General features: G+C 61.3%; 96 protein-coding genes and 2 pseudogenes (2 of these 98 running past the window's edge). 60 read left to right on the top strand and 38 right to left on the bottom strand.

Going from position 1 to position 115,343, the window contains the following annotated elements; translation table 11 throughout:
- Positions 1 to 279, top strand: partial view of a VOC family protein gene (locus tag HB376_RS11215; RefSeq protein ID WP_213763723.1) — the 3' portion only. 156 nt of this gene lie to the left of the window's left edge; 279 of the gene's 435 nt are visible here — the last part of the coding sequence; its start codon lies beyond the left edge, outside the window; the stop codon is at positions 277 to 279.
- Between the two features lie 315 nt (positions 280 to 594).
- Positions 595 to 1,107 (top strand): 4-hydroxyphenylacetate 3-monooxygenase, reductase component, encoded by a 513-nt coding sequence (gene hpaC, locus HB376_RS11210; protein ID WP_213763722.1) that lies wholly within the window; start codon positions 595 to 597, stop codon positions 1,105 to 1,107.
- 28 nt (positions 1,108 to 1,135) lie between these two features.
- Here hpaC and HB376_RS11205 read toward each other — a convergent pair whose 3' ends face one another.
- Together HB376_RS11205 and HB376_RS11200 are read right to left on the bottom strand one after the other, a co-directional pair.
- Positions 1,136 to 1,939 (bottom strand): transglutaminase family protein, encoded by an 804-nt coding sequence (locus HB376_RS11205; protein ID WP_213763721.1) that lies wholly within the window; start codon positions 1,937 to 1,939, stop codon positions 1,136 to 1,138.
- Between the two features lie 124 nt (positions 1,940 to 2,063).
- Complete coding sequence (locus tag HB376_RS11200; protein WP_213763720.1) at positions 2,064 to 3,194, bottom strand: putative zinc-binding metallopeptidase; 1,131 nt, start codon at positions 3,192 to 3,194, stop codon at positions 2,064 to 2,066.
- A 260-nt stretch (positions 3,195 to 3,454) separates the two neighbouring features.
- Between HB376_RS11200 and HB376_RS11195 the strand changes: the two genes are divergently transcribed.
- The 3 genes from HB376_RS11195 to HB376_RS11185 are packed head-to-tail and all read left to right on the top strand — an operon-like array spanning position 3,455 to position 10,436.
- A complete protein-coding gene (locus HB376_RS11195; RefSeq protein ID WP_213763719.1) occupies positions 3,455 to 6,916 on the top strand; it encodes a transglutaminase family protein in 3,462 nt (1,153 codons plus the stop codon).
- Between the two features lie 32 nt (positions 6,917 to 6,948).
- Positions 6,949 to 9,522 carry a circularly permuted type 2 ATP-grasp protein gene (locus tag HB376_RS11190; RefSeq protein WP_213763718.1) on the top strand — a complete coding sequence of 858 codons (2,574 nt, stop codon included), beginning with the start codon at positions 6,949 to 6,951 and terminating at the stop codon, positions 9,520 to 9,522.
- A complete protein-coding gene (locus HB376_RS11185) occupies positions 9,519 to 10,436 on the top strand; it encodes a transglutaminase family protein (RefSeq protein ID WP_213763717.1) in 918 nt (305 codons plus the stop codon). Before HB376_RS11190 ends, HB376_RS11185 begins: the two co-directional genes overlap by 4 nt.
- Before the next feature lie 42 nt (positions 10,437 to 10,478).
- On the opposite strand, the gene HB376_RS11180 is transcribed toward HB376_RS11185, so the two are convergent.
- Positions 10,479 to 12,041 (bottom strand): methyl-accepting chemotaxis protein, encoded by a 1,563-nt coding sequence (locus HB376_RS11180; protein WP_213763716.1) that lies wholly within the window; start codon positions 12,039 to 12,041, stop codon positions 10,479 to 10,481.
- 408 nt (positions 12,042 to 12,449) lie between these two features.
- On the opposite strand from HB376_RS11180, the gene HB376_RS11175 reads away from it, so the two are divergent.
- The gene (locus HB376_RS11175) at positions 12,450 to 13,829 is read left to right on the top strand and encodes a Fic family protein (protein WP_255631277.1); all 1,380 of its coding nucleotides are present in this window, start codon (positions 12,450 to 12,452) and stop codon (positions 13,827 to 13,829) included.
- 145 nt (positions 13,830 to 13,974) lie between these two features.
- Positions 13,975 to 14,193, top strand: a complete 219-nt coding sequence (locus tag HB376_RS11170; RefSeq protein WP_213763715.1) for a hypothetical protein — start codon at positions 13,975 to 13,977, stop codon at positions 14,191 to 14,193.
- A gap of 72 nt (positions 14,194 to 14,265) precedes the next feature.
- On the opposite strand, the gene HB376_RS11165 is transcribed toward HB376_RS11170, so the two are convergent.
- Positions 14,266 to 15,186, bottom strand: a complete 921-nt coding sequence (locus HB376_RS11165) for a PhzF family phenazine biosynthesis protein (protein WP_213763714.1) — start codon at positions 15,184 to 15,186, stop codon at positions 14,266 to 14,268.
- 147 nt (positions 15,187 to 15,333) lie between these two features.
- A complete protein-coding gene (locus tag HB376_RS11160) occupies positions 15,334 to 17,376 on the bottom strand; it encodes a M3 family metallopeptidase (RefSeq protein WP_213763713.1) in 2,043 nt (680 codons plus the stop codon).
- A 252-nt stretch (positions 17,377 to 17,628) separates the two neighbouring features.
- Between HB376_RS11160 and HB376_RS11155 the strand changes: the two genes are divergently transcribed.
- Positions 17,629 to 18,423 (top strand): FRG domain-containing protein, encoded by a 795-nt coding sequence (locus HB376_RS11155; RefSeq protein ID WP_213763712.1) that lies wholly within the window; start codon positions 17,629 to 17,631, stop codon positions 18,421 to 18,423.
- A gap of 745 nt (positions 18,424 to 19,168) precedes the next feature.
- Complete coding sequence (locus HB376_RS11150; RefSeq protein WP_213763711.1) at positions 19,169 to 21,481, top strand: hypothetical protein; 2,313 nt, start codon at positions 19,169 to 19,171, stop codon at positions 21,479 to 21,481.
- Positions 21,482 to 21,975: 494 nt separating this feature from the next.
- On the opposite strand, the gene HB376_RS11145 is transcribed toward HB376_RS11150, so the two are convergent.
- Positions 21,976 to 23,358, bottom strand: a complete 1,383-nt coding sequence (locus HB376_RS11145) for an NtaA/DmoA family FMN-dependent monooxygenase (protein WP_213763710.1) — start codon at positions 23,356 to 23,358, stop codon at positions 21,976 to 21,978.
- Between the two features lie 255 nt (positions 23,359 to 23,613).
- Here HB376_RS11145 and HB376_RS11140 point away from each other — a divergent pair, with 255 nt between their 5' ends.
- Positions 23,614 to 25,329 carry an ABC transporter ATP-binding protein gene (locus HB376_RS11140; protein ID WP_213763856.1) on the top strand — a complete coding sequence of 572 codons (1,716 nt, stop codon included), beginning with the start codon at positions 23,614 to 23,616 and terminating at the stop codon, positions 25,327 to 25,329.
- A 5-nt stretch (positions 25,330 to 25,334) separates the two neighbouring features.
- Here HB376_RS11140 and HB376_RS11135 read toward each other — a convergent pair whose 3' ends face one another.
- The 5 genes from HB376_RS11135 to HB376_RS11115 all read right to left on the bottom strand — a co-directional run bounded on the left by HB376_RS11135 (position 25,335) and on the right by HB376_RS11115 (position 30,528).
- Complete coding sequence (locus tag HB376_RS11135) at positions 25,335 to 25,874, bottom strand: carboxymuconolactone decarboxylase family protein (protein WP_213763709.1); 540 nt, start codon at positions 25,872 to 25,874, stop codon at positions 25,335 to 25,337.
- Between the two features lie 31 nt (positions 25,875 to 25,905).
- Positions 25,906 to 26,721, bottom strand: a complete 816-nt coding sequence (locus tag HB376_RS11130) for an ABC transporter permease (RefSeq protein ID WP_255631291.1) — start codon at positions 26,719 to 26,721, stop codon at positions 25,906 to 25,908.
- Between the two features lie 70 nt (positions 26,722 to 26,791).
- The gene (locus tag HB376_RS11125; RefSeq protein ID WP_213763707.1) at positions 26,792 to 27,805 is read right to left on the bottom strand and encodes an ABC transporter permease; all 1,014 of its coding nucleotides are present in this window, start codon (positions 27,803 to 27,805) and stop codon (positions 26,792 to 26,794) included.
- Positions 27,798 to 29,408: an ABC transporter substrate-binding protein gene (locus tag HB376_RS11120; RefSeq protein ID WP_346730476.1), complete on the bottom strand. Its 1,611-nt coding sequence runs from the start codon at positions 29,406 to 29,408 to the stop codon at positions 27,798 to 27,800. Before HB376_RS11120 ends, HB376_RS11125 begins: the two co-directional genes overlap by 8 nt.
- A gap of 313 nt (positions 29,409 to 29,721) precedes the next feature.
- Complete coding sequence (locus HB376_RS11115) at positions 29,722 to 30,528, bottom strand: MetQ/NlpA family ABC transporter substrate-binding protein (RefSeq protein ID WP_213763706.1); 807 nt, start codon at positions 30,526 to 30,528, stop codon at positions 29,722 to 29,724.
- Positions 30,529 to 30,988: 460 nt separating this feature from the next.
- Between HB376_RS11115 and HB376_RS11110 the strand changes: the two genes are divergently transcribed.
- From HB376_RS11110 to HB376_RS11100, 3 genes are all read left to right on the top strand, one after another.
- Positions 30,989 to 31,255 (top strand): hypothetical protein, encoded by a 267-nt coding sequence (locus HB376_RS11110; RefSeq protein ID WP_213763705.1) that lies wholly within the window; start codon positions 30,989 to 30,991, stop codon positions 31,253 to 31,255.
- Positions 31,256 to 31,620: 365 nt separating this feature from the next.
- Positions 31,621 to 32,874 carry an SfnB family sulfur acquisition oxidoreductase gene (locus tag HB376_RS11105; protein ID WP_213763704.1) on the top strand — a complete coding sequence of 418 codons (1,254 nt, stop codon included), beginning with the start codon at positions 31,621 to 31,623 and terminating at the stop codon, positions 32,872 to 32,874.
- Between the two features lie 3 nt (positions 32,875 to 32,877).
- On the top strand, positions 32,878 to 34,137 hold the full coding sequence (locus HB376_RS11100) for an SfnB family sulfur acquisition oxidoreductase (protein WP_213763703.1): 1,260 nt from the start codon (positions 32,878 to 32,880) through the stop codon (positions 34,135 to 34,137).
- A 90-nt stretch (positions 34,138 to 34,227) separates the two neighbouring features.
- On the opposite strand, the gene HB376_RS11095 is transcribed toward HB376_RS11100, so the two are convergent.
- From HB376_RS11095 to HB376_RS11075, 5 genes are read right to left on the bottom strand one after another with little or no spacing between them, the layout of a single operon-like run.
- Positions 34,228 to 35,100 (bottom strand): ABC transporter permease, encoded by an 873-nt coding sequence (locus tag HB376_RS11095; protein ID WP_213763702.1) that lies wholly within the window; start codon positions 35,098 to 35,100, stop codon positions 34,228 to 34,230.
- Positions 35,097 to 36,092, bottom strand: a complete 996-nt coding sequence (locus HB376_RS11090; protein WP_213763701.1) for an ABC transporter permease — start codon at positions 36,090 to 36,092, stop codon at positions 35,097 to 35,099. The genes HB376_RS11095 and HB376_RS11090 overlap by 4 nt, the downstream gene beginning before the upstream one ends.
- Positions 36,093 to 36,097: 5 nt before the next feature.
- Positions 36,098 to 37,819: an ABC transporter substrate-binding protein gene (locus HB376_RS11085; RefSeq protein ID WP_213763854.1), complete on the bottom strand. Its 1,722-nt coding sequence runs from the start codon at positions 37,817 to 37,819 to the stop codon at positions 36,098 to 36,100.
- Positions 37,755 to 39,488 carry an ABC transporter ATP-binding protein gene (locus tag HB376_RS11080; protein WP_213763700.1) on the bottom strand — a complete coding sequence of 578 codons (1,734 nt, stop codon included), beginning with the start codon at positions 39,486 to 39,488 and terminating at the stop codon, positions 37,755 to 37,757. Before HB376_RS11080 ends, HB376_RS11085 begins: the two co-directional genes overlap by 65 nt.
- Positions 39,485 to 39,709, bottom strand: coding sequence for a hypothetical protein (locus HB376_RS11075; RefSeq protein WP_213763699.1), 225 nt, complete (start codon positions 39,707 to 39,709; stop codon positions 39,485 to 39,487). Before HB376_RS11075 ends, HB376_RS11080 begins: the two co-directional genes overlap by 4 nt.
- Positions 39,710 to 40,237: 528 nt before the next feature.
- Here HB376_RS11075 and HB376_RS11070 point away from each other — a divergent pair.
- The 11 genes from HB376_RS11070 to HB376_RS11020 all read left to right on the top strand — a co-directional run bounded on the left by HB376_RS11070 (position 40,238) and on the right by HB376_RS11020 (position 52,752).
- Positions 40,238 to 41,419 carry an acyl-CoA dehydrogenase family protein gene (locus HB376_RS11070; RefSeq protein WP_213763698.1) on the top strand — a complete coding sequence of 394 codons (1,182 nt, stop codon included), beginning with the start codon at positions 40,238 to 40,240 and terminating at the stop codon, positions 41,417 to 41,419.
- Positions 41,420 to 41,460: 41 nt separating this feature from the next.
- The gene (locus HB376_RS11065; protein ID WP_213763697.1) at positions 41,461 to 42,432 is read left to right on the top strand and encodes a tripartite tricarboxylate transporter substrate binding protein; all 972 of its coding nucleotides are present in this window, start codon (positions 41,461 to 41,463) and stop codon (positions 42,430 to 42,432) included.
- On the top strand, positions 42,432 to 43,865 hold the full coding sequence (locus tag HB376_RS11060; protein WP_213763696.1) for an FAD-dependent oxidoreductase: 1,434 nt from the start codon (positions 42,432 to 42,434) through the stop codon (positions 43,863 to 43,865). The genes HB376_RS11065 and HB376_RS11060 overlap by 1 nt, the downstream gene beginning before the upstream one ends.
- Positions 43,862 to 45,247 (top strand): FAD-dependent oxidoreductase, encoded by a 1,386-nt coding sequence (locus HB376_RS11055; protein ID WP_213763695.1) that lies wholly within the window; start codon positions 43,862 to 43,864, stop codon positions 45,245 to 45,247. The genes HB376_RS11060 and HB376_RS11055 overlap by 4 nt, the downstream gene beginning before the upstream one ends.
- The gene (locus HB376_RS11050) at positions 45,244 to 46,074 is read left to right on the top strand and encodes an alpha/beta fold hydrolase (protein WP_213763694.1); all 831 of its coding nucleotides are present in this window, start codon (positions 45,244 to 45,246) and stop codon (positions 46,072 to 46,074) included. Before HB376_RS11055 ends, HB376_RS11050 begins: the two co-directional genes overlap by 4 nt.
- Before the next feature lie 111 nt (positions 46,075 to 46,185).
- Positions 46,186 to 47,331 carry a CoA transferase gene (locus tag HB376_RS11045; RefSeq protein WP_213763693.1) on the top strand — a complete coding sequence of 382 codons (1,146 nt, stop codon included), beginning with the start codon at positions 46,186 to 46,188 and terminating at the stop codon, positions 47,329 to 47,331.
- Positions 47,331 to 48,125 (top strand): enoyl-CoA hydratase-related protein, encoded by a 795-nt coding sequence (locus HB376_RS11040; RefSeq protein ID WP_213763692.1) that lies wholly within the window; start codon positions 47,331 to 47,333, stop codon positions 48,123 to 48,125. Before HB376_RS11045 ends, HB376_RS11040 begins: the two co-directional genes overlap by 1 nt.
- Positions 48,126 to 48,177: 52 nt before the next feature.
- Positions 48,178 to 49,125 (top strand): hydroxymethylglutaryl-CoA lyase, encoded by a 948-nt coding sequence (locus HB376_RS11035; RefSeq protein ID WP_213763691.1) that lies wholly within the window; start codon positions 48,178 to 48,180, stop codon positions 49,123 to 49,125.
- 78 nt (positions 49,126 to 49,203) lie between these two features.
- Positions 49,204 to 50,490, top strand: coding sequence for an MFS transporter (locus HB376_RS11030; protein ID WP_213763690.1), 1,287 nt, complete (start codon positions 49,204 to 49,206; stop codon positions 50,488 to 50,490).
- Between the two features lie 25 nt (positions 50,491 to 50,515).
- A complete protein-coding gene (locus HB376_RS11025) occupies positions 50,516 to 51,394 on the top strand; it encodes an alpha/beta fold hydrolase (RefSeq protein WP_213763689.1) in 879 nt (292 codons plus the stop codon).
- 11 nt (positions 51,395 to 51,405) lie between these two features.
- Positions 51,406 to 52,752 carry an MmgE/PrpD family protein gene (locus HB376_RS11020; protein WP_213763688.1) on the top strand — a complete coding sequence of 449 codons (1,347 nt, stop codon included), beginning with the start codon at positions 51,406 to 51,408 and terminating at the stop codon, positions 52,750 to 52,752.
- On the opposite strand, the gene HB376_RS11015 is transcribed toward HB376_RS11020, so the two are convergent.
- The gene (locus HB376_RS11015; RefSeq protein WP_213763687.1) at positions 52,743 to 53,741 is read right to left on the bottom strand and encodes a substrate-binding domain-containing protein; all 999 of its coding nucleotides are present in this window, start codon (positions 53,739 to 53,741) and stop codon (positions 52,743 to 52,745) included. The two genes, HB376_RS11020 and HB376_RS11015, sit on opposite strands and share 10 nt — an antisense overlap.
- A gap of 271 nt (positions 53,742 to 54,012) precedes the next feature.
- Here HB376_RS11015 and HB376_RS11010 point away from each other — a divergent pair, with 271 nt between their 5' ends.
- Together HB376_RS11010 and HB376_RS11005 are read left to right on the top strand one after the other, a co-directional pair.
- Entirely contained in the window at positions 54,013 to 55,422 is a 1,410-nt protein-coding gene (locus HB376_RS11010) for an MmgE/PrpD family protein (protein ID WP_213763686.1), read from the top strand.
- Complete coding sequence (locus HB376_RS11005; protein WP_213763685.1) at positions 55,419 to 56,402, top strand: D-2-hydroxyacid dehydrogenase family protein; 984 nt, start codon at positions 55,419 to 55,421, stop codon at positions 56,400 to 56,402. Before HB376_RS11010 ends, HB376_RS11005 begins: the two co-directional genes overlap by 4 nt.
- A gap of 53 nt (positions 56,403 to 56,455) precedes the next feature.
- Here the strand turns inward: HB376_RS11005 and HB376_RS11000 are convergent, their stop codons facing one another.
- Both HB376_RS11000 and HB376_RS10995 read right to left on the bottom strand, forming a co-directional pair.
- Complete coding sequence (locus HB376_RS11000) at positions 56,456 to 57,187, bottom strand: GntR family transcriptional regulator (protein ID WP_213763684.1); 732 nt, start codon at positions 57,185 to 57,187, stop codon at positions 56,456 to 56,458.
- A gap of 218 nt (positions 57,188 to 57,405) precedes the next feature.
- Positions 57,406 to 58,662, bottom strand: a complete 1,257-nt coding sequence (locus HB376_RS10995; protein ID WP_213763683.1) for a CoA transferase — start codon at positions 58,660 to 58,662, stop codon at positions 57,406 to 57,408.
- Between the two features lie 149 nt (positions 58,663 to 58,811).
- Here HB376_RS10995 and HB376_RS10990 point away from each other — a divergent pair, with 149 nt between their 5' ends.
- The 3 genes from HB376_RS10990 to HB376_RS10980 are packed head-to-tail and all read left to right on the top strand — an operon-like array spanning position 58,812 to position 61,394.
- Complete coding sequence (locus HB376_RS10990) at positions 58,812 to 59,645, top strand: amidohydrolase family protein (RefSeq protein WP_213763682.1); 834 nt, start codon at positions 58,812 to 58,814, stop codon at positions 59,643 to 59,645.
- Between the two features lie 59 nt (positions 59,646 to 59,704).
- A complete protein-coding gene (locus HB376_RS10985) occupies positions 59,705 to 60,490 on the top strand; it encodes a TauD/TfdA family dioxygenase (protein WP_213763681.1) in 786 nt (261 codons plus the stop codon).
- A 13-nt stretch (positions 60,491 to 60,503) separates the two neighbouring features.
- The gene (locus HB376_RS10980) at positions 60,504 to 61,394 is read left to right on the top strand and encodes a CoA ester lyase (RefSeq protein ID WP_255631274.1); all 891 of its coding nucleotides are present in this window, start codon (positions 60,504 to 60,506) and stop codon (positions 61,392 to 61,394) included.
- A gap of 27 nt (positions 61,395 to 61,421) precedes the next feature.
- Here the strand turns inward: HB376_RS10980 and HB376_RS10975 are convergent, their stop codons facing one another.
- From HB376_RS10975 to HB376_RS10965, 3 genes are all read right to left on the bottom strand, one after another.
- Positions 61,422 to 62,960, bottom strand: a complete 1,539-nt coding sequence (locus HB376_RS10975; RefSeq protein ID WP_213763680.1) for a tripartite tricarboxylate transporter permease — start codon at positions 62,958 to 62,960, stop codon at positions 61,422 to 61,424.
- Positions 62,961 to 62,963: 3 nt separating this feature from the next.
- Positions 62,964 to 63,455: a tripartite tricarboxylate transporter TctB family protein gene (locus HB376_RS10970; protein ID WP_213763679.1), complete on the bottom strand. Its 492-nt coding sequence runs from the start codon at positions 63,453 to 63,455 to the stop codon at positions 62,964 to 62,966.
- Between the two features lie 116 nt (positions 63,456 to 63,571).
- Complete coding sequence (locus tag HB376_RS10965) at positions 63,572 to 64,894, bottom strand: MmgE/PrpD family protein (RefSeq protein ID WP_213763678.1); 1,323 nt, start codon at positions 64,892 to 64,894, stop codon at positions 63,572 to 63,574.
- Positions 64,895 to 65,187: 293 nt separating this feature from the next.
- On the opposite strand from HB376_RS10965, the gene HB376_RS10960 reads away from it, so the two are divergent.
- The 7 genes and pseudogenes from HB376_RS10960 to HB376_RS10935 all read left to right on the top strand — a co-directional run bounded on the left by HB376_RS10960 (position 65,188) and on the right by HB376_RS10935 (position 72,517).
- Entirely contained in the window at positions 65,188 to 66,000 is an 813-nt protein-coding gene (locus HB376_RS10960) for an aldolase/citrate lyase family protein (protein ID WP_213763677.1), read from the top strand.
- A 52-nt stretch (positions 66,001 to 66,052) separates the two neighbouring features.
- Positions 66,053 to 66,778: a GntR family transcriptional regulator gene (locus HB376_RS10955; protein WP_255631273.1), complete on the top strand. Its 726-nt coding sequence runs from the start codon at positions 66,053 to 66,055 to the stop codon at positions 66,776 to 66,778.
- Positions 66,779 to 66,821: 43 nt separating this feature from the next.
- Positions 66,822 to 67,111 (top strand): annotated as a pseudogene (locus HB376_RS40915) (hypothetical protein); the annotation flags it as partial.
- A gap of 866 nt (positions 67,112 to 67,977) precedes the next feature.
- A complete protein-coding gene (locus HB376_RS10950; RefSeq protein WP_213763676.1) occupies positions 67,978 to 69,144 on the top strand; it encodes a hypothetical protein in 1,167 nt (388 codons plus the stop codon).
- 232 nt (positions 69,145 to 69,376) lie between these two features.
- Positions 69,377 to 70,393: an SGNH/GDSL hydrolase family protein gene (locus HB376_RS10945; protein WP_213763675.1), complete on the top strand. Its 1,017-nt coding sequence runs from the start codon at positions 69,377 to 69,379 to the stop codon at positions 70,391 to 70,393.
- Complete coding sequence (locus tag HB376_RS10940; RefSeq protein ID WP_213763674.1) at positions 70,393 to 72,222, top strand: carbamoyltransferase; 1,830 nt, start codon at positions 70,393 to 70,395, stop codon at positions 72,220 to 72,222. Before HB376_RS10945 ends, HB376_RS10940 begins: the two co-directional genes overlap by 1 nt.
- Positions 72,209 to 72,517 (top strand): hypothetical protein, encoded by a 309-nt coding sequence (locus HB376_RS10935; protein ID WP_213763673.1) that lies wholly within the window; start codon positions 72,209 to 72,211, stop codon positions 72,515 to 72,517. The genes HB376_RS10940 and HB376_RS10935 overlap by 14 nt, the downstream gene beginning before the upstream one ends.
- Positions 72,518 to 72,607: 90 nt before the next feature.
- On the opposite strand, the gene HB376_RS10930 is transcribed toward HB376_RS10935, so the two are convergent.
- Positions 72,608 to 73,510 carry a LysR family transcriptional regulator gene (locus tag HB376_RS10930; protein WP_213763672.1) on the bottom strand — a complete coding sequence of 301 codons (903 nt, stop codon included), beginning with the start codon at positions 73,508 to 73,510 and terminating at the stop codon, positions 72,608 to 72,610.
- Positions 73,511 to 73,775: 265 nt separating this feature from the next.
- Here HB376_RS10930 and HB376_RS10925 point away from each other — a divergent pair, with 265 nt between their 5' ends.
- Positions 73,776 to 74,555, top strand: a complete 780-nt coding sequence (locus HB376_RS10925; RefSeq protein WP_213763671.1) for a glucose 1-dehydrogenase — start codon at positions 73,776 to 73,778, stop codon at positions 74,553 to 74,555.
- A gap of 412 nt (positions 74,556 to 74,967) precedes the next feature.
- On the opposite strand, the gene HB376_RS10920 is transcribed toward HB376_RS10925, so the two are convergent.
- The 4 genes from HB376_RS10920 to HB376_RS10905 form a co-directional block, all read right to left on the bottom strand.
- Positions 74,968 to 75,963, bottom strand: a complete 996-nt coding sequence (locus HB376_RS10920) for an aldo/keto reductase (RefSeq protein ID WP_213763851.1) — start codon at positions 75,961 to 75,963, stop codon at positions 74,968 to 74,970.
- A 41-nt stretch (positions 75,964 to 76,004) separates the two neighbouring features.
- Positions 76,005 to 76,628, bottom strand: coding sequence for an NAD(P)H-dependent oxidoreductase (locus tag HB376_RS10915; protein ID WP_213763670.1), 624 nt, complete (start codon positions 76,626 to 76,628; stop codon positions 76,005 to 76,007).
- A 136-nt stretch (positions 76,629 to 76,764) separates the two neighbouring features.
- On the bottom strand, positions 76,765 to 77,076 hold the full coding sequence (locus tag HB376_RS10910; protein WP_213763669.1) for a hypothetical protein: 312 nt from the start codon (positions 77,074 to 77,076) through the stop codon (positions 76,765 to 76,767).
- A gap of 57 nt (positions 77,077 to 77,133) precedes the next feature.
- Positions 77,134 to 78,264: an AbrB family transcriptional regulator gene (locus HB376_RS10905; protein ID WP_213763668.1), complete on the bottom strand. Its 1,131-nt coding sequence runs from the start codon at positions 78,262 to 78,264 to the stop codon at positions 77,134 to 77,136.
- 323 nt (positions 78,265 to 78,587) lie between these two features.
- On the opposite strand from HB376_RS10905, the gene HB376_RS10900 reads away from it, so the two are divergent.
- Positions 78,588 to 79,217, top strand: a complete 630-nt coding sequence (locus HB376_RS10900; protein ID WP_213763667.1) for a TetR/AcrR family transcriptional regulator — start codon at positions 78,588 to 78,590, stop codon at positions 79,215 to 79,217.
- Here HB376_RS10900 and HB376_RS40910 read toward each other — a convergent pair.
- The 3 genes and pseudogenes from HB376_RS40910 to HB376_RS10890 form a co-directional block, all read right to left on the bottom strand.
- Positions 79,211 to 79,342, bottom strand: a pseudogene (locus tag HB376_RS40910) (polyamine ABC transporter ATP-binding protein); the annotation flags it as partial. The gene HB376_RS10900 and the pseudogene HB376_RS40910 overlap by 7 nt on opposite strands.
- 89 nt (positions 79,343 to 79,431) lie before the next feature.
- Positions 79,432 to 80,757, bottom strand: coding sequence for an MFS transporter (locus HB376_RS10895; protein ID WP_213763666.1), 1,326 nt, complete (start codon positions 80,755 to 80,757; stop codon positions 79,432 to 79,434).
- Positions 80,758 to 80,980: 223 nt separating this feature from the next.
- Positions 80,981 to 82,696 carry an AMP-binding protein gene (locus HB376_RS10890; RefSeq protein WP_346730474.1) on the bottom strand — a complete coding sequence of 572 codons (1,716 nt, stop codon included), beginning with the start codon at positions 82,694 to 82,696 and terminating at the stop codon, positions 80,981 to 80,983.
- A gap of 115 nt (positions 82,697 to 82,811) precedes the next feature.
- Between HB376_RS10890 and HB376_RS10885 the strand changes: the two genes are divergently transcribed.
- The 4 genes from HB376_RS10885 to HB376_RS10870 all read left to right on the top strand — a co-directional run bounded on the left by HB376_RS10885 (position 82,812) and on the right by HB376_RS10870 (position 86,852).
- Positions 82,812 to 83,483, top strand: a complete 672-nt coding sequence (locus tag HB376_RS10885; protein WP_213763665.1) for a TetR family transcriptional regulator C-terminal domain-containing protein — start codon at positions 82,812 to 82,814, stop codon at positions 83,481 to 83,483.
- Positions 83,476 to 84,459: an MDR family oxidoreductase gene (locus HB376_RS10880; RefSeq protein WP_213763664.1), complete on the top strand. Its 984-nt coding sequence runs from the start codon at positions 83,476 to 83,478 to the stop codon at positions 84,457 to 84,459. Before HB376_RS10885 ends, HB376_RS10880 begins: the two co-directional genes overlap by 8 nt.
- Positions 84,460 to 84,461: 2 nt before the next feature.
- Positions 84,462 to 85,628: an acyl-CoA dehydrogenase family protein gene (locus tag HB376_RS10875; protein WP_213763663.1), complete on the top strand. Its 1,167-nt coding sequence runs from the start codon at positions 84,462 to 84,464 to the stop codon at positions 85,626 to 85,628.
- An 81-nt stretch (positions 85,629 to 85,709) separates the two neighbouring features.
- A complete protein-coding gene (locus HB376_RS10870) occupies positions 85,710 to 86,852 on the top strand; it encodes a mandelate racemase/muconate lactonizing enzyme family protein (protein ID WP_213763662.1) in 1,143 nt (380 codons plus the stop codon).
- On the opposite strand, the gene HB376_RS10865 is transcribed toward HB376_RS10870, so the two are convergent.
- The gene (locus HB376_RS10865; RefSeq protein WP_213763661.1) at positions 86,843 to 87,754 is read right to left on the bottom strand and encodes a LysR family transcriptional regulator; all 912 of its coding nucleotides are present in this window, start codon (positions 87,752 to 87,754) and stop codon (positions 86,843 to 86,845) included. The genes HB376_RS10870 and HB376_RS10865 overlap by 10 nt on opposite strands.
- A gap of 183 nt (positions 87,755 to 87,937) precedes the next feature.
- Here HB376_RS10865 and HB376_RS10860 point away from each other — a divergent pair, with 183 nt between their 5' ends.
- From HB376_RS10860 to HB376_RS10850, 3 genes are read left to right on the top strand one after another with little or no spacing between them, the layout of a single operon-like run.
- On the top strand, positions 87,938 to 88,921 hold the full coding sequence (locus tag HB376_RS10860; protein WP_213763660.1) for a hydroxymethylglutaryl-CoA lyase: 984 nt from the start codon (positions 87,938 to 87,940) through the stop codon (positions 88,919 to 88,921).
- A 3-nt stretch (positions 88,922 to 88,924) separates the two neighbouring features.
- Positions 88,925 to 90,067 (top strand): CoA transferase, encoded by a 1,143-nt coding sequence (locus HB376_RS10855; protein WP_213763659.1) that lies wholly within the window; start codon positions 88,925 to 88,927, stop codon positions 90,065 to 90,067.
- A 30-nt stretch (positions 90,068 to 90,097) separates the two neighbouring features.
- Entirely contained in the window at positions 90,098 to 91,117 is a 1,020-nt protein-coding gene (locus HB376_RS10850; protein WP_213763658.1) for an SMP-30/gluconolactonase/LRE family protein, read from the top strand.
- Here the strand turns inward: HB376_RS10850 and HB376_RS10845 are convergent.
- From HB376_RS10845 to HB376_RS10835, 3 genes are all read right to left on the bottom strand, one after another.
- Positions 91,114 to 92,271 carry a porin gene (locus HB376_RS10845; protein ID WP_213763657.1) on the bottom strand — a complete coding sequence of 386 codons (1,158 nt, stop codon included), beginning with the start codon at positions 92,269 to 92,271 and terminating at the stop codon, positions 91,114 to 91,116. The genes HB376_RS10850 and HB376_RS10845 overlap by 4 nt on opposite strands.
- A 138-nt stretch (positions 92,272 to 92,409) precedes the next feature.
- Positions 92,410 to 93,699 (bottom strand): MFS transporter, encoded by a 1,290-nt coding sequence (locus HB376_RS10840; protein ID WP_213763656.1) that lies wholly within the window; start codon positions 93,697 to 93,699, stop codon positions 92,410 to 92,412.
- Between the two features lie 74 nt (positions 93,700 to 93,773).
- Positions 93,774 to 94,538, bottom strand: a complete 765-nt coding sequence (locus tag HB376_RS10835) for a carboxymuconolactone decarboxylase family protein (RefSeq protein WP_213763655.1) — start codon at positions 94,536 to 94,538, stop codon at positions 93,774 to 93,776.
- Between the two features lie 352 nt (positions 94,539 to 94,890).
- On the opposite strand from HB376_RS10835, the gene HB376_RS10830 reads away from it, so the two are divergent.
- The 7 genes from HB376_RS10830 to HB376_RS10800 all read left to right on the top strand — a co-directional run bounded on the left by HB376_RS10830 (position 94,891) and on the right by HB376_RS10800 (position 102,048).
- Entirely contained in the window at positions 94,891 to 96,081 is a 1,191-nt protein-coding gene (locus HB376_RS10830; protein ID WP_213763654.1) for a CaiB/BaiF CoA-transferase family protein, read from the top strand.
- Positions 96,082 to 96,110: 29 nt separating this feature from the next.
- On the top strand, positions 96,111 to 96,935 hold the full coding sequence (locus HB376_RS10825) for a CoA ester lyase (protein ID WP_213763653.1): 825 nt from the start codon (positions 96,111 to 96,113) through the stop codon (positions 96,933 to 96,935).
- 7 nt (positions 96,936 to 96,942) lie between these two features.
- Entirely contained in the window at positions 96,943 to 97,932 is a 990-nt protein-coding gene (locus HB376_RS10820; RefSeq protein WP_346730473.1) for a LysR family transcriptional regulator, read from the top strand.
- 42 nt (positions 97,933 to 97,974) lie between these two features.
- Positions 97,975 to 99,360 carry an MFS transporter gene (locus HB376_RS10815; RefSeq protein ID WP_213763652.1) on the top strand — a complete coding sequence of 462 codons (1,386 nt, stop codon included), beginning with the start codon at positions 97,975 to 97,977 and terminating at the stop codon, positions 99,358 to 99,360.
- On the top strand, positions 99,360 to 100,169 hold the full coding sequence (locus HB376_RS10810) for an N-acyl homoserine lactonase family protein (protein ID WP_213763651.1): 810 nt from the start codon (positions 99,360 to 99,362) through the stop codon (positions 100,167 to 100,169). The genes HB376_RS10815 and HB376_RS10810 overlap by 1 nt, the downstream gene beginning before the upstream one ends.
- 125 nt (positions 100,170 to 100,294) lie before the next feature.
- A complete protein-coding gene (locus HB376_RS10805) occupies positions 100,295 to 101,665 on the top strand; it encodes an acyclic terpene utilization AtuA family protein (RefSeq protein WP_213763650.1) in 1,371 nt (456 codons plus the stop codon).
- Positions 101,666 to 101,670: 5 nt separating this feature from the next.
- Entirely contained in the window at positions 101,671 to 102,048 is a 378-nt protein-coding gene (locus tag HB376_RS10800) for a DUF4387 domain-containing protein (RefSeq protein WP_213763649.1), read from the top strand.
- Between the two features lie 50 nt (positions 102,049 to 102,098).
- Here the strand turns inward: HB376_RS10800 and HB376_RS10795 are convergent, their stop codons facing one another.
- Positions 102,099 to 102,941, bottom strand: coding sequence for a GntR family transcriptional regulator (locus tag HB376_RS10795; protein ID WP_213763648.1), 843 nt, complete (start codon positions 102,939 to 102,941; stop codon positions 102,099 to 102,101).
- Positions 102,942 to 103,600: 659 nt separating this feature from the next.
- Between HB376_RS10795 and HB376_RS10790 the strand changes: the two genes are divergently transcribed.
- Both HB376_RS10790 and HB376_RS10785 read left to right on the top strand, forming a co-directional pair.
- Positions 103,601 to 104,371, top strand: a complete 771-nt coding sequence (locus tag HB376_RS10790) for an ABC transporter substrate-binding protein (RefSeq protein WP_213763848.1) — start codon at positions 103,601 to 103,603, stop codon at positions 104,369 to 104,371.
- A gap of 335 nt (positions 104,372 to 104,706) precedes the next feature.
- Complete coding sequence (locus HB376_RS10785; protein ID WP_213763647.1) at positions 104,707 to 105,882, top strand: porin; 1,176 nt, start codon at positions 104,707 to 104,709, stop codon at positions 105,880 to 105,882.
- A gap of 37 nt (positions 105,883 to 105,919) precedes the next feature.
- Here the strand turns inward: HB376_RS10785 and HB376_RS10780 are convergent, their stop codons facing one another.
- Entirely contained in the window at positions 105,920 to 106,861 is a 942-nt protein-coding gene (locus HB376_RS10780; RefSeq protein WP_213763646.1) for a LysR substrate-binding domain-containing protein, read from the bottom strand.
- A 675-nt stretch (positions 106,862 to 107,536) separates the two neighbouring features.
- Here HB376_RS10780 and HB376_RS10775 point away from each other — a divergent pair.
- From HB376_RS10775 to HB376_RS10755, 5 genes are all read left to right on the top strand, one after another.
- Positions 107,537 to 108,652, top strand: coding sequence for a DUF2817 domain-containing protein (locus HB376_RS10775; RefSeq protein ID WP_213763645.1), 1,116 nt, complete (start codon positions 107,537 to 107,539; stop codon positions 108,650 to 108,652).
- 106 nt (positions 108,653 to 108,758) lie between these two features.
- Entirely contained in the window at positions 108,759 to 109,448 is a 690-nt protein-coding gene (locus tag HB376_RS10770) for an ABC transporter permease (RefSeq protein ID WP_213763644.1), read from the top strand.
- Positions 109,445 to 110,158, top strand: coding sequence for a histidine ABC transporter permease HisM (locus HB376_RS10765; RefSeq protein WP_213763643.1), 714 nt, complete (start codon positions 109,445 to 109,447; stop codon positions 110,156 to 110,158). Before HB376_RS10770 ends, HB376_RS10765 begins: the two co-directional genes overlap by 4 nt.
- A gap of 186 nt (positions 110,159 to 110,344) precedes the next feature.
- Positions 110,345 to 111,331: an ornithine cyclodeaminase family protein gene (locus HB376_RS10760; RefSeq protein ID WP_213763642.1), complete on the top strand. Its 987-nt coding sequence runs from the start codon at positions 110,345 to 110,347 to the stop codon at positions 111,329 to 111,331.
- A 33-nt stretch (positions 111,332 to 111,364) separates the two neighbouring features.
- Positions 111,365 to 112,312 (top strand): threonine/serine dehydratase, encoded by a 948-nt coding sequence (locus tag HB376_RS10755; protein WP_213763641.1) that lies wholly within the window; start codon positions 111,365 to 111,367, stop codon positions 112,310 to 112,312.
- 269 nt (positions 112,313 to 112,581) lie between these two features.
- On the opposite strand, the gene HB376_RS10750 is transcribed toward HB376_RS10755, so the two are convergent.
- Both HB376_RS10750 and HB376_RS10745 read right to left on the bottom strand, forming a co-directional pair.
- Positions 112,582 to 112,992 carry a DUF934 domain-containing protein gene (locus HB376_RS10750; RefSeq protein ID WP_213763640.1) on the bottom strand — a complete coding sequence of 137 codons (411 nt, stop codon included), beginning with the start codon at positions 112,990 to 112,992 and terminating at the stop codon, positions 112,582 to 112,584.
- The gene (locus tag HB376_RS10745) at positions 112,989 to 114,791 is read right to left on the bottom strand and encodes a nitrite/sulfite reductase (RefSeq protein ID WP_213763639.1); all 1,803 of its coding nucleotides are present in this window, start codon (positions 114,789 to 114,791) and stop codon (positions 112,989 to 112,991) included. The genes HB376_RS10750 and HB376_RS10745 overlap by 4 nt, the downstream gene beginning before the upstream one ends.
- Before the next feature lie 364 nt (positions 114,792 to 115,155).
- On the opposite strand from HB376_RS10745, the gene HB376_RS10740 reads away from it, so the two are divergent.
- Positions 115,156 to 115,343, top strand: partial view of a DUF2970 domain-containing protein gene (locus HB376_RS10740; protein ID WP_213763638.1) — the 5' portion only. Its footprint extends 1 nt past the window's final position; 188 of the gene's 189 nt are visible here — the first part of the coding sequence; it begins with the start codon at positions 115,156 to 115,158; the stop codon is cut by the window's right edge — 2 of its three bases fall inside, at positions 115,342 to 115,343.

Raw genomic sequence — 115,343 nt, 5'->3', positions numbered from 1 at the left:
GTGGCCCATCTCGCGCCGGACGAAATCGGTCATCGGAAGACGAGCGCGGTAGACGGCGATGCAGTCCCGGTCCGGCACTTCGGCGTGGTGCTGCCAATGGATCAGTGGCAAGCGACATCGGACAAACTCACGGCGGCCGGAGTGGAATTCATCATCGAGCCGCATGTGCGCTTCAAGGGCGAAGTCGGTGAACAGGCGACCATGTTTTTCCTGGACCCGTCGGGAAATGCGCTAGAGATCAAGGCGTTTGCGAACATCGCTTCGCTGTTTGCGAAGTAACACCGGGCGCCATCTTTCCACGTAGCGAACCGATGCGCTGAACTGCTGCGTCAGCCGGGCAATCCGGCGGACGCAGCGTGGCCGTTCCCCGATCATTTACCCGCGGATGTGGTCCAGCAGGCATACCGGCCTGCCGGGATCGCGGCAAGCTACGGCCATTACCGGATGCAGCCGCCTGTTTGCCCACCGCACGGTCGCCACGGTCGTTATGTAGCGCGCCATTCCCGGCGAACGACCCGATGAAACAGCACGAGGCGCAACAGTCCGTTGTATTCAGGTGTTTCAGGGGTATTAGCGTGAACCGGGGAACAGGACATGAATAACGAAAGCACCCGCAAGCTGTTTCGGGAGGCCATGGCGTACCTGTCGGCGGCCGTCAACATCATCACCACGGACGGTCCGCGCGGCCGCTGCGGCATGACCGCAAGCGCGGTGTGTTCGGTTACCGACACGCCGCCCACCATGCTTGTCTGCGTGAACCAGTCCAGCGCAGCGCATGCCGTGTTCGCGGGCAATGGCAACGTCTGCATCAACGTGCTGCCTGCCGATCACCAGGAGTTGGCGCGTCATTTCGCCGGCATGACCAACCTGCCGATGAGCGAACGATTCGAGCAGCAGGCATGGACTGCTGGACGCCTCGGCTTGCCCGTTCTCGCCGATGCGCTTGCCAGCCTTGAAGGCCGCATTGTCGATACTAAAACAGTTGGTTCGCACTCCGTGATGTTCGTGGAAGTGGCGGACATCGTCGTGCGCGGCGACGGCGACAGCCTGATTTATTTCGGTCGCCACTTCCATAGGCTGGCTCGCACGGCGCCTGCGCTTTGCTGAATTTTCCTGGTTGAATACGTCGTGCGGATTACTGAGGTTCGCAGACCACGCTGAACCTCACCAGCGTGGTGGCGCCGAACGTGTTGCTCAACGCGACGTCGGCGGCGTCGCGGCCTCGTGCCATCAATACGCGTCCGGTGCGCGGCGCATTGTTGCGCGGATCGAATGTCTGCCACGTGTTGCCCAGATACACCTCGATCCAGGCGCAGAAATCCATGGGCGCGTAGGGCGGCGGCAAACCGACATCGCTGATATACCCTGTGCAATAACGCGCCGGAATGTTCATCGTGCGGCATAACGCGACGGCCAGATGAGCAAAGTCCCGGCACACGCCCACGCCTTCCCGGTACGCTTCGAACGCCGTCTTGGTCGGACGCGCGCAGTTATAGTCGAACCGTATGTGCCGATGAACGAAGTCGCAAATAGCCTGCACCCGGGCGCGTCCGAGGGGCGTATGGCCGAACATCTGCCACGCGGCATCGGACAGCAAATCGGTCTCGCAATAGCGGCTGCCGAGCAGGAACTGCATGCACTCGTCGGGCAGTTCTTCAACGGCATGCTGATAACCGTTTGGCTCCGGCAACTCCATATAAGGCGGCACGTCGATCAATCCCTGCGTGGATAGCGTAAGCCAGCCTTGCGGCGCAACCAGCCGGCTGCACAGGTTGCCGAATGAATCGTGATACTGCGAGTAGGGCACCGGCGGGTTGACCCTCAGGATGTCCGGGACGAGGATGTTCTGCGCCCGCGATGCGTGCATGTTCAACATCAGCAGCATCGGGGTTGGCTGCACGCATTCGTAGACCAGTTCGTAACCAACGCGGAGCTTCATCGGACTGACCTTTTTAGGTTGGGGCGCATGAGTGGCCGGGGAGTTAACACATCGCCCTCGCTTGCTTCACCAGGACGATGTTCAAGGCGGAGTTAAAACCATCGAACTCCTTATTAATTTACGATCAACCCGTTGCCGCCGGCTGATCCTGCTTGATGTCTTGCTGAACGTCAGCAGTCGCTTCGTTCGCTTGTTTCTGGGCACTCGCGCTCGCAATTACCCTATGCACGAAACGCAGTTTGGCGACGACCTTTGGCGAGAGCGTGAACGGATACGCATCGGCCAGGCCCAGGCTTCGATTCAAGCTGTTCAATGCATACATGAGCGGAAACCATTGCTTCATGAGGTTATCGAAACTGGTGTTCTCGACCGGTTCGATCTCGGTAAGCGACGGTTCGTTGTCGGACTTCGGATCGAGCTTGAATCCACATGCGGCCGCAGTGTCCACCGTGTCGACGATATGCAGGTAATGTGCCCACGTCTCCGCCCAGTCTTCCCACGGATGTGTGGTGGCGTACGCGCTCACATAAGACTGGTCCCAGTCGGCCGGCGGTCCATTGTCGTAATGGGCCTGAAGTGATTGGGCGTAGTCGGCGCGCTCATCGCCGAACATCTCGCGAAACGGCTCTTCCCAGCTCGTATTCGCCACGAGACGGTCGAAATAGTAGTGGCCTATCTCATGCCGGAAATGCCCCAGCAAGGTCCGGTACGGCTCGTGCATGTCCGCGCGCATGCGTTCACGCAGGGCGTCGTCGGCTTCGGCTATGTTCATCGTAATGAGGCCGTTGTCGTGACCGGTCAGCACCTTCGCCCCCCTGTCGCCGTCTTCAAGAAACTCGAACTGCAAACCGGTTTCCGGATTGGTCCGCCGCGAATCCGTGTTCAGCCCGAGCGCCGAGAGCGCGAACAACAGGCGCCGCTTGGCCGTCTCCAGCTTGTACCAGTAGACGCGATTTTCCGGCTGGGACAGGTTGGGGATGGTCCGCGTCAGGCTGCACGCCGGGCACAAGACGTCCGGCGAGTCCGCCGGGATCATCCAGTTGCAGACATTCTCGAGCGCGTAGTTGTTGCACTGCCGGAACAGCGCACCGTTCGCCGATGGATTCAGCGTGCGCCATAGCGTCTCGCCGGCCGGTTCGAACGCACAAACTTCAGACAATTCAGGCACGAAGCCCAGCAACGCCGCGCAGGATTCGCATTTCACGTTCTCGAAAAAAACGTGATGCTGGCAACGGCCGCAATGGAATGTTTTCATATTGAAGAGATAGGCTGGAAGGCGGGCGTAGTAACTGCGATGGTGGTTATCAAGCAAGCCACGTGCCGCCGCAGGAACGGTCCGGTCCAGCCGTAAAGGGCGTTTTACGCTCTAGTTTGGTGCAACAGTGGATGATGAAAACGGTTTAATCGCAGTATTGAGTGCATGGAAGTTCCCGGGAGCCTTGCCCGATGGTGCGTTCGACCAAACGGCATGGAGTTTGCTTTTGAAGAGTGCCAAAATTCGTCCAGGAGTCAGGTGTGTCAATCCGTGTCGCGTTGAACCATGTCACGCACTACCGTTATGACCGCCTCGTCGGCCTTTCACCGCAGGTCGTGCGCCTGCGGCCTGCGCCGCATTGCCGTACCCCGATCATTTCCTATTCGATGCGGGTCGAGCCAGCCGAACACTTCATCAACTGGCAGCAGGACGCGTTCGCCAACTATCAGGCGCGGCTTGTCTTCCCCGAGAAAACGCGGGAATTCAAGATCACGGTCGATCTGGTCGCCGAAATGGCGGTGTACAACCCTTTCGACTTCTTCCTCGAGCCCTACGCCGAGAAATTCCCGTTTGCGTACGAACCGGAACTCGCGGCTGAGCTGGCGCCGTATCTGATCAAGCGCGAGCCAACGCCGTTGCTGGCGAAGTTTGTCGAGAGCATCGACAAGACGCCCAAGATAACGGCCGATTTCCTGGTCGAACTGAACCAGCGGCTGCAACACGACATTGGCTATGTGATCCGCATGGAACCCGGCGTTCAGACGCCGGAAGAGACGCTTGAAAAAGCGTTGGGATCGTGCCGCGACACGGGTTGGCTGCTCGTCGAAACCTTGCGTCAGCTCGGGCTGGCCGCGCGTTTCGTTTCGGGTTACCTGATCCAGCTCACCCCCGACCAGAAGTCCCTCGATGGCCCGAGCGGCACCGAAGTCGACTTCACCGACCTGCACGCGTGGTGCGAGGTCTTCTTGCCCGGTGCGGGCTGGATCGGACTCGACCCGACCTCCGGGCTGCTGGCCGGCGAAGGGCATATCCCCGTTGCCTGCACGCCTGAACCGGGAAGCGCCGCGCCGATCTCCGGCGCTGTCGATGAAAGCGAAGTCGAGTTCGAGCACATCATGCAGGTGCAGCGCGTGCTTGAAACCCCGCGCGTGACGAAACCGTATACGGAAGAAGTGTGGACCGCGGTGCAGAAGATGGGCGCGCAAGTCGACCAGCAACTGACCGACATGGATGTGCGCCTGACGATGGGCGGCGAGCCCACGTTCGTCGCCGTGAGCGACCGCGACGCGGCGGAATGGAACACCGACGCACTGGGGCCGACGAAGCGCGGTTATGCCGTCTCGCTGATGGACAAGTTGCGTGCACGTTATGGCGTAGGCGGCTTCCTGCATCTCGGTCAAGGCAAGTGGTATCCGGGCGAGCAGTTGCCGCGCTGGGCCATGTCGCTGTTCTGGCGTGCCGATGGCGAGCCGATCTGGGAAGACCCCAAGCTATTCGCCGATGAACGCGATCCCGGTCAGTACACGGCCGAAGATGCAAGGCGGTTCATCGAGCATCTGGCGAGCAAAGTCTCGCTGGATCCGTCGTATATCCAGCCCGGCTACGAAGACACGTTCTACTACCTGTGGCGTGAACGCCGCTTGCCGGTGAACGTGGACCCGTTCGAATCCGAACTCGACGACGAGATGGAACGCATGCGCTTGCGTCGCGTATTCGATGCAGGCTTGTCGCAGGTGACGGGTTATGTGCTGCCTATAGCGCGCGAGCGCGATATCCCGATGCAAGCGCCGGCATGGGTCAGCGGCCCCTGGTTTTTCCGCGATGGCCGCATGTACCTGATTCCCGGCGACTCGCCGATGGGGTATCGCTTGCCGCTTGAATCGCTGCCGTGGGTGAGTGCGGGGGACTATCCGTATCAACATCCGCACGATCCGTTCGGGCCGCCTGCGCCGTTGCGTCAGGCGATGGAATTGCGCATGCAATATCGCGGGGAAGCGGTAGTTGGAGAAGGTATAGAAGGAGGAACGGGCGAGGGTGTGGAAGCAGGCACTGGCGTGGCCTCAGGCACCGGGCATGCGGCTGCAACCGCGCCTGCAACGTCAACCCGCGAGCCCTCACGCGGCGAGTCCGCTTCGTGGATCCGGCGTACGGCGTTGTGCGTTGAAGCGCGAGATCCGGCGCGTGCGGCGGGACCAGAAGTTGAAGAGAAATCGTTTGGAAGCGGCAAGAGCCTGCTGCATGTATTCATGCCGCCGCTGACCGAACTCGATGACTACCTCGACCTGCTCGCGGCCATTGAAGCAACCGCTGCCGATCTGCGCATGAAAGTGGTGATAGAAGGGTATCCGCCGCCACGCGATGCCCGTCTCAAGATGCTGCAAGTCACGCCGGACCCGGGCGTGATCGAGGTGAACATTCATCCGGCGTCGAGCTGGGATCAACTCGTCGATCACACCGAGTTCCTGTATCAATCGGCGCATGAAAGTTACCTCAGCACCGAGAAGTTCATGACGGATGGGCGGCACACCGGCACGGGCGGCGGCAATCACTTCGTGCTCGGCGGCGCGACGCCTGCCGACAGCCCGTTCCTGCGGCGTCCCGACCTGCTTGCAAGCCTGATCGCGTACTTCATCAACCATCCGTCGATGTCGTACCTGTTCTCGGGATTGTTTCTCGGACCGACGAGCCAGGCGCCGCGGGTTGACGAAGCACGCAACGATCAGCTTTACGAGCTGGAGATCGCGTTCAAGGAGATCGAGCATCAACTCGAACGCCTGGGCGGCCGCGACAGTGCATTGCTGCCGCCGTGGCTGATCGACCGGACGTTGCGCAATCTGCTGATCGATGTGACTGGCAACACGCACCGCGCGGAATTCTGCATCGACAAGCTGTATTCTCCCGATGGTCCCACCGGCCGCCTCGGCCTGCTCGAACTGCGGGGCTTCGAAATGCCGCCGCACGCGCGCATGAGCCTCGTCCAGCAATTGCTGTTGCGGGCGCTGGTCGCGCGGTTCTGGGATAAGCCGTACACCACGCGCCTCACGCGCTGGGGCACGGAACTGCATGACCGTTTCCTGCTTGGTACGTTTATCGAAATGGATTTCCACGATGTCATCGCGGACCTCAACGAAGCCGGTTATGCGTTCGATACCGCGTGGTTTGCGCCGCATTTCGAGTTCCGGTTCCCGCTGGTGGGCGCGGTCCAGACGAACGGTATCGAACTGACCGTGCGCAGCGCGCTGGAGCCGTGGCACGTGATGGGCGAGCAGGGGTCGCCGGGCGGGACGGTGCGCTATGTGGATTCGTCGGTGGAACGGATGGAAGTGCGGGTGCTCGGGCTCAACGACAACCGCCATGTGGTGACGGTCAACGGCGTGCCGTTGCCGTTGCAACCCACGGGCCGGGTGAGCGAGCATGTGGCCGGCGTGCGTTTCAGGGCATGGTCCCAGCCGACGGCGCTGCATCCGTCGATTGGCGTGGATGCACCGCTTACGTTTGACATTGTTGACACCTGGAGCAACCGGTCTATCGGCGGATGCCGGTATCATGTAGCCCATCCGGGTGGCCGCAATTACGTGACCTATCCGGTCAACGCATACGAGGCGGAAAGCCGGCGGCGCGCGCGCTTTTTCAGAATCGGCCATACGCCTGGACGGATGGTCGTGGAAGAACCGAAGCGCAGCCTGGAGTTTCCGTTCACGCTCGATTTGCGCCGACGGTAGCCTCATCAACTCTTCAACGGTAGCTGCTCAATTTGGCCTTCCAATCCACGCTTCCGTTTGAAGCAATCACGAACCGCGCGAGTGTGTCGTCACACCTTCGCGCGGTACCGGCCCGGGAGGGTCATTGGGACGAACTGCGCGACGCGTCGGGCCAGTTGCGCGCTCCCTGGCGGCAATTCTTCGATGCTCTCGGCGACGACGGCATAGCCGGCCTCGACCGGGCGACCGCTTCCATCGCGCAGCAGGTCCGCGACAACGACATCAGCTACAACGTCTACGCGGACAAGGGCGAGCCGCGTCCGTGGGCGCTGGACCTGCTGCCGTTTCTTATCGATGAAGGCGAGTGGTCGGTGATCGAGCGCGCGGTGACGCAGCGCGCGAAGCTGCTCAATGCCATCGTTGCCGATATCTACGGGCCGCAGACGCTGCTGCATGACGGCCTGCTGCCGCCCGCGCTGGTGTTCGGGCATCCAGGCTATCTGCGCTCGGTGAAGGGCTTCGTGCCTCCCGGCGCGCAGTATCTGCAGCTTGTTGCCGTGGACCTGACGCGTGCTCCGAACGGCACCTGGACCGTGATGGCGCACCGCACGGAAGCGCCGTCCGGACTGGGTTATGCGCTGGAAAACCGGTTGATCGTTTCCGACGTATTCACCGAGCCGTTCCGCTCCATGAAGGTCCGGAGGCTCGCCCCGTTCTACTCGCAACTGATCGCCGCGCTGGTCCAGGGCGGCCGGGCGATGATGTCGGGCGAAGGCTCGCCGCATATCGCATTGCTGACGCCTGGGCCTTTCAGCGAAACCTTCTTCGAGCACGCATTCCTTGCGCGTTATCTCGGCGTTACGCTGGTCGAAGGCAAGGACCTGACCGTGCGCGACGACATGCTGTTCCTCAAGACATTCGCCGGACTGGAACGGGTTCACGTACTGATGCGCCGACTGGACGATGCCTTCTGCGATCCGGTCGAATTGCGCGCCGATTCGACCATCGGCGTGCCGGGCCTGTTGCAGGTGATGCGGGCCGGCAACGTGATGGTGTCCAACGTGCCGGGTTCGGGTTTTGTCGAATCGCCGGCGCTGCATGGTTTCCTGCCGGCCATCTCGCGTGCGCTGCTGCGCGAGCCCCTGGAACTCGCCAGCGTGCCCACCTGGTGGTGCGGTGAAGCAGCGGCGCGCGAAGCTGTGCTGGCACGTCTGGACAAGGCATTCGTGATTCCCACCTGGCCGGGCTTGCCGCTCAACGGCGGCGGTCCGCGCGGTTTCGGCGACGGCCTGCAACCGCTGGCCGGCTGGCGCGCGCGGATCGACGCCATGCCGGACGCGTTCACCATCCAGAACCTGTTCCCGAGTTCCCACGCGCCGCGTTACGAAGACAACACGCTGACGGGCCGGCCGTCGGTGCTGCGTGTTTATGCGATTGCGAACATCGATGGCGGCTGGTCCGTGATGCCGGGCGGATTTACGCGGCTTGGGGCTGAGCGCCAACCGTCGGTATCGATGCAATACGGCAGCAGCAGTGTCGACACCTGGGTGCTGTCGAGCAAGCCGGGTTCAACCTTCTCGCTGCTCCCCACGCCGATCAAACCGGCGGACCTTGCGCGCAAGCATCGGACGGTATCGAGCCGCGCTGCGGAAAACCTCTTCTGGGCCGGACGATACGGAGAACGCGCCGAGAACAACGTGCGGCTGCTGCGCGTGATCCTCTCGTCTATTGATAGCAACGACTCCGAGGGCATGCTGGAGACCATGGTGGACCTCGCGTGGCAGAGCGGCCTTCTGCCGCCGGGCACGCCGCTCCAGGGGCACACCGCGCGCGGGCTCGAACGTTTGCTGGTCGCCAACATAGGCGAGAACGGCACGGCGGCGAGTATCGGCCAGAACCTGGCGAGCCAGGTGCGCGCGAGCAGCGAAATCCGCGGACGTCTTTCGACCGATCACTGGCGCACCATCCTCGCCGCGCGAAACGATTTCCGCGATGCCATCCAGCAGTTCAAGCCGGGACCGGGCGTGGAGCGTTACGACCGGGTGAAGCTGACGCGAACGCTTGAAGCACTATCGACGCAACTGCTCGCGATCAGCGGCGCGCAGGGCGACCGCATGACGCGCGACGAAGCGTGGAAGCTGGTGTTCGCGGGACGGCACATCGAACGGGTATGGACGATGACCACCTTCCTGCGCGTAGTCGCCGAGCATGGCCAGATGACGACGCCGGCCGGGTTCGATCTGCTGCTGCAATTGTTCGACAGCACGCTCACGTATCGATCGCTTTATCCAGGGCGTTTCGAGGTTCCCGCGCTGATCGACCTGCTGGTGGTCGAGCCGACCAACCCGCGCGGGCTGTACGGCGTGTACTCGCGCTTATGCACGAAGCTCAACGAGATTTCGATTGCGGCCGGCAATACAAACCACGGCGCGTTCAGCGACGCAACGCTGTTGCTGAAGTCGCTGCGAGGACTCGAGCAACTCTGCACGACCGACGAAGAGGGCAACTATGGCGAACTCATCCAGGCCTGCGAGGCACTCGGCGATCACGTGAGCGCCGCTGCGCATGAGATCAGCGCACGTTACTTCAGCCACGCGAATACGCAGGCATTGCAGGTGTCGTCGTGAAGATTCCGAAAACCGTGTTGTGGGTGTCGCACCGGACGACCTACCGCTATTCAACGTACGTGGAAACGGCCCAGCATCTCGCGACAATCCGGCCGCAGAATTGCGCGTGGCAACGCGTGATCTCACACACCGAAAGCATTGATCCGAAGCCGCCGTACATCAATAGTCGCGTCGATACCTTCGGCAACGACGTGCTGTATTTTTCGCTCGAGTCGCCGCACCGCTCATTGCAGATGGTCAGCGAAACAACCGTTGAACTGACGCCGCGATGGGCCTCGCTCGATCCGGCGACCACGCCGGCGTGGGACGAGGTCGCGAAGGGTATGCGTTTTAGCGCCAGTGCGCCGTTTCGGCCTGAGACAGAGTTTTGCTTTGCGTCGCCCAATATCAGTCTCGGACAGGACCTGCGAGATTACGCGCTGGAGAGTTTTCCCGCGGGCAAGCCGCTGGCGGAAGGCGCGATTGACTTGATGCACAGGATTCACGCCGACTTCAAGTACAAGCCTTTGGCAACGTCGTATGACACGCCTGCGCATCGCGCGTTTGAAATGCGCCGGGGCGTCTGCCAGGATTTTGCGCAGGTGATGATCGGCTGCATGCGTGCGCTCGGGTTGCCGGCCCGGTACGTGAGCGGATATTTGCGCAATGATCCCGCGCCGGGGCAGGAGAAGCTGATCGGCGCGGATGCATCGCATGCGTGGGTGTCGGTGTTTTGTCCCGGCAGCGGCTGGATCGATCTTGATCCGACAAACGATGTGCTCGCCGATCTCGAACATGTGACGCTCGCCACGGGGCGGGACTATAGCGACGTATCGCTGCTGCGGGGGATGATTCTCGGCGGCGGGTCACATCGGATCGATGTAGGGGTGACAGTGCTGGCGCTGGACGCTGAGCCTGCCGCCGATGCTGATTAAGCTGGGGTTGCGCTCGCATCAAACGTACCGCGAGCGCTCCTCTCACCTTTGCCCAACAGTAAATAACCGCACGGCGTCATCGAGCACATCGGCTCGTTCGGCCAGCCGTTGCGCAGTCACAGCAGCTTGCTCGACCAGCGCGGCGTTCTGCTGGGTTGAACCGTCCAGATGCGCTACCGCCTGGTTCACTTGACGAATGCCCTCGGCCTGTTCGCTGCTCGCATTCGCCACCTCTCCGATGATTGTCGACACCCGCAGCACGGCCGCGTCGATTGCATGCATCTGGAGGGTTGTGCGTGACACCAGGTCGGTCCCTTCCGCGATCTGTGCCACGCTTGTTTCCACCACCGCCTTGATCTCCTTCGCCGACGCCGCGCACCGCTGCGCGAGATTGCGCACTTCTGTTGCGACCACCGCGAACGAGCGGCCCGCTTCGCCTGCACGCGCCGCTTCCACCGCCGCGTTCAATGCGAGGATATTCGTCTGGAACGCGATACCGTCGATCACGCCGATAATGTCCGCGATACGCTGCGACGCCGTGTTGATGCCGGCCATGGTCTGCTCGACCTGGATCGCGATCTTGCCGCCATCGCTGGCTGCGGTCTGCGCGTCCTTCACCAGATCCAGCGCGCGCACGCTCGCGTCCGCGTTGCCCTTTACCGTGGCGGTCAACTGGTCCATCGTCGCGGCGGTTTGCTGCAGCGACACAGCCTGCAATTCGGTCCGGCGCGACAGATCCATGTTGCCGCTCGAAATTTCCCGCGTGGCATCCATCATCCCGCCGATCTGTCCACGTACATCGAGGACCATTGCGGACAGGTTCGCCTTGAGCTGGTTCAGCGCGCGCTGGACGTCGCCGAGGTCGTCGCGAGCGCCGGTTTCCATCGCCGCCGTCAGATCGCCGGCCGCCATGCGCGCGGCAAATCGGGACATGATGCGCACGGGCGCGCCCACGTGATGTGAAACGGTCACCCAGCCGATGGCGCCCGTCAGTGCGCTCACGCCAAAGGCGATCCACAAGGGCAGTGGCGGAAGTCCCTGGTAGGCGATCAACCCGGTCGCGAGCACCGCCAGCGGTCCGGCTGCATAGCCAATCGCAATACGCGACGCGACCGGCATGCGCATCAGTTCCCCAAGCTTGCCGGCCAGGCCGGTGCGTACAAGCGCGCCTCGTTTCAGGCGCAGCGAACCCATTGCGCCGGCCTGCATCCGCGCATACAGGCCGGACGCGCTTGCTACTTCGTCGCGGCCCGGCTTCACGCGCACGCTAAGAAAACCGACGGCCTTGCCATGCTCGATCACCGGCGTCACGTTCGCGCGAACCCAGTAGTAATCGCCATTCTTGCGACGGTTCTTGACTAGGGCAGTCCACGGGCGACCTTCCTGGATCGTCGACCACATGTCGGCGAAAGCCTCGCGGGGCATGTCGGGGTGGCGGATCAGATTGTGCGGCTGGCCGATGAGTTCTTCTCTCGAATAGCCGGAGACTTCGACAAAGGCGGGATTGCAGTATTTGATGTTGCCTGAAAGATCCGTGGCCGAAACGAGCATGTCTGATGCGGGAAAGTCGTACTCCTGCTGCGAGACGGGCTGGTTATTGCGCATTTATTGTGTCCTTTCTTCGATCTGGAACGTAACGCGAGAACGCGTTTCGCGTTACAAGGACATAACGGCAGTTAACCACTTCTTCTTTAGGGTTTTTACGTTTAAGAGATAGCGTGCGGCGTCCGGCCGCAGGAAATCGCACCCGAGGAAAGGCGTCTTTGGCTGCATGGCCGGCTCGGATGACGGCTTGAATCCTTCGCCAGCCCTCACTCACTTAGGCGGAGTGCTCTCGAAAGCAGGCTGTTGCTCCGCGAATGCGGAGAGCGATTGGATCGCTTATTTCGTGCTCCGTCGCCTCATTCTTGAATCATTCTCACCTCATTCTTGAATCAAAAATGGCCCCTTAAATCAAATTTTGATTTAAGATTGATTCAAGAATCATTCTTGAATCATTTTTAGGTGGCCACCATGGCAAAGCGCGAGCTGTACAGCGCCATTTCGGACCTTCTTGTGAGACGGGCAGCAGCAGGCCAGGATCTGTTATCACGCCGCGAGATCGCCGAGGCAATGGGCGCTCCGTCAGCAACGGTCCTGCGCTATCTGGACCGACTCATCGGCGACGGCAAGGTCGAACGGGTTGGAGCAACTTCGGCCGTCCGTTACAGGTTGCCGGGGCGCAAAGTCGAACCCATGGCTCCGGTGGTGGCTGCAAGCCCGGCCAAGGCGAAACTGACGGCTTCGCCAGCCTGGTCTGAGGCTGCTGCGGCGCTTATCGATGAACTGAACGTCCCGCTGGGGGCGCGTCAGCCCATCAGCTATCAACGGCATTTTGTTGACGGTTACGTGCCAAACCAGAGCTACCTTCTTCCCCAAGCGCTCGCCAACGATCTGTATCAAGAAGGACGATCACCGGGCCAGCAACCCGCCGGCACGTACGCGCGCAAGGTCATTGAGCCGCTGCTGATCGATTTGTCCTTCTCCTCATCGCGTCTTGAGGGCAATCGATATTCGAGGCTCGACACCGAGGTCTTGTTCGACGCGGGAACCGCCGATCCAGCGGATAAAGACGCCACCATGTTGCTCAACCATAAGAGGGCGATCGAGTTCCTGATCGACGACGTGCCATCGTACGGATTGACTGCAATGGTCATTCGCAATCTGCACACGTTGCTGATGCAAGGACTGCTTAATGATGAGGGCGCACTTGGCTCGATTCGCGAAAGAGTCGTGAGTATCAGCAATACCGTTTATATCCCGTCTCATGTGCCTTCTTTGCTTGGTGAAATGCTGGAGCAGATCACCGAGAAGGCGCGTCACATTAAAAATCCCGTCGAAGCCGCATTTTTCCTTTGGGTGAACCTGGCCTACCTCCAGCCTTTCGAGGACGGCAACAAACGAACCAGCCGCCTCAGTGCCAACATCCCGCTGCTGCTGTACAACTGCGCGCCGCTTAGCTTCCTGGATGTGGGTGACGAAGACTATGCCCGTGCAAAAATCGGTGTTTATGAGCGGCTCGACACGAGTATTGCAGCCGATCTCTTTGCCTGGACTTATCGGCGCTCTATTGCCAAGTATGCAGCGCAGATCGACGCCGCCGGAGTGCCAGATCCGTTCCGTGCAAGGTACCGCGAAGCCATCAATGAGATGGTCTCGCGGATCGTGCGGGATCGGGAAGCACTGGGAACCGTTATCGCAGAGTTCAAGCTTCGGGACGACGAAGCGGCGCGCCTTATCGACATGGTGAGAGGCGACATTTCCAGGCTCGGTGAACACAACTTTGCCCGTTACAGGTTGCGGCTGAAAGAGCTGGAGCAATGGGTATCGGCCGGTCGCCCATTAATCGACTAGCAAGAGCGATTGTTTCGGCACGTTAGCCGGAAACGCTGGAATCCACCCGTGAAAATACCTAAGAATTTTGAATGCTGAGCGCTTACTCTTAAGCCTCTGTTTACCTATCATAAAGAGGTAAGTGCAGAGGACGCAGGAGGGCATCATGGACGAGTTTGTGAATACGGTAATGGATATCCTTGGATCCGCGTCGCGACTAACCTTGCACAGTTCCGCCATCGATTTAATCAACGTACTGGTCGGCCTCGGCGGCTTGGCGCTGGTGGCAATTATTCTGTTAATTAACGAGTCGAAATGGCCCGCTCAAACACGCGAGCGCACGACTGATCATCCTCGGCATTGGTGGATGCATCATCGGCACTGAATAGAGCAGGGCAAAGCAGGCGTAGCCAAAGCAGGCTACGAAGCCCGACGTTGGCCGCGCTGCTGCTCACGCTCAGGTCAGCTCAGAAGAAGCGAGCCAAAACGATCCTTCCATCACGCTGACACATTTGCCGCCAATGCGGACTCTTGTCTTGCCGTTGTCAGTATCCACGCTGGCGATCAAGACGCTCGGCCGCCCCATGTCTACGCCTTGACCCACGCGCAGCACCAGATCCGATTGTCCCCGGACCTGAGCGACGAGCGCTGCCATGGCGGCCGTTGCGCTGCCTGTCGCCGGGTCTTCCGTCATGCGGGGCGTGAACATGCGGGCTTGCAGATCGCAGTCAGCGTTAGTCGCGTCGCGGCTTGCATCCCGTGTATAGGCGTAGATGGACACAGCGCCGTCAATGGGCAGCAAGCCTTTGTAAGCGACGAGGTTCGGCGTACACCGGCGCAGTGCATCCCGGGACGCAAGTTCAACAACGACGAACGGGAGGCCGACCGAGGCGACCTGTGGCGGGTGAGCGTCGACCAGGATATCGGCGGGATCGAGGGAAAGACAAGCTGCTACGCGCTCCCGCGGCACGTGCGACAGCCGGGCAAGCGGCTCTGGCGCAATGAGCTCAGCCCCGACCAGCTTCCCGTCTTCTTTCAGTTGAGTAACCGGAACCAGACCCGCGGCCTCCTCAAACACGAGTTGATCTCGCAGAGGCGTCTGACCCGATGCCGCTCTCGCAGCCAGCACAAACGCCGTACCGATGTTCGGATGTCCGGCGAAAGGAATTTCGCGGCTCGGTGTAAAGATTCTCACCCAGGCCGTGTTGGCAGGATCGCGGGGCGGCAATACAAATGTGGTTTCGCTATACCCAAATTCTGCTGTGATCGCCTGCATCTGGTTTGTCGACAAACCTTCAGCGTCCAACACGACAGCGACCGGATTTCCTTTGAATTTTTCGTCCGTGAATACATCGGCTGTGACATAGCGACGGTCCATGAGTGCCCCCTGGCTTGATAGTGCTGACCAATGACGAGCCGTTATTATTGCTTCACGGACCGCCAAGGCGCCCTATACAGATAGGCGAGGATGGATCGGGCCAGTCACTTTGATTCGATGCGCTCATGGCCCGCCAATAAGGCCGCTTCACTCAGTCCGAAGCAATCCGCGTTTGCGCAACATGGGTTCGGCGCGTGGATCGCGGCCACGAAAAGCTCGGAACGCCGAGCCTTGTTCGCGGCTGTCGCCAGCGCTGTACACGTATCGATGCAGCTTGTCCGCCAGCGCGGGATCGAATGCGTTGCCGGCTTCTTCGAATGCATCGAACGCGTCGGCTTCCAGGACCTCCGCCCACATATAGACGTAATACCCGGCGGCGTAATATCCGCCGCTGAAGATATGGCCAAAGTGGGGCAGCCGATGGCGCATGCCGACCTCGCGCGGTACGCCGAGACGCTCCCGCTCAGCTATCTCGAACCGGGCGATGTCGATGCCATCAAGATCGTTCCGCAGATGCAGCGCCATATCGATCAAAGCTGACGATGTATAGGCGACTGTCTGAAACCCCTGGTTGAAAGTCTGGGAAGCTCGGATACGCTCGATCAACGCAGCCGGGATAGGCTCGCCAGTCGTTACATGACGCGCGTGCTTCGCAAGCACTTCCGGCACCGTGGCCCAGTTTTCCATCAACTGGGAAGGAAGTTCCACATAGTCTTGCGGGACATTGGTACCCGACAGGCGACCGTAGTTCACATCGGACAGCAAGCCATGCAGGCCGTGGCCGAACTCGTGAAACAGCGTGCGTACGTCATCGAAACTCAGCAGCGTCGGACCATCGTCGGTGCGGGCGAAGTTGTTGTTGTTCACCACGATCGGCGTCACCTTGCCGCCATGACGCCTTTGCTTGCGATAAACGTGCATCCACGCGCCGCCCTGTTTATTAGGCCGCGCATAGTTGTCGCCAAGGAAGAGTCCCACCTGTTCAGCTCCGCGGCGCACCTCCCACAGGCGCACGTCCGGGTGATACAGCGGCACGCCGGTCTGTTCGACAAACTGCACGCCGAACAGGCGTTCCGCGCAATCGAACATGGCGGCGAGCATAGCGTCCAGACTGAAGTACGGTTTCACTTGCGCATCGTCGAGTGCGTAGCGGGTAACCCGTACCTTCTCGGCGAGGTAATACCAGTCCCACGGTTCAATGTCGGTAGGTTCGCCCAGCGCGGCAGCCTGCGCGGCCAGTGCCTGCCGCTCCTGTTCAACGCTGGCCTTCGCCGGCTCCCATACCTGACTAAGCAGCGCATGGACCGCAGACGCCTTGCCCGCCATGCGATCGGCAAGCGCGTAATCAGCGAAGTTTTCGTAGCCGAGCAAACGTGCTTGTTCTTGCCGCAGCATCAGTATTTCTCGAGCGATCGGCCGGTTATCGCGTGCAGGGTTTTCTCCGCGGCTGGTCCAGGCGCGCCATGCCGTCTCGCGCAGATCGCGGCGGGTGGACCACGTAAGAAAGGGCTGCACCAGCGAACGAGATAACGTGATCACGTAGCCCTCTATACCGCGTTCTTTTGCGGCGCTACGTGCCGACTGGCGCAGAAAATCAGGCAACCCGGCCAGTTCCGCTTCCGATGTCAACGGCAACTGGTAGCCGGATTCATCCGCGAGTATGTTCTGCGCGAATTGCGTCTGCAGATCAGCGAGCCGCGTGGCGATGGCCGCGAAACGCTCGCGGTCGAGGCCTTGCAGCGTGGCCCCCGTACGGACGAAATCGGTATGCATGCGTTGCAGCAGACGCTGCTGCTCTTCGTTAAGATCCAGCACGGCAGCTTGCCGGTGGACAGCGTCGAGTCTCGCGAAGAAACCAGCGTGCATGGACACCTTGCTGTCGTGCGCGGCCAGCAGCGGCGCCATCTCGCGCTCCACGGCCTGCAACGCAGCCGGTGACTCGGAGGCGCATAGATTTTCGAAAGTCAGCCGCACACGATCAAGCGTGGCGCCGGCGGCATCGAACGCGGCCACGGTGTTGTCGAATGTGGGCGCGGCCTGATTTTCAGCAAGTGCATCAATTTCCGCCAGATGCTGCTCGAAGAGCACCGCGAATGCGGGTGCGAAGTGCTCGGACTGGATCTGCTTGAAGGGCGGCAATTGGTAGGGCGTTTGCCAGTCTTGTAGCAGCGGGTTGCCGTTGTCGGTCATGTCGATCTGCCTGTGGGGTATTGATGGTCGCGAAGCAAACATGATATGACATCGCGGTTAAAGGTTTTCGAGCTGGGTGTGATTGCAGCTTTGGGAGGTCTGGGCAGCGCGCCCCGCTCAAAAGTTGGATCATGAACCCTGCGGCGCGTCTCTTCCGCATCTCCTCCTATGGGATGCTGTGTCGGCTGCTTCTACCGCGCCCGGACCTGTGATCGGGCAGTAAGCAGCGAGTGCTACTCTGGATAAGTGACAATGCAAACCATTATTGTGTCGAACTGGCAGGAGTTCATGAGTCTCACCATAGAACTCGATGGCTGGGCGTTTCGCGGTCAGCAAGACGCGCGATGGCCGTTGCAAAGTTCGTTATCGCGCTACCTGTCCGCATTCGTGCCTGACCGCTCGGCGTGGCGGATTCAGGAGCAGCGCGCCATTCGCATCTTCAGGCGAAAGGCGCATAACTATCTTTCCGATGTCCGCGCGCTGTCCGACGACCTGCGTTGCCTCGGGCTGATGCAGCACCACGGTGCGCCGACCAGACTGCTCGATTTCACCAAGTCGCCATTTGTTGCCGCGTTTTTTGCGCTTGAGCGCGCTGTCACTGACGCAGCTGTTTTCGCGGTAAACACCCCTGCGTTGTGGACGGATCGCGCAGTCCCGGTTTCGGCACCGCATCTTATACGAGAGATGATCGATCCACGCTTGCCCGGAAATTTCGAAAGGTTTTATCTTAGCGACGAAAACCCGGTGATGTGGTTTGGCGAACCCGCCGAAATGGATCAGCGGCTGATCGCGCAAGCGGGCACGTTCGTGTTGCCCGGCCTGCTGCATCAGCCGCTCGACATGATCCTTGATCAATACACCTGCAGCGACGAACTGCTGCGCAAGATCGTGTTGCCATCGACTTTACGGGACGAAGCCATGCGTTCGTTGTACAGGATGAACATCACGAACGCATCGCTTTTCCCGGACCTCGAAGGACTGGCGCGTTCAATTGCGCTGGAACTGGAGATCGTATGGCCCGCGCAAGTGGTCAAGACGCGCGATTGATTCCGAGTCGATCGGGGACACAAACTCGGGGGAGGGTTTGCCTTCGGCATGCGTGCGTCGCGGCGCTAAGCTAGAGCGATTAGCGCCTTTATATTTTTCGATAAAATATTATGAATTGTTTGATAAACCACTAATACCATTTATCATCCCGTCATCTAGCATCGCTTGCCTGCGGTGCACTGAAAAACCATTCTGGAGTAGAAGCAGTCAGCTAGTGCTGATCGTCGACATCGCCCATACCGAGCGCATGGCGATGGCACAAACGCGACTTTTAAGATCCGCGTTTTCACATGTTTCACACGTTAATGCGTAAGCATGCTGCAGTGGTGAATTGAACCCAAACAATGCGTGGCGTGGAGACGAAAACGAATGCTCAAGCTCGGTGAGCCGAAGTCACAATTCAAAATCAGGCGTCACCCGATTAATTCTTCAGACAATATATCCAGCAATTTTCATAAGCTCCTCGATACGAGCTTAATTGGATTCGCAGTCGGCTTAGCGACATTGCCCGTTCTGATGAAACCCGCACAGCGCGCCGGTATGGGGCCGTCTCGAGCGAAAAACATTACCCGCCCGACGAACTTGCGCCGAGTAGTGGGCGCGCCCCTGTCCAGGTTTATGCCAGCAACACCACTGCCATTTCATGCAAGGCGCTGCCTTCTGCAGAAATAGCGCTGTACCTAAAAATGCTGGACTCCCGCCTTTTCAGGCCGGGGGTTTTTATCTTTCCACACCGAAATAAACGATGATAAAACTCGATAAAGTTTCGATGTTTCTTGTGATCAGCAGCGTCATCCTGAGCGCGTGCGGAGGCGGCGGAGGGAGCGGTGACACCGGTACGTCGGGTCAGCCCAACGGCGTTTCCGGCTCAGCAAGCAGCCCATCTTCTGCCAGCGCACCGGCGGCCGCTTCGTCGGGTTCAGCCAACTCAAGTAACCCTGCTTCGTCTCCAGCATCGTCGGGCGGTGCAGCGGGCGGATCCAGCCTTGGGCAGACCTCTCCCACCAATGCCGGCACATCAACGTCAGGCGCCATCATCATGCCTCTCGAAGTGATGAGCGCCGCCAGCGGCAAGATCGTGAGCACGACGCTTACTATTCCAGCCGGTGCGTCGGCTAAAGTCCTGACCATGAAGGTCAACAATTTATCGTACGACGCTAAAGGTTCCGTTCAGATCAATGGCGGGACCTGGATCGATCTAACCAACGCAAATGTCACGGTACTTGGTAATGCTAAATTGTATGGCGGAATAGGAGGCGGCTACGACACCATTAGCTTGAATGTGCCTGTCTCCGGCGCGGTCAATGGCAGCAACGTTATTAATTTTCGATACAACACAACCGATGGCGTCAGTTCAGGTTATCGGGTTTTATCGTTTAATTTGCAGGATGTGTCGGGGCAAAATTTAATCCCGAGCACCAACTTTACTCAAGACGATCCAACCCAATGGACCGCGCCGCTTCCGGGAGCGAGTGATATCAGCGCGGGCCAGGCATTGTGGCAAAGCGCTACGCTGATAGACTCGCCCATCAACGCCGGCCAGCAACTCAAGGCTCATTGCATGGACTGTCACGCCGCCAGCGGAAGCGACTTGTTCAAGTTCAACTATTCGAATAACTCCATTGTTGTTCGAAGTGAATACCACGGTTTGACTCAAAACCAAGGCGTGCAGATTGCCAGCTACATTCGCAGCCTGGCTAGCCGATACCCAACACCGGGCGTCAATTGCAGACCGTGGAACCCGCCTTATCAACCGGGCCCTGGCCTGGACAGTGCGCCAGTCAGCGACTGGACATGTGGAGCGGGCGTAGATGCGGTGTCCGAGAACGACCTGGACACGCTCGCCGCGATCTTCCCCAGCGGCGTAAATAAAGTCGCCATAGCGACCAAAGGGCAAATCAATATCAGGGAAATACCCATTGGTTTTCAGTTGCCCGATTGGAATCACTGGGTCCCGCATATCCATCCGAAAGATGCGTGGGGCGACTATTTCACCAACAGCAATCTAAACAAGTTATACGCGGGAGAGGGCACCGGGAACGGAACATACAATATGAAGACCCAGCTTGCCACGGGCGGGACGCCCTACGCTCAAGGCAAGACGGGCGATATATTTAACGACCTTTATTACTGGGGCGTCGCACTTGGCGAAGATTTCGCACCGCCGAGTGCGGGCGTGTCCGGAAGTTATACGATTCCTCAACAAGAGAATCTCTACGGGACGGTGCAATGGCAGCTTTTGAAGTCCTGGGAACTCGCCCAGGACTACTCGCTGGAGACAAATTGCCCGGTCGCATGGGTTAATGAAGAGCAGGCGCCGAAAGCCGAAGCACGGGGCTGGTGCGGATATTGGCGATTCATATTCAATGTCTCCCCGCATATACAAAATTTTCCGCCCAATAACAGCATGTTCGGCAGTGCCGTTGGCCACTATGTGAAGGCCAATCAATGGTATTACCTGCAGATCCTGCTGAACCCTGGATCGGGCGCGCACAACGTGCATTTGCCGACGGACTGGCAATACGCGTATGGCCTGCTCAACAACCTGTATCAGAGCAGCGGCAGGGCCGAGCCGATCAGGAACTTCCTGTATGTCTTGAAGGGCGCCCAGGAAATGGATAACGGCGTGGGAGTCACCAACGTCGACCGTGGCTGGACGATTCGCGATTCCAGTCCTCTCGATGTATGGAATGGCGGCCAGACCGGTGTTTGGAAAGGCACGAGCCTGGCGACGGAGCAGGCGGTTGTCGGCGCGTTCCTGTCGAACTGGATGGATACCACAACCAGCTTCAACATTAACTCGTGGCAGCGCGAAGGGCAGACGAATGCTGTGCCTGGCGAGACGACCTGCTATTGGAGCATGAGGAGCTTATGCGCGATCGACTATGTTCACGGGACATTGTCCGGTGGCACGGTCGAGAATTTTCCCACCTGGACGTGGAACCAGATCCCCCTGATGCAAGGGGAGGGAATTGATAAAACCCAGGTAAACCGCTTGGCGACGTGGCTGAACACCGCGTATCCGAGCGGCAATTACCTGAGTCTGCTTCAGAACTGATCAAGGGCCTGGAGGCCGGGTGCTGGGGCACGTGCTTGATGATGCATCCGGCGGCTGCCTTACCGCGCTGCTTTTGCATCTTGCACGAGTACGTCGGGTTCACAGCCGAGCCCGACGACTGCACACCACAACAGTTTTGCTGCGATTTACCCCACTGGTGCACCAAGCGTAAAGGGCGGTGGGCGCCAAGGCTTGAAACTTTTTGGAAGCGGCTGGCCGCGCTTGATAAAAAGCCGGGCCAGACAGGAGGCGGACACGACGCCGACCGCCATCGATGCAGCCAGCGCCCGGGGTGCCTGACACGCCTGGAAGTTCTGCTGCACGTGCAACATGCTGCCGCGTTTGATAGTCGCCGGTTCTTTCGCCTGTTGACCCACGAAAAATGCGGGTGAGACGGCGACGGGACAAAGGGAATTCGTCAGCAACGTACAGTCCCGGATTCGCTGAAGCATGCGCTAGCGATGGTGCTCGGACATTCCGGATAGGGCCGGTATTCAAGACTGGGGCGTAGTGACTTTTCTATGCTGAGCGCCAGGATGATTCGTAGGCAGGCGCGCTTCAGTCTCGAACAACTTTTCCCGATAGGACCCTTGCTCGTAGTGCTCCCGATAAACGCCGCGCCGTTGCAACTCAGGCACGAGTAACTCCACTACGTCCTGAAAGGTGCGGTGCGCCGAGACATAGGTTAGGTTAAAACCGTCAAGATCAGTCTCGTCCATCCAGGCCTGCATCTCGTCGGCGACCTGTTGCGGCGTTCCAGCAATGACAGGTCCACGTCCGCCTATGGACACGTACTCAACGGCTTCAGCGACGGTCCATACCCGCGACGGATCCGCCGATGAAAACGAAGCGAGTGCGGAACGGCCGGCGTTGGTGTCAACGTAAGTTAGCTCGTCTTCCGGTTGATAAGTCGATAGGTCGATTCCGGTCCATCCTGACAGCAGCGCAGCCGCGCCTTCGGTGCTCGCGTGCCGCTGGTATTCCTGAAACTTGGCAAGCGCCTCTTCCTGCGTGCGGCCAAGCACAACCGTGAACATCGCGAAGATCAGCACTTGCTTGTTGGCGTCGCGACCATTTGCGCTCGCTGCCGCGCGGATATCCGCCACGTTGCGCTTTACGATGCCACGCGTTGGTGCTGCGACGAATACGCATTCGGCGTGTTGCGCGGCGAATTGCTTGCCGCGACCAGAGCTGCCTGCCTGAAACAGCACCGGCGTGCGTTGCACTGAGGGCTCGCACATATGGAAGCCGGGCACCTTGAAGTAACGGCCCTCGTGAGCGATTCCATGTACCTTCGAGGGATCGGTATAGATGCCGCGCTCGCGGTCGCGCACCACCGCCCCGTCTTCCCAGCTCCCTTCCCACAGTTTGTAGCAGACCTCCATGTATTCGTCGGCGAGATCGTATCGTTCGTCATGGGACAACTGCTGGTCGAGGCCGATATTGCGGGCGGCGCTGTCCAGATAACCTGTGACGATGTTCCAGCCGATGCGCCCGTTCGTCAAGTGATCCAGCGTGCTCATGCGGCGGGCAAAAGTGTACGGATGCTCATAAGAAAGCGAACACGTCACCCCGAAGCACAGATGCTCCGTTACCTGGGACATGAGCGGAATGACGGCCAGTGGATCGTTCATCGGAACCTGCGCCGCGTGACGCAGTGCTGCATCGGCGCTCGAGCCGTAAACGTCGTAGGCGCCGAGGACATCGCCCAGGAATACCCCTTCGAAAAGTCCTTGCTCCAACAGACGCGCGAGGTCGGTCCAGTACACCGGGCTTAGATAATCGACGGCGCGATCTCCCGCGGCGGTCCATTGCCCCGGCGCAAGATGTCCGACGCAGTTCATCAGGAAGGCATTGAGCCGGATCGGTCTGGTCACAGGATGGTTTCGCGAAAAGTGAAAGGATGAAGTTTAGGGCTCGTCAATCCGATCGCAAATCGTGATGGACGATTTGCTTATATCTGCACGTGTTATGGGAGGCGCTGCATACGAAACGCACTTGTGCCAAGCACAGGAAAATGCCAATTGATAGCTGACATTGTTGGTTTGCTGGACGGTACGGTTCTGCTATTTTCGAACGTCCGCGAAAGCCGGATCACACCTTCGCACCTTCTTATCCGCCGCCCTTCATCAATGCCTCCTGCTGTCACACCGCGTCTTCTGGACGTTCGTAACCTCAACGTGTCCTACGGCACGCATCGCGCGGTCACCGCTCTCGACTTGCACATTGAAGCAGGGGAGGTCCTCGCATTGGTCGGCGAGTCTGGCTGTGGAAAATCCACGACGGCAATGGCGTTACTGCGCCTGCTTCCTCCCGCAGCCCGCGTCCACGGTGAAGTGCATTTCGATGGCGTCGACCTGCTGGCCCTATCGGAGTCGCGCTTGAGCGCCATACGAGGTCATCGGATATCGATGATCTTCCAGGAGCCGACGACCTCCCTCAACCCGGTCCTGAAGATTGGCGATCAGATTGGCGAGGCATTGCGGCTGCACCTCGGAATGTCCAGGCGGGCCGCTCGCGCGCGGACGCTCGAACTTCTCGATCTCGTGCAGATTGCCGAGCCCGCGAGGCGCATAGACGACTACCCTCATCAGTTTTCCGGCGGTCAGCGTCAACGCGTGATGATCGCCGCCGCAATCGCATGCGAGCCTAAGTTGCTCGTTGCCGATGAACCCACCACGGCGCTGGATGTCACTATCCAGGCCGACATCCTGGCGCTGCTGGACAGGCTGCGACGCGATTTGTCGATGGGCTTGCTGCTGATCACTCATGATCTTGGTGTGGTCGCGGACTGGGCGGATCGCGTGGTCGTGATGTACCGCGGCCGCGAGATGGAGCAGCAAACCACGCGGGCGTTTACAGCGAAGCCGAGGCATGCCTACTCGCGCGGCTTGCTGGGCGCGTCGCTGCACCTTGGGGCGGATCGCCATTACCGGACGTCGCGGCTCGCGGAGGTGCGAGTGAAAGAGACGCCGGAAGGCGAACTGGCATTCTCACTCGAAACGCCGTCTGCAAAGCCTGAAAACCAGGTGAGTTCCGCCGATGCAACGCCCGTGCTTGTCGTCGACCATGTGAACACAATCTACCAGACCGCCGAGGGTCCGCGGCACGCTGTCCGTGATGTCAGCCTCACGGTCAACCGCGCGGAGACGGTGGGGCTCGTGGGCGAATCAGGTTGCGGAAAAACCTCGCTGTCGCGCACGATCATGCGGCTCGTCGATTCCGCATCCGGTCGCATTCTGTTGAACGGACAGGATATCTCGAGCCTGTCGCGCAAAGCGCTGCTGCCCCACAGGCGGCACTTGCAGATGATCTTCCAGGATCCGTTTGCATCGCTGAATCCTCGGCAAACGGTAGATCAGATCTTGCAGTTTGCGTTGACCGTGCAGGGCGGCCTGTCCAAGGGTGAAAGACGGGCAAGAATAAACCAGATACTCGATGCCGTTGGATTGCCGGCCGACGCGCGGCACCGCTATCCGCATGAATTTTCGGGTGGCCAGCGGCAGCGCATTGGCATTGCAAGAGCGCTGGTGCTAAAGCCGGCCATGCTTATTTGTGACGAACCCGTGTCGGCACTCGATGTATCGATTCAGGCGCAAATACTGAACCTGCTGGTCGACCTGAAAGCCGAGTTCAATCTGTCGATGTTGTTCATCTCGCATGATCTTGCCGTGGTTCGGTATATAGCGGACCGGGTGCTGGTCATGCAAGCTGGCCGCATTGTAGAAAGCGGCGACCACGATGCTATCTGGTCCCGCCCCGCGCACGCCTACACGCGTTCCCTGATCGCCTCGGCGCCCGGGCATCGGCGCGCATTGGAGCGCGCGCGGGACGGCGTCATTGTTTGATCAACTCAGTGAGCAGGAGCGCCTGCCACATCTTCTTCCACTTCAATTTCCAGCGCTTCATTGAATCGTGCGAAGAATGCGTAGAGTGAAGCCCGCAAGGTTAGCTCGACGACCTGTTCTTGAGAAAAGTGCTCGCGCAGGCGTTCGACCAGCCGGTCCGTCACGCGCTGCCGCGTGACTGCTGACGCATAGTCGCGAACCAGCCGTTCCACCGGATCGAGCCCGGGTACGTTGAGGTCGAGAATGTTCTCGACAGTATGGGTGTCGATACCCAGCGCGCCCAGTTTCGGCGCGTGATGCGAGACGCAGTATTGGCACTGATTTTCGCGCGACGCCGTCACGAGCACGATTTCCAGGTGCCGTCGCGTAATCAGTGCGTCTTTGGCCGACTGCAGCAGTCCATAAATATGCTCGATGGACGCCGGACGATGGGCGAGCACGCCAAGCATGTTGCCGAATGCACCGTAGTCACGCTCGACAATCTCGAACACTTCGAGCGCGCGTCCTTCAAGTCCTTGTTTGCCGATGTTGTCGATGCGGCTCATGTCAGTATCCTCAGAAAATCGGTCGTTGCCATTAGTCGTTTCCGCGCGGGTCGAGTACTTTCGCCAGCCCGTCGCTAAGAAGATTGAGCGCCAGCACTGTTACCACGATAGCCAGTCCGGGAAGCGTGGCGATATACCAGTCCGTGCGCAACACTTCGCGCCCCGAGCCCACCATATTGCCCCAACTCGCCACGTTCGGATCGCCGAGTCCCAGGAACGCCAGGGCGGATTCGGTGAGGATCGCGGTTGCGACCAGCAGCGATGTCGACACCAATATTGGCGTGAGCGTATTCGGAAGGATATCGCGGATGATGATGCGCCAGTCGCTCGCGCCGAGCGCAATGCTCGCCTGAACCATCTCGCTATGACGCAGCTTCTGCGCCTCGGACCTGACGAGGCGCGCGAGATTCGGCCATGACGTGATACCGATCGCGATCGCAATGGTCGCCACGGAGGGCCGCACGATAGCCACGATGGCGAGCGCGAACAGGAAAGGGGGCATGGTCTGGAAAAACACGGTGATGCGGCTGATCTCGCGGTCGACGCGCCCGCCAAAATAACCGCCCGCTAGTCCCCCCGCGATGCCGAGCGCCGCTGCGATCAGGGTCGCGACACTCGCGATCAAGAGCGAAGCCCGTGAGCCGTGGACAATGCCCGCAAGAATATTGCGCCCGAGCATATCGGTGCCGAGCAGGTACGCGGGATCCTGCCCGGGACGCAAAAAGGGCTCGGCCACGAGTTCGAGCGGATCGCCAGGGCAAAGCCAACCTGCTGTCGCCGCCATGACAAGAATGGCCAGCAGCAGGCCACCACCGATCACGCAGGACGGCGAGCGCAGCAGGCGCATCAACCACGAACGCCGTTCGTATGAAACCGCGGCAGGGCGAGGGGTGATTGGTTCGATTGAGCTGGACATGTCAGTCTTTCGCGATCCGGGGGTCAAGTCGACGATTGACGAAATCAGTGGCCCAGTTGATCAGGACGACCAGGATGGAACTGCACAGGAGAATGCCGAGGAGCACGTTCAAGTCGCGCTGTACCAGCGCGTCAAAAGCGAGCCTTCCAAGGCCCGGCCACGAGAACACGGTCTCAACGACCACCGCGCCGCCGATGATCGAGCCGATCTGCATGCCGAGCATTGTGACGAATGGAATCAGCGCGTTTCTCAGGACATGCACGCGAAACAGCCGCGCCGGCCGTACACCGCGCGCAACCGCTGTCCTCACGTAAGCCTGCCGTCTCACGTCGATCACGCTTGCCCGGATCAGCCGGGTATAAATCGCCACGTAGAAGAGCGCAAGCGTGATGCTCGGAAGAATCAGATGATGGAGAACGTCGACCAGGTAGGCGAGGCCGGTCAACCCCGACGAGACCGTTGCCATGCCGTCGACCGGCAGCCAGTCGAGCCAGACGGAAAATACAACGACCAGCATCATGCCGACCCAGAACAGAGGCGTCGCGAAGCACAGCAATGCGAGCGTGGACACCAATATATCGACGAAGCGACCCGCGTGGTAAGCGGCCAGAGCGCCCAGCGTGACGCCGATCACGGCGGCCAGCAGCACGGCGCTGCCCATCAGCAGCAACGTGGCCGGCAGCCGGGTGCCTATCAGATGCGCGACCGACATACCTTGTCGATACGAATAGCCCAGGTCGAAGTGCGCCAGGTGGCCGAGGTACTTGGCGAACTGAACATAGAGCGGCTGGTCGAGGCCGAATTGCTGCCTCAAGGCGGCAATGTATTCAGGCGATGCCGATCCGGCCTCACCGGCGATGACCTGAACCGCGTCACCCGGCGCGAGGCGTAACAAAAAGAAGTTGACGATCGCCACACCGAGAACGATACCGGCGAGCTGCCACAGCTTCCTGAGCCATCTCGACACAATCGAGGAATGAAACCGCGATGGGCGAGTCGCGTCAGAGTCACTCATGTTTTGAAGGATCGGTGTACCAGAAGTTCTTGAACGAGCCGTACACCTGGTCGACACCGCTCACTGTATCGTGGAGATCGGATGCTTCGAGCGTGAAGAAGTGCATTTCGAGCAGCGGCAACGAAGGCAGATCGGTTTGAACCTGACGCTGGAACTCCTTGAACAGCTTCACGCGCTCAGCTTGGTCGCCGGAACCCTGGGCATCGCGAATCAGCTGGTCGACCTTCGCGTTGCGATAGCCCGGACCGTTGCTGAAAGGAATATTCTTGCCGATGCTGTCCGACTGGTAATTACGCGTTACCCCGACTTGCGGGTCTGAAAAGCCCGCATACCACTGGATTGTCACATCGAAATCGCGGTCGCCGTAAATTCGGTGCGTGTAGGTGGGAACGTCCTGGTTACGAATCTCCGCATCCACGCCGACTTTCTTGAACGCCTGCTTGATGAACTCGGCGCTGCGTCGAAACTCGTCGCCATAAGGCAGATAGTCGATAACGATCTTGAAGCGCGTACCGTCCGGACCGGCCTTGTAACCCGCTGCATCGAGCAACGCGTTAGCCTGCTTCACGTCATACGGATACTTCGGCACGTTTGGTTCGAAGAACTCCGTCAACGTGGAGACCACTGGGCTGACTGCCGCTTTGCCGAATCCGGACCAGACCACGCGGATGTACGCATCGCGATCGATCGCACGGTAGAGTGCTTCGCGTACCCGCACGTCCTTCAGGTAGGGACGCTCGACATTGGTATCGAGGAACAGCCAGGGTGAGAGCCATTCGTAGCCCTTGGTCTGGATGCGCAGGGTGGGCAGCTTCGCCAGACGTTGCGCATCACGGGCAGGCACCGGGCTCAACGACGCATATTGCACGTCTCCCTTTTCAAGCGCGGCGGTGCGCGCGCCGCCGTCCGGAATCACGCGATAAATCACTTTATCCAGATAGGGCTTGCCCTTGTCCCAGTAGTCCGGATTACGTTCGAGCAGGATGTAGTTGCCCTTCACCCATTGCTTGAAGATGAACGGACCCGTACCAACCGGCTTGTTGTTGTACGGATTGTTGAGAATGTCCGTGCCTTCATACAAGTGCTTTGGAAGCACTTGTGCGCCATTGCTGTTGAGCGAACTCAGTACCGCGAGCGAAGGTTTGGAGAAGTGGATGACGACGGTGTAGTCGTCTGGGGTATCGACCTGATTTGCGTTCGCAAACAGAGCCTGGTTACGCGGATGGTATTTTTTCCAGACGTTCTCAAGGGTCCATTTGACGTCAGCGGATGTGAATGGCTGGCCGTCATGCCACTTCACTCCGTGACGCAGATTGAGCGTCAGGGTCTTGCCGTCTTTCGACAGGTCCCATTTTTCCGCGAGGCCGGGTTTCAGGTGAAAGTCGTTGTCGTATTCGATCAAGCCATCGAATACATTGGTACTGAAGGTTCCGGTGGGTGACGATGTGCTTAGCGCTGCCGTCAGGATGACAGGCTCGGGCTGCGCGATGACGGTCAGCGTGCCTCCGCGTTTGGGAGTTTGTGCATGAGCCAATATTCCCTGACTTAGCAGGGCGACGATCATCACGCTACGCCCGAGCATGCCCCATGCGGACGTTTTCAACTGTATGGACACCGTTATTCCCTCTGTGTGACTGCGTGTTCGAATGATTCGCGTGAGGAGTGCTTCCCTGGAGGCCGCATACACTATCAGCGGAAAAGGCGAAGGTGAACCAACAAATCGGAATGTCGTTATCGCGAGGAGGTGTAAGTATTTGAGGAAAGCTGCGCAAGGGCGGCTTATTTGAAAATATTGAATGCCAAGCAGATACTCGACGAGCTATCGGCAGATATTCATCACTTTCAGCGCGTTGCCAAGTACCGAAAAAAGGACGACTGCCGGGCGATTTAAGATTTTTAAATCTTCAGGCGAGCACTTAGCGCAGGTAGTCGGGGCGCGTGAATCCCTTGAATCGCTCGTCGACCACGCGCCTGAACTCGGGAGACTTGTAAGCGTTGGCGATGTCCTGAACGTACGGCTTTTCGAGGTCGCTACTACGCACGGCGACGAGGTTGAGGTAGTGAGGCGGAATCTTTTCGAGCAACAACGCGTCGGTAAGCTTCAGCCCGGCGGCCAGCGCGAAATTTCCATTGATGAACGCGTAATCTACGTCGTCGAGGGAGCGGGGCAATTGCGCGGCGTCAAGTGGCAGCAGCTTGAGCTTATGCGGGTTGGTGGCTATGTCTCGCTCGGATGACGTGACCGGATTGGTCCCCGGTTTGAGCGTGACCCAGCCGATCTGTTCAAGCAGCACGATTGCACGCGCCTGGTTAGTGACATCATTGGGCAACGATACGGTCGCGCCGTCCTTCACGTCCGCAAGACTTTTGAATCTGTGGCTGTAGGCGCCGATCGGTGCGGTCGGGACCTTGATCAGTTCGGAGAGCTTGAGATTATGATCATCGGAGAATTTCTTCAGGTAAATCTCATGCTGAAACGCATTGGCGTCGAGCGCTCCGTCCGCCAGGGCGAGATTGGGCTGTACATAGTCGGTGAATTCGATGATCGTGACCTTATAGCCTTCCTTCTCCAGCACCGGTTTTATGCCATAGCGAATCTGGTCGGCATAAGGACCCGCTGTCGCGCCAAAGCGGATCTCGTTTTTCGCGGGATCTGCCGCGTATGCAGACACCGCCACGACCGGTACGAGCAGGAAAGCACAAATGCCACGAACCCAATTCATCTCAATCTCCACGTAATTTGCTTTAGTCGCAGCAGCGCCACGAGCCTTTGTAGTCTTTTGACGCCCACTCTTTCAGGAAGCCGACGCGAAGATAAGCGAATCAAATTCTGGCGCAAAGCAAGCAATTCTGCTTTGCTAAGAATCGGGTGTGTTTTCGTCCGTGCTGCGATTGCCCGATGGTCTGATCAGTGGGGCAATGCCTATCGAAGAGTCTTCAAGTCCCTGTGTCTTTAGTGGCCTGGTTCGTTATGCAACCCGCAGCTTGAGCCGCCCAGCAGGCCTCAATCGCGGCACAGCCATAAGCAAAGCAGGCATTGTTCGTTGGCGACGCATGACATGCGTTCTACGATTAAATCGTCTTACTCGCCACCCTCTCCCGTGTTGCGCGCGAAGCGACGGCGGTGCCGAGCGCGCCGTGCGGTAGCCGGCCGGGGATTACAGGATGAGCGGAGGGCAGCACATGGCACCGGACAAGGAATTTGCCGTGAAGACTGGGCTTTGGGCAAGGCTCAGAAATATCCTGCGACGCGGGCCGTCAAGGCCTGCTGCAGCGGCCTGTGCGAGTAAGGCGGGACAGCAGGAGGTTGGGCCGGCACTGCACGCTTCGGAGCGGCTGGAGTGCATCGCTGCGTACGCACGTGCGGGCTATTTTGACATGGGCTACGTCGCGGATCTGTTCGTTTTTATCCCCGAAATTCCCTTGAGCGACTGGCGGGATGAGCCGTGACGCTTGTCCGTCACGTCACCGGGAAAGCCTGTCTATCCTCTATCCAACGCGGCGAGGTCACCGCGTCGATTGTGACGCTTGAGAAGCTCGCGCGCTTTCGACGTCCCCAAAGGAAATTTACGTCAGGGCGCCACGCTTCGTGAAAACGCCATCTTGGTGTTCGCGCCGGGCTAATCTCGATTGCTGATAAGCAACTTCCATTTTGATAGTAGGCCCGTGAGATTGGCACTGTTCCAATTGAGGATAAGGATCCGTTTCGGTGACTACCCTTCGCGGTGGCCGCACCGCTCCGGTGTTCGGCAGTAGCGCTTTGCGATTTCCAAAATATCGAAAGCCTGCGAGCAACCTTTCCCTCTGGAACAATCATGTCGACGAGTACTATCGCAGGCGCTGAATTGCGCTTGCCCAAACTTCCCGATCCGGACCGCGTCCAAGGTATTTCAAACGACGCACACGCGCTGGACGCGGCTCGCCGTCTGGCCGATGAATTCGCGCCCGGCGCCGCGAACCGGGATCGGGAACGCTTGTTACCCTGGGCCGAACTCGATCTCTGGTCCGAAAGCGGGCTCGGCACCATCACGGTACCGCGCGAATACGGTGGTGCCGACGTGTCGCTTGCGACCCTCGCCGAGGTATTTGTCATACTATGCGCGGCCGATCCGGCGTTGGGACAGATTCCGCAGAATCATTTCGGTGTGCTGGGCGTATTGCGCGAGATCGGCACGCCCGCTCAGAAGCTGCGCCTGTACAACGAGGTCTTGGCTGGACGACGGCTGGGCAATGCCGGACCGGAGCGCCGCTCAGCCGAGTCCTCGACCATCCTCCAGGGCACCACGCGTCTGCGCACGACCCCCGATGGATTGCGCCTCGACGGCCGCCGGTTTTACTCCACGGGTGCATTGTTCGCGCACCGCGTGCCGACTCGAGCGACAGACGACGAGGGCCGCGCGGTCCAGGTCTGGGTACCTCGCGACGCGCCGGGACTCAGCGTGATCGACGACTGGAGTTCGTTCGGTCAACGCACCACGGCCAGCGGCAGCGTGGTGTTCGATCAGGTCGCAATCGACCCGCAAGACGTGCTTCCAATCTGGCAACTCGCCGATCGTCCCGGACTATACGGTCCGACTTCGCAACTGATTCAGGCCGCGATCGACCAGGGCATCGCCGAAGCGGCAGTGGCTGATGCCATGACTTTCGTGCGTGAACGCGCCCGGCCGTGGATCGATTCGGGGCTGGAGCATGCTGTGGATGATCCGTACATCATCGCTGATGTCGGCCGCCTGCAAATCGACCTCCATGCCGCCCACGAAGTCCTGCTTGAGACCGGCCGTACCCTGGATGCGATCGCCTCCTCAGGAACGCTTGACGCCGAGCTCAGCGCACGCGCTTCGGTGGCGGTTGCCGAAGCCAAGGTATTAACCACGCGCATTGCGCTCGAGGCCAGTGAAAAACTGTTCGAGCTGGCCGGCTCCTCGGCCACGCGCGCGGCCCATAACCTGGATCGTCATTGGCGCAACGCGCGTACTCACACGCTTCATGACCCGGTGCGCTGGAAGTCGCACCTGATCGGCAACTACTATCTCAACGATGTGCTGCCCGCGCGGCACTCCTGGAACTAAGCCATGATTTTTTCTGTATCCGAGGGCAGCACGGCCGCCGCGCTCGCAGGACCGATCCCCAGCCCGCGTCCGGCTCGCGTACCCGATCTGATAAAAGACGACGCGCAGGCGCTAGCGGTCGCACAACGGCTCGCCGCTGAATTCGCGCCGAATGCGGCGTTGCGTGACCGCGAGCGTCGCTTGCCATGGGCGGAGCTGGATGCCTTCGTCCTGAGCGGCCTGTGGGGTATCACCGTGCCGCGCGCATACGGCGGCGCAGGCGTCACCAACGGTGTGCTGGCAGAGGTGACAGCGATCATCTCGGCAGCCGACGGGTCGCTCGGCCAGATTCCGCAAAACCATTACTACGCGCTCGAAGTCTTGCGCGTGGGCGGTAGTCACGCCCAAAGACGCTTTTTTTACGAGCGTGTCCTGGCGGGCGAACGCTTTGGCAATGCGCTCGCCGAGATCGGCAACAAGGACTTCAAGCGACGCACCCGGCTCACCCGCGCGCCGGGCGACTGGCATATAGACGGCCAGAAGTTTTATTGCACCGGCGCCCTCTATGCGCACTGGATTCCCACGCTGGTCGTGGCGGACGATGACGGCCGTGACGTGACGTACCTGGTGTTCGTGCCGCGTGGAGCGCCGGGAGTAACCGTCACCGACGACTGGGACGGCTTCGGCCAGCGGGTGACCGGCAGCGGGTCGGTCCGCTTCGAACATGTAGCGGTGCAGCCGGAATGGGTCATACCGTTTCAAACCTCGTTTGATCGCCCCACCACCATTGGTCCGCTGGCGCAGATCATCCACGCGGCCATCGATCTGGGTCAGGCCCGTGGCGCATTCAATGCGATGTTGCCGTTCGTCCGCGAGCGTTCGCGGCCGTGGATCGATGCGAAGGCTGCGCGTGCCAGTGACGACCCGCTGACGATCGCCCAGGTCGGCGATCTCGCGGTGCGCCTTCGGGCAGCGGAGGCCCTGGTGCGTAGAGCAGGACGGGCAGTCGACACGGCGCAAGCCGATCCCACCGAGCGCTCGGTGGCAGAAGCCTCCGTCGCGGTGGCTGAGGCACGCGCTCTGACGACCACCGCCTCACTCGATGCCGGCTCGCGCCTGTTCGAACTCGCGGGTACGGCCGCTACGCTCGACGGCCTCGGTCTTGACCGCTTCTGGCGCAATGCGCGCACCCACACGCTGCATGACCCGGTGCGCTGGAAGTATCACGCCGTGGGTAACTTCTATCTCAACGACAAGCTTCCGCCCCGGCATGGAGCGCTTTGATGGTTGGGTGGGCGAGTGAATGCCGGGGCACGAGGATGTTGCTGAATCGGGACACGGACCAAGCGGCAATTTCGTGCCTTATTCCCCAAGTCATGAAACGCCCGCCTGCACCTCCGGCACCACTTCGGTGCTGCGTTTTCTTCGCAGCCGCGGATTGAATGCGGTATGCAGTGCGTCGCTCAGCAGGTTGAGTCCGAGCACGGTCAATGCAATCGCCGAGCCCGGCACCGCGATCATGTACCAGGCAGTGCGCAACGCTTCGCGTCCCGTGCCGACCATCGAACCCCAGCTCACCACATTCGGGTCACCGAGCCCGAGGAACGACAACGCCGCTTCCGACAGGATTGCATTGGCGACCAGCAGCGCGGTGGAGACGAGAATGGGCGTCATCGCGTTGGGCAGGATTTCGATGAAAATCAGGTGCGCATCGCTAGCACCTATCGCTACGCTCGCACTGACAAACTCGCGCTCTCGCAACACAATAAACTCGCCGCGCGTCAGGCGCGCGATGCTGGGCCATGCTGTCACGCCGAGCGCAAAAACGATGGTGGTCAGTGAAGGCGTCAAGATGGCGACGAGAATGATGGCAAGCAGGAAGGGCGGTACGGTCTGGAAGAACTCGGTGAACGCCATGAGAACCTGATCGATCAGACCGCCGAAAAATCCTGCGATGCCACCAATCAGGATGCCTAAAACAAGTGCGATGACTGCGACCGATCCGCCCACGTACAGCGAGACGCGTGCCCCATGAAAGAGCCCTGCCAGCAGGTCACGTCCCATCAGGTCCGTGCCGAGCGGATACGCACTATCGGCGCCGGGCCACAGGTAGGGTGCGGCGACCATATCCAGCGGATCGCCCGGAAAAAGCCAGTTCGCCGAAAGCGCCGCGCCCAAGGCCAGCACGAGCAGAAGTGCGCCGAAGAACGCCGACGGCTGACTAAAAAAATGCAGGAATTTTTTCATTGCCGGTGCCTCGTACGCGGATCGATCAAGCCATAAAGCAGGTCGACAACCAGATTCAACACGACCACCAGAACCGCCGACAGCAGCAACACGCCGACCAGCAGATTGACGTCCCGGCTCTTGATCGCTTCGAACGAGAGTTGCCCAAGTCCCGGCCAGCCGAACACCGTTTCCACGATGATCGAGCCGCCGAGCAACGCGCTGCTTTGCAGGCCCAGCATTGTGAGAACGGGCAGGATGGCATGACGCAATGCGTGGTGCGTCACCACGTACCAGGGCCGCCCACCCTTGGCGCGGGCGGTGCGAATAAAATCTTCCTGCAGCGTCTCGATCATCGAAGCGCGCGCCAGTCGTGCGAAGACGGCGACGTAATAAAGCACGAGCGTGGCGGCAGGCAGCACCAGATGACGCAGCCGGTCGAGCAACAGCCCGAAGCCGCGATGAGCGATGTTGGTATCGACGATACCGCCGATCGGGAACCATTCGAGATGCACGCCAAACACCACGATGAGCATCAGCGCTGTCCAGAACATTGGCGCGGAATAGCCGAGGGTTGCAAGCGTTGACAAGAAGGTGTCGACGAAACCATGCGGCCGGCGCGCGGCGAGCACGCCCAGCAATACGCCCAGCAGCACCGAGATGACCAGCGACGTGCCGATCAATACCAGCGTGGCGGGCAAGCGTTCAAAGATCAGCGTCGAGACCGGTTCACCGAAGCGAAACGAAAAGCCGAGATCGAACCGTAGCGCATGCCCGACGTAATGCAGCAACTGCCACACGACACTATGGTTGAGCCCGTAAGCCTCACGAAGCTGGGCCACGTACTCCGGCGAGACGTTGCCGCTTTCGCTCGCGATGACATCGACGAGATCACCCGGCATCAGCTTGAGCAGCACGAAGTTGAGCACCGTGGTGCCGAGCAGGACCAGCACCAGTTGAATCAGGCGCCGTCTGATCCTGCCTCCGTTAATGCCAGATGTCCGTTGCAGCATGGTTTTTACGCCTTGTCGAACCAGACTTGCGCGAAGTTGGCACGCGAATGGCTGGCGGTATCGGTGACATTGCGCAGGTTTTTGGCCCACACGCCGAACCAGCGGAACTCGAACAGGTTGATGAGCGACAGGTCGCGTTGAGCGATCTTTTGCAACTGGAAGTACAGGTCGCGTCGTTTGGCCGGATCGGTTTCCGTTTGTGCCGCTTCAATCACATGGTCCATCTCGGGGCTTGCATAGCCGGACGCGTTGAACCAGGGCGTGCCTTTGGCTTCCGCCTTCGACCAGTAATGCTGTTCTATGCCGATCTGCGGATCCAGTCCGTCTGTGCCCCAACTGCTGATGAGCTGGAAGTTGTAGTCCGTGAAGACGTTCTTGATCCAGGTCGGCAGATCCTGTCCCCGCAAGGTCACGTCGATGCCAACCCGGCGCAGCGCCTGACGCACGAATTCACCGGTACGACGATAGTCGTCGCCATACGGGATGAAATCGTGATTGAGCTTGAAACGCCAGCCATCCGCTTGCTTCGGGAAGCCCGCTTTGTCGAGCAGGGTTTCGGCGAGTTTGGGGTCGTACGGGTACTGCTGCGTGTCGGGCGTGTAGAACGCCTTCACCAGCGACGATTCCGGGCCCGTAGCGGGCACGGCGTAGCCACCCCACACGGTCGTGACCAGGACGTCCCGGTTGATCGCGTGCGCGATGGCCTGACGAACTTCGAGCTTGGCAAGAATGGGGTCGCGCAGGTTTGGTTCGAGCCATAGCCACGCCGCGTAGCCGTTGTAACCTTCCTGCGAAACCACGAGGTTGGGCAGTTTGGCAAGCCGGTCCGCGTCCGCGAACGTCACCGGGTTGCGCTCGCCATATTGCGCGGCGCCCGTCTCGAGCGCTGTCGCGCGCCCCGACACGTCGGGCGTGATCTTCCACGTCAGGCGATCGAGATACGGCTGACCAGGCGCCCAGTACTTGTCGTTGCGATCCAGCACGATACGGTCGCCGCGCAGCCATTCCTTGAATACGAACGGCCCGGTCCCCACCGGTTTGTTGTTGTACGGATTGTTGCGGATGTCCGTATTTCCGTAGAGATGCTTCGGCAGGATCGGCGTGCCGAGCGAATCGAGAATGCCGAAGGTGGCAGGCGTCGATTTCGATAAATGCAGAACGACCGTATGCGCATCCGGCGTGTCGATTCGTGTCAGGTATTGCAGCACACGCCGTGATGCCGGGCTGATCTTGAGCCAGACTTCTTCGGCGGAAAATTTCACGTCGGCGGCGGTGAACGGCTGGCCGTCGTGCCAGGTCGCGTTCTGACGCAGCTTGAAGGTCCACGTGAGACTGTCGGGCGAGACGGTCCAGCTTTCCGCCAACTGCGGACGCGGCTTCAGGTCGGGGCCGTATTCAACAAGACCATCGAATATCTTGCTCGCGACCGCTCCAATCATGGTGGCGGAATTCACAAAGAACGCGAGGGTCGGCGGTTCCGGATGAATGACGGCGGTCAACGTGCCGCCTCGTTTGGCGCCCTGCAAGGTGTTCGGCAGCGGTTCGGTCAACGCCCATGCTTCGCCGGTGAACATGAACGGTGTTGCTGCGCCCGCGAGCAATGCGCCGGCGCCTTTGAGCAAGCGCCGCCGCTTGAGGTCGGCCACGGCCGCCCCTAGCGGATCATCGCGAAACAGGAGTGTCGAGGTCGAAGGCGGGAGTGGCTTGGGGCGCTTGGATGTCACGATGGATTTTCCTTGTGGTGAACGGCAACGGCACATGCGACGACGGTACGGCGTCGATCAGGGTGCGGGTGTAGGGATGCTGCGGCGAGGTCCAGATGGAGCGGTGATCGCCGGTTTCGACGAGACGTCCCGCTTGCATCACGAGCACGCGATCGGCGATATAGCGGACAACAGAAAGGTCATGCGAGATGAAGAGCAGCGCGAGCCCGAGTTCGGCCTTGAGGTCGGCGAGGAGATCGAGAATTTGCGCCTGGATGGATACATCGAGGGCCGACACCGGCTCATCGCAGATCACCAGTTCAGGTTCGAGCACAAGCGCTCGCGCAATGCCTATGCGTTGTCGCTGGCCGCCGGAAAATTCGTGCGGATAGCGCTGCAGTGCCGAAGCGGGCAGGCCAACCGCATCGACTATGCGGCGAATTTTTGTTTCGCGTTCGCGTCGTTGCGACACGCCATGAATCGCCAGGGCAAGGCCAAGCGTTCGTTCGACGGTGTGACGCGGATTGAGCGAGCCGTACGGGTCCTGAAAGATCATCTGCACGCGTCTGCGATACGGGCGCAATGCACGGCGCCGGCGATGCGTGACGTCGTCACCATCGAATACGATGCTGCCCGCGGACGGTTCCAGGAGTCGCGTCAACGCGCGGGAAAGCGATGACTTTCCGCAGCCCGATTCTCCGACGAGTCCCACCGTCTCGCCTTCTCGAATGTTGAACGAAACACCGTCGACTGCGCGCACATTGTGTCCCGCGCCCGGATAGTCGACCTGCAAGCCGGTTACCTCGAGCAAGATGCGCGGGGCGGTACTCGCTATTGCGTTTGTGGCTTCTGTGGCTGTCAGCCGCTCGCTGATGGTCTCTGTCAGGCGGCCGTCACGATAATGCAGTCCCGCGCCGAAATGCAGCGACGCGCCAAGGAGCGCGCGCGTGTACGGCTGCGCAGGATGCGCGAACAACGTCGCAGCGTCGGCTTCCTCCACCTTCGTGCCGTCCTTCATCACGATCACGCGGTCTGCCCAGCGCGCGACGACACCGAGGTCGTGCGTGATCAGCAATACCGCCATCGACAACTCGCGTCGCAACTGATCGATGAGTTCGAGGATTTGCGCCTGGATAGTGACGTCGAGCGCCGTCGTGGGCTCGTCGGCGATCAGCAGGCTCGGGCGGCACGCTACCGCGATCGCAATCATCACGCGTTGTCGCTGGCCGCCCGAAAGCTGATGCGGATACTGATCGAAGCGCAGTGCCGGCTCGGGCAGACGCACGAGATCCAGAAGCTCAAGGGCTTGCTTGCGCGCTGCTGAAAACGACAGCGGCCGATGCAGCGTCAGCGCTTCGGCGACCTGCCGCCCGATCGGCTGAAGCGGGTTGAGCGACGTCATCGGCTCCTGGAAAATCATGCCGATGCGATTGCCCCGCAACGCGCTCCATTCGCGTTCTCGCAGCGTGAGCAACGCCTGGCCTTCGAAGCGTATCGATCCTTCTACATGCGCTTGCGTGGGCAGAAGTCCCATTGCAGCCAATGCGATGGTCGATTTACCGCTGCCCGATTCCCCGACCAGCGCCAGCATTTCGCCATGTTGAATGGAGAGGTCGATGGGGTGAACCGCCGGACGTCCGCCGAACGATACGGCCAGCTTGTTCAGTTCGAGCAGTGGAGTTGTCGGGTTCATGTCGACCGTGCGCCCGTCTGTTGTTCTGGCAGTTGCGCCGCGCTGCCGGGATAGCCGATCACCATGTTCCCTTCGGTTCTTTCATTGATGAGATGCTCGATTGTCGAAAATCGTCGCTTAAGCAGATAAGGCGTTTCGCAAGTCCGGTCCACGTTGATGTCGAAGCCGTCACTGCTGAAGAAATGCACGATGAAAGCACTCAGAGGGATGTTCTGGCTCATGGCGGGCCATGTGACGGACTAATGAAATGAAAGAGGAGCGATTGCCTTGCAGCGTTGGGCAGTGCGCGAGCGACAAGGCAGGATCGCTAGGATGGCATGGTTGCGTTTTTTGGCTAACCATCGAATTGACATTTGCATTCCACGAAAGCGACGTGACCCCACGATGCGACGGCCGTGGCGATGGCGCACGCAGGTCAGCGGCAAATTGCTTCCCGAATCACGTTGGCCGGTGCTAAGTGCGGCGCGCGCAGCAATACCGCGCAACAGCGCTTTCGACGGTGCACGAATCTGGCAGCAAAGAACATTGCAATGGCGCCGCTCTAACGCGTCGCGACGCGCCAGCCCACGGTTGCACGCGAGACCGATCGCAAACCCTGCCGGCACCTGGCAAGGAACTTTCAATGAAACGTTTCATTGACAACGCCAGGGACATTGTCTAGATTAGGGCGTGCTGCGGGGCGTGCTGTGATTCGGGGTTTCAAAGATCTGATCCGCGGCGGTGCCATAACCCGGCGAAAGGGCTTTCTCATGAGCGAACGAGATCCTACGGTGGTGGAGCTTGGGGACGATTTTCCCGAGATCCGTACAGCTATCCAGGCAATCTGCAAGCGGTTCCCCGGCGACTATTGGCGCGCTCTGGAAGACAAGGCCGCTTATCCGGACGAATTTGTCGGGGCGTTGACCAAGGCCGGCTATCTGGCGGCCCTGATTCCTGAGGAATACGGCGGCGCCGGGTTGCCACTGCGCGCGGCAGCGGTGATTCTCGAAGAAATTCATGCGAGCGGCTGCAGTGCGGGAGCATGCCACGCGCAGATGTACATCATGGGGACGCTGCTGCGGCACGGCAGCGCCGCGCAAAAACAGAAGTATCTGCCCGAGATTGCCGCCGGACGCTTGCGCCTGCAAGCGTTCGGCGTGACCGAGCCGAACACGGGCTCAGACACCACGCAACTCCGGACTCGTGCTGTGCGCGATGGTGACCACTACGTCATCACCGGGCAGAAAGTGTGGATATCGCGCGCCCGTCAGTCCGATCTGCTCTTGTTGCTGGCCCGAACCAAGCCATTGGAAGAGGTCACGAAGCGCTCCGACGGCCTGTCGGTATTCCTGATCGACATGCGCGAAGCCGTCGGCCACGGACTCGAGATCCGCATGCTCGACGCAATGATCAACCACCAGACCACGGAGCTCTTCTTCGATGGCTTGCGGATCCCGAGCGACAACCTGATTGGTGAGGAGAATCGCGGGTTTCGCTACATTCTCGACGGCATGAACGCGGAACGCATACTCGTGGCATCGGAGGCGATCGGAGACGCGCGTTTCTTCATCCGCAAGGCGGCCGCCTATGCGAGCGAGCGCGTGGTATTTGGCCGTCCGATCGGGCAAAACCAGGGCGTGCAATTTCCCATCGCGCGAGCCTACGCCGAAACCCGGGCCGCCGATCTCGTCAACCGCAGTGCCGCCGCGTTGTTCAGCGCCGGGCGTGATTGCGGCGAGGAGGCGAACCTGGCCAAATTGCTTGCCTCCGAAGCCACGTGGCATGCGGGGGACACGGCGATGCAGACCCACGGCGGCTTCGGCTTTGCGCGCGAATACGATATCGAGCGCAAGTGGCGCGATACGAGGCTTTTTCAGATCGCGCCGATCTCGACCAATCTCATCCTCTCGTATCTCGGGGAACATGTACTCGGCATGCCACGTTCGTACTAAAAACAAGTGGAACACAAGTAAGACTTGACGGGGGAGACACCATGTCGAGGTCCGGATTCAGACTGACGAGATGGCTGCTGGGAATAGTTCTCGCGGTAATTTGTGAGACAAGTTTTGCAGCTTATCCAGACCACGCCATCCGTCTGGTCGTACCGTTCGCCGCGGGCGGTTTCACCGATACGCTGGCACGCGTTGTCGCGCAGAAACTGGGGCAGAAGCTCGGACAGGCGGTGATCGTGGATAACCGTGCCGGCGCGGGCGGCAACATCGGCGCCGAGGTGGTAGCGAAATCAGCGCCCGACGGCTACACGCTGTTTCTCGCGACCAACGCCACCCACGGCATCAATCCGACCCTCTACAAGGACATTCCCTTCGACGCGGTGAAGGATTTCACGCCCGTGGTCCTGATGGTATCGACTCCTAACCTGTTGCTCGTCACGCCGTCGCTGCCGGTCAAGAGCGTGGCCGAACTGGTCGCGCTGGCGAAGTCGAAACCTGGGCAACTTAGCTACGGATCGACCGGCATTGGCACGTCAACGCACTTGCAGGGTGAGTTGTTCAAGTCGGTCGAGGGCATCCAGATGACTCATGTTCCGTACCGGGGAAGCTCGCAGGCGGTCATTGACCTGATCGGCGGCACCGTGCAGGTGATGTTCGACAACATCCCGTTCGAGTATCCGCAGATCAAGGCGGGCAAGGTCCGCGCGCTGGCGGTGACAAGCAAGAAGCGTTCGCCGCTGTTGCCGGACGTGCCGACCATGACCGAGCTAGGCATCCCCGGGTTCGAGTTCGGCGCCTGGTTCGGCATTGCGGCGCCGGCCAATACGCCGCCGGATATCGTCGCGAAGATCAACGCGGACGTGAACCAGATACTCGCGATGCCGGATGTGCAAGCCAAGCTTCCCGGCACCGAGATGCTGGGCGGTTCGCCCCAGCAGTTCGCCGCGTTCATTGGCGCCGAGATCGCCAAGTGGCGCACGGTGATTCGATCAATCAACTTACAGGCGCAATGATGACAGACACACTCGGGCAGAACGCGGAGCCGTCATGGGACGAGGAAGCGGAGGTGGTCGTGATCGGCGGCGGTTTGGCGGGGCACTGCGCGGCCCTCGAGCTGGCGGCGCGGGGTGTCGAGGCGCTGCTGCTCGAAAAGCAGCCGGAAATAGGTGGCTCGACGGTCCTGAGCGGCGGCTCGTTCGCCTTCGCCGGCACTGAACTGCAGCGCAGCAACGGCATCGAGGATTCGGTTGCGCTGCTGTTCGACGACCTGCGCCGGGTGGGCGGTTTCGGCAATGAAGAGCGCCTGGTGCGCGTGTACGTCGACAATCAGCTGGACACTTATCACTGGCTGGCCGAGCACGGCGTCGTGTTCGAAAAGGTGTTTCTCGCGGCGGGTCATTCGGTGCCGCGCGCCCATTCCCGCAATCCGCGTGTCGTACTCGATACGCTCGCCGCAGCGGCGCAAGCCTCTGGACGGGTCTCGACGCGCACGGGCGCCGCCGTGCGGCGGCTGGTGCGCACGAGTAGCGACGGGCCCGTCGAGGGCGTCGTGGTGGACGTGGAGGGCCAGCAACGCGCGATCCGCGCGCTGCGCGGCGTGATCCTTGCAAGCGGTGGCTTTTCCCGGAACGACGACCTGCTGAAACTGTTCGCGCCGACCCAGGCCGGCGCCATGCGAGCGGGCGGTCCGGGCAACGTCGGCGATGGCTTGCGCATGGCCTGGCGCCTCGGCGCCGGCATGCGCGACATGGGCTACATCAAGGGCACCTTCGGGGGTTATCCCGGGGCGAAGCCCGGTGAACATGCGCTCATGCTGCCGATCTACGTCGGTGCGATTGCGGTGAACGCCCAGGGAGAGCGATTCATCGACGAATCGAAGTCGTACAAGCTCATCGGCGACGCGGTGCTGCAACAGCCCGACGCGACCGGCTTCCAGATATTCGACCAGCGCATCTTTGAGCGCGGCCAGCCCGACATTCCGACCATGGCGTTCCAGGCGAAGCTTGCGCTCGGCCAGGTGGTGAGCGCGCCGACGCTGCGCGAACTGGCCGCGCGGCTTGGCATCGACGAAGCCGGCCTGATAAAAACGGTCGACGCCTATAACGCCTACGTGGAAGCGGGCAGCGACCGCACGTTCGGGCGTTCCGCCCTCAGCAATGGCTATGGAAAGCTGGAACGGATCGACGCGCCGCCGTTCTACGGATATCCATCGAAGAGCGTGATCGTGGCGACGTATTGCGGCGTCGCGGTCGATCCCGGCATGCGGGTGTGCGATGTCTACGACACACCCATCCCCGGGCTTTATGCAGCGGGAGAAGTCGTGGGCGGCCTGCACGGTAACGCCTACATGACGGGCTCGTCGCTTGGCAAGGCGGCGATCTTCGGCCGGCTCGCGGCACGCGGCGCACTCGGTGTCGCTCTGGAGCGCGCAGGAGCGTCGGCATGAGCGATGCTGCGCTTCCCTGGGAAACCGACCTCATCGTGGTGGGCGGCGGCCTCGCGGGCTACTGCGCCGCGCTCGAAGCGGCTGAAACAGGCGCCTCGGTACTGTTGCTCGAACGGGAACACAAGATCGGCGGCGCGACTATTCTCAGCGGCGGATCGTTCGCTTTCGCGGGCACGGAATTGCAGCGCCGCCTGGGCATTGAGGACTCCCCACAGTTGCTGTTCGATGACCTTCGCCGCGTCGGCGGCTATGAGAATGACGCGGCGCTGGTGCAGGTCTATGTCGACCTGCAACTCGATACCTACGCGTGGCTGGCCGAGCGCGGCGTGCGCTTCGAACAGGTGTTCGTGGCATCGGGGCAGTCGGTGCCGCGCGGCCATTCGCGCAATCCGCTCCAGGTGTTGTCGATGATCGCGGCGCGTGCGCACGAAACCGGCCGCGTCCAGACCCGCTTATCCGCCCGCGCGCTGCGATTGATCAGATCCGGTGCCGATGGCGAGATCGAAGGCGTGAGCGTGCGAACGGCGAGCGGCGTGGAACAGGTCAGGGCGCGCCACGGCGTTGTGTTGACGACGGGCGGATTTTCGCGCAACGAGATGCTGCTGACGCTGTTCGCGCCCGGGCAGGCCGGCGCGCAGCGCATGGGCGGCCCCGGCAACACGGGCGACGGCCTCCTGATGGCGTGGCGGGAAGGCGCCGCGTTTCGCGACATGGCCTATATCAAGGGCACCTTCGGGAGCCATGTCAGCGCCGGAGCGGAAGACCATTTCCTGCTGTTCCCCATGTATGCGGGCGGCATCGTGGTCAACGCGGAGGCGCAGCGTTTCGTCGATGAATCGCTCTCCTACAAGCTGATAGGCGATGCCTGCCTGCACCAGACGGATTGCCGCGGCTACCAGATCTTCGACCAAGCGATTTTTGAACGGGGCCGCCCCGGCATTCCGTCGATGGATTTTGCGGCGGATCTTGCCGCCGGACGCGTCATCACGGCGCCGACGCTCGACGAACTGGCGCAACGGCTCGGCCTGGATCCGCCACAGCTTGCCGCGACTGTCGCCGAGTACAACTGTTTTGTCGCGAGCGGGCGCGATCCGGCATTCGGCCGCGACGGCTTGTGCAACCACTACGGCGCGCTCGTGCGCATCGAAACCGCGCCGTTCTACGCATTCGTCAGTACAAGCGTGGTACTCGCCACGTATTGCGGCCTGAGCGTCGACGCGTCGGCCCGGGTACAGGACATATTCGGCGCACCGATAGAACGCTTGTTTGCAGCGGGAGGGGTAATGGGCGGATTTCATGGCAAGGCCTACATGACGGGCACGGCCAACGGCAAGGCGGCGATCTTCGGCCGCGTCGCCGCGCGCGCCGCGTTGGCATCATGAGCGCGCAAGGTGCGCTTCGCGCGCGGGATCATCGCTCAGGCGAGCGGACCGTTCGATACATCGACGAAGGAACGGGACCGGCGCTGGTGCTGCTGCATGCGTTCGCGGAAGACGGCACGCTCTGGTCGCCGCAGATTCGCGCGCTCAGTACGCAACGCCGGGTCATCGCGCCCGATCTGCGGGGCGCGGGCGGCTCGGGGCGCATGGATGGCGCGCACGCCGCCGTGGTGACAATGGATACCCATGCCGATGACATCGTGGATCTGATGGACCATCTCGGCTTGCAAAAGGCGGTGATCGGCGGCATTTCGCTCGGCGGCTACGTCGCGCTTTCGCTGGTTCTGCGTTATCCGGACCGGGTATCCGGACTGATTCTCGCCAACACGCGCGCCGGCGCCGACTCGGAGCAAGGGCGCGCGCAACGCGAGGCGCTGGCGCTCGAAGTCGAGCGGCGCGGCCCGCAAGCTGTCGTCGACAGTTTCGGGGAGCGGCCTTTCGGCCCCGATTGCTCCGAAGACGCGAAGACCTTCGCGCGCTCGATCACCCTGCGGCAAAGCATCCCGGGACTCACCTCGTTCATCCGGGGCATGGCACAGCGTCCGGACCGGACGCCGGCGCTCGCGTCGATCCGCACCCCGACGCTGATCGTGAGCGGTACCGAGGACATCCTGATTCCCTCAGCCGAAAGCGATGCGATGCAGCGCTTGATCGCGGGCAGCCATTTCGTCGATATTCCGCGCGCCGGGCATCTGTCGAATATTGACCAAACCGATGCGTTCAATGCGGTGGTCGAGAACTTCCTGACCGGCTCGGGTTTCGTCGCTTGACTGTCTGGTCATCCTTGCCGGATTTCATCCGTTTTTGGCGTGAAACGTTTCATTGACAGTGCTATCCTTCTTGCATAGACTTTTTGAAACCTCGACTTCCGGGACTGCTCCATGGATCTCCCTCTCGCAGGCATCACCCTGGTCGAAATGGGCCATAGCGTCGCGGCGCCCTTTGCCGGTCAGATATTCGGGGATCTGGGAGCGCGCGTCGTCAAGGTCGAGAACCCCGCTGGCGGAGACGACGCCCGTTCGTGGGGACCGCCGTTCTGGCATGGCGCATCGGCGACATTCCAAAGTCTCAACCGCAACAAGCTCTCCGTGGCGCTCGACCTCAAGGACCCGGCCGAATGTGAACGGCTGCGCGCTTTCATCGTGGATGAAGCCGACGTGGTGATCCAGAACATGCGCCCGGGACTGGTCAAACGGCTTGGACTCGACGACACGTTGCGCCAACTCAATCCGCGTCTTGTCTACTGCAATCTTGGCGCGTACGGCGCAGGCAGCCCGATGGCCGACAAGCCCGGCTATGACCCGTTGATGCAGGCGTTCGGCGGCATCATGAGCGTGACCGGCGAGGCGGGCCGCGCGCCGGTTCGGGTGGGGCCTTCAATTGTGGACATGGGCGCGGGACTGTGGACGGTGATCGGCGTGATGGCGGCGCTGGAACGGCGTCATCGTACCGGCGAGGGCTGCACGGTCGATACCTCGCTACTGGAGACGGCGCTCTCGTGGATGACCGTGCCGGTCGCACTCGCGCTCGCGTCGGGCAAAGATCCGCAGCGCACGGGTTCCGAGGCGGCGATGATCGTTCCGTATAAAGCGTATCTGGCGGCGGACTGCTATCTGATCATCGCCGCAGGCAACGACGCGCTGTTTCGGCGGCTGTGCAGCGTGCTCGACCGGCCCGACTGGGCCACCGATCCCCGCTTTGCGACCAACGCGGCACGGGTCGAACATCGCGAGGTGCTCAATGCACTGATCGACGCAATCGTGCTGACGCGTAGCGCTGATGAATGGGTGACGCGGCTCGATGCGGCCGGCGTGCCGGCAACGGTGCTGCAGTCGGTCAGCGAAGTCCTGGCGCATCCGCAGACGCGGGCGCTGGATATGGTCCGGCCGCTGCCCGACGGTTCCATGTCGCTGATGAGCCTGCCGCTGCGCTTCGATGGTGAACGCCTGCCATTCCGCTCCACGCCGCCGGCTCTCGGCGCGGACAACGGTACCTTCTTCGAGCTGACGCAACCGGAGCCTTCGTAATGAGCAGCCGCTACGAAACCTTGCTGGTCGATGAAGTCTCCCCGCGCGTCATGCAGGTCACGCTGAACCGCCCGCATGTGCGCAACGCCCTCAACACGCAGATGGGCAGGGAACTGCGCGAGCTGTTCCTGCCATTGAAGTTCACGCCGGGCGACTGGCGCGGCATCGTGGTCACCGGGTCCGGCGTGCAGGCGTTCTGTTCCGGCGGGGACCTCAAAGAGCGACGCGGCATGAGCGATCACGACTGGCGCCTGCAGCACGCGATCTTCGAGGAAGCGTATTACGCGATCATGGACTGCACGGTTCCGGTGATCGCGGCCGTGAACGGAGCGGCCTATGCCGGTGGCTGCGAACTGGCATTGGCGTGCGATTTCATCTACGCCTCGGCCGAAGCACGCTTCGCGCTCACGGAAGTCACGCTTGGCATCATGCCTGGCGCCGGCGGCACGCAGAATCTGCCGCGCGCCATGGGCGAACGCCGCGCGAAGGAGATCATCCTGTCCGGTACGCCATTCAGCGCGCAGCAGGCGTTTGACTGGGGCATGGTGAACGCGGTGCACGCGCCCCACGAGGTGCTGCCCGCCGCGCTCGCCACCGCGGCGAAGATCGCATCGAACGCGCCGATCTCGGTGCAACAGGCGAAGAAGGCGATTCACTACGGCCTGCAAGGCGACTTGCGCAGCGGGCTGGTGCTGGAAGTGCAGGCTTACGAACGCATGATCCCGACGGAGGATCGCCGGGAAGGCATAGCAGCATTCAACGAGAAGCGTCCGCCGAAGTTCGTCGGCCGATAGGTAGTCAGGCCAGCAGACGCGGGGCCGTTACAGGATCTGTGGAGCGCGGGACATGGAAGCCATTGCCGGAAACAGGATCAGCGTACGCGAAGTGGGTCTGCGCGATGGCTTGCAGAGTATCGCCACGATCATGCCAAGCGCGGTCAAGCTCGACTGGTGCGGGCGCGAATTTGCAGCGGGCGTGAGCGATATCGAAGTCGGCTCGTTCGTGCCGCCGAAGCTGCTGCCGCAAATGGCCGATACGGCCGAGATCGTGGCCGGCGCCCGCAAGCTCCCGGGACTGACCGTATCCGTCCTGGTGCCGAACCTCAAGGGCGCTGAACGCGCCGTGGCCGCGAACGCGATGAAGCTCAATTACGCGATGTCGGTCAGCGAAGGACACAACTGGTCAAACGTACGCCGCACCGTTGCTGATTCGGTCGCTGACTTCGGGCAGATCGTCGCGCTGTGCCGCCAGATCGATCGCAGCGAAAGGCCGGTGGTGAGCGGCGGCCTTGCAACCTCTTTCGGCTGCACGATCGAGGGCGAGGTGGACGAGTCCCGCGTGCTGCGGCTGGCCGTGGAACTCGCGGAACTGGGCGCGCAAGAGATCGTGCTGGCCGACACCGTCGGCTACGGCAATCCCGCCGCGGTGCGCAGGCTGTTCGGCGCGGTGCGCCGCGAACTGGGCGACCTGCCGCTGGCGGCGCATTTCCACGACACGCGCGGCCTCGGGCTCGCGAACGTGGTGGCCGCGCTTGACGTCGGCGTCACGCGTTTTGACGCCTCGCTCGGCGGCCTCGGCGGATGCCCGTATGCACCGGGCGCGACTGGCAACATCGTGATGGAAGACCTCGTGTTCCTGCTCGAATCGATGGGGTACTCCACCTCGGTCGATCTGGCCGCGCTGATCGAAGTGCGGGCGTTCGTGCAGGAGCGGCTTGAGCGGGAGTCGTTCTACGGCGGCATCGCGAAAGCCGGGTTGCCGAAGCATTATCGACCGGTGCTGGCGGGTGGTTGAGGCGCGTGAACATGCAGGGCGGAAGATAACAATAACAACGTGTAAAGCGATCACAAGATAACGTGTCAGGAGACAGCAATGTTCAAGGGAAGATACCGTTTCGCGATTGCCGCCATGTTGTTTCTCGCGACGGCGATTGGCTATATCGACCGATCCGCAATCGGTATCGTGGCGCCCTTGCTGACCCCGGAGCTGCACCTGTCGCCGTCGCAGATGGGCGTGATCTTCAGCGGCTTTTTCTGCGGCTATACGGCGTTTGCGTTCATCGGCGGATCGCTCGCCGACCGCTTCGGCCCCGTGCGCGTGATGTCGTGGTCCATGGGCATCTGGTCCGTGTTGTGCGGACTGACGGCGGTGGTCTTCAGCTTCAGCTCATTCTTCATCCTGCGGGTGTTCTTCGGCATGGGTGAAGGCCCGACACTCACTACCATCAACCGCACCGCGGCGAACTGGTTCTCGCGCCGCGAAGTCAGCACCATGGTAGGAACGATCTTCTCGGGGCAGATGTTCGGGGCGGCCATTGCCGGGCCGATTGTCGGGCTGCTCGCGCTGCGGCTGGGATGGCGTGTCTCGTTTGTTGTCATCGCGGTGCTCGGGCTGGTCTGGCTGGCGGTTTTTCGCCGCATGGCGACCAACCGGCCCGCCGATAATCCGCGCGTGACGAGTGACGAACTGCAACGCATCGAAGCCGGCCGCGAAGAACACGAACTGCAGGCCAACGACAACCGCACGCTGCGGCAGTGCCTCATCAGCCGTAATACGCTCGGGGTGTGCATCGGCCTGTTCGCGGCGAACTACACGATCAATAACCTGCTGTTCTGGCTGCCCACGTATTTCGTCTCGGCGCAGCATGCCGGGGTCCAGCAGATGAGCCTGCTCATGGCGATTCCGTGGATCGCGGGGATGATCGGGTCGTCGGGCGGAGGGTTGGTATCGGATCTCGTCTACCGGCGCATGAGCAATCCCGTCAGCGCGCGCAAGCTCTGCGCGTGGGTGCCGCTGGCGCTCTCGGGCCTGGCGGCGCTGCTGTTCAGCACGGCTTCTTCGCTCGTGACGGCGGTCCTGCTCGTGACCGCGGCGATCACCTTCATCTCGGCGGCGGGGCAGGCCCACTGGGTGATCAACCATGAACTTTATCCGCGTCGCCACGTGGGCGGGGTCGGAGGGTTCATCCACTTGATGGGCAATATCTCGGGCATCGTGGGGCCGGCCATCACGGGGATGGCAGTGCAGCATTTCGGCGGCTTCGAGGTGGCGTTCAAACTGTGCACGGCAATCGACGCCGTCGGCGTGCTGGCGATGATCCTGCTCGTGCACCGGCCGCTCGAGCGCGTCACCGAGCTTGTGGCGAATCCGGGCGTATGACCTGAGACCGGGGAGATCGACTGTGATGGTTCAACCAAGGGATGTGCAGGAAGCCGCGTGGCGGGTTCAGCTTGGCGGCGATGCCCACCTGTACTGCGCGCTCGACGATTACACCGACGCGTGGCGTCCCGCCGATACAGTCGTGCTGCTGCATGGCATCGCGGAGCACGGCGGCATATGGCGGGCGTGGGTGCCTCATCTCGCGCGCCGCTATCGCGTCCTGCGGCCAGATCTCCGTGGCTTTGGCCGGTCCAGCGCGCTTCCGGCAGGGGGCGCGTTCACGCTCGCCGACTGGGCCGACGACATCGAACGCATGATCGATTCGATCGGGTCAGGGCGGGGGCCGGACGACGCGCCTCCCCGCGTGCATCTGATCGGGACCAAGCTCGGCGCGCTGGTCGCATTCGAACTGGCGCAGCGCCGCCGTCCTTGGATTGCGTCCATGACGCTCGCCGGCATGCTGCCGTCGCCGAGCAAGGCACTGGGCCCCTGGCTTGACGAATGGGTCGGGGTTATCGAGCGGGAGGGCGTTGAAAGCTGGGCGCGCCTGACCATGCCCGGACGCATGGGCAAGACGCTGCCGCCCGAGGCGCTGGAGTGGTGGGCGCGATTGATGGGCACGACCTCGGCGGCCACGGTGCTCGCGTGCATGCGCTTGCTGCCCGGTATCGACGAACCGCCGAACCCGGAAGGGATTGCCTGCCCCACGTTGTTCATCGTGCCGGGCGCCCATGAAACCGGCGGGACCTACAATCAGCGTCCCGCGCCGGCCGACCTGCTGCGCCTGCAATCCCGGGTGCGAGGCTCCACGCTGCGCGAGATTCCGGCCGATTCGTACCATATCGCCGCGACTCATCCCGATGCGTGCGCGATCATGGCAGCCGAGTTTATAGAGGAATGCTGAGGAGATGACCGATGTCCAGTAATTCGATCAGCGGGCAGTTTGCGCAGGCCATCGTCGCGATGTCGACGAACACGCTGCCGGCCGGCGTGGTCGAGAAGGCGAAGCTGCGCATTCTCGACTCACTCACCACGGCGGTCGCCGCCCATGGCCTGGCGGTGCCAGGGGTTGCCGCGGCCCTCGTCGGCGAGAACCACGGCAAGTCAACGATCATCGGCCAGCAGCAGAGGGTGCCCGCGATCGATGCGGCATGGGTCAATGCGACGCTCGTCAACGGGCGCTCGCAGGACGACTTCCTGTACAAGTCGCACCCGGGTGCGATCGCGGTTCCGGCCGCGCTGGCCATTGCCGAGCAGGAGGGCGGCAGCGGCGCGGACTTCATCGCCGCCGTGGTGGCGGGCTATGAAATCACCGGCCGGGTCTACCTGGGCGGTCCGGGCATGCTGCCGAAATTCCGGGCGACCGGTGTGGCCGGAACAATAGGCGCGGCTGCCGCGGCCGCGCGCATGCTTGCCCTCGATGCCGAGCGCACGCGGCACGCGCTCGGCTGCGCGGCGGTGTTTGCATCGGGCTTCGGCGCGGGTTTCCTGAGCGGCACGATGGAGGTCAAGCTGAACGTGGGCATGGCGTGCCGCAACGGTGTGAGCGCGGCATTGCTCGCACAGGCCGGTGCGACCGCGAGCGATCTCGCGTTCGAGGGCGAGGCCGGCTTCTATCTGGCCATGGCCGGCACGACCGATCACGCCAGCGCCGCGACGCAGGACCTCGGCGAGCGCTATTTGCTCGGGGACACCGTCTACAAGGAATATCCGGTCTGCATTTTTGTGCAGACACCGATGACGCTTGCTCGCGAAATTGCGCACCTGTACCCGCTGCACGTCGACAGGATCGAGCGCGTGACGGTGCAGGTGTGTGAGCTGACTTACACCAATCCTGGCTTCACCAATGTCGCGCCGTTCACGAGCGCGCTGCGCGCCCGCGTCAGCGCGCGTTTTTGCGTGGCCGCCGCGTTGCTCGGCAAGCCGATCGACGAGCACGATTTCTACGCATGCGTCGACGATCCCGATGTGCTCGCGCTGGCTGCGCGCATCGACCTCGTGCTGGACCCGCAAAGCGTGGATACGGTCAGGGTGGCGGTGGAACACGGTGGCCATACGCTGGCGCTTACCGGCATAGAAGGGGAAACGCTGCGTCCTTCGCGCGAGAAAGTGATCGCAAAGTACCGGCGGCTGACGTCGGAAATATTGGGTCCGAAGACGGAAACGGTGCTGCGCCAGATCCTGGACCTTGAGCACTTGCCTCATCTGCACGATCTGATGGGCTCATTGCGCGGCGCCGGCACACCACCGGCTCAGCGCTGAGCGCAGGAATCGCGCAAGACGAGCTCGGTCGGGATGGTGATGCGCTGAGGATCGCGTGCGGAGGCGGTCGAGTTCATCCGCGCAAGCAGCAGTTCGGCTGCGGCCGTCCCGACTTTGGCAAGCTCCCAGCGCACGGCGGTCAACGCGGGTTCGAAGAGACTTGCGACGTCGGTATCTCCGAGCGTAATGAGGGATAACTGGCCCGGCACCGCCAGCTTCAGCATCCGCACGACCTTGAGGACCTGCGGCATCTGATTGGCGCCCGCGACGATCGCGGTGGGCGGCTTCGACGAGACCAGCATCCGGTAGGCCGCCTGATAGCCCGCGTCGGGCAGGAAGACGTCCGGCGACAGCAAAGACTCGTCGACAGGAATGCCCGCCTCCTGGTGTGCGCTGCGGTAGGCCAGCCGGCGCTGCCGGCCGGGCAGCGCGGCTTGCGTCACCGTTACCAGACCGATGCGCCGGTGCCCGAGCTTGATCAGGTAGTTCATCGCCTGGAGCGTGCCGCCGAAGTGGTCGACCGAGACGGCGTCGATCGGCAGGCTCGATTCGCGCTCAAGCAGAATGGTCGGGATGGTGCAGTCCGCCAGCAGCTTGAGGGTGGCGGGATCTTCTTCCCTGCTCAGGGTGATGATCAGGCCATCGAAACGGCGGCGCTGGAACAGCGTCAGGATCTCGGCTTCCGTGTCCAGACGGTCGCGGCTGTTGGACAGCATCATGCTGTAGCCGTGCTGGTGCAACACCTCTTCGGCGGCGCTGACTGTGGCGGAGAACAGGGGGTTGGAGATGTCGGAGACCATGCAGCCCACGACCTGCGTCGACTGGGTCCGCATGCTCTGGGCGACCGAGTTCGGCACGTAACCCAACGCACGGGCTGCCTCGTTGACGCGTTCGCGCAGCGCGGGCGCCACCGACTCCTTGTTGTTGATGACGCGTGAAACGGTTCCCAGCGCGACGCCGGCGCGGACCGCCACGTCGACGATCGTCACGCGCTTCGCCTGCTTGCTGGCGGATTCGCTTGGCGGTGGGGAGGATTTGCGGCGAGGTGGCATGCGTCGGTTCTGGTTGAGATGGCACTTGAGATGGCACGGAAGTGACCGGATTATAGGGGCAAGAGGGCGGCATATCTTGATTGATCGCGCGGTTTCATGCGTGCATCGGCATTTTGTATGAAACGTTTCATTGACGTTGGGACGAAATTTACCTAGGCTAGCAGCGTGTGGTGCATTGACCGTCGAAGCCCGATCCAGGAGGACGAATGTGTATACCGAACGACGCATCGAACCGGCCAGCGCCGATCATCAGGGGAGCGTCGACATGAGTGCATCGCACGCAACGCAACTGACGCAGCTTTACGACTCGTGGAGCGGCAGTTCGCTCACGCCGTCGAGCCGGGCCAGTGCGCGGATGGGGATACTAGATATTCTCGGATGCATCGTCGCGGGTTCGCAAACGCATACGGCGGCGACCGTGCGTGAGCTGGCCATCGAGCAGGGCAGTGCGCAACAGGCGGCGGTGTTCGGTACGGGCGTGCGCCTGTCGGTGCCGCTTGCGGCCCTGGTCAACGGCGTAGCGGGCCATGTGCTCGATTACGACGACATGAATGCCACGCTCATTGGACATCCGAGCGTGGTACTCGTGCCTGCAATCATGGCGCTTGGCGAAGCGAGGGCGATGAGCGGATCTGCTTTCCTCGACGCCTACGTGCTCGGCTTTGAAATAGCCGCCCATTTCGCCCGGACGATGGTGCCTCGCCACTACGACGCGGGCTGGCATACCACGTCGAGCATCGGCATCTTTGGCGCGGCGGCGGCCTGTTCGCGCGTGCTCGGGCTCGATGCGCGCGGCATGCTCAACGCGCTGGCCATCGCGGCGTCCAATGTTGCCGGCCTGCGGGCCAATTTCGGTTCCGAAACCAAATCGCTCCATGCGGGCCAGGCGGCCGAGGGCGGTGTGCGCGCGGCCATGCTGGCTGCTCGCGGCTTCACCGCGAATGTCGGTTTGTTCGATGCGCCGGACGGCCTGTTCGCCACCTACGGCGCCAACCCCGTACCGAAGGAAGCCCCTTTGGATGAGGCGCTGGAGATCGATGCTTCTGGGATCGGAATCAAGCCCTATGCGTGCTGCGGGGCGGGCATCTCCGTGATCGACGTCATGCTCGACCTGCATGAAGGCGGCTTGCCGCCGGTGGAAGACCTGCTCGATATCGACTGCGCGGTGACCAGCATAGCAACGCGCATCATGCCGCTGCAACAGGCGGCCAACGGACTCGAGGGCAAGTATTGCATCGCGTATTGCGCCGCCGTGGCCTACCTGGACGGCGCGGGCGGCCTCGCCCAGTTCGACGATGCACGCGTGCAGCGCGAGGACGTACAGGCGCTGATGAAACGCGTGAACGTGCGTGTCGCGCCTCATCTTGCCTCGGGTGCGGGCCGTTTTGGCGTGGAGCTGACGCTCAGGCGGCGCGACGGCACTACGCTCGCGGCCCAAGTCGAGCTGCCGCGTGGTCATCCGCACAGGACGCTGTCGTCCGCAGCCCTGCTGCGCAAATTCACCGATTGCGCGACGCCGGTGCTTGGAGGAGAGCGGACCACAGAGGTAGCAGGAATCGTCGCTGCACTGGAAGAGCTTGCCGATATCCGGCAACTGTCAGCAATGCTGCAGCCATGACCGACGCGCGGGACGCACGGCCGATTATCGTCATGCTCGACGACTACGAGCGCTCGTTTCGCGCGCTGGCGGACTGGTCCGGCATCGACCGGCTGGCAAGCGTGCGGGTCGAACATGCTCCGCTTTATGGCGACGCATTGCTGGCGGCGCTCGTAGATGCCTCCGCGATCGTGCTGCAGCGAGACCGCACGCCGTTCCCCGGGGAACTCATCGACCAGTTGCCGAAGCTGGAATACCTGGTTTTTACCGGTTCGCGCAACACCGCGCTCGATCTCGACGCGCTGAACCAGCGCGGCATTCCCGTGAGTTTCAGCGGCCGCGCGGCAACCCGCGACGGCACCTGCGAAATCGCCTGGGCGCTCATTTTCGCCGCGGTGAAACGGCTGGAAACCAATTTCGCCCTGATGCGTGCCGGCGGCTGGCGCGAGACAGGCCGATTGCCCGGCTCGCTCGCGGGCGAACGTTTTGGAATCATCGGGTTGGGTGATATCGGCCGGCAGATGGCCCGGATCGCGCAGGCATTCGGCATGGAAGTTGTGGCGTGGAGCCCGCACATGACGCCCGAACGCGCCCGCGAGTGCGGTTGCGTCGCAGTGCCGCTCGACGAATTGCTGTCAAGCTCGATAGTCGTCAGCTTGCATATCGTGCCAAGCGAATCAACTTACCGGCTTCTCGATGCCAAACGGCTCGCGCTGATGCGGCCCGAAGCAATCCTCGTGAATACGGCGCGTGCGGAACTTATCGATACCGCCGCGCTGATCGACGCGCTGGACGCTGGCCGTCCCGGTGCGGCGGCGCTCGACGTATTCGATACGGAGCCGCTCGCGCATGACCATCCGCTGCGCCAACGGGCGGATGTCGTGCTGACGCCGCATCTGGGTTTCGTGATCCGTCCGGTCCTGGAGACGTTTGCTCGCGGCGTCGTGGAATGTCTGTCGGCGTGGCTGGAGGGCCGGCCGTTGCTGAGAACGCTTGGGTGATGGCGGCGCGCCTCTTTGAACAACGGGTTTCGCCGGCGGCGGAGTCAGCGGAGTCAGCGGCGGATTGTCGTGGCATAGATAAAGCGCTCGGGATGGTAGATCGAGCGCCCGGCGACCATCGGCATGCCGTCGGCGCCGATCAACTGGCTCTCGCGCAGCAGCACCGGCGAATTCGGCGGGATGTTCAGCAATTGCGCTTCCTCCTCGGAGGCCGCCGTCGCGCGGATGGCCGTGTTCGAGAGCAGGGTCGGCAACTTGAGCGTGCGCTCGATCGTCTCCCATACGGTTTCGTGCACGAGGTCGGCATCGTCGAGCCGCTCGAAGATTTCCACCACGATATAGCGATAGTCGATGCTGACCGGATGACCGTCCGCGTGGCGCAGGCGCCTCATATAGCCGACCGGCTGGCCCGGTTTTATATTCAGCGAGGCCGCGACCAGCATGTTTGCCGCCGTGACGTTGCGCTCGAGCAAGCTGATGCGCACATCGCGACCCTGCACGCGCCATTCGCTGAGCGTGGCCTCGAAGTGATCGACGGAACCTTGTGCCGGCTTCTGGACGACGAAGGTCCCCTTGCCACGCTGTCGCGTGAGCAGGCCGCTGCGCACCAGGTCTTGCAGGGCCTGACGCACGGTCAGCGGACTCACGCCGAATTCGCGGGTGAGTTCCTGGTCGGTGAGACCGGTCAGGTCGGTACCGTGCTCGGCGATACGCTGGCGCAAGATCGCGGCAATCTGCATCCAGCGCGGTACCGATGAATCCCGGTCAATGAGTTCAGTGTCCATGTCTGCTGCTAAGTAACGTTCCAGGTAATGCGTTCAATGGGACCGGTGGGCAGGCCGCGACTTCCGCGATGATGCAGCGATGGCAAAGCGCAAACCGCGTTATCTCGGGGACGTGAATGCCCGGTATGAAGCTCCCCGATTACGCTGAACTTTTCGAATACATCATGACGCGATGTCAACGGCGGCTCGGCGAATACTATAGAGTATTCACCCCGCTTTCAACGGCCCGTCCCGCCTGGACGTTTCGCCACCATCGGCTCGATCACCCCCGCTTCATGCAGTTCACGCAGCCGGGCGGGCGTCAGGCCAAGGATCTCACCCAGCACTTCGTCCGTATCCTGCCCCAACGCCGGCGCCGTGTGACGGACTTCGCCCGGCGTGCCGCTCATCCGGAACAACAGATTTTGCATCTTGACCGGCCCGAGGACGGCATCCGGCACATCGGTGATCGTGTCGAGCGAGCGGTACTGCGGATCCTCCATCACCTGCGAAATGTCATAAACCGGCGCGACCGCCGCGCCGGCCTCCGCAAAAGCGCGCATGACTTCGTCGATGCCGCGTTCCCCGATCCACCCGCCGACCACCGCATCCAGGAGGTCCGCGTGCTGCGCACGTTCGCCCCCGCTTGCAAACCACGGCTCGTCCACCAGGTCAGGCCGTCCCGTCAGACGCAACACCCGTTCGGCGATTGCCTGGGAGCTGGTGGATATCGCGACCCACCTGCCTTCCTTCGTCTTGTAGGTGTTGCGCGGCGCGTTGTTGTGCGTGCGGTTGCCAGTGCGTTGCTGGATCTGGCCGAGCTGGTCGAAGACGGAGGCCTGTGCGCCCATCAGATGCAGGATCGGCTCGATGATGGCGATGTCGATCATCTGTCCCTCGCCGTCGCGCAGGTCGCGGTGATAGAGCGCCAGCATGACCGCGTAAGCCGCCGACAAGCCCGCGATGCCGTCCGCGAGACCGAACGGCGGCAAGGTGGGCGGCCCGTCGGGATGACCGTTGATATGGGCGAAACCGCTCATGGATTCGGCCAGGGTGCCAAAACCCGGACGCGCCGAATAAGGCCCGGACTGGCCGAAGCCGGTCATGCGCAACATGACCAGGCGCCGGTTCACCTCGTGCAGCTGCTCCCAGCCCAGATGCCATTTCTCCATCACGCCGGGCCGGAAATTTTCCAGGAGCACGTCGCTTTTGGCCGCGAGGTCACGCAGGATCTGCTGTCCGTCGGCGCTCGACAGGTCCAGCACGATGTTGCGCTTGTTGCGCCCGTAGAAAGCGTAGTTCAGTCCCACGCCATTTTTTTGCGGACCGCTCAGGCGCAGGCCATCGCCGCGCGGATGCTCGACCTTGATCACTTCCGCGCCATAGTCGGCAAGCAGCATCGCGCCGAACGGCGCGGCGATGATGGTCGAGCAATCGAGCACGCGTACGCCTTCCAGCGGACGCGGCCGGCCTGCGGCGGTTTGCTTGTCTGTCATGGAAGTCTCCTCCGTGGCTGGGCGCCTGCGTCTCGCGTGCCGCTTGCGCGAGCCTTGCGTGATCCTAGGTAAATATCAGTAGTTGACGTTACTAATACTAGATAATAGTATCAAATACTATATAGATTTAACCTTGGCCGCAACCCTCCATGATCATCGACTCCCACCTGCATTTCTACGACATGCTTGTCGAGCCCCCCGGCGATGTTCATCACGATCACTTGCCGTTCGAGCGCGTCATTGCAGAGGCGCGCGAGATCGGCGTCGGCCAGATCGTGCAGGTCACGCCGTTCGCCGCCGGTTATGACAACCGCCACGGTTTCGCCGTCGCCGAGCGTCATCCGGCCGACGTCCTCGGCGTGATTGCGCGGATCGATCCGCTGCACGCGGACGTCCAGCAACACCTGCGCGCGTTGCTCGAGCATCCAAAGATGCTGGCACTGCGCCTGACACTGATAGAGGACAACGAACACTGGCTGGCCGACGGCACTGTGGATGATTTTTTCCGGTTGGCCGAACGGCTGCAGGTACCGATGGAACTGTTCGCGCCGTTCCATGTGGCGCAGATGCACGACACCGTCAAACGTTTCCCCGGCGTGCGCTGGCTGATCGACCACATGGGCCTGCGTTACTACGCGGGCAAGGACAATCGCCAGGCATTTCGCCAATGGGATGCGTTGCTCGATCTCGCACAGGAACCCAACGTGTGGATCAAATGCAGCTACTTCCCTGAAGCGGCGAAGGACCTCGAAGACTATCCATTTCCTCTCGCGCGGAGTTACATGCGCCAGTTGTACGAGCGGGCCGGCGCGGCGCGACTCATATGGGGTTCCAACTTTCCAAACGTTCGGCGGGCATGCACTTATCGGCAAGCACTCGATTTCATCCGGACCGGGTGCGACTTCATGAGCGTGACCGAGCGCGAGGCAATCACCGGCGCCAACTTCTTGACGTATGTGGCTCGCGAAGCTACACCGGCGTGAGACCGGCGCTTATCGCTCAATCATCGTTCAATCATCGTTCAATCGACCAGGAAATCATCATGGAATCGAAGCCATTCGCCATCAAGCCGTTAGCGCCGTTCGGCGCTCAGGTCGTGGGCCTGGACATGCATCAGCCCGTGTCCGAAGCTGAACGCCAGGTCCTGCGCGAAGCGTTCAGCGAGCATGCGCTGCTGCTGTTTCGCGATCAGGATCTCGACAAAGCCGACCTGCTGCGCGTTGCCGATATCTTTGGAAAAGTCTCCGAGCAGGGCGAGGCGCCCGGCGGCTTCAACTATGTGTCGAACCTGCATCCGCGCGGCTTGAACGCCGCGGGCGAGATGATCCTGGCCGCGGGCGACGGCGAACTGCAATTCCACTTCGACCACTGTTTCCAGGAAAACGTCCTGAAGGCGATCCTGCTGTACGGCGTCGAGATTCCTCCAACGGGCGGCGATACACTTTTTTCCGACATGCGTCTCGTCACCCGTCACTTGCCCGACGAGATCCGCGAACGTATCGACGACAAGATCATCCGGCATAAATCGGACACCCGTGCGGGTTGTCCGCAAGCCGATCACCCGATCATGTATCCGCATCCACGCACGGGCGAACGGGTTCTCTTCTTCAGCAAGCTGCACGCGCGGCAGATCCTGGGCTTGTCGGTGGAGGAGAGTCAGGCGTTGTTCCAGCGTTTCATTTCCATGATCGAAAACAAGGAGATCATGTATCGCCATGTTTGGGCGAAGCGTGACCTGGTGGTGTGGGACAACCTCGCGCTACAGCACGCGCGCGAAACCTTCGACCCGAAATATAAGCGTCACTTGCAGCGCCTGCAGATCGACTAGGAGGGCGAACGCCATGGGCTTGCAACAAAGATCCGGCCTGCCGTTCTGGCGCTCGCTGCTGTTCGTACCGGTCAACGTGGAGAAGTACGTGCAGAAGGCGTCCGCGTGCGGCGCCGATGCGATCATCCTCGACCTCGAGGACAGCGTGGCCCCCGCCGACAAGAAAGCCGCGCGCGCACAGGTTGCCGCAGCGGCCGAGCGATGCGGTGCCGCGGGAGCGGACATCCTGGTGCGTGTGAATCGTCCGCTCGAACTCGCTGTGCGGGACATCGAGACGGTCGTCGCTCCGCAGGTCAGCGCGCTGATGCTGCCGAAGGTAGACAGTGCGGGGCACGTGAGGCTGCTTGCCGAACTGGTGGAAAGCATCGAGCGGCGAAAGGGCATGGCCGTGGGTCACACGCGGTTTTACGCGGTGGTCGAGTCGGTCACCGCGTTTGCGCAGATCTTCGAGATTGCCGCCGCGCATCCGCGCATCGTTGCTTTTGCGTGCGGAGCGGAGGATTTCACCGCGTCCTGCGGCGCACAGCCGGACCCCGACGTGCTGCTTTATCCGAAGCAACAAGGGGTATTGGCGGCGCGCGCGGCAGGCGTGCTGCCGCTCGGCATTTTCAGTTCCAGCGCGAACTACCGGGACCTCGACGGCTTTCGCGCCGCTGTCGCGCAAGCGCGTCGCTTTGGCGTGGAAGGCAGCACCTGTATTCATCCCGCGCAGGTGCCCATCCTGAACGAAGGCTTCAGCCCCGGCGCTGACGAAATCGCCGCCGCGCAGCGGATCGTCGATACCTACGGCGAAGCGTTGCGCAGCGGCCGTGGCTCCGTCGGCCTGGACGGCCGGATGCTGGACGTGCCCGTGGTGGAGCGCGCCGAGCGCATCCTGGCGATCGCCGCGCGCATGCGCGCCTGACGGCGTTCGCCACGCGCATGGCGGCATTCACGTTTCTCTGCGCTGCATGCGCGCCACATCGAGATTGTGGCGTCGACGCCGCGAGGCACGCAGCGCGAAGAACACTTGCGCGAGTATCAGCAACGCACCGGCTGCGATGAACGTGGCGCTGATAGGCCGTTGCAGGAAAACGCTCAGGTCGCCGCGTGAAAGCAGCATGGTGCGCCGGAAATTCTCCTCCATCAACGGTCCGAGTACGTAGCCCAGAAGGATGGGCGCCACTGAAAACCTGAGCGCGATCAACAGTGCCCCCAGCACGCCGAATACCAGGGTTTCGCCTATCTCGAACAGGGCGTTGTTGGTGCTGTACACGCCCACGGCGATAAAAAAGAGCGCGGACGGAAACATGAAACGATAGGGCACCTGCAACAGCTTCACCCAGATGCCGATCATCGGTACATTCAGCATCACTAACAGGACGTTGCCGATCCAGAAGCTGGCGATCAAGCCCCAGAAGATATCCGCATGTTCGGTGATCAATTGCGGCCCGGGCTGGATCCCCTGGATCAGCAAGGCACCGAGTATCAGCGCCATCACCGCGTCTCCGGGAATGCCGAGACTCATGGTGGGAATGAAGTCCACCTGGGTCTTCGAATGCGATGCCGCCTCCGGCGCCGCCACGCCCTCGAGCGCTCCGTTGCCGAAACGTCCCGGCGTCCTGGAGATCTTTTTTTCCAGCGCGTAGGCGATGAACGTCGTGATCGTGGGTCCGGTGCCCGGCATCGCGCCGAAGAGCGTGCCGACCAGCGTCCCGCGCACCATCGGCAGGAACGCCTGCTTCATTTCAGCCTTGCTCGGGCGCATGTCCTTCAGGCGCAGCTTCGTGCCGCTGCCGACCACCTGCATGCGGTTGACGTTGCACAGGAAGTCCGCCACGCCGAACAGTCCCAACGCCAGCGCCACCAGTTCGACCTTGTCGGAAAGCTCGATGAAGCCGAAGGTGAAGCGCATCGTGCCGCTGTTGACGTCGGTGCCGACAATGCCGATCAGCAGCCCGAGCGCGGTCATCGCCATGCCCTTCAACGCGGAACCCTTCGCCAGCGTTCCGCCCGCCAGCAAGCCGAGCAGCATGATCGAGAAGAGTTCCGCCGGCCCGAACTTGAACGCAATGGCGACCAGCGGCCGTGACAGAAAGATCATCACAAGGATTCCGAACGATGCCGCGAAGAACGACGCCATCATGGCAATACCGAGCGCCGTTCCGCCTTTGCCCATCCGGGTCATCGGATAGCCGTCGAGACAGGTGACCGCGTGCGGCGGATGGCAGGGCAGATTCAGCAGAATCGCGCCGATCGCGCCGCCGTATTGCGAACCGTAGAAGATGCCGGCCAGCATCAGGATGGCCGGCACCGGATGCAGCGTGTAGGTAAGCGGCAGCAGCATGGAGATGGCGGACAACGCGCCCATCCCCGGCAATACGCCGATCAGGTTGCCCATGAGTACGCCGAAAAACGACCACATCAGGTTGTGCGGTTCCAGGGCAACGCCAAACCCCTGCATCAGGTCCGTCAAGGTTTGCGACAGCATCGCTCAGGCTCCCCAGGCGAACAGGGGAAACTGCAGCTTCAGCGCCCACCAGAACACCACGACGCAGATGGCGCACATTGCCAGCGCGAGGATCGCCGCACTCCTGAGCGTGTTCTGCCGGTCGCCGAGCGCGGCAATGAAGACGATCGCGAACGTGGCGGGCAACAGGCCGCCGAACCGGCCGATCACGACGAAGGCGGCGATGCTGAGCATGATGCAAAACCAGCCGCGCCATTCGGGTCGAAGAGGGGCATCGTCGGCTTCGGCTTCGGCTTGTTGCCGGGCGCCCGCACTCATCGCGATCAGCATGCCGAGCAGCGCCAGGATGGCGCCCACGGAGACGGGAAAGAATCCCGGCCCCATGCTGCGCAGGTCGCCCATGCGGTACTGGAAGCCTATCCATGCCGCGCCGAGCCCGATCAGCAGCATCAGCACGCCGCCGTAATAGTCCCGGTGGATGTGGCCCGGGAAACCAGCCAGGTTGCTGCGTTCCATGTCAGGTGTCTCCTGATTGACGGGCGCGCAGCCGGATACGGGTTGTTCCGGCTGCTGCCCGTCTTGTTATGTGTTCGAAGCGGGGAAAATCGTACCCTGCGCCAGGCGTTGCAGGCTCAGTCTCGCAGTAGCGCTGTCAGGTCATGCAGGTTCGGCAAGTGTTCCAGCCGCAGAACATCCCGCAGCACGGTCTCCGTCTTCGGACCCAGAATGGGCGATGTCAGCCGACGGAATTTGGCAATGACCTTGTCGGACGAAGAAAGCAGCGTCTCTCCTTCGATACCTTCCAGAGCGCGGCTCCCGTTACCGTCCGTGATCGATACCGTGACGCGGTCCTTGCTGGCCGGGTCGATGACGAGGTCGATGCGTTCGGCCAACGCGAGTACGTCGGCGGCGTCGAAATGTTCGTAGAACGCGTAATCGTCAATGGGCTTGTCCAGCAGCGCAGCCGCCACGCAAAAGCGGGCGCTGACTTTGGCATGCAGCGAACTCTTGAAAGGGGCGACGTTGGTAAAGCCGGGGAAGGCGTATGTCGATGGGGACACCGTGACCGTGATCCGGGAGGTGGTGTCGGCCGGGAGGGGGCGTTGGCTGACCAGTTCCCGGGCAAGGGTCATCGGCGTCTGCACGAAAATGCAGACCGGGAATTCCTTATAGACGGTTTCTTCCAGCAGATAGCGTTCGCCGAGACCTTGCGTCGCGTACTGAATATCGTCGAGCGTGCCGGCCATCGCGCGATAAAACCCCGCCTCGCCTTCGAATGCCAGCGGACTGGCGGTCGCGCCGCCACGCGCGAGGAGCGCCGCGCTTACCCCATTACGGCAGGCCATGCCAACGTTGAGCTTGACCTCCGCCGTGCCGGTCAGGAAGCCTGCGCCGAAGCCGGACGCGAACACCGCCGCGCAGCCGAGCGCGTGACTGGTCTGCGTGGCGTCCAGCTTGAGCACGCGGGCCGCGGCTGCCGCGGCTGCGATCGTTCCCGCCACGCCCGTCGCCCTGAATTTCGACACCATGCCTGGTCCGCCCAGATACACCCGGCCCACGATGTCGTAGCCCACGATCACCGCCGCGATCAGTTCGGCGCCGCTGGTGTCTTCCTGCTCCGCCAGCGCGAGCGCGGCGGGAAGCGTGACTGCGCCGGGGTGTGACTTGCAAAGGAAGTCGTCCTGCGAGCGGCCGTTCACGAGCGTTGCGTTGACCAGCGCGGCGTCGATGGCGGGTACGGTCCGGGCTTGCCCGATGATCGTCGCGCGGCCGCGATTGTCGCCGACAAGGGCTGCGGCAATGGCAGGGACGGGAAGGTCCCGTGCGGCAATCGCCGTGGCAAGCGAATCCAGGATGCGGATTTTCGCTTGTTCGATCAGCGCCGGTGGCAGGGTCTCGAACGAGAGCGTGGTGATGAACTGAGCAAATTGCTGGCTGATCGTTGTGTTGGACATGTCCGGAGTGCGCTTTCGAGGCGAAAGGAAATGTGAACGCGGAACTGCCGCCATCAGTTTCGATGGGGATACGGTTGTCGGCAATAGATAAGGTATTGATCTCACTCACTGTAGAAGTGTTGACACATGGATGTCAAGTATCTACGATCCCTAGTATCAAGCGGCGCTTGGGGCGGGGCGGATTGCCCAAGCGTGATATCGGTTTTCAACGGTTTGTTTATCGTCGCGTTCCTGTTGCCGAATTTTTGCCGACGGCTGGGCAGGCGAGGCGCACCCGCGAAGGGGCATCATCCATGCAGAGCATCAGGAATCACGCGAAAGCGCGTCTCGCTGCCGGAGAACTGGCGTTGGGCATGGGGTTGCGGCAGGCGCGCACCGTCGATATCGCGCAGATCGCGCACACCAGCGGTTTCGACTGGCTTTTCATCGACATGGAGCACAACTCGATGGATGTCGATGCCGCCGCGCAAATTTGCCAGGCCGCGCTCACGTCCGGCGTGACACCCATCATCCGTGTGCCGGGTCATGAATCCTTTCACGCGACGCGGCTCCTGGACAACGGTGCGATGGGCATTGTCGTGCCGCATGTCAGCACCGCCGCGCAGGCCGCCCGCATCGCCGACATGTGCCGTTTCCCGCCCGCCGGCAGCCGTTCCATTCCAGGCCTGTTGCCGCAAATGGGTTTCGAGGCGCATCCCATCGCGGATGTCGTGCGGGCGGTGAATGACGAAGTCCTGGTCGTTGCAATGATCGAGACACGAGAGGGTCTGGAAAATGTCGACGCAATCGCGGCGGTGCCGGGTATCGATGTGCTGCTTGTCGGTGCGACGGATCTCGCGGCCGAGTTGGGTGTGACGGGACAACTGGGCCATCCGCAGGTAGACGCGGCGATCGACGCCGTGTGCGCCGCCTGCGCGAAACACGGGAAGGTGGCGGGCGTGGGGGGCGTCTATATCGAGGCGCTGATGAAGGCTTATATCCAGAAGGGCGCGCGCTTCATTCTCAGCGGATCCGATCTGGCCTTCCTCATGGCGGGTGCGCAGGCTCGCTCGGTCATGCTTCGCTCGATCCCGCTGCATGCCGCCAGCCAGACGGTGACATCATGAAGCCGATTGAGTCGATTGAGCCGATTTCCGACCGCGTACGAATGGATTGAACATGCCGCAAACAAAAACCATGTTGGGAGATGGACCCGTCATAGAAGTCAAAACGAATGCACGCGCGCCCGAGACAATAACCTCGAAGCTCGATGGAATACGCGAACAGGTTCGTGGAATGATTCAACGAGGGGAACTGCGACCCGGTGAACGCGTCAATGAGCAGGCCTTGGCCAACCATATCGGCGTGGGGCGCAACTCGGCGCGCGAGGTGCTCCGCGCGCTCGAGCAAGCCGGTCTCGTGCAGATCGTGCCCAATCGCGGCGCGCATGTAAGGCGTCTTTCTCTCGAGGAGGCCATGGACTTGTACGAAGTTCGCGCAGGCTTGGCGCGTACGGCGGGCCGGCTGGCGGCATTGCGCATGACGGGCGACGAGGAGCGTGCGCTGTGTGACTTGCTCGCACGCATGGACCTCGCGTCCGAGGCTCATGACGCGCAGCTTTATCAAAGCCTCAACATCGAGTTTCATCATCATCTGATGCTGGCAACCAAGAACCCGCGACTGATAAAAGTGAACCGGGCAGTCGAAGAAGAATTGACGCTGTACCTTCACAAAGGCGTTTACTCGCCCGTGCAGATGCGCCGCTCGGCAAACGAGCATCGCAATATTTTCGATGCACTGCGTAACGGCCAGGCCACTCAAGCCGCAGAGGCGTTCGAGTTCCACGTGCTGACCGGCAAGCAGCGAATGCTCGATACAGTATCGGTCCAGCCGGTTGGCTTTTGATCAGGATAGGCCGTCATTCATTCAGGTTTGCGGGATGGTTGGTTATCCGGCGGCAAGATCTGAAATAACGGAGCGGGCGAACGTAAAGCACGCGTTCGTCAAAGCAGCGGCCGGGCTGAACAATAGGGCTGAAAACACTCATCAGCCGATACGCGAACGCCGCATGCCCCAACGGGACTTTCTTCGGAGCGGGTGCGGCTTTCGCGAACCCTTTCTCTACCCGCATTCCTCTCGATCTTTGGGTCGATCCGGCAACACTTCCGAAAATCCACCGTTCGCTTTCTGAGGGATGCGCGTCCCTTCTGCTACTACGCCTCGCTCGCGACAAGTTGACGAAGCCACGCGGACTTATGCGAATTGATGACTTAATTTAGTTTGCACTACAAATAAAATATTTGGCTTGAAGTCGATTTTTCCTACGGCACCGAGATTCCGAAGTAACGGAATTGACGCGGTCTACGGCAAGGGTGTCCGGTCACCGCGCTGCGTTGCACAAGCGAATGCACGCGCTTGGCTCAGCGAGATGTAGTTGCATCATCGCAATACCTCCTAGTCATCAAGGCGTTTAGCGTAATGCCTGTTGCAGGTAAATCCAGCAGGTTTGCAGACCTTCCTTAAACCAAATGCCTTCTCTGTGACAACGGACGAGTCATGGCTTTTAGAGAGACCAATACATATACGCACCGTGGATACTCGCAATAGATTGTGTGGCTCCGCACATCGCCTTTCTCCTCAGCCATAGACACTTTCAACAAAATATGGGCGCGGCGGTCGTATGCATGTACGCAAGTGCGAAGCCTCCATGCCCGAATGAACTGGAGACGATCTATGACTGCGCACGCAGCGCGTCCGCCTTTGCCTGGGCGGCCCATGGTGCATGCCGAGGCCGCTACATGGTGGGGTTTATCACCCGATGGCCAGGCACGGGACTTCCCCGTTGATGTCCGGAGATCATCTCGTTCAAGAGCAACTTATTGCGTTGCAACGCGGTCCCATAAACGGTCGGCGTGTCAACGGCAACGCTCTGCATCTGAATCAGAAAATGGAAATGGAAATGGACAAAGCTGGTATCTGCTGACTCGGCCGATGGTGACTGGCCCGATTCTCAACGTCGCTGCGCAATGTTCGAGAACACAAAGACAAAGGCCATTGCGGCAGCGCACCACGGCAGCTTCGTTCTCCTACCGTACAGGTGCAACATGAGCGTTTTAGAGAACCTTGCCGGCCGTACGACTCAATGGGTGATAGTCGATACGTCGTATTTCGATTCCACCACGCATAGCTTTATGCGCGGCGACATCGAAATAGACGGGTCGAAAATAGAACGCATCCTCCCGCCGAAAACATCGCGGCGCACGGAGGTTCTTCCTGGCCATGAGATTGTCTGCGTGCCGGGATTCATTAATGCCGATACTGGCCTGGATCAAGAAGACTGGCCTGAATACTCGCACGAACTCGCGCGCTGCGGAATCACGACTGCCGGTTCGTTCAATCGCGACTTACCCGATTGCGACGGATTCGAAGGCGAGAGCAGCGTAAGACGGCTGATTTACGTTGAGTTAGCGGAGAGCCAGTCCGGACCCGCAGGAATCGACAGGCAAGCATTGGAGAGATTCGAGCGGGCCGCCAATTCAAGGGCATTCGACAGATGCACCTTATTGCCTGCCGTGGTTCCTCGAGAAATATGGTCGGCGTTGTCGTTGATAACAGTCACGTCACTTGCGGAGCGAGTAGGGCGGCGGCTCTGCGTGCGGCTTTCCGGGACAAAAGCCGACGCTAAAAATTACGTGGAAACGCGATTTTTTTCGGAAATCGGCCTTCTTTCGTATCTGCACATTCTGACAGCCCATGTGACGATTTTCGAGCTTTCCCAGCTTTCTCGTCGAGACGTCATTATGCTGCGCGACTCTTCAGCGAGTCTCGTGTGCGCACCCAAGGCCATGAGCGAACCGTCGACTGGGCAGGGTTGCACGACACCATCGTTCAGAGATCGTGCGATTGGCCTTTCCCTTGGCAAGGATTCAATCGCGGATCTGAATCGGCATGCATCGATGCTCATGTCGTCGGCAACGCTGATGCACGCGACCGAGAACAACACGCAAATCTGCAACGCACTCGTCGACGCGCTCACGCACTCGGCTGCATCGGCACTTGGACTCAACGACATCGGCGCAATAGCGGCGAATATGAAAGCCGATCTTTGCCTCTTCGATCGACCGCCCGACCTCTACGGCGGCTACGACAGTCTTCACGACAGTCTTCACTTCCTCAGACTACTGGTTAGCGGAAGGCCACGCCACGTATTGATTGATGGCTTGCCCTTAGTGGTCAACGGCGTGTTTGTTGGAGAAGCCGCTCATGTTTGATTCATCGATACGCAATGCGCAGCAAACTGGCTTGCCGACACGCCGGACGAGACGTGTCATGGCACCTGATCGAGAGTGTGTGGCTCCGCACATCGACGGGTAGTCGTGCGCTACACAATCTCGTACACAAGATTAGCGCGCTAGTCGAACCCTTGACGGCACCAGGACGATAAGTTTTGGAATCCGACAAAACCGACAAGACCGCGCTACATAATCAAGACGGAGACAATCAATGAATGCGCGCGCAGATATTCCACCGCTGCACCGGCAACTGATGCAGCACGACGATATCCTCGGGTACAAATTCGCACCGGGTCTGAAAGTGAGAATCCCCCATGAGGGCGGTGGTTATCTCGTCAAGACCAATAAAGAAGGCTTCCGTTGCGATAACGAAGTGACGTCTAAAAAGCCCCAGGCACGCCGGGTCCTTGTGTTCGGCGACTCTTACACGGCAGGGGATGGCGTCAGCAACGGCAAACGGTATTCGGACGTTCTCGAGCAAACGCTTGAAGATACGGAAGTCCTGAACTTCGGATTGAGCGGCAGCGGTACCGACCAGCAATATCTGATCTTCCAGAAATATGCAGAAGAGATTGAATATGACGCCGTGGTGATCAGTGTCCTCGTGGAGAACATTGAGCGCAACGTCGCAAAATCGCGGGAATGGACGGACCGCTCGGGAGAATCGCTATATGTATCCAAGCCGTGGTTCGAGTTATCTTCGTCCGGCGACTTGAGCCTGAAGGGCGTGCCAGTTCCGGTGCCACAGAAGAAAGGATCGGAACAAGTCCCGGACCCGGGTGGAATGGACGTCCTCGCGACAGCCCGAAAAATGGTGAACAGGTTGGGACCCGGCTTCAAGGACAAGGTCCAGAAACTCACGCGATTCCAGCCCCTTCCGGATTACGACTCGGCGGATAACTATGGCTGGCGGCTTATGCAAGCCATTCTCACCAAGTGGGTATCCGAGTTGAGCGAGTTGAACGTGCCGGTCATGATCGCGGTGATTCCCGTCTACCAGTACGTGGAAAAGACCGCAAGTTATGCGGACGTCCGCAAACGCTTCAATGAGTTTGCGAATGCGACCGGGGCACCCGTCCATCACGTGATAGATGACCTTTGGCCCTACCCCGCCGACGTCCGGAGATCGTACCGATTTCAATCGGACGTTCACTTGACGCCACTGGCGCATAAAACGATCGGTGAATCGATAGCCGGATATCTCGCACCGTTGCTCGGGGAAAAATAATGACACGATACGTACTGGGTATCTCGGCGTTTTATCACGACTCAGCCGCGGCGATCCTGAAAGACGGAAAGATCATTGCGGCAGCGCAGGAAGAGCGATTCACCCGGCGCAAACACGATCCGGGTTTCCCGCGTGGGGCAATCAATTATTGCCTCGAAGAGGCGGAGATCGACGGCAGCGACTTGGCCGCAATCGCTTTCTACGACGATCCTGCATTGACCGCCGACCGGATCATCAGATCCTCGATTGCATTTGCACCCGAGTCGGAAAAATTCTTCACGAAGGCCGTCAAATCGTTTTTCGGAGTAAAGCCTTATTTCAAGGAGCAGGTTGAGGAAATGCTCAACTGCGACGTGCCCATTTACTTTGCGCGCCATCACTATTCACACGCCGCGTCGGCTTTTTTTCCGTCCCCTTTTGAAGAGGCTGCGGTGCTCTGCGTCGATGGCGTCGGAGAATGGGCTACCACGAGCCTCGGAGTAGGCCGGGGCAGCAAGCTCGATATCCTCAAGGAAATCCGCTATCCCCATTCTCTCGGGCTGCTCTACAGCGCCTTTACGTACTACTGCGGGTTCAAGGTGAATAGCGGTGAGTACAAGTTGATGGGACTTGCACCCTATGGCCAGCCGATTTACGCCGACAAGATCAAGGACCACCTGATCGATATCAAAGCTGATGGCTCATTCAGGCTGAACCTCGATTTCTTCGATTATCACCGGGGTTTGACGCTGACCAACGATCGCTTTCACGAACTCTTCGGTGCAGGACCTCGCCAGCCGGAGTCCAGAATCAGCCGCCGCGAAATGGATCTGGCGGCATCGATCCAGAGCGTGACAGAAGAAGTCATGCTCAAGATCTGCAGGTCCTTGCGAGCGCTCACTGGCGCTTCGAAATTATGCCTCGCGGGCGGTGTCGCGCTGAACTGCGTAGCCAACGGCAAGATCCTGCGCGCAGGCATTTTCGATGAAATATGGATACAGCCCGCGGCGGGCGACGCCGGCGGCGCCATTGGCGCCGCGTATCTCGCGGACTTCGAGATGTCAGGGGGTCATAGGCCGGCCGTATCGGCGGACTCGGACTCGCAGGGTGGCAGTTTCATCGGGCCTGAATACAAGAGCGACGAAATTCTTGCTTTCCTGCAACGCTCGGGCGCCGTCTACCACCCACTCGACAGTGCAGACGGTGGCGCGGCAGAGATTGCGGCATTGCTCGCCGAGGAGAAGATCGTCGGGATGTTTTCCGGGCGCATGGAGTTCGGTCCCCGGTCGCTTGGCGGCCGCTCCATACTCGGAGATCCGCGCGGCGCGTCGACGCAGTCACGCATGAATCTGAAAATCAAGTTTCGCGAATCGTTCAGGCCTTTTGCGCCGATCGTTCTGCGGGAGCGCGCGTCCGAGTATTTCGAACTCGATTCGGACAGCCCTTATATGTTGCTGGTGGCGCCAGTCAAAGAGGCTCATCGTTTGACTCCGGATGCCGCCTCCGATCCCGACGACATGCTTCAGATCGTCAACGCGGTGCGAAGCGATGTTCCTGCCATTACGCATGTTGATTACAGCGCCCGTATTCAGACCGTGACGGAGGACGTCAATCCGCGCATGTTCTCCGTGTTGAAAGCGTTCGAATCGTTGACCGGATGTCCGCTCCTCGTGAACACCTCGTTCAATGTTCGCGGCGAGCCGATCGTGTGCACGCCGGAGGACGCGTATCGCTGCTTCATGAGAACGGAAATCGACGTGCTTGTCCTGGGTGACTATGCATTGCATCGCGTTGAACAGACGGTGACTGAAACCGACGATTCCTGGAAACTGGAGTATGAACTTGACTGACGCCGACCTGAATCAATTCTTCGCTTCGAAGCTTGCGCCGCTTCAGGCAGTCGTTTCGCCGTTCATTCCGGTGAAGGCGGACCCGAGTTGCGAGTCCTACTTCGAAGATGTGTTCGAGCCTGAACCCATTATCAGCCAGGCCGATACGATCACGTCGCTGGTGGATATCTGGCATCGGCTTGGACTCGAACCGCTTGCCGCGCTGGAACCGGATTTCCGCAAGCTCGCGAACGCACTGCGTGCGACTGACGTGCAAACGCAAAAGGTATCGAACTTCATCTACGCGATGTATTAGGCGTTCGCGAGTTGAACGGGCGGGCATCGACACGGCAAGCCACGTGCCTCCGTCGCACACCAAGGCTTCGCGTTCCGCTGCGCACCCACATCAGTCCCGCTGTGTGGCCCACGGAAGTTTCGTGACCAGTTCGTCGAACACCAGTCGTATTCGCTTCGGCACGGGTCCCCGCTGCGGCCGATACACATGCAGCTTCCACGGCTCGGGCTCAAGGCGGCGCAGTATTCGCAGCAGCCGTCCGCTTTTTATATGCGGCCTTATGAGGTACTCCGTGCACTGGCTGAAGCCGATGCCCGCGCATGCGGCATCGATTTCAGCCTCCGTATCGTCTGTCACGAACGCAGGTGAATGCGGCTGGAAATGCCGCTCGCCCCGAAACATCCAGGGCCATGGCCGGCCGCTCGTGCGGTCGATCAGACTGGTGGCCGGCATGGCTTCCAGATCCTTCAGGTTCTTCGGCTCGCCCCTCCGCTCGATCAATGCGGGCGATCCGACTACCCAGATCGGCAGCGGTCCAATTACGCGCGCGACGAAACGGTTGTCGCCAATCACGCCGGCACGCACGCCGATGTCGATCTGCTCATCGACCACGGCGGACGGTGTATCGGAGAGACGCAGGTCCAGGACGATACCGGGGTGGCGCGCCATCAGATCGTTCAGCAGGGGCTGCACGTAGTGCCGTCCCAGTCCGCTCGGCGCGGTGATCCTGACCGTGCCGGACGCCTCGTCCGAGTCGCCCGCAATCGGGCCGAAGAGCCCGTCAACTGCGCCCAGCGCCGCTTGCGCTTTAAGCGCGAACGACTGGCCGAACGCCGTGATCTGCATGCGCCGCGTGCTCCGATGGAAGAGCGTTTCCCCCAGTGACTGCTCCAGTTCGCGCACCGCGCGGGTGACGACCTGGGGCGAAACACCGAGGCGCCTCGCCGCCTCGCGAAATGTAGGCGAAGCTGCCGCAGCCGCGAAGATCTTCAGGATTTCGAGTCGGTTCAGCATCGTACGGGGCGCTCCTTTATTCCAGTTGGAAGAACGACGGCTGTTCTATCGTTTCGGTTTCCTGTTCTCGCCGTACCCGGGGAGGCTTCGTCAGGCGACGACCTCTGGCGTTCCCGGGAGGGGAATTTTCAATGCCTGATTGTTCCATTCTAATTCATCTGTTTCTTACCCATACTTGGCTGCAGGCGTGAGGTGACAGTGATGGATATACCTCACGCTCACTCAACCAATCGGCGGTAACGCCACAGCAAAGAGGGATGAAATCATGAACGCAGTCACGACAACGCAACGCCAACTCGAAGGTAAGGTGGCGCTGGTCACGGGGGCCAGTTCCGGCATCGGCCGCGCAACGGCGCTGGAGCTCGCCCGGCGCGGCGCAAAGGTAGTGGTCGCGGCCCGTCGCAAGGACGAACTCGATCAGGTGGTCCGCGAAATCGCCGCAGCGGACGGCGAAGCGGCAGCCATCACGGTGGACGTTGCGAACGAGGACGACATCAGGAAGCTGGTGGACTTCACGGTATCGACCTACGGACGGCTGGACGTCGCATTCAACAATGCGGGTACCGAGGGCGTGTTCGCGCCACTCGTCGAACAGGATGCCGCACGCTACGACATGGTGTTCGAGCCCAACGTGCGAGGCGTGCTGAATGCGATGAAGTACGAAGCCCAGGTCATGCTCAAACAGGGATCGGGAAGCATCATCAACAACGCTTCGATGGGCGGCGTGATCGGTTTCGAGAACGCGTCGGTGTACATCGCGAGCAAGCACGCGGTGGTCGGCATGACCAAGAGTGCATCGATCGAATGGTTCCGCCGCGGCGTGCGCGTGAACGCGCTGTGCCCGGGTCTCATCGAGACGCCGTTCCATCACCGTGGCATCTGGCCCTCGGTGGACGTGCAGCAGTCGTTTGCCGCGGGCACGCCAGCGGGGCGCTGGGGCTCGGCCGAGGAGATGGCCACCATAGTGGCGTTCCTGGCATCGGACGATTCGAGCTATGTGTCAGGCCACGCGCTGGTCGCCGACGGCGGTTACTCGATCGCCTGATCCAGGCGGGTCGCTTACGCAGGATTGCCAGGACGGTCTTGGCAACGGGTGAGCGATGGGCCCGCTGGCTGGCGCGCAATATGTTCACTCACCTCTCATGATTTCGCCAAGGATGAATGTCATGAAAGCGCGTCAACTTTTGCGGCTCAGCGTCTCCGGCATGGCAGTGGCCCGCTCGGCGAGGCCGATTTTGCGTACGGCGATCACTCGCGGCTTGTCGTTGCCGCGTCGGCACAACCGGCCGAGGATGGATGGCCGAAACCCGGGACGCTGACGCTGGAAGGCATCGGATAGATCAAGACGGCCTTCCTCGCGGCGGCGCGCCAGCCAAGGCCGATCGCTTATACCTCCGGGCCTTGCCGGCCCAGCTTTCGTTTGGGAATCCTCATTTATCCCATTCGTTTTGCGCTCGTCATAGATTGAGCATCGACATTTCGTTGTCGCCGTAGCGCTTGCCTTCGACGGCGTGCTCCGCAATGACGGCCTCGATCGCGTCGCGATCGGCTTGCGTGAGCGTCACGCTGGCTGATGCGATGTTCTCTTCCAGACGCGCGCGCTTGCGGGTGCCGGGAATGGCCGTGATCCAGGGCTTCTGGGCGAGCACCCAGGCGAGCGCAAGCTGACCCGGGGTGATGCCCTTGCCGCTGGCGATGTCGGTCAGGCCGTCAACCAGCGACAGGTTCTTCTGCATCGCGTCCGGCTGGAAGCGTGGGTGCCGGCGGCGCAGGTCATTTGACGCCAGCGCGTCACCGCGCTTGAATGCGCCAGCCAGAAAGCCGCGGCCGAGCGGGCTGTAAGAGACGAAGCCGATGCCCAGTTCTTCGAGCGCACCCAGCAGTTCCGCCTCCGGGTCGCGGGTCCAGAGCGAATATTCGGTCTGCACGGCCGTGACCGGAAACACCGCATGTGCCCGGCGAATTGTCGCGACGCTCGCCTCGGAAAGTCCGAAGTGCTTTACCTTGCCCGCCTTGACGAGATCGGCGACCGCGCCCGCCACGTCTTCGATCGGCACGTTCGGATCGACACGATGCTGGTAGAAAAGATCGATGTGGTCTGTGCGCAGCCGTTTGAGCGCTTCGTCCGCCACCTGCCTGATGTGCTCGGGACGGCTGTTGATGCCGACCGGCATCGGGCCGCCGGCGGGATCGAGTTCGAAGCCGAACTTGGTCGCGATCACGACTTGTTCCCGCACCGGCTGCAACGCTTCGCCGACCAGTTCTTCGTTAACCTTGGGGCCATAGACCTCGGCTGTATCGAAGAACGTGACGCCGAGCCCGACCGCGTCGCGGATCAGCGTGATCGTCTCCTGCCTGTCGCTCGCGGCGCCGTAGGCCCAGCTCATTCCCATACAGCCAAGGCCGAGCGCGGATACCTCGAGCCCGCTTTTTCCGAGCGTGCGTTTTTCCATCATGTCATCTCTCCTTTGGTTAGCAGGCGCAGCCTGCTGTATCAAGGCTGCGCGATAAGTTCAGCGGCCCTCGCATGTGCTGCGCGGCGGCTTTGTTGATCTGCTTGCGGACCTAGCAGCGTACCTTCCACGACGATCGGCTCGAAGCGGGTGATGCCCACCATCCGGCCCCAGGTCCGCAGATACGCAACCTGATGATCGAAGTCCGCTTCCGGGTAGTCGCCGCCAAGCGGCGCTCCTCTCGCGGCGATGACGATGAGTTGCTTGCCGGTGAGCAAACCGTTGAGGCTCTGTCCGTCGAACGTGAACAGCAGGTCCTTCTGCGACACCGCATCGATCAAGTGTTTGAGCCGATACGGAATGCCAAAATTCCACATTGGCGTGCTGATGACAATGACGTCGGCGGGTGTAAAGCGCCCGGCGAGTTGCCCGATCTGCTGCCATGCCTGATCCTGTTCGGCGCTCAGCGGCGTGCCCTCAAGACCGGCGTATTTCGCGCCGAGCGCCGGGCCATCGAAGGGCGGTAAGTCGGTGTGCCAGACATCGAGGGTATCCACCTCGCCTTGTGGATAGCGGGCACGCCAGTGCGTGATGAGACCGTGGGCGACATCGAGCGAAGCGGAACGCTCGGCGCGTGGTGACGCGATGACGTGAAGCAGGCGCATGGGACCTTCGACAGGTGAGGTGGGCTGCCTGGATTATGGGCGCGCGAAGAGCAGGAATATAGGGGAACAAGTCAGCATTCAAAATTCCCCGCTGAGGAACAGTGACGTCTTAATCTGCCTGCAATGCCGGTCGCTGTCAGCTCAGTTGCTTGTCGCGTTGAACCTTGCCGAAATGAAGCGACAGGTAGATCCCCATCACAAGGCCGCCTGCAAGTCCCGCTACGGCATCCAGCCCGATATCCGGCATGCTCGCGTGGCGGGCGGCGACCAGAAGGCTCAGGGCCAGGTTGGCGAATCCCCACAGGACGTTGACGATCGGCGGAGAATTTCCCACGCCTCTTGGCCGGGCAAACGGCGTAGGAAATGAAAACCCCTGCAAGCCGGAAGCAAGGTGCGGGACGCAATTGCACAGAAGCGCTCCGGCGAGAAACACCCAAACATGCTGCATGTGATTACCTCGATGGTAGTAGGAAATTGAATGGGGCTGACGCGCCGTGCCGCCGCCTCAGCTATCTGTTGATGAAGCGGCGGCGGCGGCGGCGGCGTTCGCGTTCGCCGTGGCACGCCGCGCGAGGAATCTGGCGGTGGCGGGTCCAATGGCCAGCACGGCGAGAAAGCGCGCCATCTGCATGGCCATCACGAAGCGGACATCGACGTTGCTCGACGCCGCGATGATCGCGACAGAATCTGCGCCTCCTGGACTCGTCGCCAGATAGGCCGTGAGGGGATCGACACCGGCTACCGCGACAAGCACTGCGCCTATCGCGCCGCACACCACGATCAAGGCCAGCGAGCATGCAATGATGCGAGGCAACGCCCGAGCGGCATGAGCGAGAAGAGGGCGCGTGAATCTCAGGCCGATTCGCCAGCCGACGAATGCATAGGCAATGGCCGGCAACCAGCGCGGCAGCTCGATGCTCAGCCAGCCATGGTGAACCAGGACGACGCCCGCCACGAGGGTCACGAGCATCGGGCCCATGGGGATTCGCAGCCGTTGTCCGAGGAGAGGACCCAGCACCGCGAGGGCAAGCGTCTTGGCGAACGGCAGCCACGCGATTGCAGGAAACCAGGTGACGGCCGCCACGGCGTGATGCGGGTTCGCACCAACTACTTTCGCCAGGACGGAAGCGATTGCCGCGACCATGAGGACTCGCAAGTATTGCATGACCGCAACCAACTGCGCGTCTGCGCCGAAGGCCTCGGCCATCAAGGTCATCACGGTTGCCGCCCCCGGGCTGACTCCCCACAAGGCGGTCGTACCCGGCAGGACACGCATGCGGACCAGAACCCACCCGAGGATGCCGCTTGCCACGATCACGGATAAAACGCCTGCTGCAAAGACCGGCCAATGGATTCCAAGCTCGCCCCCGGTTGATGACGGCAGCATCCTGGCAATCATGCAGCCGATGATCCCCTGGACCGGCACAAATGCATGCCGGGAAAGCCGCAGTTTTCCGCCATTGCCGCTGATAACGATTCCCGCCAGCAGCGGACCGATCAACATGGCCGCGGGCACGCCGAGCCAGAAGAGGACGGCGCCGAACCCGAGCGAGAGGCCAATGAGCGCGGTCCACTGGACGGCTGGTCTCGATCTTTCGATCCACCCCGAGGGCCGCTGAAGCGTTTGTTGAGTCATGACTGAATGAGACGCGGGTTGTGCCGTTGTGACTTATGCGATGTATGCGACGGTCCGTTCAGGGCGTCGGGGAAAAGTGTCGTACGTGCCGACAATCAGCGAAGGCGAGCGGCCAGCCGGTCTGCATGGAAGGTACGGCGCTTTTGCGAGGGCATCTTCGCAAACAATGTTAGAGGGCATCCTCGCATAAGTCAACGGGGATGCGTAAACCGGGGAACGATTCATGCACGATAAAACAGTCAGCGAGTAGAGAGAGTCCGAATCACGCGGCATGCTAGTATGCGAGGAATACCTATCAAATACTCGCATATCGGAAGAGCAGCATGACTTCGTCTACGCCCACTCAGGACTCCCCGCGCGCTTGCGAACCAAAAAGGGAAAGGGGGCGCCTGCGCGTCGCCGCGATCATGGAGGCCGGGGTCGAAGTGTTCACGGAAAAAGGCTATGACGCGGCCACCATGACCGAGATCGCCGCCCGCTCGGGGACCGCGATCGGCTCGCTTTATCGATTCTTTCCGTCCAAGGAATCGCTCGCTGACGCGTTGCTGCTTCGTTACGCGCAGCAGGTAAAGATGGGGCTCGCTGAACTGGAGCAGCAGGTACCGGACATGACGCTTGAAAGCGTGGCCGATGCATTCGTCGACTTCATGCTCGTGCTTCAGTCGCGGCGCAGCTTCGCGGTCGCGCTCGTGGATGCACGCGGGGGCAGCGTCGACGAACGCAAGCGGTTTCGCCAGGCGATGCGCGGGGGCGTGGCGAACATCCTGCGCCAGGCGCTTCCCGACCTGAGCCCGGCGAGGGCGAAGGTCATGGCGGTGGTCCTGCTCCACCTGCTTAAGGGAGTGGTCAGTATTGCCAACGAAGAGGCCGCCGCGCGCGCCATGCTGATGGCCGAAATCCGCGAACTCGTTCGCCTCTATCTGGTGTCGGCATCAGGGAAACGGGCTCAATGAAGCGGGCGCGCCGCGATCAGCTGCAGGCATGCGCGGGCAATTCGGCCAGCACCGGCATGCCAAGACTGAGGCCCGGCGTTTCCCGCTGCGTGGGCGGCTGTCAGCATGAAGCCGGCGCAGTTGATCTAACGACGAGCCCACGGCGGTTTATGCCAGGAGGATGGTTCTGGTCATTACCCGGAAGAAGGGCAAGACGGACGCGCCACGTACGCGATTAACTCTGCTTGGCTCGTCCGTCTGTGGCAAGACTGCTCTGTGTATCGGAGTGATGCAGACGCAAAGGGCGAACAGCGGAGACAAAGACGCCACCGAGAATGCCGACCGCACCGAGCACGCCAAAGGCCAGTGAAAAGTTGCCGGTCATCTGCTTGAGGCCTCCCACCAGCAGTGGCCCGATGAACCCTCCCGCCAGATTGCCGATCCCACCCGTGACGGCAATGGTCGGAATCGCGAGTTCGCGGGGAAAGATGTCCGTGATCAGGGCCGAGACGAGCGGCACGTTCATGAACAGAAAGAACCCGATCAGCGTGAAGACCACCATTTGCAAGAGAATCAGATGGGCGCCCAGACGGGAACCGACATAGAGCAGCACCCCGATCAGGATGAGCGGGATGGCCACGTGCAGCCGGCGCTCCTGGAAGCGATCCGAGCTATGGGTAATGAAAAGCAGGCCGAGCACGCTCGCGAGATAGGGCAGCGCATTGAGCCAGCCAATCATCTGCGGGCTCACATTCAGCGCGCTGGCCGCCTTGATGGCCGAAGGCAGCCACAGGCCGAATCCATAGGCGACCATGTTGGCCATCGAGTACGTTGCCATGAAGAGCCAGACCGCGGGCTGGCGAAGGACATCGCGCCAGCGTTTGGACAAGCCCGCGCCGGCAAAGGCGGCCTTTTCTTCGGCAAGCCCTTTTTCAAGGCCGGTGCGCTCGTGATCGGGCAACCAATGAGCGGTCTCGATGCCGCTTGGAATGGCTTTCCACCAGACGATCGCCCAGAGCCACGCCGGCAGGCCTTCGAGTACGAACATGGTGTGCCAGTTCGCGTGGGTGAGCACGAAGCCCGAGATCGGACCGGAGAGCAGCGCGCCGAAGGGGATGGCCAGGTTCCAGAAACCGAAGGCCCGGCCTCGCTCGGACTTGACGAACCACTGCGAGAGCAGCAGCGACATCGACGCCCATACGGGTCCCTCGGCCAGACCGAGCAGAAAGCGCGCAAGCGACAATTCATAGACATTGCGCACGAGGCCGGTGGACATCGAAAAGAAACCCCAGAGCAGCAGCGCGCCGAGGATCGTGCGCTTCGCCCCGAAGCGCGGCGCAAGCCAGCCTCCAGCAATGAAGCTGATCAGATAGCCCCAGAAGAATACCCCGGCGACAAAGCCCGCTTGCGAGGACGACAGATCGAGGTCATGCGACATGCTCGGCAGCGCCATGCCGATATTGACGCGATCGAAGTAGGCAATGGTGTAGAGCAGGAAGATGACGGGCATCAGGCGGCGCCAGCGTACCCAGCCGAGCGTATGGAAGGCGTGATCGGGCATCATCGTCCTCCTTGCCGGATCTGTGGCGACACCGTGCAGGGACCGCCACAGCAGCGGGGCGGCGCACCCGCCATGCCCGCCATGCCGACAGGAAATCGCGAAACTGTCATGAACGTCTCCATTGATATTGTCGGATCGCGCTCGCCGGCGCGATTGTCGGGTGCCTTGATCGACGGCTGACTGCTGACTGCAGACGATCGGCGGCGTGAAAACACACGGACCACTATTCCAGAAGCATCCTGCGCATGACCTTGCCGGAAGCAGTGGTGGGAAGCTCGCTGCGAAATTCAACCTGACGGGGCACCTTGTAGGCCGACATGTTCTCGCGGCTCCAGGCAATCAACTCGCTCTCGCTGACCGAGCCGGACGCCTCGCCCTTCAGGACCACCACAGCCCTCACCACTTCGCCGCGGTTCGCATCCGGCATGCCGACGACCGCCGCCTGGCGCACCATTGGATGCCGGACCAGAATGGCTTCCACGTCTTCAGGAAAGACGCTGTAGCCCGAAACCTTGATCATTTCCTTCGTTCTACCAAGCAAGGTAAGGTAACCGTCCTCATCGAGCTTGCCGATGTCGCCGGTATGCAGCCAGCCGTCGCGCAAGGTTTCGGCGGTTTTCCCCGGCTGCTTCCAGTAGCCGTGAAAGTTGCCCGGGCTGCGCAGGACGATTTCACCGTGCTCGCCCACGGGAAGATCGCGTCCGTCAAACGCGTCGACGATCCTGCATTCCACGCCGGGAAGCGGGCGGCCGTTGGTTCCCCAGCGCACCGTGCCCGGCAGCGTGATGACATCGCCCGTATGGGTTTCGGAGAGACCGTAGCCCGCTTCTGTCGCCATGCAGCCCGTGAAGGCTTGCCAGCGCAGCGAGAGCGCTTGCGTCATGCGGATACCGAAACTCGACGCGCTCGTCACTTGCAGCGACGAAAGGTCGAAGCGCCCGGCGTCGGGCGCATCCATGAGCGCCACGAGCATCGGCGCGATTGCTTTCCAGTAGGTCACCTTGTGCCGCGCGATGGACTCGAGGGTCGAGACCGCGTCGAAGCGGTAGTGAAGGACCGAGGTCGCGCCGCTGAAGAGCGGGATGTCCAGGCCATAGAGCATCCCCGAGATGTGATAAAGGGGAGGGACGGCCAGGTGCACGCCGTTCGCGTCGAGACCACTCAGCTTCGTGATGCCGCTGGTCTTGAACCAGGCGTTGCCGTAACTCAGCATCGCCCCCTTGGGCCGGCCCGACGTGCCCGAGGTGTAGATGAGCAAGGCAATGTCATCCATGTGAAGCCGAGGGCGCGGTGGCGGGTCCGTGCAGCGCGCCATCTCCGCGAGCAGGTCGCTAGTCCCCGGCGCGACCACGCGGGAATGGCGGATCTCCTGCGGCACGGCGTAGGTGGGATGCGCCGGCAACATGTCCTGATAGTGGACCAGCAGTACGCTTCGCAAGGCCGTTTCGTGCCGGACCTGCTCGACGACCGGATAAAGCGTATCCGCGGCGATGACGACGCGCGCACCCAGATCGCCAAGCTGATACGCCAGTTCGTGACGCTTGAACAGCGGACTGCACGGGCTGACGATCGCGCCCAGTTTCTGGATGCCGAGGAATGCGACCACGAATTGCGGGCAGTTCTGCATGAACAGGACGACGGGCTCGCCTTGCTTCACACCTTCGCGGGCCAGAACCGCCGCGCATGCGTCGCTCGATTGATCGAGCTCCGCGTACGTGATTTCGCGTCCGTACCAGACCAGCGCCACCTTGCCGGGTGCGCGCCGCGCGTGCTCTCGCACCTGCTCGTGCAAAGGCGTGGGCATCCCGTGAAGAGGAAGGGAAAACGGCGCAACGCTTTGTGTCATGGGTGACCCGACGCCAATCCGATCGACGATGTACTGACCCGGCGCCGCCTGCGTCACTGTGTCAGCCAGGCGGCGATTCGCTGCAAAGCTCAATGAAATGGACCTCGGCCTCGCGATTCAAAAAAAGAATAGACCAGTCTGTTCAAAAATACAATAATGTTAACCGACGACCCAACGCAACGACCCAACGGACCCGCCAGCCTATCTGATGAGTACTCGACACAAACCCACCGAAGACACCGAACACGTCGCGCCGCCTGCGCGAATCGACCGAAAGACGCGTGCGTCGGCGCGTACCGACACGCGCATGGCGCTGATCCGATGCGGCACGCAGATGTGCACGGAACGCGGCTTCCAGGTAACGAGCATCGACGAACTGCTGCGGCTGGTCGGCGTTCCGAAAGGGTCGTTCTATCACTTCTTTCGCAACAAGCATGAGTTCGGCGAAGCCGTCATAGAGAACTATGCGGCGTATTTCCAGCGCAAGCTGGATCGGCTGCTGAGCGATTCGTCCCGTTCGCCCTTGCAGCGAATGGGCGATTTCGTCGACGAGGCCGTGCGCGGCATGGAGCGCTTCGGCTTTCAGCGCGGCTGTCTGGTGGGCAATCTCGGACAGGAACTCGGCGGTTTGAATGACAGTTTCAGGCATCAATTGGAAGCCGTTCTGCTTGCCTGGCAGCATCGCACCGCCGACTGTTTCCGCGAGGCAATCGCATGCAACGAACTGTCCCCTGATCAGGATTCCGAAGCATTGGCGCAATTTTTCTGGATCGGCTGGGAAGGCGCGATCTTGCGTGCGAAGCTGACGCGCGATGCCGGACCGATGCGGCTGTTCGCCAATATGTTCTTCATGACGCTAGCGAGGAAGCACGATGTTTAAAGCACTGCTGCTTGAGCAGGACGGCACGGATACCCGCGCACGCGTGGCCTCCGTGGATGAAGCGCTGTTGATGCCGGGTGACGTGACGGTCGCCGTGGAATATTCCACGCTCAACTACAAGGACGCACTGGCCATCACCGGGCGCGGTCCGGTCGTCAGGCGCTGGCCCATGATTCCGGGTATCGATTTCGCCGGCGTGGTCGAGTCGAGCGAGCATCCGCGTTTTCATGCGGGCGATAAAGTCTTGTTGAATGGGTGGGGCGTCGGGGAAAATCATTGGGGCGGTCTCGCGCAAAAGGCGCGCGTCCCGGGCGATTTCCTGATCGCGTTACCGGCGTCCATAAGCGCGCGCGACGCCATGGCGATCGGCACCGCCGGCTATACCGCGATGCTGTGCGTGCAGGCTCTTGAGCGCGCCGGGATCGCGCCGGATCAGGGCGAGGTGCTCGTCACCGGCGCCAACGGCGGTGTCGGCAGTTTTGCCGTGGCAATACTCGCGGGGCTGGGCTATCGCGTGATCGCATCGACGGGCCGCGCGGAACATGCCGAGCGCTTGCGGGCGCTCGGCGCGGCGGAGATCATCGATCGGCAGACGCTTTCGGAGGCCGGCAAGCCTTTGCAGAAGGAGCGCTGGATCGGCGCGATCGACAGTGTCGGCAGCCATACGCTCGCCAATGTGTGCGCGGGTACCCGATACGGCGGCGCCGTGGCGGCCTGCGGTCTCGCGCAAGGAATGGACTTCCCGTCGACGGTCGCGCCGTTCATCCTGCGCGGCGTCACGCTGGCGGGTATCGACAGTGTCAAGGCGCCGATCGAGAAACGTCTGTCCGCGTGGGAGCGGCTGTCCAGGGCGATCGATCCGAAGATGATCGCGGCGATTGCCACCGAGATTACGCTTGCAGAAGCCATCCCGACCGCGAGCGCCTTGCTCGACGGCAAGGTCGAAGGGCGCGTCATAGTCAATCCGGACATCTGAAGATGACACCGACCGAACAGTTCGATTCCGCGCTGCCCGCGGCCGAGCGGGCGTTCATCGAACGATGCCGCCGCTTCGCCGAAATATCGATCGGGCCGCATGCCCGGCAATGGGAATACGCGCGTTCCTCGCCGCGCGATGCCTTGCGGGCTGCCTGCGTCGAAGGCTTCGCCGCCGTCGAACTGGAACGGGAATCAGGCGGCCTGGGCCTGCTGTATTCGGCGAAGATGCGCATGGCGGAGGAGTTCAGCAAGCACGATCTCGCCTTCACCTTCGCGTTGATGCAGCAGCACAACGTGATCGTCAGGCTGGCGGAATCGGCCGCACCGGAGGTCGCGCAACGGCTCGTCGCGCCGATGCTCGAAGGAGAACTGATCGGTTGCACGGCCATGACCGAACCGGGCGCGGGCAGCGACTTCGCCGCCATTGCGACCCGCGCGCGCAAGGTTCCGGGCGGCTGGCGGCTCGATGGCGAGAAAGCGTGGATATCGAATGCATCGGTGGCGGATGTCTGCCTGACTTATGCGCAGACGGACGCCTCTCTCGGCAAGGACGGGATTGCGTGCTTTGTCGTGGAAGCCGCCCGTGACGGCTTCACGCGGCTGCCCGCTTATGAGTTGCACGGCTGCCACGCCATTGGCGTGGGCGGCTTTACGCTTGCCGACTGCTTCGTTCCGGACGACACGCTGCTCTATCCGCCCGGCCAGGGATTCAAGGCGGCGATGCAGGCAGTGAATCGCGCGCGCGTGCATGTCGCGGCGATGAACGCGGGCATGCTCGACGCCTCGCTTGCCACCGCGCTGCGCTATGGCGCCGAACACCAGGCGTTCCGGCAGCCCTTGCTGGATTTCCAGGGCTTGCGCTGGTCCCTCGTCGATGTGGCGACGGACCTTGAAGCCCTGCGCTTGCTGACGTATCGCGGTGCCCGGCTGATCGATGCGGGCGCCGACGCGCAGGAAGCCGCCGCGATGGCCAAGAAATTCGGCAATGACTGTGCGTCGCGCGGCATTGCCGCGTGCGTCCAGGCGATGGGCGCGAACGGCCTGCTCGCCGGGATTCCGCTTTCACGGCATCTCGCCGCGGCGAAGCTGCTGTGCTACACCGACGGGTCGACCGAGATGATGAATGAACGTATCGGCCACCTGCTTCGCAAGCGCGCAACGCAATGAACGGCTTTCCCGGCTGCCCGGCCTTGCACCTGTCGTGCATGCCGGGCGCCGGTCCATCATGCTTTCATCGGGGCTGCCACCATGAAGATCGTCGAGGTTCGTTCGTTTCCCATTTCCTTTCCTGTTCCTGCCGACAAGTCCGTGACGCTGAGCCTCGGCCGCACCGTCAAGCGCGATGCCGTGCTGGTGCGCGTGGAGACTGACGAAGGGATCGTGGGCTGGGGTGAAGCGCATCACGGCCGATGTCCGGGGGCGGTAAGCCGTGTCGTCGATACGACCTTGCGCGATCTGGTGCTCGGCAAGGATGCGTTCGACGTGGTCGGTATCTGGGCCTACGTCTACAAGATGCAGTTGGCCAGTCACGGCGTGGGCGCTGCCGCGAGCATGGCGTTGAGCGGCCTGGATTGCGCGCTGTGGGATATCCGTGCGCAGGCGGCCGGATGGCCGTTGTATCGCCTGCTCGGCGGCGCCAACAAGCCGATCAAGGCTTACGCGGGCGGCATTTCGCTGGGCTGGCAACCTGCGGACATGCTCGCGGACGAAGCGCTCGGGCTTGTCGGGATCGGCTATCGTGCGCTCAAGCTGCGCATGGGCGACACGCCGGCGCGGGACATAGAACGGGTCCAGGCGGTGCGTCGCGCGGTGGGGCCGGACGTCGATATCCTGGTGGACGCCAATACCGCGTACACGGTCGAGGACGTGAGGAAGGTCATGCCGGCCTTCGAGGAAGCGGCCATTGGCTGGCTCGAAGAACCGTTTCCGCCCCACGACCGCCGCTCGTATGCGCAAGGCGCGGCGCTCGGCCGGGTACCGTTTGCTGCCGGCGAAAATCATTTCACGCGGTTCGACTTCAACACGCTGCTCGATGACCGCGTGGTGCGTTTCGTTCAACCGGACTTATCGAAGACCGGCGGCGTGACGGAAGGCATGCGCATCGCGGCGATGGCCAGCGCGCAAAAAATCTCGGTCAACCCGCATACGTCCACCACCGCGCCGAACATGGCGACCTCGATCCACTTCCTGTGCGCGATCGAACAGCCGGGTTATTTCGAAGCCGATGTCACCGTGCTCAATCCGTTCCGCGACCATCTGACGAACCGGCCGCCTTACGAACTCGACGCGCAGGGATGCGTCAGCGCTTATGACGACGTGAGCGTGGGTATCGTGATAAACGAAGCGTTCGTGAAGGAACATCCGCTGATCGACGGCCCCTGCTATGTCTGAGCGCCCGGCGCCGAGGCGAGACGCCCGAGGTGCTCGACCAGCGCGCGGGCGGCGGACGGCAGGCTATCCAGGTCCCTGATCATGATGCAGATCATCGGATGCGCCCACGGGTCGGTGAGCGGAATGAACCGCAGGTTGTGCATCCTGCCGTAGGTCGTTTCCAGGAATGACGGTACGACGCCGATGCCCAATCCCAGTCCGATCATGTTGCAGACGCTGTCGAATCCCCGCACCCGGATGCGCGTCTTCTTGGCCGCTGAACTTTGCCGGGCCGCATAGTCCAGCAGTTGCGACAAGGCGCTGGCCTGATTTTGTTCGACTTGCTCGTATTTCAGCGTCTCGGCGTAGCGGACATCCTTGCGTCTTGCCAGCGGGTGTTTCGCGGGCACGGCAACCGCGAGGTCATAGCGCTTGTACGGGATCAGGCGCAAGCCTGCATGGCCGAAGAAATCGGGGCCGAGGCCAATATCGGCGCGACCCTCGGCCACGTCGCGCACGATGAACGGCGTCTCGTGCTCTTCGAGGTCGATCTTGACGCCCGCATGCTGCTTGACGAACTTCTGTATCTGCGAGGGCAGGCCGGCCGCGAGCGCCGATGCGCTGATACGCACGCGAATGTGGCCGCGCACGCCCTGGGCGTACTCGGACATCTCTGTCTGCATATGGTCGAGCGCCTGGACGACCATGCGGGCGTGGTGTGCCATTGCTTCCCCGGCAGGCGTGAGCCGGATGCCGTGCTGGCCCCGCTCGACGAGCGCCACGCCCGTCATCGACTCCAGTTGCGAAAGCCGTTTGCTCACCGCCGAGGCGACAATGTGTTCGCGGGCGGCGGCCTTCGCGATACTGCCTTCCTCGGCGATCGCCACGAAGAGCCGGGCGGAGGTGGTATCCAGTCTGCGCATAGGTGAGCCATCTCATTCGGAGAGGGGGGGAGCCTTCAATCGTCGCTTGGCGGTTTGCGCGCGTCGCGGCGATCATACGTGTCGGCCCGGGGCTGCCGAAGCAGGTAACCGATTGTCTCACCAACGGTCTCAACAATGCCCTCACCAACGCCCCGTCATTACGACAGCCTGGAGATCCACACGATGAACCCGTCCAACGCCGAGCCGCAACCCCATCACGACGATCGATTCGTCGAAGTCACTGAAGTCGGCACGCGCGACGGATTGCAGATCGAACCGGTCGTGATCCCGGCCGCCCGCAAGATCGGCTTGATCAACGACATGATCGCCGCAGGCATCGGCAGCATCGAGGTGACGTCGTTCGTTTCGCCCAAGGCCGTGCCGCAGTTGGCCGACGCGGAGGAGGTGATCGACGGCATCACGCGCGCTCCCCATACGCGCCTGCTGGCGCTGGTGCCGAACCTGCGGGCGGCCGAACGCGCCGTCGAGACCTCGCTCGACGGCGCGGTACTCGTGTGTTCCGCATCAAACACGCACAACCGCAAGAACCTCAACCGCAGCGTGGACGAGACGCTCGCCGGTGTCCCCTCGGTCGTCGCCCGGCTCGCTGAAGGCAACCGCCGCGAGCGTCGCATCGACGTGATCGGTGCGGTCGCGACGGCGTTTGGCTGCCCGTTCGAAGGCGACATCGCGGTGGACGACGTGCTGAAGATAGCCCGGGCGTATGTCGAGGCCGGCGCCAGCCAGGTGACGCTCAGCGACACGACCGGGATGGCGACGCCGGCCAACATCCGCACGCTGGTGCGCGCGGTGCGCGCCGCGTTGCCCGGCACGCCGCTCGCACTGCATCTGCACAACACGCGGGGCGTGGGGCTGGCGAACGTGCTCGTCGGGCTGGAAGAGGGCATCCGCCGCTTCGATTCGTCGGTCGGCGGCCTGGGCGGCTGTCCGTTCGCAGCGGGCGCAACCGGCAACATCTGCACCGAGGACCTGCTGTTCCTCCTGGAAGGCAGCGGCTACGAGACCGGGGTGGACCTGGAAGCGGCCATTGCCGTGGCGCACAAGATGGAAAAGTTGCTCGGCAAGCGCCTGGTGGGGCAAGTCATGCGCGCCGGTCCACGCCTGCGCCTGCATGACGCAGGCACTGTCGCCACGGCCGCGGGCTGAGTGATGACGCGACCCTTGTCCGGCGTCCGGGTTGTCGACCTGACGCGCATCCTGTCGGGCCCCTTCTGCACGATGCTGCTTGGCGACATGGGCGCCGACGTGGTGAAGATCGAGGCGCCGCGCAACCCTGATCCGATTCGCACCCAGGGCACGATCGTCAACGGACTGAGCACGTACTTCGCGGCGTTCAATCGCAACAAGCGGTCGATGACCGTCGATCTGCGCACTGAAGAAGGCAAGCTGCGGATGGCCGCGCTGCTGGCGCGCGCGGATGTGCTCGTCGAAAACTTCCGGCCCGGCGTGCTCGCGGCAATGGGATTTTCCGCCGAGCGGCTGGACGAGATCAACCCGCGGCTGATCGTGGCCAGCATCAACGGCTACGGTTCGAGCGGACCTTATGCTCAACGCCCCGCTTTCGACTTCGTCACGCAGGCCATGAGCGGCTTCATGAGTCTGAACGGCGACGAAGGCGGCAAGCAGTTTCGCGCCGGCATTCCAGTGACGGACCTCGTCGCTGGGCTCTACGCGGCGTTCGGGATCGTCAACGCATTGCGCGCGCGGGACCAGACCGGCCGCGGGCAGCGCGTCGAAGCGGCGATGATGGACTCGATCATGAGCCTCTTCGCCTGGTATGCCTCCGATCATCTCGCGACCGGCGAGACGCCGCGCAGAACGGGCAATGATCATCCCATCACCGCGCCATATGGCATGTTCAACGGCAGCGACGGTGATATCGCCGTGGCCTTGAGCACGGAAGCGGTGCTCGACCGTTTCCTTGAAGTCGTGGGTCTCAGCGACCTGCGCGCCGACCCGCGCTTTCGCACGAATACCCTGCGCATGCACAACCGCGATCAGCTCAACGCTATTGTCAACGAACGCATTGGTTCGGATACCCAGGCGAACTGGGTTCATCGGCTGAACGCGGCGGGCGTGCCCTGCGGTCTCGTGCAGAGCCTGCCCGAAGCGTTCCACGATCCGCAGACACTGCATCGCGAGATGGTGATCGAAGTCGATCACCCGGGACACGGCCCGGTTCGCATGCTCGGTTTTCCGGTCAAACTCTCCGATACCCCCTGCACCGTGCGCTATCCGGCGCCAAGGCACGGCGAGCACACGCAGGAAATAATTTCGGAGTGGGAAATATAACGGCCGCTATCGAACACGGGAAAATAAACGATGTCTTATCCACTGGATCCGGGCTTCTCCCTCGACTTCACCGATTTGCGGATTGTCGCGCGGGGCCTGACACGCCCCGAATGCGTGCTGGCGCTATCCGATGGCACGCTCGTCGCAGCGCATGGAGGCGCCGGCTATTCGCTGATTGACGCGCACGGCCGCGTCGAGCACACGCTGATACGGCAGCCCGCCCCGCGCGCCTATCTGCCCAACGGTATCGCGGTGGCGCCGGACGGCCGGGTTCTCTTCGCCGATCTCGGCAAGGACGTTGGCGGTATTTTCGCGATCGATGCCGCCGGCAATGTCGAAGCGATCCTCGACTCGCTCGACGGGCAGCCGCTGCCGCCGAGCAACTTCGTTCTGGTCGATGGCGAACAGCGGCTCTGGTTCACCGTCAGCACCCGCAAACGGCCGCGTACCGACGCATGGAATCATCGTGTGGCGGATGGCTTTATCGGTGTCGTGGATGCGCGCGGGGCCCGCATCGTCGCGGATGGCATCGGCTATACAAACGAAATCGCCTTCTCTCCCGATGGCCAGTGGCTCTACGTCAACGAAACCTATAACCAGCGCGTCAGCCGGTTTTCACTGCAACCCGGCGCCGTGCTGGGCGCCAAGGAAGTCATGGCCGAGTTCGATGGCGCGGATCTGCCCGATGGCCTGACCTTCGACGCCCACGGCGGCGCGTGGATCACGTGTATTGGCAGTAACCGGCTCGTGGTCCTGCGCCCGGATGGGAACATGCAGACGGTGCTGTCGGATACGGATACCGCCTATGCAGAGGGGCTGGCGCGCAAGCTGCGCGAGGGCGCGCTTGCGCAGGAGGACATGAAGACTGCGGGACATTCCCGCCTTGGGAATATTTCCAGCCTTGCGTTCGGCGGTCCGCAACGGCGCACCGCCTATCTTGGTTGCCTGCTCGATGATTGCATACGCGCCTTCGAGAGCCCGGTGCCGGGCCTGGCTCCGGCCCACTGGCAAAGGCGCGTACGGTCGCAGCCAGGCGGACGACTGGCCTAGAACCTGTGCCGCATGCCCACGGTGACGCCCAGCTGCCGGTTGTTGTTCGACGCCGTGGACATGCCGAAGATATCGGCGCCGATCTTCAGCCCGTCTTCGCTCACCTGTTGTACCTCGGTCTGGATATAGACGTCGGTACGCTTGGACAGCAGGTAGGAGGTCTGGAGGCTGACCTGGTTCCACTTCGGATTGCGCCCGTTGAGTTTGCCGTCCGTGTAGGTATAAGCACCGGAAACCGACCAGGCCGGCGTGAACATGTATCGGACATTGGCTTCGTAGTTGTTAAAGCGTGCGTTGTCCCCGTTCAGGCTGAGTCCGCCGCTCACCCCGGATGAACTGGCAAGGATTGCGAATGGATTGTCGAGCAAGGTCTGCGTGAACACCAGGCCGAGCGTAAGCTGGCCGAGCGTATAGTTGGCGCCGGCGCCCCAGGTGCGCTGGCGCGAGGCGGTAAAGGTATTGTCCGAAACAATCGCGCCATTGCTGTTGCTGATCTGCTGCACGCCGCCGGTGAGCGCAACGGTATTGTTGAATTGCAGGTAGGACGCCACGAGATTCAGGCCGCCGTAGATATACGACGTGGCGAAACTGTAGGCGCGGTTGTTGGCAAAGTCCCCGGCCGCGTTCGAGAAGCCGTACATGCCGCTCACGAGCAAGCCGTGGAAGCGCGGGCTCGTGTATTTGACGGAATTGTCCACCCGTAGCGATCCATTGAGGTTGTCGTTGTCGAACGGATGGGCGAACTGCGTGCCGCCCGCGATGGTCCCGGTCAGCGAAAGCGGCCCGAGATAGTCGAAGATGCTGGTGTACTGCCTGCCGAATGTGGCTGAACCGTATTGGTTGCTCGCGAGGCCCACGAATGCCTGCCTGCCGAATTCGCGGCCGCCCTGCGCAAGCGTGCCGGTCGGCAAGGTGAAGCCGCTTTCCAGAGTCAGGATGGCGCTCAAGCCGCCGCCGAGGTCTTCGACTCCGCGCAGTCCCCACCGGTCGCCCTGGATCTGACTGGTCGTTTCCTGGATGTTGTGGTGGCCGTTCTGATTGGTGGTGTAGGTCAGGCCGGCATCGAGCAGGCCATACAGCGTCACGCTGCTTTGCGCATGAGACGTCTGCGCGCACAGGCCGAGAATGGCGGCCAGACAGGCAACAGTTTTCACTCTTCACTCCTTTGGGTTGGAATCGTATGGGCAGCCGGATGCCGGCCGTCAAGAAAACGCGGCATCGCATGGACGAAGGGGAAAGCAATCGCGGTGCAAGGTCCGTTATTCCGGACCTCGCGCCGTGGACAACGAGTTCTAGTGCGTCACGACAGTGTCCGCCGAAGCCTCGTACTCCTGATAATTCGGCTTGGCGATGATGTAGACCACCATCGCCGCCGCTGCGAACAGGGCGTAGCCGAGAATGTAGAAGCTATTGGAGAGGTTGCCGCCCCGGGCAAAGAAGCCGACCACGAGAGGGCCGACCACGCCGCCGCAGCTCGCGAACACGTTGATCAGCGCGACCGACGGCGCGGCCTGGTTGCGTGGCACCTTGCTCAGCACCCAGGCCCACCACGTCCCGCCGGGCGAATACAGTCCGGCGCCCGCAATGCAGAACATCACCATCGAGAACGGCAGGCCGCCGTCCACATAGTGCTGGGTGAGCAGCGCGACACCCGAGACGATCAACGGCAACGCGACAAACCAGCCGCGCGAGATGGTCGACGGCCGATCCGAGAGCCATGAGTTGAGGAACATCGAGATGGCGCCGAATAACGGCGGCAGGGCGGTCAGCCAGCCCACGGCCTGGAAGCCACTGACGAAATGCTGCTTGATGAGGCTGGGCATCCAGAGGCCGAAGCTGAAGATCACCATGATCCAGCAGAGCGCAGCAAAGGACAGCAGCCATACGGTCGGGCGCAGCAATACGCCTGAGAACGTACCGTCCGCGCCCACGCCGGCGAGACGCCGCTGGACAATGAAGTCCCGCTCGGCAGGGCTGATCCAGCGGTCCTTCGCCGGATCATCCGAGACGAAGAACCAGACCAGCAGAGCCATCGCAACGGCGGGGATGCCTTGCAGGATGAACATGGTCTTCCAGTGAAAGACATCGATCATCCAGCCGGCAAGCGGCGCCATCACGACCGAAGACAAGGGCAGTGCGTATTGCGCGAAGGCAATCCCGCGCGCGCGTTCGCGAGCCGGGAACCAGCGCACGAAAATGACCGCGAACGATGGCCAGATCACGCCCTCGGCCAGTCCCATCACCACCCGTACCGCCAGCAAGGCCGGAAGACTGTGAACCAGGCCCGTGAGGCAGGCGGCTACACCGGTGATCGTCATGGCCACCGCGATCACGCGGCTGGGGCCGATCCTGCTCGCGAGCCATCCGCCGGGAATCTGCGTGACCAGGTATCCCCAGAAGAACGCCGACAGCAGCGCGCCGGTGATCGTGGTGCCCAGTTGCAGGTCATGCGCCATCTGCGGCGCCGCCACGCCGATGTTCGAGCGGTCGGCAAAGGCGATCAGATAGCTGATGAACACCAGCAAGCCGATGCGCTTCCATCTCGTTTTCCCGATTTTCGCTCCGTCGTCCCGAATCTGCATCTTTGTCTCCTGAATTTTGCGGTTAGCAAATGTCTTTGTTTTCAGTGCGGGCATTCAACACTTCCAGCGCTTCCTTAGCGCGATGTTTCGTTTTCGAACGACGCCAGTTCTTCAGCGAGAATCGGCAGGGTGACTTCGAAACTGTGTATGCCCATGATGCTGGCCAACTGCATGACCTCCAGCACTTCCGCCGGGGTCGCGCCATACGCGAGCGCGTTCTCGATATGCACCAGGGTGCCGGGCAGGTATTGATGGGTGACGGAAACATCCACCGCGATGTACATGAACTCCTTCACCTTCGGGTCGAGCGTTCCGCTTACCCACGGAACCGCCGAGAACGTGGTGAACGCTTCGAAGTAGTCGGGATCGAGCGCGAGCAGCCCGTCCCAGATCGGGCTCCAGTAGCCGCGCTTTGCCTCGAAATCGGCCTTGATGGCCTGGCGCCTCGCGTCGGGGTGGCTCAGGTCGAGCGCGCGTGCGGGATCGTGTGCGACCTTCTCGGCGAGGGCCGGCATGCCGATCACGCAGGCGTGCACGCCGATCACGCTCACCAGTTGCAATACTTCGAGCAGTTCTTCCTTGCTGGCGCCCAGACGCAGTGCGTCGCGGCAGTGCCTCCGTACGCCCGGCGCGTAGAGGTGGGTGACCGAGGCGTCGAGCGCGAGACTGACGAGAGCCTTTGTCTTGGGGTCGAGCGGCCCCGAGCGATGCGGCGAGCCCGCAAAGTCCAGATAGGCGCGTACGAATTCCGGGCTGCTGTCTATCAGGGACGCGAGCGTGTCGGGCCAGTAACCGCCATGGCGGACAAACGTTTCGACCTGTTCGCGTAACGATATCATTCAGTAATCCTTTATTCTGTTGATGAGGCATGGGTGACAAGGCATTGACTTGCGTGGCCGGTGAATCCGCCGGCTGGCCAGCTTCCCACTTGTACGGACAGGTGAATCATATGAGCGCAGCGCGGGCTGTGCAAATGGATTGTCAGCAGGCGGCGAATGTTGCGCAGCAGCGTCCCGGTTTTCACCGGCACGCCTCAGGGCCTTTTCAGGAAAGGATCGGAGGCAGACTGGCAGGTCGTGACGCGGTGCATTATTTTGCGTTCCTTATGACGCAGTTTTGATTATTTCAATAGACGACTCGCCGGGTCGGGGTCGACCATCGCATTCAATCGAACCATTCAACGGGAGTGGCATGAAAGCTTTGGAAGGCCTTCGGGTGCTGGATCTTGGAACCTTTGTCGCCGGTCCTTTCTGCGCCACGATACTCGCGGAATTCGGCGCCGAGGTGATCAAGGTGGAACCGCCGGGCGTGGGTGATTCGCTGCGCCGCTTCGGTACCGAAACGGACTGTGGCGACACGCTGATGTGGCTGACTGAAAGCCGCAACAAGAAATGCGTCAGCCTCAATCTCAAGGATCCGAAAGGGCAGGAGATGCTGCGCCAGCTCGCGGCGAGCTGTGACATCGTGGTGGAGAATTTCCGGCCGGGCGTCATCGAAAAATGGGGGCTCGATTTCGATACGCTTCACGCGCTCAATCCGCGCACTATCCTCGTCCGCATCTCGGCGTATGGGCAGAACGGACCGAGCCGGCTGAAGCCCGGTTTTGCGCGCGTCGCGCATGCGTTCTCGGGGCTTTCCTACCTCGCCGGCGAACCCGGGCGAATCCCCGTGACGCCCGGCTCGACGTCGCTCGCCGACTATGGGTCGGGCATGTACGGCGCGATCGGCGCCCTGATCGCGTTGCAGGCGCGTGAGAAGACAGGACGCGGGCAATGCGTCGATCTCGCCTTGTATGAATCGATGTTCCGCGTGCTCGACGAAATGGTCCCCGTGTATCACAAGCTCGGCAAGGTGCGCGAGCGCATGGGCGCCAACGCGGTCAACGTCGCGCCGCACAGTCACTACCGGAGCCGCGACGGCCGCTGGATCGCCATTGCCTGCACCAATGACAAGATCTTCAAGCGCTTCGCGAGCGTGATGAACCAGCCGGAACTCGCTTCCGAAGACCGCTGGGGCCGGGTGGGGCCGCGCGTGGCTGCCGTTGACGAAGTCAACCAGGTCGTGCAGGAATGGGTCGGCATGCGCAACCACGACGAAGTCCTCGCGCTGTGCGACCAGGGCGAAGTGCCCGCCAGCCTCCTGTACAGCGTCGCCGACATCTTCGAGGACGAGCAGTACCAGGCGCGGGAAAACATCCGCGTGATGGACTCGCGCGCGGGCGAGGTGGCCGTGCCCAATGTGATCCCCAAACTCTCGGAGACGCCGGGAGCCCTGGAGTGGCTCGGCGAGGAACTCGGCGGCCACAACGATGAAATCTTCCGCGACGTGCTCGGCTTGAGCGTAGCGCAGATCGAAGCGCTGCGCGTGTCGGGCGTTATTTGAGCCGCCGCATGACAAAACCGGAGACCCGCATGTCTGAATCAATCCGTTCCTATCTGTTCGCGCCCGCCACGCGTCCTGAGCGCTTTGCGAAAGCCGCGCAGTCCGGCGCCGGCGCGGTGATCGTCGACCTGGAAGACGCCGTCGAGCCGGCGCGCAAGGAAGCGGCGCGCGTCTCGCTCGCCAAGACCATGCCGGGCCTGATTCGTGAAGCCCGCGCGCGCGACGTGGAAGTGCTCGTGCGCATCAACAGCCGCGGCAGCGACTGGTATCACGACGATCTCGCCGCCTGCGCCTCGTTCGAACTGGATGGCATCGTGATACCGAAGGCCGAGGACCCCGATGCGATCGCCAGCGTGGCGCAGCGCCATCCGCTCTGGGCCTTGCACCTCCTGATGGAAACGGCCGTGGGCTTCGAGCATATTGGCGCGCTGGCGAAGGCGCCGGGCGTGCGGCGCATGATGTTTGGCTCGGTCGACCTCATGTTCGACCTCGCGGCGAATGAAACTGGCGAGCCGTTGAATTACTATCGGAGCCAGATCCTGCTTTATTCGCGCCTGGCGGGATTGATCCCGGCTGTCGACGGCGTATGCACCACCCTCGACAACCCGTCGGTCCTCGAGGATGAAGTGCGGCGCGCGCGGGCTTTTGGCTTTGGCGCCAAGCTGTGCGTGCATCCGCTCCAGATCGAGCCGGTCAATCATGGGCTCGGTCCCACGCCGCAGGAGCTGGCGTGGGCGCTGCGCGTGTGCGAGGTCGTGTCGAACGGCGCCGCGGTCGCGGTGGACGGACGACTCGTGGATGCACCGGTGCTGGCGCAGGCACGCCGCATCGTGGCGTCCGCCGGCCGTGGCTGAGGTCATCATGAAAGAAGGCGCGCAACGCTTGCTACGAGTGCGCGCGCCCGCGCCTTTCCCGATGACCCTTTTGAAGAAGCCGATGCCCGGCGTGCTGTCATGCCGCAGCGTCAACGACCTTCAGCACATCCGCGCGTTCGTCGCGGTGGCGCGCGAAGGCAGCCTGACGCGCGCCGCGCAGCTGCTGCATCTCACCCAGCCCGCCGTCAGCCTGCAATTGAAGAGCTTCCAGGACCAGTTGAACCTGCGCCTGCTCGCGCGCTCGCCGCGCGGTCTCACGCTCACCACCGACGGTCTCAAGCTGCTGCCGTATGCGGAGAACATCCTGCACGCGATCGGCGATTTCGAGGCGGCGGCGGGCAACATGCTGACGGTCCTGAGCGGCACCGTATCGATCGGCACGATCCTGAATCCGCAGACCATCCGCCTGGGCGCAATCCTGCAGCACATGGCGAGCCACTACCCGGAAGTGCGCACGCGCCTGCGCCACGCCATGACCGGCCAGGTGCTCGACCAGATCCGCAGCGGTACGCTCGACGCAGGCTTTTACCTGGGCATGCCGGGGGATATCGACGGGATCGAGTTCCATGCCATCGCGCTCATGCCGATCACCTATTACGTCATCGCGCCCAAGGGCTGGCAGGACCGCATCAATGGGCGCGGCTGGACGGAGCTGGCCGCGCTGCCGTGGATCTGGACGCCGCCTACCTCGACGCATCACCGCATGCTCTCGCACGCGTTCGATGCCGCCGGGGTCCGGCCTCAAGTCGCGGCCGAAGTCGATCTCGAAGCGTCGATGGTCGAGCTCGTGCGCGCCGGCGTGGGCTTGTCGCTCGCGCGCGAGTCGGTGGCTATCGACGAAGCGCAGAAATACGGAGTCGCGATCTCGCGGGAGTTGCCGATCGAGATTCCGCTGTCGTTCATTACCCAGGCCCGCCGCCGGGAGGAACCGCTGATCGAGGCGATCTTCCTTGCCGCGCAGATGGCGTTCGCATGATGCGCTGCATGGCCGGCAGCACATAACGATATAGGAGACAACATGTCGGCTCGCACAGCAAACGTGGCACAACGGCTCGATTCGCTGGAGATCGGCCCGTTTCACTGGCGCCTTCTCGGGCTCATCGGCGGAGGCATGTTCTTCGATGCCTTCGACAACTTCCTCTCGGGCAGCGTGCTCGGCGCCCTGGTGCACCAGGGGCTGTCCGACATCCACATGAACGCCCTTTTCATATCGATGGGGTTCGCCGGGCTCACGCTCGGCGCGTGGTGGGCCGGCATCGCGGGCGACCGGTTCGGGCGACGCTTCTCGTATCAGTTCAACCTGCTGGTGTTCGGCGTGACGTCGCTCGCGGCGTCGCTCGCGCCCTCGATGACCTGGCTGATCGTGCTGCGCTTCATCATGGGCATCGGGCTGGGCGCGGAGATCGTGGTGGGCTACAGCACCTTGAGCGAGTTCATGCCGGCGCACGCGCGCGGACGCTTCTCGTCGCTGCTGAACCTGATTACCAATTCTTCGGTACTGGTGTCCGCCGCGGCCAGCTACCTGATCATTCCGCATTTCGGCTGGCGCTGGATGTTCGCGATTCCCGGCATCGGCGCGCTGGTGATCTGGTACCTGCGCAAGTCGATGCCTGAATCGCCGCGCTGGCTGGCCGCTGTCGGCCGCGACACCGAGGCGCAGGAAATCGTGCAGCGCATAGAAGGTGAGAGCGTGCGGCTCGCCAACCCGCCTCCCGCCGTGCAGCACAGCGAGGAGCCGGGGCGCCTGCGCGACCTGTTCGCTCCCCGGCAACTGGCCCGCACCGTGGTGGGCATTGCGGTGATCTGCATTTCGTTCACGGCGATGTACGCGTTCATCGCCTGGGCGCCGACCTTCCTCGTGAAGCAGGGCTTTGGAATTTCCAACTCGCTGCTGATCACGGCGGCCATGTTCGCCGGGGGCCCGGCGGGCTCGCTCATCAGCATGGCGATTGCCGACCGGATCGGCCGCAAGTGGGGCCTCGTGATCTTCTCGCTGGCGGGCGCAGTGATCGGCATGGCGTATCCGTTCGTGAAGACCCCGGTGACGATCGCGCTGGTGGGTTTCGGCGTGACTACCTGCATCTACGTGACATCGGCGCTTGGCGTGGCCTGCTATGTGACCGAGCTGTTCCCGACCCGGCTGCGCCTGCGCGGCGTGGGCCTGTGCAACGCCGCGGGACGCTTCGTCAACGTCGGCGTGCCGTATGCGGTTGCGGCGGTATATGCCTTCGCGGGCCTGCTCGGAGTCGTCTCGTTCATCGGCGTGCTGTTCCTGGTGCTGGTCGCCGTGTTGCTCGCGCTTGGCGTGGAGACGAGGCAGCGCACGCTCGAGGAAGTGCAGGCGCCAGTTGAGCCCGCCGATGACATGGCGGCGCAAACCAAACTTCATATAGGAGGCATGTAATGAAAGACGGGCTACAAACGTATGAACTCTTCGCCATCAAGTATGCGCGGCGCGACGGCTGGCGGGCCGACAACTTCATCGGCGGCGATGACGACCACAGCAGCGCGATGCCACTCGACTACTACATCTGGGCGGCACGCAACAGCGAGCGCTCGGTGGTCATCGATACGGGCTTTAACGCCGAAGTGGCCGCCCGGCGAGGCCGCAATATATTACGTTGTCCGATCGATTCACTGAGGTTGGTGGATATCGATCCGGACGCCGTGACGGACGCGGTGATCACGCACCTGCATTACGATCATGTGGGCAATTTCACCTTGCTGCCTTCGGCCTGCTTTCATATCCAGGAACCGGAGATGCACTTCGCGGCCGGGCGCCACATGAAGCACGCGCATTTCGCCCATCACTACGAGCCTGACGATGTCGCGGCCATGGTGAAAATGAATTTCGCGCAGCGCGTGGAGATGCACAACGGACCGGCCACGCTTGCGCCGGGCATCGAACTGATTCCGGTGGGTGGCCATACGCCGGGCCTTCAGATCGTGCGGGTTCATACGGCGCGGGGATGGGTGGTGCTGGCGTCCGACGCCTCGCATTTCTACGACAACATCGAGAAGGGCAAGCCGTTTTCGAATGTGTATCACGTCGAGGAAATGCTGGAGGCTTATGGCACGGTCTACGCCGCCGCCAGTTCACCGCAGCATGTGATCCCGGGGCACGACCCGCTCGTGCTCGACCGCTATCCGGCTCCCACGCCCGAACTGCAGGGGATCGTGGCGCGTCTCGACGTGGCGCCGTCGAACGGCTGAAAGGTTGGCTCCCGGATGACCGTGGCACGGCGGCTTGACATCGCGCCCACGGCCGTCATCCTTCATGTACGGTTGTACGTACAAGATATTTGAAAAGCATTGACCTCAACGAAGAGAGACATCAGATGATTGTCGGAGATGAAAGCGAATTGCGCATCATGGCCGTGGCGGGAAACCTGGGATACGGCTTCCCGGAGAGTTCGTTGAAGGCAGGGCTTGCACGCAAGCCGCACCTGATCGGCGCCGACAACGGCTCGTCGGACCCGGGCCCTTATTACCTGGGCAGCGGCAAGTCCCTGATCAAGGACGAGCAATTGCGCCGCGACCTGGGGTTGTCGCTCGCGGCTGCGCGCTCGGCCGGCGTGCCGTACGTGATCGGCACGGCAGGGACCGCGGGCGGACAGCCGCACCTGGAAGGCTTCCTCGATATCCTCGACGAAGTCTCTCGCCGCGACGGCCATCGTTACCGGCTGGCGACCATTCCGGCGGAGATCGACAAGGCCGTGATCAAACGCGCCATTCGCGAGGGCCGGGTCAAGTCGATGGGCGTCTTGCCGGAACTGACGGAGCAAACGGTCGACGAAGCCGTGCGCATTGTCGGGCAGATGGGCACGGACCCGTTCGTCGCGAGTCTTGAGGCGGGCGCGGATGTGATCGTGGCCGGGCGTGCCTGCGATACCGCTATCTACGCGAGCCTCGCGGCATTCAGGGGCTTCGACATGGGTCTCGCCTTCCACATGGCGAAGCTGCTCGAGTGCGGAGCTCAATGCGCGGTGCCGCTTGCGGCCAACGATTGCCTGCTCGGCACGCTGCGGCGCGATCACTTCGAACTTGAGCCGATGAACCCGGAGCGCGGCGTGACGCCGGTGTCGGTGGCGGCGCACATGATGTACGAGCAGCCGGACCCGCATCACTTCTTCGAGCCCGAGGGCATGGTCGATCTCGAGCACACCACCATCGACCCGATCGATGCACGCCGCGTGAAGGTGCGCGGCAGCAAGCTGGTGGACATGCCACCGAGCATCAAGCTGGAAGGCGTCAGGTTGCGCGGCTACCGCACCATCACCGTGGCGGGCATGACGGACCCGCGCCTGCTCGCGAGCCTCGACGAAGTGGAAGCCCGCGTGCGCGACGACGTGGCGCGCCTTGTCGCGCATGACATGAAGCCCGGCGAGTACGAACTGAACTTCATCTACTACGGCCGCAACGGCGTGCGCGTGCAGCAGCGCGTGCCGCGACTCGCTCATGAAGTGGGGATGGTCATCGAGGCTATCGCGCCGACGCAGGAGCTGGCGAGCATGGCGCTCTCGCTTGCGCGCAGTTCGTTCCTGCACGGCTATTTCAAGGGCCGCAAGGCCACCGCCGGCAACCTGGCGTTTCCGTTCTCGCCATCGGACCTGATTGGCGGCCCCGTGTACGAATTCACGATCTACCACGTCATGCAGGTCGACGACGCGGCCTCGCTGTTTCCCATTACCACCACCCAGATCGGATGAGCGCCATGGATTTTGCCCAAGCCTTCGACCCCGCCCGCGGCGACAGGATCTACGATCTCGCCGAAGTGATGCGCAGCAAGAATGCCGGACCGCTGTACTTAACCTTCGACCTGATCTTTCCTGATTCACGCGTTTATCGTCGGGTGCTCGACAGCGGCGTGCTGACGGCCGAACTGGTGAGCGCGCTTTACGACGTGGGGGAGACGTTCGTGAGCATCGTTTCGTTCGACGCCGCCAACGCCATCAAGATCACGATTCCGCGCACGGGGCCCACCTCGGGTGCGCCGGGCGACCGTGACGTGTACGGCGCGCAGCAGCACGAACCGTTGATCGGCATTCGCATTCCACAATCGGCTGAATCCAATGGGACAATCGGCACATGATATGCCGGACGACCGCGCAACGTTGATCGGAAAGGTGGGGGCGTTTGCGACTAAGGCTGCTGTCCGGAATCTCGCCCGATACGCACCTTGGTCGTGTGCACGAGTCGATCCGACGGATAGATGCCCACGCTGACCTGCGTCAGCCGGTGTTGCTGGTCGACGAAGCGGCGCGTGATCTGCAGGCCGTGCGACCCGGCCGGCGTGTTCAGCCGTTCGCAGATGTCCTGGGGAAGCAGGACTGAGGCAATGTCCTGTTCCATTTCAACCAACCGTATCCCATAGGTCTTTTCGATCAGGGAGAAGTGAGGATGCCGGCTGCTCTCTATCTCCGAGACGATCGAGGCGAATTCGGGGAGCAAGTAGACCCACAGGTGACCAATGGGATCGGCGCCGCTCGCAGCGTAGCGCAGCAGTGACAATTCGAGCCATGCCTGTCCAGGCGGGCAGTGCAGCGACTGCGCGGCCATTTCGTCGGCAATGAAATGGCGCTGGCCGATAAGGCGCGTGCGGGTTGCTTTGGAGAACTGCACCAGGTCGTCCATGGTCGCTCCCGTGTGCACGAAGCGAAACGTGGTGCGCTGCGCGCGCACCGTGGTTCCAATGCCTTGCTGCGTGCTCGTGAAGCCCTGTTCGTTGAGGTGGCGCAATGCCTGCCGCACGGTTTGGCGGCTGACGGCAAACATCTGCTGCAGGGTGGCCTCGCTCGGGAGCGTGTCGCCGATCGAGTAGCGCCCCGACTGGATATCGGTTATGAGGGCAATCGCCACGGCCGAATATCTCAAGCCCTGGCGCCCTGTGAAAGCGGGCGCCTCGGCAGGAGACGTTTGGATTGATTTTCGCATCGGCGATCCTTCAACGGGCTGATAGAAGTTCTTTCCGGCGATATTGGACACAAAGCGTCACCCAGTGATGCTGGCGTATGCCATCTTGCATCTCGATCCTGGTCCAATGAACCGGATGAATCGCACCGGACGCGGACACGACGTTTGGGATTCGCATAGTTCCATTTCGACGGAGCGGCTTGCTTGTTGCACCGGCGAATCTAGCACATAAATTTTCGTCGAGGTCTGCGCTGCCGAGCACGCGCGCCACAGCTGAATTCATGGTCTGCTTCGGCTATCACATGCAATAAGAATGTCCAGGCGAGAAAATTCCAGATGATATGGATAACTTATTTTTTCAACGAATAAAACAGCCCGGCGAAATTCTGCCCGCTCCGCCTGTCTTTCAATTGCCCCTTCTTGACGCTATCCAGTCACTGACAAATTTTACGCTTTGTAAATATAAGTACTGCTAGGCATAGTGATCTCGTTCGCGCTGCGATTTTGCCGTACAAATCGTTCCGGGGAGCCTCACGCCGTCAGGCAGATTGTTTTAGAAAATCTTAACTACCGCTCAGAATAGATCCCCTATTCATTCTTTTTTTGAATTCCTAAGCTAGCGCTGTATCAATGAGCCAGCACCCGGCCGGATTTCGGTCGATATTCCTGGCGCGGTAGTGATCGGCTCAATTGATAAATATGACTACTGGCTCGATCAAGAGGATGCAAAAATGAAAAGGGTATTTGCTGGTCTGGTGATCTGGATGACCGCATTTTGTGCGCACGCCAATAATGCCGGTGAGCTTCGATTTGGCGTGGATCCAACTTACCCCCCGTTCGAATCAAAGGCGTCGTCCGGGCAACTGGCAGGTTTCGATATCGATTTAGGCAACGAAATATGCCAGCGTCTTAATGTTAAATGTATCTGGATCGAAACGGCGTTCGACGGAATCATCCCGGCGTTACAGGGACGCAAATTCGATGCAATACTTTCCGCCATGTCGATCACGCCGAAGCGCGAAGAACAGATAGCGTTCTCGACATCTGTATACAGCACGCCGAGCGGCCTGATAGGTAAGCAAGGAAGCACCATCCGCCCCACTATCCAGTCGCTGAAGGGAAAGAGTATTGGCGTCAACCAGGGCGGGACACAGGAAGCTTATGCAAAGGCGTATTGGGCGCCTGCAGGCGTAAATGTTGTCTCCTATGCCGATCAGCAGGAGGTTTATGTCGATCTTCGGTCCGGGCGCATCGACGCGACATTGACCGATATGATTTCCGGCAGCCAGTTTTTGAAGACGCCACAGGGCAAGGAACTCGCGTTCCTGGGCGATCCGATTACCGATCCGAAGACGCTCGGCAACGGTGTTGGTATCGGGCTGCGTAAAGATGAACCCGCGCTACGCGAAAAAATCAATCAGGCAATTGCCGGAATAATCAAGGATGGAACATATCAGAAAATCGAGCATCGATATTTTGATTTCGATATTTTGAATCATTGAAATGGGACATGCCGGTAATTTTTAGTATCGCGATTTTAATTTGGAAATAATGCTGGATTGATTTGTACCGAGACCGTTCCGGCACCCCTGCGCTGCTTCGGGCGTCCTTCCGTGGGCCAGGCCGATCGACCGACGGCCAAACATTCAACGCTTTACCGCGCGACGGGCCTCATTTTGTCCGTCACCTGTCGAAAGAATATCGCCCGGATGCAACTGATGGCTTCTGACGTCGGTTAGTCGAGACGCCGAGCGCGTTTGCATGTCCGCCATTTTGCCTGTCGTTGAACTGACCTTGTTAATCAGATCTTGTTAATCGGATGACTTTCCAATCGGAGATGAAAGTGAAGAAATCGTTATTGGCTATGTGCGCGGTGAGCGCAATTACCAGTGCTGCTCATGCGCAAAGCAGCGTCACGCTGTACGGTTTGATCGACGAAGGGCTTGATTATACGAGCAATGCAGGAGGGCATAGCCTCTACGCATTATCCAGTGGAGACGAAGTCGGTTCGCGCTGGGGCTTGAAGGGAACAGAGGATCTGGGTGGTGGTGTGCGCGCGATTTTCGACCTTGAATCGGGTTTCAACGTAGACAACGGAAAGTTTGGGCAAGAGGGACAAGCATTTGGCCGCCAAGCCTTTGTCGGACTGTCTAGTTCGAAACTGGGGGAGTTGACGTTCGGGCGGCAATATGACTCGCTCGTCGACTTTCTGAGTCCGCTCACTGTCAACGGCAGCTGGGGCAGCACGCTATTCGCCCATCCCTATGATAACGACAACACGAACAATACGTTCCGTCTCAATAACGCGATCAAGTACACGAGCCTCGACTATCGTGGTTTCTCGTTTGGGGGCGCTTATGCATTCAGCAACTCCACCGGCTTCGCCATGAACCGTGCCGAAAGTATTGGCGCACATTACACCAACGGTCCGTTGAGCGTCGCTGCTGCATACCTGAATGTCGACAACCCTAACGACGGAACTAACGGAGCCGTAGCGATTGGCCCCAACGGCAATCCAGACGGTAGCTGGACTGCCAACCGCCAACGAATCTATGGTGTAGGCATCAACTATACGATTGCGCCAGTAACATTGGGATTTGTATTCACGAACACCGATTTGTCGCAACCAACCGCGACGCAGTACGCGACACTTTCGCCAAGTCCAACGATCGGTGCGGCGTCGTCGATCAAATTCAATAACTTCGAGTTCAATGCCAAGTATCAGTTGACGCCTTCGCTATTCGTCGGCGGCATGTATACCTACACGCAGGCCACGTACGACGGTACATCGGGCAATAGCGCGAAAGCGAAATATCATCAGGCCGGCTTGATGGCCGACCTCAATATCTCGAAGCGCACGGATGTGTATATTCAGGGTGCCTATCTCAAGTTGATTAGCGGTTCGAATCTGGCCGGCACCGGACTGGACGTTGCCGCTAATCCCGACACGGCGTCGCCTTCATCAGGTGACAAGCAGTTCGTTGCCAGAGTCGGCATGCGTCACAGCTTCTGATTGGCAAGCGGGCCTGGCTGAGCGCTGCGTTCGCCGTCTAGTCCGGCGTGCGCAGCATGCAGTCGTTGATCTGCTGCTGCTCCTTGCTATGGGTCAGAATCCACCGATGAAAGCTGCGGCAATGCTGCCTGTCGAAGGTGTTCGACTTCCAGGTCAAGAAGTAAGGCCAAGGTAACGACAATCCGGTCGGCAGCGGTACGACCAGGCGGCCGGCGGCAAGGTCATCGCGGATTAGCGAATATTGCGCAAGCACAAAACCCTGGCCATCAATAGCCGCTTGGATCGCAACGCTCGCTAGTGTGAAGACTCGCCTTTTGTCATCGAGTTCTCCGCTGTCAACATGATTGGCGTCAAACCAGTCTCGCCACATTGGCGGCGAGACGAACTTCGGGCCCCAGTCCACTGAAATCAGCGGGTACTCGAGAATATCGGCCGGCTTCCCGATTGGATCCCGGCCTTCCAGTAGTTGCGGACTGCATGCGGGCACCACGCTGTCGCGGAACAATTCGACGGCGTTGTCCATACTGGCGACCCGATCACCGTAACTGATGCGGAAATCAAATTCATGTCCCTCCGGCACAGGTTCTGAATGCGAGCCGTCGAGATAAACGCTCAGCTCGGGGTGCTTCGCTTGCCATTCCAGCACGCGCTTTGAAAGCCATTTCGACAACATGGACGGCAGCGCACTGATGCTCAGGTTAAGCATGTTCCTCGATCGTTCGACCTGTGCATGCGCGGCGCGTAAACCTTCGAACGCGGCCGAGCAGCTTTCATGGAATTGGCGCCCCGCTGGGGTAAGACGTAGCCGCTTGCCTTCTTTCTGCATCAAATGCAAGCCAAGCGCGTCCTCAAGCAACTTCATCTGCTGGCTGACTGCGCCTGCCGAGATGCCAAGCCGCTTCGCCGCTTCCACTACTCCACCGCTCCTGCCGACTATTTCGAAGATTTGCAGCGCGCGCAATGGCGGAAGCGTACTCATTCTTTTACCTCTTCTACAAAATGACGAACAACATACACCACAGTTAGTTTAGATAGTCTAAACGAACGAACAGGACTCGACATCTATTATTTTCCCAGCAATTTCATTATGCTTTTTTAAAGGAAAACATTGCATGTACTGCTGTTAAATAAGCCAAAAACAAAGATGGGGCAAGTCGTTATTCTTGATGAATGCTCCGGCTTGACCTCTTTTTTTGCTGGCAGCGTATGTGATGCTGCACGGGTTGCAGGTAGCTATTTTCGATCATCCGGTTGGGCTTTTCCGCATGGCAAGAGATAAGGCTACATAAGGCGACGTAGGTCTACGCATGCGGCTCGCAAAGACACAATGTCGATCGATCGCTGGTTCTGTCAAGAAGGGAGCCGGAAGGTTGCCGGCGAGCATTTGGCGGTCTTGGCGAACGCGCCTCGGTCTAAGCATTCGGCGCTGACGAACGCTGCATGCGCCACGCGATTCCACGCGAGTCGCTCAAACAGGTGCGATGGATCGCCCTGTAGCATCGCTGCCCGACTTCTGGGCGCCAACCGGGTTTGCCACACGAATGACGACTCCCTGAGCCGCTTGCCGGCCGGTATGGCCGCAAGCGCAACAGACACGGGACGTAAGAGGTCGATCCACGGTATTGAAGGTTATTTATCTCGACAAGAGGAGCACATGAGGCACGGATTTCCTGTTCAAGCGCATTTCGAAGCGCAGCGAATGCAGTTTCTGGAAGCGGCGAACGCAGCGGGCGCGACGCTGACTTCGTATGTCCATCCCCTCAAGGGGCCGGCTGACGAGACATTGGCGACGGATGTCGCGTGGCTGGGTGCGCCAACCGCGCGCCGTGTCTTGGTGACGATTTCGGGCACCCACGGGGTCGAGGGGTATTACGGCTCCGTCTGCCAGACAGAGTGGCTGCATGAGCTAGCGACGCGCGAGCTTCCGGAAGATGTCGCCGTGCTGATGATTCACTTGATCAACCCGTGGGGCACGGCCTGGGTGAGGCGTGTCAACGAGGACAACATCGACCTGAATCGTAATTACCTTGACTTCGACAACCCGTTGCCCCGTAATTCGCGCTACGAAACGATCCATGAAGTCTATACGTGCCGCGACTTCGACGGCCCCGGGCGGCGCCGTAGCGACGAATTGCTCGCCGCTCATCTGCAGTCACTCGGATGGGCCGAGTATCAGGCGATCGCCGGCGCGGGCCAGTACGCGCACGCCGACGGCCTCTACTACGGTGGTCAGAGACCCGCGTGGTCGAACCGGACGCTGCGTGAAATCGTCGAACGCTTCCTGCGGCCAGCCGAAGCGGCCATCGCATTCGACCTGCATACCGGCGCAGGCGCGTTCGGCCATCCGATGCTACTGGCGATCGCGAGGTCGCGGTATCCAGCGCTGGCTGACGCGGAGGCACTGTACGGCCCGTGGCTATACGAAGTGTTCACCGATCCTGACGCGGCTACGAACCAGACCGGCGTGGTCGCGCGTGCGGTCGGCTATACGTCTCAAGCGTTACTCGAAGCGCTTCCAGACACGCGCCTGATGCAGCTCGTGATCGAATGCGGCACGTATCCCGAGGAGCGCGTGCATACGGCGTTGCGCAACGATCACTGGCTGCATCTGTATGGCGATCCTCGCGACTCGCTCGGCAAACAGATCAGCCGCTCACTGTTCGAGGCATTCGTGCCGGCGGACCCGGATTGGGGCGCCGTTGCGTGGCAGCGAACCCGCAATACGTGGGAGCGTGCGCTCGCTGCATTGAGCGAGAAATCCGGTGCGTGATGACGGGTGGCGTGAATCGATGCAGTCGAGGGCGGCGCGGGCCGAGGTTCAGTTTGGGATGCGCGAATCGGGCGCACGCAACAACAAACAATGAAGGAAGACGGTCATGCTGTTCGAAGGTTATGGTTCGCAGCTACTCGCCGGAACGTACGAAACGCTTGCGCTCGCGTTGCTGGCGCTGGCAGTTTCGTTCGCTCTCGGATTGCTGGGGGCAGCAGCGAAGCTATCGCGGAACCGCGCTTGTAACGTCGCCGGCATGACCTACACGACGCTGATTCGCGCTGTTCCCGACCTTGTGCTCATGCTGCTGCTTTTCTACAGCATTCAGATACAGCTGAACCGGATGACGGACGCGCTGGGGATCGAATCGATCAGTGTCGATCCGTTCGTTTCGGGTGTCATGACCTTGGGCTTCATCTACGGCGCGTACTTTACCGAAACGTTTCGCGGCGCCTTCATGTCGGTTCCTCGTGGGCAGATCGAAGCGGGGTATGCGTGCGGCATGTCGCCGTGGCAGGTATTCAATCGGGTGATGTTTCCCCAGATGATTCGCTTCGCACTGCCAGGTATTGGCAACAACTGGCAAGTGATAGTGAAGGCCACCGCGCTAGTCTCCATCATCGGACTGGTCGACGTTGTAAAGGTTTCGCAGGACGCCGCGAAGAATACCCTGGACTTTTTCTTCTTCGCGGTAACCGCGGGTGCGATCTATCTCGCGATTACGACCGTATCGAACATCGTCCTTGTGTGGCTGGAAAAGCACTATTCGGCGGGCGTGAGGAGAGTGGCGCCGTGATTGAACTGGTACACGAGTATTGGAAAAATTATCTGTACACCGATGGTTACCGGCTCTCGGGATTCGTGGTCACGCTCTGGCTGCTCGTCGCATCGATCTTTCTGAGCTTTTGCCTTGCGGTGCCGCTCGCGGTCGCCAGCACGTCGCGCAACAAGTTCGTTTCGATGCCTGTCCGGCTTTACACCTATGTGTTCCGGGGCACGCCGCTCTATGTGCAATTGCTGCTGTGCTATACCGGACTCTACAGCCTGCAGGCCGTGCGTTCGCACGTGTTGTTCAACGCATTCTTCCGCGATGCGATGAACTGTACGCTGTTGGCCTTCATGCTCAACGAATGCGCCTATACCACGGCCATTTTTGCCGGCGCGATCAAGGCCACTGCACATGGAGAAGTGGAGGCAGCCAAAGCCTTCGGCATGTCGCGCTTCACGCTCTATTCGCGCATCGTGCTGCCATCCGCGCTACGGCGCGCGTTGCCAGCCTACGGCAATGAAGTGATCCTGATGCTGCACGCCACCACGCTCGCCTTCACCGCGACGATACCGGACATCCTGAAAGTGGCGCGCGATGTTAATTCCGCAACCTATGAACCTTTCCAGGCGTTTGGCATTGCTGCGCTGCTCTACGCGGTCATTGCGTTCGCGCTCGTATGGGCGTTCCGGAGACTTGAAAGCCGCTTGCTGTATTTCCTCAAGCCGCAGGGTCGTTGATCGATGATTCCGACACCCATGATCCGCGAGCATTGAAGCATTTGACAGGACGCACGCTTGAATTTTTCCGGTATGCGGCGGACCGATTCAAGCAGGGACGAATAAGCACGGCCTCGTCTTTGGGTTCGAAAGCCCGTTTTGTCTCCCAACAAGCGGTCTTGTTTTCTCGAGAGAAGGAGTATCGAAATGGAGTTGTGTGTGATCGGCCGGGCACTTGTCCGCGAACTGCTGCCGATGGCCGCTTGTATCGCCCTCATGGAGGAGGCGATGCGCGCGACTTCGGCGGGCCAGACGATTCAGCCCCCGCGCTGGATCGTTGGGCTGCCCGGTGACCGGGGGCGCTGCCTTGGCTTCATGCCGGGAGCCGTATCGGACCCGGACTGCTTCGGGGCGAAAGTGACCGCTGTCTATCCCGAGAACGGAGCGCGTGGGATGCAGTCGCATCAGGGCGCGATTTTGCTGTTCGACACCGAGAGCGGCGCGCCGGTCGCGATCGTGCACGGGGGCGAAGTGACCGCGATCCGTACCGCGGCGGCGAGTGGACTTGCCACTCGTCTCCTGGCCCGGCCGGATGCGGACGATCTTGCAATCCTCGGCTACGGAGAGCAGGCGCTGCAGCATCTGCGGGCGATGTCGATCGTCAGGCCGCTCAGACGGGTACGCGTCTGGGGTCGCTCGCGTGAGCGGGCCGAGATGTTCGTGCGTGAGGCAATGCAATTCGTCGATGCATCGTTCGAAGTCGTTTCCACGGTCAAGGCCGCAGTAGCCGGCGCCAGTCTGATCTGCACGGTGACGGCCGCGCTCGAGCCCATTCTCGAAGGCCAGTGGATCACGCCGGGCGCGCATCTGAACGTGGTCGGTTCCAGTGTCGCGACTGCTCGGGAAATCGATAGCGACGCGGTCGCGATGTCGCGTTTTTTCGTCGACTACAAGCCTTCCACGATTCTGCAAGGCGGGGAATTCCTGGCGGCGCAGGAGGACGGCCGCGTCACGCACGAGCACATCGCCGGCGAGATTGGCGAGGTTCTGCTGGGCCGAAAATCGGGCAGGCTTGCGGATCACGAGATCACCCTCTACAAGTCGCTCGGCATCCCGGTTCAGGACCTGATCTGCGCGCGGCATTTGTATCTGGAAGCGGGGAGACGAAATCTCGGCGCCCGCATGGAATTTTGATGCAACTTGACCTTAACCAAGGAGAACCATTTCATGCTTTCGATTGACGAGATTATGAAGGCAAGGACGGCCATTGCCCCGTACATACACCAGACGCCGCTATGGCATTCCCAGGCCCTTTCCCGGCTAGCGGGACGCGACATCTACCTCAAGGCCGAACTCTTCCAGAAGACCGGATCGTACAAGCCACGCGGCATGCTGTGGGCGCTCATGTCGCTGTCGGACGAGCAGCGCGCTGCGGGTGTCATTACGTTTTCTGCCGGCAACGCGGCGCAAGGATTGGCTTATGCAGGGTCGATCCTCGGCATCCGGACGGTTGTCGTGATGGCCGCGATGGCGAATCCGACCAAGGTGCATGCAACCAGGGAATACGGAGCAGAGGTTATCCTGCACGGCACCCCGCAGGAAGCTGCCCAGCATTGTCTTGACGTCGCCGCTGCGCGCGGGTTGAGCTATATCTCGTCTTATGATGACGACGTGCTGATGACCGGGCACGCGTCCCTCGGCTGCGAGATTTTCGAAGCTGTTCCAGATGTTGCCGGGATCTTCGTTGGCATTGGTGGCGGGGGGATGGCGGGCGGTCTCGCGAAAGCGGCGCTGGCGCTTGAGCACAATGCGGCCCTCATTGGTGTCGAACCCACGGGCGCGCCGGCGATGTACGAAAGCCTGAAGACTGGCAGCGCGGTCCGACTACCGACGGTGCGCACGATAGCCGATGGCCTCGCGGCTCCGAGTGCCGGCGTAGCCTGTTTCGAGCTGGTGCGCCGGCGCTTCACTGACGTCGTGCTGGTGGAGGACGATCAGATCATCGATGCGATGAAGTTACTGATGCAACGCTGCAAGCTAATGCCGGAACCGGCTGGCGCCGCCGCGGTTGCCGGGTTGCTCGCACATGCCGGCAAGGTAACGCTGCCCGGGCCGATCGTATGCATTGTCTCCGGCGGCAATGTCGATCTGGCGCTCCTCAAGCAATGGCTCTAATACCCTCCGGCGATTCGATGCCAGCTCTTGCCGTGGCCTGAATGCTCAGACATCTCGGCTTCCAGGGAAAGACAAGAACTGCCATGACTGACAGGACGGAAGACAGCCGCACAGCGAGACGTGATGCGGGCGAGCATTGCGTGATTGGCTCATGAGAGCCAATCCAATACGAAGATTGCGCAGGAACCGGGCGTGTCCGTGCAAACGGTCGGCCCGCGCGCATCACGCAGGAAACGCGACTGCAGTTTGATCGCGCGGCCTCGCTTGCTTTAGTTTTCCTGAGCATTACGACGAAGTGCCGTCGTTTCATTCAAGACATCACTTTGGTAGAACGCAGGGAACCGCTCGAATTGACGCTGGGCGTCGGCGGGATCCACGCCTTCTTTCAATACCGCGCTGGAGAACCCCGTGCGTTCCATCTGAATGAGCTGGTCGATCAGGACATCGCCGGTCGCTCTCACATCACCTTTGAAACCGAGCCGGCGGCGAAGCAGATACGCCTGGCTATAAGCACGCCCGTCGGTGAAGTGAGGGAAGTGCAGTTCGATACGTCCGACCCCGTCAAGTCGGCCTTTCAACGTCAAGGGATCTTCGTCATTGGCGAGCGATACAACCCGTTGGCCTGAGTCCAGCGAATGCTCTAGCGTTGTAAGAAGCCTGATGTGCGCGGTATCCGTCATGCGACTCGCTCCCCGCTCGTGCGCACATTGTTTGCGGCCGCCTTGAAGGGATCGAGTCCAACGCGCCTTACCGTCTCGATGAAGTGCTCTTGCCTTATGCCGGCGCTTTGCCTGATGGCCAGGTAGGTCGTCAGGACCGACTCGATGACTTCGGGCACTTCCGGCGCTGAAAAAGACGGCCCGATCACTTTGCCCGGTTGCGCGGCACCGCTCGTGGCTGAGCCGTCCGATCCGCCGAGCGTGACCTGATACCATTCCTTGCCGTCCTTATCGACGCCGAGAATACCGATATGGCCGCTATGATGATGACCGCACGAGTTGATGCAGCCACTGATATGAAGATCGATTGGGCCGATGTCATTGAGTTCGTCGAGATCCTGATAACGCTCGGTGATTGCTTCGGCGACCGGGATTGAGCGTGCGTTCGCCAAGGCGCAAAAGTCGCCCCCGGGACAGGCGATCATGTCGGTGAGCAGATGCACATTCGCGCTTGCCAGTCCCGCGTTGCGTGCTGCTTCCCAAAGCGCGAACAGGTCGTCGACATGGACCCACGGGAGCACGAGGTTCTGCGTATGCGTGACCCGCGCTTCGCCTGCGGAAAAGCGATCGCAGAGTCCCGCCACCAGTTCGAGTTGATCCGCCGAGGCGTCGCCTGGCGCCTGAAGCAGCCGCTTGAACGAGAGCGTGACGATGCGCATCGACGGGTCTTTATGCAGGGCGACGTTACGCTGCAGCCAGCGTTCAAACAGCGGGTGTTGTGCGGCTTTTTCCTTTAGCGTATCAAGAGCGTCCCCGGATCTGGCATGCACGCGTTCCACGAACCGCTCTGGCAGTGTCGGCGGCAGAAAGGACGCGCTTACGCGGTCTAATTCGCCTTGCGGGATGGTATGCGGGCCGCCATCGTGTTCCACGATCTGGCGAAATTCCTCCTCCACATCATCGATATAACGCTGGCCCTCGGCCTTCACCAGAATCTTGATGCGTGCCTTGTACTTGTTGTCGCGACGGCCATACCGGTTGTAGACGCGCACGACCGCCTCGATGTAATTCATGATCTGGTTCCACGGCAGGAACTCACGCAGCACGGTTCCAATGACAGGCGTGCGGCCCATGCCGCCTCCGACTGAAATACGAAAGCCCAATTCCCCTGCATCGTTGCGCAGTAAATGGAGGCCTACGTCGTGCCAGTCCGTGGCAGCACGGTCTTCGATCGCGCCGGTAATGGCGATCTTGAACTTGCGCGGCAGGAATGCGAATTCAGGGTGCAGCGTCGTCCATTGGCGCATGATTTCCGCAAAGGGCCGGGGATCGGCGACCTCATCGGGTGCAACGCCTGCCCGTTCATCGCAAGAGATATTGCGGATGCAATTGCCGCTGGTCTGGATGCCGTGCATGTCCACGCTTGCCAGGAGGTCCATCACGTCGGCCGCCTTTGACAGCGGGATCCAGTTGAACTGGACATTCGTGCGCGTGGTGAAATGAGCGTAGTGGGTGGGCAGACGAACGGTGCCGAGCTTTCGTTGCGCCTCTGATGCGAGCCGATATACCTCCGCTTCGGGTTCATCGTACTCACGGGCTACCCGGGCGAGCACGCGAAGCTGGCCGCTTGATAATTCGCCGTACGGCACGGCCACGCGCAACATCGGCGCATGGCGCTGGACATACCAGCCGTTCTGCAGGCGCAGGGGACGGAAATCATCTTCACTCAGCTTGCCGGTCTGCCACCGCTCGATCTGGTCGCGGAATTGCGCAGCTCGACCGCGCACGAAGGTTCTGTCGAAATCGGTGTATTGGTACATTGTCAGGACGATCTTGCGACCCAGTCGATTGGAGCCGATGGGACCGCGTTGATGTTTTCAGTGGTTTTCAGTGGTTTTCAGTGGCAGCGCGAGGAGCAACAGGGGTGCTCATGAGCCGGCCTTTACGTAAATCGCCCTGACCCAGGGCCGTGCCTCAAGGTAAGGGAGTCACGCGCCCGGTACAAGAAGCAGATGGCGCCGGATACAGGGCAGCAGATCGCGGCGGGAATGAATTTCGAAGATCGGATTAATTTGACTGCTGCCATAAAACTTCGCCCAACTGCTGCTGTTTCCCGCGCCTCGACCCCTCTATGATGGAATCAATGAAAATGTTTTGCCGTTGATCAACAGCGAGAGGTGAGTCATGACTTTTCTGAGAATGCTGAGAATCGTACTGTGGAGCTTTTTTGGCGTCCGCAAAGGGGCGTCGCATCAAGCCGATATAGCGGCGATAAAACTGCCATTGCTACCGGTGGTGGCAATCGGACTGGCTGGGGGTTTTGGTGCGATTCTATTCTGTCTTGCACGGCTTGCGACAGCCGTGGCGCACTG

The organism is Caballeronia sp. dw_19 (assembly GCF_018449515.1).
In the GTDB taxonomy this organism is placed as follows: Bacteria; Pseudomonadota; Gammaproteobacteria; order Burkholderiales; family Burkholderiaceae; genus Caballeronia.
This window is presented reverse-complemented; position numbering and strand designations above follow the sequence as displayed.

Coding starts and splice junctions, on each gene's coding strand:
- HB376_RS11160 (WP_213763713.1), bottom strand. CDS start 17,376: ATGACCGACAACGGCAACCCGCTGCTACAAGACTGGCAAACGCCCTAC.
- HB376_RS10880 (WP_213763664.1), top strand. CDS start 83,476: ATGTTTAAAGCACTGCTGCTTGAGCAGGACGGCACGGATACCCGCGCA.
- HB376_RS10745 (WP_213763639.1), bottom strand. CDS start 114,791: ATGTACCAATACACCGATTTCGACAGAACCTTCGTGCGCGGTCGAGCT.
- HB376_RS10785 (WP_213763647.1), top strand. CDS start 104,707: ATGAAAGTGAAGAAATCGTTATTGGCTATGTGCGCGGTGAGCGCAATT.
- HB376_RS10965 (WP_213763678.1), bottom strand. CDS start 64,894: ATGTCCAACACAACGATCAGCCAGCAATTTGCTCAGTTCATCACCACG.
- HB376_RS10780 (WP_213763646.1), bottom strand. CDS start 106,861: ATGAGTACGCTTCCGCCATTGCGCGCGCTGCAAATCTTCGAAATAGTC.
- HB376_RS10755 (WP_213763641.1), top strand. CDS start 111,365: ATGCTTTCGATTGACGAGATTATGAAGGCAAGGACGGCCATTGCCCCG.
- HB376_RS10800 (WP_213763649.1), top strand. CDS start 101,671: ATGGATTTTGCCCAAGCCTTCGACCCCGCCCGCGGCGACAGGATCTAC.
- HB376_RS10985 (WP_213763681.1), top strand. CDS start 59,705: ATGGAATCGAAGCCATTCGCCATCAAGCCGTTAGCGCCGTTCGGCGCT.
- HB376_RS10970 (WP_213763679.1), bottom strand. CDS start 63,455: ATGGAACGCAGCAACCTGGCTGGTTTCCCGGGCCACATCCACCGGGAC.
- HB376_RS10955 (WP_255631273.1), top strand. CDS start 66,053: ATGCCGCAAACAAAAACCATGTTGGGAGATGGACCCGTCATAGAAGTC.
- HB376_RS11040 (WP_213763692.1), top strand. CDS start 47,331: ATGAGCAGCCGCTACGAAACCTTGCTGGTCGATGAAGTCTCCCCGCGC.
- HB376_RS10945 (WP_213763675.1), top strand. CDS start 69,377: ATGAATGCGCGCGCAGATATTCCACCGCTGCACCGGCAACTGATGCAG.
- HB376_RS10750 (WP_213763640.1), bottom strand. CDS start 112,992: ATGACGGATACCGCGCACATCAGGCTTCTTACAACGCTAGAGCATTCG.
- HB376_RS11090 (WP_213763701.1), bottom strand. CDS start 36,092: ATGCTGCAACGGACATCTGGCATTAACGGAGGCAGGATCAGACGGCGC.
- HB376_RS11055 (WP_213763695.1), top strand. CDS start 43,862: ATGAGCGATGCTGCGCTTCCCTGGGAAACCGACCTCATCGTGGTGGGC.
- HB376_RS11135 (WP_213763709.1), bottom strand. CDS start 25,874: ATGAGCCGCATCGACAACATCGGCAAACAAGGACTTGAAGGACGCGCG.
- HB376_RS11095 (WP_213763702.1), bottom strand. CDS start 35,100: ATGAAAAAATTCCTGCATTTTTTTAGTCAGCCGTCGGCGTTCTTCGGC.
- HB376_RS10820 (WP_346730473.1), top strand. CDS start 96,943: ATGAAAGAAGGCGCGCAACGCTTGCTACGAGTGCGCGCGCCCGCGCCT.
- HB376_RS11100 (WP_213763703.1), top strand. CDS start 32,878: ATGATTTTTTCTGTATCCGAGGGCAGCACGGCCGCCGCGCTCGCAGGA.
- HB376_RS10855 (WP_213763659.1), top strand. CDS start 88,925: ATGACGCGACCCTTGTCCGGCGTCCGGGTTGTCGACCTGACGCGCATC.
- HB376_RS10770 (WP_213763644.1), top strand. CDS start 108,759: ATGCTGTTCGAAGGTTATGGTTCGCAGCTACTCGCCGGAACGTACGAA.
- HB376_RS11205 (WP_213763721.1), bottom strand. CDS start 1,939: ATGAAGCTCCGCGTTGGTTACGAACTGGTCTACGAATGCGTGCAGCCA.
- HB376_RS10825 (WP_213763653.1), top strand. CDS start 96,111: ATGTCTGAATCAATCCGTTCCTATCTGTTCGCGCCCGCCACGCGTCCT.
- HB376_RS10950 (WP_213763676.1), top strand. CDS start 67,978: ATGAGCGTTTTAGAGAACCTTGCCGGCCGTACGACTCAATGGGTGATA.
- HB376_RS11080 (WP_213763700.1), bottom strand. CDS start 39,488: ATGAACCCGACAACTCCACTGCTCGAACTGAACAAGCTGGCCGTATCG.
- HB376_RS11150 (WP_213763711.1), top strand. CDS start 19,169: ATGATAAAACTCGATAAAGTTTCGATGTTTCTTGTGATCAGCAGCGTC.
- HB376_RS10915 (WP_213763670.1), bottom strand. CDS start 76,628: ATGCGCCTGCTTCACGTCATCGCGTCACCACGCGCCGAGCGTTCCGCT.
- HB376_RS11115 (WP_213763706.1), bottom strand. CDS start 30,528: ATGAATTGGGTTCGTGGCATTTGTGCTTTCCTGCTCGTACCGGTCGTG.
- HB376_RS10935 (WP_213763673.1), top strand. CDS start 72,209: ATGAACTTGACTGACGCCGACCTGAATCAATTCTTCGCTTCGAAGCTT.
- HB376_RS10835 (WP_213763655.1), bottom strand. CDS start 94,538: ATGATATCGTTACGCGAACAGGTCGAAACGTTTGTCCGCCATGGCGGT.
- HB376_RS10920 (WP_213763851.1), bottom strand. CDS start 75,963: ATGGAAAAACGCACGCTCGGAAAAAGCGGGCTCGAGGTATCCGCGCTC.
- HB376_RS10960 (WP_213763677.1), top strand. CDS start 65,188: ATGCAGAGCATCAGGAATCACGCGAAAGCGCGTCTCGCTGCCGGAGAA.
- HB376_RS10760 (WP_213763642.1), top strand. CDS start 110,345: ATGGAGTTGTGTGTGATCGGCCGGGCACTTGTCCGCGAACTGCTGCCG.
- HB376_RS10860 (WP_213763660.1), top strand. CDS start 87,938: ATGAACCCGTCCAACGCCGAGCCGCAACCCCATCACGACGATCGATTC.
- HB376_RS11110 (WP_213763705.1), top strand. CDS start 30,989: ATGGCACCGGACAAGGAATTTGCCGTGAAGACTGGGCTTTGGGCAAGG.
- HB376_RS11155 (WP_213763712.1), top strand. CDS start 17,629: ATGCAAACCATTATTGTGTCGAACTGGCAGGAGTTCATGAGTCTCACC.
- HB376_RS10910 (WP_213763669.1), bottom strand. CDS start 77,076: ATGCAGCATGTTTGGGTGTTTCTCGCCGGAGCGCTTCTGTGCAATTGC.
- HB376_RS10850 (WP_213763658.1), top strand. CDS start 90,098: ATGTCTTATCCACTGGATCCGGGCTTCTCCCTCGACTTCACCGATTTG.
- HB376_RS10895 (WP_213763666.1), bottom strand. CDS start 80,757: ATGCCCGATCACGCCTTCCATACGCTCGGCTGGGTACGCTGGCGCCGC.
- HB376_RS11175 (WP_255631277.1), top strand. CDS start 12,450: ATGGCAAAGCGCGAGCTGTACAGCGCCATTTCGGACCTTCTTGTGAGA.
- HB376_RS11180 (WP_213763716.1), bottom strand. CDS start 12,041: ATGCGCAATAACCAGCCCGTCTCGCAGCAGGAGTACGACTTTCCCGCA.
- HB376_RS11200 (WP_213763720.1), bottom strand. CDS start 3,194: ATGAAAACATTCCATTGCGGCCGTTGCCAGCATCACGTTTTTTTCGAG.
- HB376_RS11065 (WP_213763697.1), top strand. CDS start 41,461: ATGTCGAGGTCCGGATTCAGACTGACGAGATGGCTGCTGGGAATAGTT.
- HB376_RS10870 (WP_213763662.1), top strand. CDS start 85,710: ATGAAGATCGTCGAGGTTCGTTCGTTTCCCATTTCCTTTCCTGTTCCT.
- HB376_RS10925 (WP_213763671.1), top strand. CDS start 73,776: ATGAACGCAGTCACGACAACGCAACGCCAACTCGAAGGTAAGGTGGCG.
- HB376_RS10805 (WP_213763650.1), top strand. CDS start 100,295: ATGATTGTCGGAGATGAAAGCGAATTGCGCATCATGGCCGTGGCGGGA.
- HB376_RS10830 (WP_213763654.1), top strand. CDS start 94,891: ATGAAAGCTTTGGAAGGCCTTCGGGTGCTGGATCTTGGAACCTTTGTC.
- HB376_RS10975 (WP_213763680.1), bottom strand. CDS start 62,960: ATGCTGTCGCAAACCTTGACGGACCTGATGCAGGGGTTTGGCGTTGCC.
- HB376_RS10885 (WP_213763665.1), top strand. CDS start 82,812: ATGAGTACTCGACACAAACCCACCGAAGACACCGAACACGTCGCGCCG.
- HB376_RS11125 (WP_213763707.1), bottom strand. CDS start 27,805: ATGAGTGACTCTGACGCGACTCGCCCATCGCGGTTTCATTCCTCGATT.
- HB376_RS11060 (WP_213763696.1), top strand. CDS start 42,432: ATGACAGACACACTCGGGCAGAACGCGGAGCCGTCATGGGACGAGGAA.
- HB376_RS10930 (WP_213763672.1), bottom strand. CDS start 73,510: ATGCTGAACCGACTCGAAATCCTGAAGATCTTCGCGGCTGCGGCAGCT.
- HB376_RS10865 (WP_213763661.1), bottom strand. CDS start 87,754: ATGCGCAGACTGGATACCACCTCCGCCCGGCTCTTCGTGGCGATCGCC.
- HB376_RS11105 (WP_213763704.1), top strand. CDS start 31,621: ATGTCGACGAGTACTATCGCAGGCGCTGAATTGCGCTTGCCCAAACTT.
- HB376_RS10875 (WP_213763663.1), top strand. CDS start 84,462: ATGACACCGACCGAACAGTTCGATTCCGCGCTGCCCGCGGCCGAGCGG.
- HB376_RS10810 (WP_213763651.1), top strand. CDS start 99,360: ATGAAAGACGGGCTACAAACGTATGAACTCTTCGCCATCAAGTATGCG.
- HB376_RS10990 (WP_213763682.1), top strand. CDS start 58,812: ATGATCATCGACTCCCACCTGCATTTCTACGACATGCTTGTCGAGCCC.
- HB376_RS11035 (WP_213763691.1), top strand. CDS start 48,178: ATGGAAGCCATTGCCGGAAACAGGATCAGCGTACGCGAAGTGGGTCTG.
- HB376_RS10980 (WP_255631274.1), top strand. CDS start 60,504: ATGGGCTTGCAACAAAGATCCGGCCTGCCGTTCTGGCGCTCGCTGCTG.
- HB376_RS10775 (WP_213763645.1), top strand. CDS start 107,537: ATGAGGCACGGATTTCCTGTTCAAGCGCATTTCGAAGCGCAGCGAATG.
- HB376_RS10900 (WP_213763667.1), top strand. CDS start 78,588: ATGACTTCGTCTACGCCCACTCAGGACTCCCCGCGCGCTTGCGAACCA.
- HB376_RS11165 (WP_213763714.1), bottom strand. CDS start 15,186: ATGGACCGTCGCTATGTCACAGCCGATGTATTCACGGACGAAAAATTC.
- HB376_RS10815 (WP_213763652.1), top strand. CDS start 97,975: ATGTCGGCTCGCACAGCAAACGTGGCACAACGGCTCGATTCGCTGGAG.
- HB376_RS10995 (WP_213763683.1), bottom strand. CDS start 58,662: ATGACAGACAAGCAAACCGCCGCAGGCCGGCCGCGTCCGCTGGAAGGC.
- HB376_RS11130 (WP_255631291.1), bottom strand. CDS start 26,721: ATGCGCCTGCTGCGCTCGCCGTCCTGCGTGATCGGTGGTGGCCTGCTG.
- HB376_RS11170 (WP_213763715.1), top strand. CDS start 13,975: ATGGACGAGTTTGTGAATACGGTAATGGATATCCTTGGATCCGCGTCG.
- hpaC (WP_213763722.1), top strand. CDS start 595: ATGAATAACGAAAGCACCCGCAAGCTGTTTCGGGAGGCCATGGCGTAC.
- HB376_RS10940 (WP_213763674.1), top strand. CDS start 70,393: ATGACACGATACGTACTGGGTATCTCGGCGTTTTATCACGACTCAGCC.
- HB376_RS10790 (WP_213763848.1), top strand. CDS start 103,601: ATGAAAAGGGTATTTGCTGGTCTGGTGATCTGGATGACCGCATTTTGT.
- HB376_RS11005 (WP_213763685.1), top strand. CDS start 55,419: ATGACCGACGCGCGGGACGCACGGCCGATTATCGTCATGCTCGACGAC.
- HB376_RS10905 (WP_213763668.1), bottom strand. CDS start 78,264: ATGACTCAACAAACGCTTCAGCGGCCCTCGGGGTGGATCGAAAGATCG.
- HB376_RS11020 (WP_213763688.1), top strand. CDS start 51,406: ATGTCCAGTAATTCGATCAGCGGGCAGTTTGCGCAGGCCATCGTCGCG.
- HB376_RS11030 (WP_213763690.1), top strand. CDS start 49,204: ATGTTCAAGGGAAGATACCGTTTCGCGATTGCCGCCATGTTGTTTCTC.
- HB376_RS11050 (WP_213763694.1), top strand. CDS start 45,244: ATGAGCGCGCAAGGTGCGCTTCGCGCGCGGGATCATCGCTCAGGCGAG.
- HB376_RS11075 (WP_213763699.1), bottom strand. CDS start 39,709: ATGAGCCAGAACATCCCTCTGAGTGCTTTCATCGTGCATTTCTTCAGC.
- HB376_RS11000 (WP_213763684.1), bottom strand. CDS start 57,187: ATGGACACTGAACTCATTGACCGGGATTCATCGGTACCGCGCTGGATG.
- HB376_RS11045 (WP_213763693.1), top strand. CDS start 46,186: ATGGATCTCCCTCTCGCAGGCATCACCCTGGTCGAAATGGGCCATAGC.
- HB376_RS11140 (WP_213763856.1), top strand. CDS start 23,614: ATGCCTCCTGCTGTCACACCGCGTCTTCTGGACGTTCGTAACCTCAAC.
- HB376_RS10840 (WP_213763656.1), bottom strand. CDS start 93,699: ATGCAGATTCGGGACGACGGAGCGAAAATCGGGAAAACGAGATGGAAG.
- HB376_RS11025 (WP_213763689.1), top strand. CDS start 50,516: ATGGTTCAACCAAGGGATGTGCAGGAAGCCGCGTGGCGGGTTCAGCTT.
- HB376_RS11070 (WP_213763698.1), top strand. CDS start 40,238: ATGAGCGAACGAGATCCTACGGTGGTGGAGCTTGGGGACGATTTTCCC.